91 protein-coding genes, 3 pseudogenes and 2 CRISPR repeat arrays are annotated in these 115,343 nt (G+C 56.7%); of the genes and pseudogenes, 47 read left to right on the forward strand and 47 right to left on the reverse strand.

What is annotated here, in order from left to right; translation table 11 throughout:
• The 4 genes and pseudogenes from DVH23_RS15430 to DVH23_RS15445 form a co-directional block, all read left to right on the forward strand.
• Window positions 1-410 (forward strand): annotated as a pseudogene (locus tag DVH23_RS15430) (hypothetical protein); the annotation flags it as partial.
• Window positions 411-850: 440 nt separating this feature from the next.
• Window positions 851-2,515, forward strand: a complete 1,665-nt coding sequence (locus DVH23_RS15435) for an alkaline phosphatase PhoX (RefSeq protein WP_198667947.1) — start codon at window positions 851-853, stop codon at window positions 2,513-2,515.
• A 468-nt stretch (window positions 2,516-2,983) separates the two neighbouring features.
• The gene (locus DVH23_RS15440; RefSeq protein ID WP_114578333.1) at window positions 2,984-3,667 is read left to right on the forward strand and encodes a haloacid dehalogenase type II; all 684 of its coding nucleotides are present in this window, start codon (window positions 2,984-2,986) and stop codon (window positions 3,665-3,667) included.
• A gap of 97 nt (window positions 3,668-3,764) precedes the next feature.
• Entirely contained in the window at window positions 3,765-4,100 is a 336-nt protein-coding gene (locus tag DVH23_RS15445; protein WP_114578334.1) for a hypothetical protein, read from the forward strand.
• Between the two features lie 40 nt (window positions 4,101-4,140).
• Here the strand turns inward: DVH23_RS15445 and DVH23_RS15450 are convergent, their stop codons facing one another.
• The 3 genes from DVH23_RS15450 to DVH23_RS15460 all read right to left on the reverse strand — a co-directional run bounded on the left by DVH23_RS15450 (window position 4,141) and on the right by DVH23_RS15460 (window position 5,671).
• The gene (locus DVH23_RS15450; protein ID WP_114578335.1) at window positions 4,141-4,893 is read right to left on the reverse strand and encodes a ferritin-like domain-containing protein; all 753 of its coding nucleotides are present in this window, start codon (window positions 4,891-4,893) and stop codon (window positions 4,141-4,143) included.
• A gap of 141 nt (window positions 4,894-5,034) precedes the next feature.
• Window positions 5,035-5,340 (reverse strand): hypothetical protein, encoded by a 306-nt coding sequence (locus DVH23_RS15455; RefSeq protein ID WP_114578336.1) that lies wholly within the window; start codon window positions 5,338-5,340, stop codon window positions 5,035-5,037.
• 49 nt (window positions 5,341-5,389) lie between these two features.
• Window positions 5,390-5,671, reverse strand: coding sequence for a winged helix-turn-helix domain-containing protein (locus DVH23_RS15460; RefSeq protein ID WP_114578337.1), 282 nt, complete (start codon window positions 5,669-5,671; stop codon window positions 5,390-5,392).
• A 212-nt stretch (window positions 5,672-5,883) separates the two neighbouring features.
• Here DVH23_RS15460 and DVH23_RS15465 point away from each other — a divergent pair, with 212 nt between their 5' ends.
• The 3 genes from DVH23_RS15465 to DVH23_RS15475 all read left to right on the forward strand — a co-directional run bounded on the left by DVH23_RS15465 (window position 5,884) and on the right by DVH23_RS15475 (window position 9,327).
• Window positions 5,884-6,222, forward strand: coding sequence for a DsrE family protein (locus DVH23_RS15465; RefSeq protein ID WP_114578338.1), 339 nt, complete (start codon window positions 5,884-5,886; stop codon window positions 6,220-6,222).
• A gap of 505 nt (window positions 6,223-6,727) precedes the next feature.
• Window positions 6,728-7,825: a CHRD domain-containing protein gene (locus DVH23_RS15470; protein ID WP_114578339.1), complete on the forward strand. Its 1,098-nt coding sequence runs from the start codon at window positions 6,728-6,730 to the stop codon at window positions 7,823-7,825.
• A 689-nt stretch (window positions 7,826-8,514) separates the two neighbouring features.
• A complete protein-coding gene (locus tag DVH23_RS15475; RefSeq protein WP_114578340.1) occupies window positions 8,515-9,327 on the forward strand; it encodes a hypothetical protein in 813 nt (270 codons plus the stop codon).
• Between the two features lie 522 nt (window positions 9,328-9,849).
• Here DVH23_RS15475 and DVH23_RS15480 read toward each other — a convergent pair.
• Together DVH23_RS15480 and DVH23_RS15485 are read right to left on the reverse strand one after the other, a co-directional pair.
• On the reverse strand, window positions 9,850-11,451 hold the full coding sequence (locus DVH23_RS15480) for a DUF4394 domain-containing protein (protein WP_114578341.1): 1,602 nt from the start codon (window positions 11,449-11,451) through the stop codon (window positions 9,850-9,852).
• 173 nt (window positions 11,452-11,624) lie between these two features.
• On the reverse strand, window positions 11,625-11,804 hold the full coding sequence (locus DVH23_RS15485; protein ID WP_114578342.1) for a hypothetical protein: 180 nt from the start codon (window positions 11,802-11,804) through the stop codon (window positions 11,625-11,627).
• 175 nt (window positions 11,805-11,979) lie between these two features.
• Between DVH23_RS15485 and DVH23_RS15490 the strand changes: the two are divergent.
• Window positions 11,980-12,958: pseudogene (locus tag DVH23_RS15490) on the forward strand (hypothetical protein).
• A gap of 313 nt (window positions 12,959-13,271) precedes the next feature.
• On the opposite strand, the gene DVH23_RS15495 reads toward DVH23_RS15490, so the two are convergent.
• Both DVH23_RS15495 and DVH23_RS15500 read right to left on the reverse strand, forming a co-directional pair.
• The gene (locus DVH23_RS15495; RefSeq protein WP_114578343.1) at window positions 13,272-13,613 is read right to left on the reverse strand and encodes a hypothetical protein; all 342 of its coding nucleotides are present in this window, start codon (window positions 13,611-13,613) and stop codon (window positions 13,272-13,274) included.
• An 84-nt stretch (window positions 13,614-13,697) separates the two neighbouring features.
• Complete coding sequence (locus DVH23_RS15500; RefSeq protein ID WP_114578344.1) at window positions 13,698-14,099, reverse strand: VOC family protein; 402 nt, start codon at window positions 14,097-14,099, stop codon at window positions 13,698-13,700.
• A gap of 167 nt (window positions 14,100-14,266) precedes the next feature.
• On the opposite strand from DVH23_RS15500, the gene DVH23_RS15505 reads away from it, so the two are divergent.
• Window positions 14,267-14,542: a PadR family transcriptional regulator gene (locus DVH23_RS15505; RefSeq protein WP_114578428.1), complete on the forward strand. Its 276-nt coding sequence runs from the start codon at window positions 14,267-14,269 to the stop codon at window positions 14,540-14,542.
• Window positions 14,543-14,734: 192 nt separating this feature from the next.
• Complete coding sequence (locus DVH23_RS15510) at window positions 14,735-15,295, forward strand: TATA-box-binding protein (RefSeq protein WP_114578345.1); 561 nt, start codon at window positions 14,735-14,737, stop codon at window positions 15,293-15,295.
• Window positions 15,296-15,363: 68 nt separating this feature from the next.
• On the opposite strand, the gene DVH23_RS15515 is transcribed toward DVH23_RS15510, so the two are convergent.
• The gene (locus DVH23_RS15515) at window positions 15,364-15,792 is read right to left on the reverse strand and encodes a TRAM domain-containing protein (RefSeq protein ID WP_114578346.1); all 429 of its coding nucleotides are present in this window, start codon (window positions 15,790-15,792) and stop codon (window positions 15,364-15,366) included.
• Between the two features lie 1,223 nt (window positions 15,793-17,015).
• Between DVH23_RS15515 and DVH23_RS15520 the strand changes: the two genes are divergently transcribed.
• Window positions 17,016-17,573, forward strand: a complete 558-nt coding sequence (locus DVH23_RS15520; RefSeq protein ID WP_114578347.1) for a hypothetical protein — start codon at window positions 17,016-17,018, stop codon at window positions 17,571-17,573.
• A gap of 70 nt (window positions 17,574-17,643) precedes the next feature.
• Here DVH23_RS15520 and DVH23_RS15525 read toward each other — a convergent pair whose 3' ends face one another.
• The 6 genes from DVH23_RS15525 to DVH23_RS23620 all read right to left on the reverse strand — a co-directional run bounded on the left by DVH23_RS15525 (window position 17,644) and on the right by DVH23_RS23620 (window position 28,600).
• On the reverse strand, window positions 17,644-18,333 hold the full coding sequence (locus DVH23_RS15525) for a hypothetical protein (protein ID WP_114578348.1): 690 nt from the start codon (window positions 18,331-18,333) through the stop codon (window positions 17,644-17,646).
• A 231-nt stretch (window positions 18,334-18,564) separates the two neighbouring features.
• A complete protein-coding gene (locus DVH23_RS23615) occupies window positions 18,565-18,906 on the reverse strand; it encodes a hypothetical protein (protein ID WP_157972412.1) in 342 nt (113 codons plus the stop codon).
• 291 nt (window positions 18,907-19,197) lie between these two features.
• Window positions 19,198-23,157, reverse strand: coding sequence for a type IV secretory system conjugative DNA transfer family protein (locus tag DVH23_RS15530; RefSeq protein ID WP_114578349.1), 3,960 nt, complete (start codon window positions 23,155-23,157; stop codon window positions 19,198-19,200).
• 74 nt (window positions 23,158-23,231) lie between these two features.
• Window positions 23,232-26,645, reverse strand: coding sequence for a VirB4 family type IV secretion system protein (locus DVH23_RS15535; protein ID WP_157972413.1), 3,414 nt, complete (start codon window positions 26,643-26,645; stop codon window positions 23,232-23,234).
• 177 nt (window positions 26,646-26,822) lie between these two features.
• Window positions 26,823-28,298 (reverse strand): hypothetical protein, encoded by a 1,476-nt coding sequence (locus DVH23_RS15540; RefSeq protein WP_114578351.1) that lies wholly within the window; start codon window positions 28,296-28,298, stop codon window positions 26,823-26,825.
• 62 nt (window positions 28,299-28,360) lie between these two features.
• Window positions 28,361-28,600 (reverse strand): hypothetical protein, encoded by a 240-nt coding sequence (locus DVH23_RS23620; RefSeq protein WP_157972414.1) that lies wholly within the window; start codon window positions 28,598-28,600, stop codon window positions 28,361-28,363.
• A gap of 357 nt (window positions 28,601-28,957) precedes the next feature.
• Between DVH23_RS23620 and DVH23_RS15550 the strand changes: the two genes are divergently transcribed.
• The 5 genes from DVH23_RS15550 (at window position 28,958) to DVH23_RS24305 (ending at window position 32,342) form a co-directional block, all read left to right on the forward strand.
• Window positions 28,958-29,155 (forward strand): hypothetical protein, encoded by a 198-nt coding sequence (locus tag DVH23_RS15550; protein WP_114578353.1) that lies wholly within the window; start codon window positions 28,958-28,960, stop codon window positions 29,153-29,155.
• Between the two features lie 23 nt (window positions 29,156-29,178).
• Window positions 29,179-29,424, forward strand: a complete 246-nt coding sequence (locus DVH23_RS15555; protein WP_157972415.1) for a hypothetical protein — start codon at window positions 29,179-29,181, stop codon at window positions 29,422-29,424.
• Between the two features lie 171 nt (window positions 29,425-29,595).
• On the forward strand, window positions 29,596-30,915 hold the full coding sequence (locus tag DVH23_RS15560; protein WP_232833768.1) for a hypothetical protein: 1,320 nt from the start codon (window positions 29,596-29,598) through the stop codon (window positions 30,913-30,915).
• Entirely contained in the window at window positions 30,908-31,717 is an 810-nt protein-coding gene (locus DVH23_RS15565) for a hypothetical protein (protein WP_114578356.1), read from the forward strand. The genes DVH23_RS15560 and DVH23_RS15565 overlap by 8 nt, the downstream gene beginning before the upstream one ends.
• 454 nt (window positions 31,718-32,171) lie before the next feature.
• The gene (locus tag DVH23_RS24305) at window positions 32,172-32,342 is read left to right on the forward strand and encodes a hypothetical protein (RefSeq protein ID WP_198667948.1); all 171 of its coding nucleotides are present in this window, start codon (window positions 32,172-32,174) and stop codon (window positions 32,340-32,342) included.
• 149 nt (window positions 32,343-32,491) lie between these two features.
• Here the strand turns inward: DVH23_RS24305 and DVH23_RS15570 are convergent, their stop codons facing one another.
• The gene (locus DVH23_RS15570; RefSeq protein WP_114578357.1) at window positions 32,492-32,929 is read right to left on the reverse strand and encodes a DUF6653 family protein; all 438 of its coding nucleotides are present in this window, start codon (window positions 32,927-32,929) and stop codon (window positions 32,492-32,494) included.
• A 149-nt stretch (window positions 32,930-33,078) separates the two neighbouring features.
• Window positions 33,079-33,513, reverse strand: a complete 435-nt coding sequence (locus DVH23_RS15575; protein ID WP_114578358.1) for a universal stress protein — start codon at window positions 33,511-33,513, stop codon at window positions 33,079-33,081.
• 994 nt (window positions 33,514-34,507) lie between these two features.
• On the opposite strand from DVH23_RS15575, the gene DVH23_RS15580 reads away from it, so the two are divergent.
• A complete protein-coding gene (locus DVH23_RS15580; RefSeq protein WP_114578359.1) occupies window positions 34,508-36,043 on the forward strand; it encodes a TrkH family potassium uptake protein in 1,536 nt (511 codons plus the stop codon).
• A 47-nt stretch (window positions 36,044-36,090) separates the two neighbouring features.
• Here the strand turns inward: DVH23_RS15580 and DVH23_RS15585 are convergent, their stop codons facing one another.
• The 3 genes from DVH23_RS15585 to DVH23_RS15595 form a co-directional block, all read right to left on the reverse strand.
• Window positions 36,091-38,367: an amino acid permease gene (locus DVH23_RS15585; RefSeq protein WP_114578360.1), complete on the reverse strand. Its 2,277-nt coding sequence runs from the start codon at window positions 38,365-38,367 to the stop codon at window positions 36,091-36,093.
• 414 nt (window positions 38,368-38,781) lie between these two features.
• Window positions 38,782-40,125 carry a Trk system potassium transporter TrkA gene (trkA, locus tag DVH23_RS15590; protein WP_232833769.1) on the reverse strand — a complete coding sequence of 448 codons (1,344 nt, stop codon included), beginning with the start codon at window positions 40,123-40,125 and terminating at the stop codon, window positions 38,782-38,784.
• Between the two features lie 175 nt (window positions 40,126-40,300).
• Window positions 40,301-42,703 carry an amino acid permease gene (locus DVH23_RS15595; RefSeq protein WP_114578361.1) on the reverse strand — a complete coding sequence of 801 codons (2,403 nt, stop codon included), beginning with the start codon at window positions 42,701-42,703 and terminating at the stop codon, window positions 40,301-40,303.
• Window positions 42,704-43,233: 530 nt separating this feature from the next.
• Between DVH23_RS15595 and DVH23_RS15600 the strand changes: the two genes are divergently transcribed.
• The 6 genes from DVH23_RS15600 to DVH23_RS15625 all read left to right on the forward strand — a co-directional run bounded on the left by DVH23_RS15600 (window position 43,234) and on the right by DVH23_RS15625 (window position 50,099).
• Window positions 43,234-43,911 carry a TrkA family potassium uptake protein gene (locus DVH23_RS15600; RefSeq protein WP_114578362.1) on the forward strand — a complete coding sequence of 226 codons (678 nt, stop codon included), beginning with the start codon at window positions 43,234-43,236 and terminating at the stop codon, window positions 43,909-43,911.
• 21 nt (window positions 43,912-43,932) lie between these two features.
• Window positions 43,933-45,477 carry a TrkH family potassium uptake protein gene (locus DVH23_RS15605; RefSeq protein WP_232833770.1) on the forward strand — a complete coding sequence of 515 codons (1,545 nt, stop codon included), beginning with the start codon at window positions 43,933-43,935 and terminating at the stop codon, window positions 45,475-45,477.
• Between the two features lie 27 nt (window positions 45,478-45,504).
• Window positions 45,505-45,879, forward strand: a complete 375-nt coding sequence (locus DVH23_RS15610; RefSeq protein ID WP_157972416.1) for a hypothetical protein — start codon at window positions 45,505-45,507, stop codon at window positions 45,877-45,879.
• Window positions 45,880-45,928: 49 nt separating this feature from the next.
• Entirely contained in the window at window positions 45,929-46,717 is a 789-nt protein-coding gene (locus DVH23_RS15615) for an Lrp/AsnC family transcriptional regulator (RefSeq protein ID WP_114578364.1), read from the forward strand.
• A 400-nt stretch (window positions 46,718-47,117) separates the two neighbouring features.
• Window positions 47,118-48,452, forward strand: coding sequence for a Trk system potassium transporter TrkA (gene trkA, locus DVH23_RS15620; protein WP_114578365.1), 1,335 nt, complete (start codon window positions 47,118-47,120; stop codon window positions 48,450-48,452).
• A 315-nt stretch (window positions 48,453-48,767) separates the two neighbouring features.
• The gene (locus DVH23_RS15625; RefSeq protein ID WP_114578366.1) at window positions 48,768-50,099 is read left to right on the forward strand and encodes a permease; all 1,332 of its coding nucleotides are present in this window, start codon (window positions 48,768-48,770) and stop codon (window positions 50,097-50,099) included.
• An 814-nt stretch (window positions 50,100-50,913) separates the two neighbouring features.
• On the opposite strand, the gene DVH23_RS15630 is transcribed toward DVH23_RS15625, so the two are convergent.
• The 8 genes from DVH23_RS15630 to DVH23_RS15665 all read right to left on the reverse strand — a co-directional run bounded on the left by DVH23_RS15630 (window position 50,914) and on the right by DVH23_RS15665 (window position 59,282).
• Window positions 50,914-51,195: a PadR family transcriptional regulator gene (locus tag DVH23_RS15630; protein WP_114578367.1), complete on the reverse strand. Its 282-nt coding sequence runs from the start codon at window positions 51,193-51,195 to the stop codon at window positions 50,914-50,916.
• Between the two features lie 140 nt (window positions 51,196-51,335).
• Window positions 51,336-53,435 (reverse strand): type B DNA-directed DNA polymerase, encoded by a 2,100-nt coding sequence (locus DVH23_RS15635; RefSeq protein WP_114578368.1) that lies wholly within the window; start codon window positions 53,433-53,435, stop codon window positions 51,336-51,338.
• A 7-nt stretch (window positions 53,436-53,442) separates the two neighbouring features.
• On the reverse strand, window positions 53,443-53,730 hold the full coding sequence (locus DVH23_RS15640) for a hypothetical protein (protein WP_114578369.1): 288 nt from the start codon (window positions 53,728-53,730) through the stop codon (window positions 53,443-53,445).
• Window positions 53,717-54,424 carry a hypothetical protein gene (locus DVH23_RS15645; RefSeq protein ID WP_114578370.1) on the reverse strand — a complete coding sequence of 236 codons (708 nt, stop codon included), beginning with the start codon at window positions 54,422-54,424 and terminating at the stop codon, window positions 53,717-53,719. The genes DVH23_RS15640 and DVH23_RS15645 overlap by 14 nt, the downstream gene beginning before the upstream one ends.
• A 112-nt stretch (window positions 54,425-54,536) precedes the next feature.
• The gene (locus DVH23_RS15650; RefSeq protein ID WP_114578371.1) at window positions 54,537-55,565 is read right to left on the reverse strand and encodes a Cdc6/Cdc18 family protein; all 1,029 of its coding nucleotides are present in this window, start codon (window positions 55,563-55,565) and stop codon (window positions 54,537-54,539) included.
• Window positions 55,566-55,634: 69 nt separating this feature from the next.
• Window positions 55,635-56,324: an SOS response-associated peptidase gene (locus DVH23_RS15655; RefSeq protein ID WP_114578372.1), complete on the reverse strand. Its 690-nt coding sequence runs from the start codon at window positions 56,322-56,324 to the stop codon at window positions 55,635-55,637.
• Window positions 56,325-56,482: 158 nt separating this feature from the next.
• Entirely contained in the window at window positions 56,483-57,862 is a 1,380-nt protein-coding gene (locus DVH23_RS15660; protein WP_114578373.1) for a DUF790 family protein, read from the reverse strand.
• Complete coding sequence (locus DVH23_RS15665; RefSeq protein ID WP_114578374.1) at window positions 57,849-59,282, reverse strand: DEAD/DEAH box helicase; 1,434 nt, start codon at window positions 59,280-59,282, stop codon at window positions 57,849-57,851. Before DVH23_RS15665 ends, DVH23_RS15660 begins: the two co-directional genes overlap by 14 nt.
• A gap of 533 nt (window positions 59,283-59,815) precedes the next feature.
• Between DVH23_RS15665 and DVH23_RS15670 the strand changes: the two genes are divergently transcribed.
• The 3 genes from DVH23_RS15670 to DVH23_RS15680 all read left to right on the forward strand — a co-directional run bounded on the left by DVH23_RS15670 (window position 59,816) and on the right by DVH23_RS15680 (window position 61,542).
• Window positions 59,816-60,490 carry a winged helix-turn-helix domain-containing protein gene (locus tag DVH23_RS15670; RefSeq protein ID WP_114578375.1) on the forward strand — a complete coding sequence of 225 codons (675 nt, stop codon included), beginning with the start codon at window positions 59,816-59,818 and terminating at the stop codon, window positions 60,488-60,490.
• Window positions 60,487-61,182, forward strand: a complete 696-nt coding sequence (locus DVH23_RS15675) for a nucleotidyltransferase family protein (RefSeq protein ID WP_114578376.1) — start codon at window positions 60,487-60,489, stop codon at window positions 61,180-61,182. The genes DVH23_RS15670 and DVH23_RS15675 overlap by 4 nt, the downstream gene beginning before the upstream one ends.
• A gap of 63 nt (window positions 61,183-61,245) precedes the next feature.
• Window positions 61,246-61,542, forward strand: coding sequence for a hypothetical protein (locus DVH23_RS15680; RefSeq protein WP_114578377.1), 297 nt, complete (start codon window positions 61,246-61,248; stop codon window positions 61,540-61,542).
• 75 nt (window positions 61,543-61,617) lie between these two features.
• Here the strand turns inward: DVH23_RS15680 and DVH23_RS15685 are convergent, their stop codons facing one another.
• From DVH23_RS15685 to DVH23_RS15695, 3 genes are all read right to left on the reverse strand, one after another.
• Window positions 61,618-62,997: a Cdc6/Cdc18 family protein gene (locus tag DVH23_RS15685; protein WP_114578378.1), complete on the reverse strand. Its 1,380-nt coding sequence runs from the start codon at window positions 62,995-62,997 to the stop codon at window positions 61,618-61,620.
• Between the two features lie 752 nt (window positions 62,998-63,749).
• A complete protein-coding gene (locus DVH23_RS15690) occupies window positions 63,750-64,028 on the reverse strand; it encodes a PadR family transcriptional regulator (RefSeq protein WP_114578379.1) in 279 nt (92 codons plus the stop codon).
• A gap of 126 nt (window positions 64,029-64,154) precedes the next feature.
• The gene (locus tag DVH23_RS15695; RefSeq protein ID WP_232833772.1) at window positions 64,155-65,240 is read right to left on the reverse strand and encodes a winged helix-turn-helix domain-containing protein; all 1,086 of its coding nucleotides are present in this window, start codon (window positions 65,238-65,240) and stop codon (window positions 64,155-64,157) included.
• A gap of 150 nt (window positions 65,241-65,390) precedes the next feature.
• On the opposite strand from DVH23_RS15695, the gene DVH23_RS15700 reads away from it, so the two are divergent.
• Together DVH23_RS15700 and DVH23_RS15710 are read left to right on the forward strand one after the other, a co-directional pair.
• The gene (locus DVH23_RS15700; protein ID WP_114578381.1) at window positions 65,391-66,710 is read left to right on the forward strand and encodes a cytochrome P450; all 1,320 of its coding nucleotides are present in this window, start codon (window positions 65,391-65,393) and stop codon (window positions 66,708-66,710) included.
• Between the two features lie 1,325 nt (window positions 66,711-68,035).
• Window positions 68,036-70,708 (forward strand): hypothetical protein, encoded by a 2,673-nt coding sequence (locus DVH23_RS15710; protein WP_114578383.1) that lies wholly within the window; start codon window positions 68,036-68,038, stop codon window positions 70,706-70,708.
• A gap of 338 nt (window positions 70,709-71,046) precedes the next feature.
• Here the strand turns inward: DVH23_RS15710 and DVH23_RS15715 are convergent, their stop codons facing one another.
• From DVH23_RS15715 to DVH23_RS15735, 5 genes and pseudogenes are all read right to left on the reverse strand, one after another.
• Window positions 71,047-71,310: a HalOD1 output domain-containing protein gene (locus tag DVH23_RS15715; protein ID WP_114578384.1), complete on the reverse strand. Its 264-nt coding sequence runs from the start codon at window positions 71,308-71,310 to the stop codon at window positions 71,047-71,049.
• 518 nt (window positions 71,311-71,828) lie between these two features.
• Window positions 71,829-72,446, reverse strand: coding sequence for a DICT sensory domain-containing protein (locus tag DVH23_RS15720; RefSeq protein WP_232833773.1), 618 nt, complete (start codon window positions 72,444-72,446; stop codon window positions 71,829-71,831).
• 86 nt (window positions 72,447-72,532) lie between these two features.
• Complete coding sequence (locus DVH23_RS15725) at window positions 72,533-72,889, reverse strand: ArsR family transcriptional regulator (protein WP_114578386.1); 357 nt, start codon at window positions 72,887-72,889, stop codon at window positions 72,533-72,535.
• Window positions 72,890-74,189: 1,300 nt separating this feature from the next.
• Window positions 74,190-74,866: pseudogene (locus tag DVH23_RS15730) on the reverse strand (IS6 family transposase).
• Between the two features lie 137 nt (window positions 74,867-75,003).
• Window positions 75,004-75,426: an EamA family transporter gene (locus tag DVH23_RS15735; RefSeq protein WP_114578387.1), complete on the reverse strand. Its 423-nt coding sequence runs from the start codon at window positions 75,424-75,426 to the stop codon at window positions 75,004-75,006.
• A 435-nt stretch (window positions 75,427-75,861) separates the two neighbouring features.
• Between DVH23_RS15735 and lrp the strand changes: the two genes are divergently transcribed.
• On the forward strand, window positions 75,862-76,323 hold the full coding sequence (lrp, locus tag DVH23_RS15740) for an HTH-type transcriptional regulator Lrp (protein WP_114578388.1): 462 nt from the start codon (window positions 75,862-75,864) through the stop codon (window positions 76,321-76,323).
• Between the two features lie 252 nt (window positions 76,324-76,575).
• A complete protein-coding gene (locus DVH23_RS15745; protein WP_114578389.1) occupies window positions 76,576-77,178 on the forward strand; it encodes an ArsR family transcriptional regulator in 603 nt (200 codons plus the stop codon).
• Window positions 77,179-77,522: 344 nt separating this feature from the next.
• On the opposite strand, the gene DVH23_RS24310 is transcribed toward DVH23_RS15745, so the two are convergent.
• Window positions 77,523-77,687, reverse strand: a complete 165-nt coding sequence (locus DVH23_RS24310; RefSeq protein ID WP_198667950.1) for a hypothetical protein — start codon at window positions 77,685-77,687, stop codon at window positions 77,523-77,525.
• A gap of 296 nt (window positions 77,688-77,983) precedes the next feature.
• Here DVH23_RS24310 and DVH23_RS15750 point away from each other — a divergent pair, with 296 nt between their 5' ends.
• Entirely contained in the window at window positions 77,984-79,309 is a 1,326-nt protein-coding gene (locus tag DVH23_RS15750; RefSeq protein ID WP_114578390.1) for a dicarboxylate/amino acid:cation symporter, read from the forward strand.
• 183 nt (window positions 79,310-79,492) lie between these two features.
• Here DVH23_RS15750 and DVH23_RS15755 read toward each other — a convergent pair whose 3' ends face one another.
• A complete protein-coding gene (locus DVH23_RS15755) occupies window positions 79,493-80,032 on the reverse strand; it encodes a hypothetical protein (protein ID WP_114578391.1) in 540 nt (179 codons plus the stop codon).
• Between the two features lie 827 nt (window positions 80,033-80,859).
• Window positions 80,860-82,659, reverse strand: a complete 1,800-nt coding sequence (locus DVH23_RS24315; protein WP_198667951.1) for a CHRD domain-containing protein — start codon at window positions 82,657-82,659, stop codon at window positions 80,860-80,862.
• A 448-nt stretch (window positions 82,660-83,107) separates the two neighbouring features.
• Here DVH23_RS24315 and DVH23_RS15770 point away from each other — a divergent pair, with 448 nt between their 5' ends.
• Both DVH23_RS15770 and DVH23_RS15775 read left to right on the forward strand, forming a co-directional pair.
• Entirely contained in the window at window positions 83,108-84,430 is a 1,323-nt protein-coding gene (locus tag DVH23_RS15770; RefSeq protein ID WP_114578392.1) for a hypothetical protein, read from the forward strand.
• A 727-nt stretch (window positions 84,431-85,157) separates the two neighbouring features.
• The gene (locus tag DVH23_RS15775) at window positions 85,158-85,406 is read left to right on the forward strand and encodes a HalOD1 output domain-containing protein (protein WP_114578393.1); all 249 of its coding nucleotides are present in this window, start codon (window positions 85,158-85,160) and stop codon (window positions 85,404-85,406) included.
• Between the two features lie 402 nt (window positions 85,407-85,808).
• Here DVH23_RS15775 and DVH23_RS15785 read toward each other — a convergent pair whose 3' ends face one another.
• The 3 genes from DVH23_RS15785 to DVH23_RS15795 all read right to left on the reverse strand — a co-directional run bounded on the left by DVH23_RS15785 (window position 85,809) and on the right by DVH23_RS15795 (window position 88,382).
• The gene (locus DVH23_RS15785) at window positions 85,809-86,306 is read right to left on the reverse strand and encodes a hypothetical protein (RefSeq protein ID WP_114578395.1); all 498 of its coding nucleotides are present in this window, start codon (window positions 86,304-86,306) and stop codon (window positions 85,809-85,811) included.
• A 224-nt stretch (window positions 86,307-86,530) separates the two neighbouring features.
• Window positions 86,531-87,583, reverse strand: a complete 1,053-nt coding sequence (locus tag DVH23_RS15790) for an isocitrate/isopropylmalate dehydrogenase family protein (protein ID WP_114578396.1) — start codon at window positions 87,581-87,583, stop codon at window positions 86,531-86,533.
• A 196-nt stretch (window positions 87,584-87,779) separates the two neighbouring features.
• On the reverse strand, window positions 87,780-88,382 hold the full coding sequence (locus DVH23_RS15795; RefSeq protein ID WP_114578397.1) for a hypothetical protein: 603 nt from the start codon (window positions 88,380-88,382) through the stop codon (window positions 87,780-87,782).
• A 94-nt stretch (window positions 88,383-88,476) separates the two neighbouring features.
• Between DVH23_RS15795 and DVH23_RS15800 the strand changes: the two genes are divergently transcribed.
• The gene (locus tag DVH23_RS15800; protein WP_232833774.1) at window positions 88,477-88,944 is read left to right on the forward strand and encodes a MarR family transcriptional regulator; all 468 of its coding nucleotides are present in this window, start codon (window positions 88,477-88,479) and stop codon (window positions 88,942-88,944) included.
• A 511-nt stretch (window positions 88,945-89,455) separates the two neighbouring features.
• Here DVH23_RS15800 and DVH23_RS15805 read toward each other — a convergent pair.
• Window positions 89,456-90,448 carry a hypothetical protein gene (locus DVH23_RS15805; RefSeq protein WP_114578398.1) on the reverse strand — a complete coding sequence of 331 codons (993 nt, stop codon included), beginning with the start codon at window positions 90,446-90,448 and terminating at the stop codon, window positions 89,456-89,458.
• A gap of 1,061 nt (window positions 90,449-91,509) precedes the next feature.
• Between DVH23_RS15805 and DVH23_RS15815 the strand changes: the two genes are divergently transcribed.
• Window positions 91,510-91,860, forward strand: a complete 351-nt coding sequence (locus DVH23_RS15815; RefSeq protein WP_157972419.1) for a hypothetical protein — start codon at window positions 91,510-91,512, stop codon at window positions 91,858-91,860.
• Between the two features lie 402 nt (window positions 91,861-92,262).
• Here the strand turns inward: DVH23_RS15815 and DVH23_RS15820 are convergent, their stop codons facing one another.
• The 3 genes from DVH23_RS15820 to DVH23_RS23630 all read right to left on the reverse strand — a co-directional run bounded on the left by DVH23_RS15820 (window position 92,263) and on the right by DVH23_RS23630 (window position 93,258).
• A complete protein-coding gene (locus tag DVH23_RS15820; protein WP_114578401.1) occupies window positions 92,263-92,514 on the reverse strand; it encodes a hypothetical protein in 252 nt (83 codons plus the stop codon).
• The gene (locus tag DVH23_RS15825) at window positions 92,504-92,932 is read right to left on the reverse strand and encodes a hypothetical protein (protein WP_157972420.1); all 429 of its coding nucleotides are present in this window, start codon (window positions 92,930-92,932) and stop codon (window positions 92,504-92,506) included. The genes DVH23_RS15820 and DVH23_RS15825 overlap by 11 nt, the downstream gene beginning before the upstream one ends.
• 110 nt (window positions 92,933-93,042) lie before the next feature.
• Window positions 93,043-93,258 carry a hypothetical protein gene (locus tag DVH23_RS23630; RefSeq protein ID WP_157972421.1) on the reverse strand — a complete coding sequence of 72 codons (216 nt, stop codon included), beginning with the start codon at window positions 93,256-93,258 and terminating at the stop codon, window positions 93,043-93,045.
• A 173-nt stretch (window positions 93,259-93,431) separates the two neighbouring features.
• Here DVH23_RS23630 and DVH23_RS15830 point away from each other — a divergent pair, with 173 nt between their 5' ends.
• The 9 genes from DVH23_RS15830 to cas2 all read left to right on the forward strand — a co-directional run bounded on the left by DVH23_RS15830 (window position 93,432) and on the right by cas2 (window position 103,192).
• Complete coding sequence (locus tag DVH23_RS15830; protein ID WP_114578403.1) at window positions 93,432-93,716, forward strand: helix-turn-helix domain-containing protein; 285 nt, start codon at window positions 93,432-93,434, stop codon at window positions 93,714-93,716.
• A gap of 142 nt (window positions 93,717-93,858) precedes the next feature.
• A complete protein-coding gene (cas6, locus tag DVH23_RS15835) occupies window positions 93,859-94,665 on the forward strand; it encodes a CRISPR-associated endoribonuclease Cas6 (RefSeq protein WP_114578404.1) in 807 nt (268 codons plus the stop codon).
• The gene (gene cas8b, locus DVH23_RS15840) at window positions 94,652-96,814 is read left to right on the forward strand and encodes a type I-B CRISPR-associated protein Cas8b/Csh1 (protein ID WP_114578405.1); all 2,163 of its coding nucleotides are present in this window, start codon (window positions 94,652-94,654) and stop codon (window positions 96,812-96,814) included. Before cas6 ends, cas8b begins: the two co-directional genes overlap by 14 nt.
• Window position 96,815: 1 nt before the next feature.
• Complete coding sequence (cas7b, locus tag DVH23_RS15845; protein ID WP_114578406.1) at window positions 96,816-97,901, forward strand: type I-B CRISPR-associated protein Cas7/Csh2; 1,086 nt, start codon at window positions 96,816-96,818, stop codon at window positions 97,899-97,901.
• Between the two features lie 6 nt (window positions 97,902-97,907).
• Window positions 97,908-98,720, forward strand: a complete 813-nt coding sequence (gene cas5b / locus DVH23_RS15850; protein WP_114578407.1) for a type I-B CRISPR-associated protein Cas5b — start codon at window positions 97,908-97,910, stop codon at window positions 98,718-98,720.
• A 1-nt stretch (window position 98,721) separates the two neighbouring features.
• Window positions 98,722-101,382: a CRISPR-associated endonuclease Cas3'' gene (locus tag DVH23_RS15855; protein WP_114578408.1), complete on the forward strand. Its 2,661-nt coding sequence runs from the start codon at window positions 98,722-98,724 to the stop codon at window positions 101,380-101,382.
• Window positions 101,379-101,936 carry a CRISPR-associated protein Cas4 gene (locus tag DVH23_RS15860; RefSeq protein ID WP_232833776.1) on the forward strand — a complete coding sequence of 186 codons (558 nt, stop codon included), beginning with the start codon at window positions 101,379-101,381 and terminating at the stop codon, window positions 101,934-101,936. Before DVH23_RS15855 ends, DVH23_RS15860 begins: the two co-directional genes overlap by 4 nt.
• Window position 101,937: 1 nt before the next feature.
• Window positions 101,938-102,930 (forward strand): type I-B CRISPR-associated endonuclease Cas1b, encoded by a 993-nt coding sequence (gene cas1b / locus DVH23_RS15865; RefSeq protein WP_114578410.1) that lies wholly within the window; start codon window positions 101,938-101,940, stop codon window positions 102,928-102,930.
• 1 nt (window position 102,931) lies between these two features.
• Window positions 102,932-103,192 (forward strand): CRISPR-associated endonuclease Cas2, encoded by a 261-nt coding sequence (cas2, locus tag DVH23_RS15870; RefSeq protein WP_114578411.1) that lies wholly within the window; start codon window positions 102,932-102,934, stop codon window positions 103,190-103,192.
• 110 nt (window positions 103,193-103,302) lie between these two features.
• Window positions 103,303-105,509: direct repeats of the CRISPR family, unit length 30 nt; unit sequence GTTTCAGACGAACCCTCGTGGGGTTGAAGC.
• A 112-nt stretch (window positions 105,510-105,621) separates the two neighbouring features.
• Window positions 105,622-110,516: a CRISPR direct-repeat array (repeat unit 30 nt; unit sequence GTTTCAGACGAACCCTCGTGGGGTTGAAGC).
• 143 nt (window positions 110,517-110,659) lie between these two features.
• Here cas2 and DVH23_RS15875 read toward each other — a convergent pair.
• Window positions 110,660-111,049, reverse strand: a complete 390-nt coding sequence (locus DVH23_RS15875) for a hypothetical protein (protein WP_114578412.1) — start codon at window positions 111,047-111,049, stop codon at window positions 110,660-110,662.
• Between the two features lie 620 nt (window positions 111,050-111,669).
• Here DVH23_RS15875 and DVH23_RS15880 point away from each other — a divergent pair.
• From DVH23_RS15880 to DVH23_RS15895, 3 genes are all read left to right on the forward strand, one after another.
• Window positions 111,670-112,539 (forward strand): hypothetical protein, encoded by an 870-nt coding sequence (locus DVH23_RS15880; RefSeq protein ID WP_114578413.1) that lies wholly within the window; start codon window positions 111,670-111,672, stop codon window positions 112,537-112,539.
• A 372-nt stretch (window positions 112,540-112,911) separates the two neighbouring features.
• Entirely contained in the window at window positions 112,912-113,304 is a 393-nt protein-coding gene (locus tag DVH23_RS15885; protein WP_114578414.1) for a cupin domain-containing protein, read from the forward strand.
• 268 nt (window positions 113,305-113,572) lie between these two features.
• On the forward strand, window positions 113,573-114,418 hold the full coding sequence (locus tag DVH23_RS15895; RefSeq protein WP_114578433.1) for a winged helix-turn-helix domain-containing protein: 846 nt from the start codon (window positions 113,573-113,575) through the stop codon (window positions 114,416-114,418).
• 76 nt (window positions 114,419-114,494) lie between these two features.
• On the opposite strand, the gene DVH23_RS15900 is transcribed toward DVH23_RS15895, so the two are convergent.
• Entirely contained in the window at window positions 114,495-115,292 is a 798-nt protein-coding gene (locus DVH23_RS15900) for an alpha/beta fold hydrolase (protein ID WP_232833777.1), read from the reverse strand.
• Window positions 115,293-115,343: the final 51 nt, after the last annotated feature.

The following is a 115,343-nucleotide window of genomic DNA, read 5'->3' on the forward strand; positions in this document are numbered from 1 at the left end:
ATCACGAGGACGAACACCCACACTCACACGACCACGACGATGAGAATCGATTCAGCCGGCTCACAGCATGGGTTCCGTTTCTCGGCGGGCACGAGCACTCACACGACACGCTTGACGATTCTGCCGACCGCGGGCTCGTCGGAATCGCGTGGTTCGCGTTCGTTCTCGGATTCGCTCACGAAGAGGAGTTCGAGATCATCGCCCTCTGCGTTGGCTCGCCGTACTGCCTCGAACTGATGACCGCCTATGCGCTCACAGTTATCCTTGGAATCGTTGGGCTGACGATGGTGTTGATCGCGGGCTACGAACACTCCGAAGAACGAGTCGAGCGGTATACGCCCTATCTTCCCATGTTCTCCGCTATCGTCCTCACTATCATGGGCCTCGGATTCATTATCGGGCTCTTCTGACGGGCACACGCTGCGATCGCTATGTCGCCACCTGCGCACCCGAATGTCAGGCGAAGCCCTCTCAGCGGCAGGGCTTATTGAGGCTCCTTTCAGCACAGATAACGGAGCTTAAAACAGCGCTTGCATACAACCGCGACTAACTACGTGATAGCAGATAGTTGGGAGGATCCGATCAGGGTGGATTACTCTCTCGGGTGGAGTGGGGGGATCAACCCATTTCTATATATTTATCATAGGAAGACTCTTCTAAAGAAATTACAATCAGCTATTCGATGGCAACCTACTACAGCCGTCGTGATGCACTCTCACTCCTTACCGCACTCGGTCTCGGAGTCGGGGCTTCGACGGGGAGTGCCAGTGGACAGTCCCATACTCACGATGACGGCGGGCCGACACTGAATCGGTTCGCAACGACCGTTCGCGGTGCGGAGATCACCGGAATGTTCCTGACCAACAACGGTCGCTTCTTCTTCAATATCCAGCACCCGAGCGGGTCGAACGATGACCCGTTCGATAAAGGGACTCTCGGAGCGCTCACGGGTGTTAATCTCCACGATCTTCCGAGTGACTTCGGGAGTGTCCCGGTTCCCGACGAGGGCGACATGACGACAGTTCACACGGCGGCGGGAGAGTACCAACCGCTCGCAAACGGCGGCGACGAGACCGATGACGGGGAGGGACTTGGAATCCCCTATAGCCTGGACGGCAATGCGCTGACGAACGCGAACAACCCGGATTTCAACGGATTCGTTCCCGCTGAACACCCGAACGAGGGGTACCTATTCAGCAACTGGGAAGCTCGTCCAGGAATGGTGAGTCGGCTCCACCTCCGGATGAAGGGCCGACGTGGCAAGAGTCAGAACCACGAATGGGAGGTCCTTGGAAGCGAAAACGTCGAGTTCCGGGATGTCGAGGGGACGTGGACCAACTGCTTTGGTACCGTTAGCCCGTGGGGCACGCCACTCACGTCCGAAGAATACGAACCCAATGCGAGAAACTGGTTCCGCAGCGGGAGCGGTGCGGGCGCGATGTCATCCTATCTCGGGCGGTTCGCGAACGCCTATCGGTATGGCTATATCGTCGAGATCGAGGAACCGACTGGCGACCCTGAACCGGTCAAACACTTCTCGATGGGGCGGTTCTCACACGAGAACTCCGTCGTAATGCCCGACGAGAAAACCGCCTACATGAGCGATGACGGAACCGGCACCGTCTTCTTCAAATTCGTTGCTGATGAAGCAGGCGACCTCTCAGCGGGAACGCTGTATGCAGCACAAACGACACAGGACGACAGTACCGATGTAGACGCGGCAGGCTTCGATCTCGAGTGGATCGAACTTGCTCATGGTACTGATCAGGAGATCGAAAGCTGGATCGCCGAATACGATGATCAGGAGCCGGGTCCGAATGCCGACTACGTTACGGACGCCGAGGTCGGCGCGTGGGCCAATGGGAACGCCGACGACGACCGCGCAGCGTTTCTCGAATCCCGTGCAGCTGCGGCAGCCATTGGTGCAACCGATGAGTTCCGCAAAATGGACGGCGTCAACATCCGTCGGGATGCGGTTCCGGGTGATTACCTCTATATGGCCATGTCGAACACGAATGCGACGATGGCTGATGGGCAGGGCGATATCGCCATCGAAGGCGACAGCTGGGGCGCGATCTACCGCATGGAACTGGACGAAAACTTTGATGTCGGACGCATGGAGCCAGTGATCACGGGCGGGCCCGACGCGAACATTTGTGGAGGCTGTCCCTATGATGCACGTCCGGATTCGGCGAGTACGGTCTGTCAGGACTGTGCGTTCAATCCAGTTCCGACCAATGAAGACGAAGAGAAGAGTATCGTCGGCCGTGGTCTCGAGCGAATGAGCGAGTCGTTCGACTCTGCACAGCCATTCGACCCTGAGACGACGATCTCAGAACCAGACAACATCGTTGTCATGGATGACGGACGTGTTGTGATCGGCGAAGATACGAACAACGAAGGACACGATCCACCGAACATGATTTGGATTTACGATCCCGGCGACGGAGAGCGGGGCTCTGCGAAGAATGCCGGCCGCCGTCGAGGTAGTGGTCGTGGTCAAGGCCGATCATAGTCAGAGACTCATCGCTGCTAATCAATCCACGACCGGTTCAGACCGCGAAATCGATCGAACAGACACTCCCGCACGTGTGTGATATTGTCCGCACGGCCTGCTTCACTTTTCTGATCATTACCCCCGGTTGTGCCACCTGTAAACGCCACCGGTTGCGCTGAATTACGCGCTCCTGGCCCAGTCACTGTCACAGGAGCCGGATCCTGCAATCTACATATCTATTGACTCTAGTGGAGCCTCCAGTTAATCCGTACCGAGTTGGGGACCTGATAGATTGAGCGTAACTCTTGACAGCAGAGTACTCCCCGCGTGTTGCCGTAGGACTCGCTACGTAACCGGGTAGGAACTTACTGGGGGCTCCACAAGTCGTCGCGGGAAGAAGAAGCCACCTGCCTTCGGGTCATCGTTCGAAGAACTACCCGGTCGGAAGGCCGACTACTATCACTCGGGCCGGCGATAGATACAGTGATGACGTTCGACGCCGAGCGGGTCACGACGGTCACCTTCGACTCGTACAGTACGCTCGTGGACGTGGATGCGGCCGAGAAGGCGCTCGCGGAACGCGTGGACGACCCGGAGCCAGTGTCGAAGCTCTGGCGTGCACGGTCGCTGGAGTACACGTTCGTCGCGAACCACATCGACGCCTACCAACCGTTCTACGAGATGAATCGTGATGCGCTTCAGTACGCCCTCGACGCCCACGACGTAGACATTTCACAGGACGAGCGTGACGAAATCCTCGCGGTGTATCACGAACTCGACGTGTTCGACGACGTCCGGGACGGGATCGAACGGCTGCGGGACGGGGGCTACGACTGCTACGTCCTCTCGAACGGGAACCCCGAGATGCTCGAATCCATGGTCGACCACGCAGGCATCGACGACCTCGTTGAGGACACGATCAGCGCCGACAAGGTTCGGACGTTCAAGCCCGATGCCGACCTCTACCGCCACGCTGCTGGCCGCACCGGGACGCCCATCGACGAAATCGCCCACGTGACGGCTGGCTGGTTCGACGTCATGGGCGCACAACACGCTGGCATGCAGGGTGTTCGAGTCGATCGCAACGACGCGCCCTGGGAGCCGTTCGACGGTAAACCAGACCTCACCATCAAGATTTTCTACGAACTGGCCGAGGAACTCGACGTGTAACCAGTGATTCGGTCCGATATCTGGACTCTCTGTGATTTTTCGGGATAACAGAGCGAGAGTCAAGTAGTGTCCGTTCCTCGCGCCCTGTACGCAAGAGATGGGTACCGGCACCGAGACGGACAACAGCGGACGCCTTTATGGCCGGTGGAGGCCGCATCCGAGAGCGCTCGATCTCCTGTATCAGATGGCGTTTCTCGGCCGTGAGGACGAGTTCCGACAGTTGGCCATCGATACGCTCGATCTTGCGTCGGGTGAATCCGTGCTCGAGATCGGCTGTGACACGGGGAACAGCTTCGATGCGCTACAGCAGGCAGCCGGTCCAGACGGGACAGTCGTTGGGCTCGACACGAGTCGTGGAATGACGTACGCGGCCTCGACCCAAATCAACATCTCTGCCATTTTCACTCCAACCGGGCTCTGGGGCCGGTCTTAACGGAACTAATCGACCGCAGGATGGAGGGCCGACCGGCGCGTTACTCGACGATGAACGGGCCCGCGCGCTCGAGGACTTCGTCCATGGTGAGTGCTTCGTCGACCGCGTTGGGGAAGCCGCTTTCGCCATTAACCACGTTCAAGAACGAGGAGTGGCGGGCTTCAACGCTGTGGATGCCCAGCGCCGGCGGGATCAGGTCAGGGTTCTCGATCAACGGCGCTGCGCCCGCGTAGGCGCCCACGCCGGTGGTTTCGAGGACTGCGGCCGTCTGGAGGAACTCTGCGGGATTCTCCGTTGCGGTGCCGAAGTCGAACTCGGGTTCGGCGATCGGCTCGCCCCCGAGGTTCCCGATCGTGTCAACGAGGATCTCGACGTGGGCTTCCTCGTGGGCTTGAATGGTCCGTAGTTCCTCAAAGGCGTCGTCCTGGACGGCGCCGCCGACCATCTGGAGGGGTTCGGACCGACAGAGACCACTCGATCCGATCGTGTCCAGGCCCTCTCGGTAGAAGCGCGCCTCGAGGTATTCGAGGGTCAGTGCGAAGTTCAGGATGTCGACGTCCGACGGGCCCTCACCGTTCATTTCATCGCCTTCACCATCCTCGCCATGGCCGTCCATGGCCGTCACGGCAGTCCCTGCATCTGCGAGCTGGGCAGCTCCCGGCGTCGACGCGGCGACCGTGCCCGCGCCAAGGAGTGCGGAGGTCCCGAGGAATCGTCGACGTGTCGATCCGGATCGTCCGGATTTCGATTGGCGATCAGTACTGTCGTCCGTTGGAGATTGCTTGTCCGTCATAGTTTTCTTCGGTCGAAACGCATCTAAACGATTCCACGAAACCACATAAGAAGATTTTCCCTACTCTCACCCAAATTGGCCGACCATTTGTGCCATCGGAGAAAATCCGGACGTTCAGTTAGTTCGGGAGAGTAATATTGGTTAATCCCAGGTGACCCACAACAGGAAGGCGATAGCAGCCGTCTCGAGGACGTGAAGGATCATGAGCGCGCGCCAGGCGATGACTGGAACCGCAGTGGCAAACCAGACTGAAAGGTCCGGATCGATGAAGTAGTAGTAGAGCGCGAGAGCGTTTTCGGCGAGCAAGAGGAGTGAAAAGACTGTGAGACCGAGTACGTGCTTCGAGCGAATCTGGATGTAGTTGCGTACCCAGATGGCACTGAGTACGAGGAGGAGGACAACGTTCACGCCGGTAGATATCCGGGCGACGTCTATCCAGATCGACATCTAACTCCTCCTTGCAATCGCATCGGGATATACCCTGTCCCAAATTCGTTCATAATTCCTCCACAGAGTTCATGATCTGTTCGATGGTGTCCCAGTGATGTCTGGCCTGATCGGTGGGTAGGTACACTGCGCCGTACTCGTCCCCACTCTTTTGTAGGATGTTATTTTCGACGAGGACGTCGAGATGATGGCGGACCGTCTTGTAGTCCAACTCAAGATCCTCGGCGAGTTGATTCGCGTTTCGAGGCTGTTCGTGGAGTGCTGTGAGGATCCGAAGACGGTTGGGACCGCCTCGGGTTCCAGTCAGCACGTACCACAACACAGCCTCCATCACCCCATACTTGCCCCTCCCCCATGTAAATCCACAGGACCATCGACCGAGCATAGCCGAACCGTCCACCTTATCCGCCTAGATCTGAGGAGGCCGCTGTTAACTCGTCCCACAACAGTGCGAGATCCTCCTTGCACGTCCTCTACAGGATCAGAAATAGGACGTGATGCAAGCAGCACATCTTCCCTTGGTCTCGTCCTGTATCGAACTGCATGAAGACAGTGCTTCATCTCCTCTCAGGAGACGAGACCGAACAAGAAACCACCCTTGCGATTGCTAGAAACCTTCTCGAGGATGAAACGGGGAGTATTGATGACGTTGCAGTTGTCGTCCAAGCTGACGGAGTAGATGCAATCACAACGGGTGTCGAGACCGAAGACCAGGTTCAGGCATTGTTAGAGGACGACGTGTCGTTCAAAGCGTGTCGTAACACGCTCGATATGATGGATCTCGAGGAAGCAGACCTCATCGACGGAATTGAAACCGTCCCAGAGGGAGCCGTCGAAGTGACGCGATTACAAACCGACGGATACGCATATATCCGTCCGTAGCGAACACTCCTACTCGGAAGACGGACGCTTTGCATCCTCCCTCTCGATGTCTCGACTCCAACCGAGTGGCAAGATGCGACAGTCAGAGATGTTTTGCTGCAAGCACGTCAAGAGCGTGTCATACAATGGTTCTCAACAGCTACCATTCATAGGGAATCATTTGAAAGAAACTCCCAACTGCCGAGATCGGCGGAGTCAGGCACGATATGGAGGCCGTATAATCGCCGGGTAGAGGGTGTGAGACGAATTCTATGACACGCTGCGTCAAAGTAGACGAGTAGAGTCGAGATACCCGATTACACCCTCCGCGACACTGGGAGAGCAGTTTTGAAGATTCTTGACGTGGAGCGTCAGCCAACACAACTCGACACTCTCGATTATGTTGCCATGCAATCGATCGGTTTCTTCCAGAGTCGAAATCGAGTCGGGTCGAATTTGGGTGAGAGTTCGGTAAATTGGCTTATATGTCCCACGAATTCGATCAGTTGCAGACGCGACCCCTACCATGACAGATCAGCCATCACCGACCGACGACCGTACTAACGATGACTCGAGCCCGGGTTCGCTCCGGCGCGGGTTCTTGGGAGTCTCCGCGCTGATCGGCGCAGGTGCACTCGGAGCCACGACAACGGGTGCTGCAGACGACCACGACGGCGAAGCGAACGAGAGCAACGGTGAGATGGAGGGCCAGATGGATGCCACCGCGATGGTCACCATCGAGGAGCAGACGACGAACGGGACCTGGGTGAACGTCGCGGGAGCGACCCTTTCGGACGGCGGATTCATCGCGATCCACGACAGCACGCTGCTCGACGGCGACGTTCTCGGGAGTGTTATCGGCGTCTCGGAAGCCCTTGATCCAGGTGAGCATCAGGGGGTCGTCGTTCCGCTGTTCGGTGATATTCCGGGCACTGACTTCGATCGGGAAATGCTCGAAGCCGAGGAGACGCTGATCGCGATGCCTCACTTCGACTCGAACGACAGCGGCGCCTACGAGTTCATCGAGTCCGAAGGCGAGGTCGACGGCCCCTATGTTGACGATGACGGCGACGCCATCGTCGACGACGCGATGGTCTCCGTCAACACTGATCTCGACGACGGCGAGATGGGCGGCGACGAGGAAATGGCTGATGAGGAGGAGAGCGACGAAGGGATGGGCGAAGAAGAAGGGATGGCGTTCAGCCTCCAGGAGATCGTCGACAACCCCGAGGGCTACTACGTCGACGTTCACACTGAACAGAGTCCGGGGGGATCGGTCCGAGCCCAGCTTCACGGCGAGCCAGGGACGACCGAGTTCTCGGTCGAGATGAGTCCCGACGAGGTCGTCGACGACGGCACCGAGGGTGCGACGGGAACTGCCCACCTCGTGCTCGATCCGGAGGAAGAGGTCATCTGCTTCGACCTCTCGTTTTGCCGGATCACGCCCCCCTACGAGAGCCCCGCGAACACGGCCACGCACATCCACGAGGGCGACACAGGCGACACCGGCCCGCCGGTCATCTGCTTCCCCGACCCCCACCCACGTGATCCTGAAGCCGAGGGACCGCGGACCAGCGTCGGCTGTCTGCCCGGCGTCCTCGCTTTCGAAACCGGCGTCGAGTGAGCGACTCCACGGACGTTTTCGAGGGGTACTGATCTAGAGGAAGCGATGTCACTCCCCCCGAAGACGGTAAACGCGTCACTTCTACAGTCTCCACAGGTGGAAACGTCAACCGGTTAGATACCTCCCTCTGGGCGAACGACGTAGACTTTCCCGCAGTTGTCACACGTTACCGCTGCCGGTCGTTATCGGCAATGTGGGCCACAGTGACTCATATTCCTCACACTGGACTCGGATATCAAGCCCAGATATTGTTCTCCCGCTTCGGTACAGTCTGCAGTAGTTATCAGACCATAATCTATGGCTTTCCTCTCCGAAAGGATACCTCTCATCAGCGGCATTGGAACCGGTGCACTATTTTTCGAGAAATGATGGCGCATGAGATTGATCTCGAATTTGGGTGGGATTTCGGCAAATCCTCTTCCGTACTGTGACGAGTTGTTTCAGGAGAGGCGAGGAGGAATAACTCATGACTGACTCCCAGTACAACACCGATCACTCGCTGGATCGAACACGCCCTCGGACCGTTCACCCAGTTATGGTTCAGCCGACGCATGGGTTCGGGTCGGCCGATCGACAGCGGATCAACCGATCTCACCGGTGGGGTTCTCTGTCAAGGGTTCATCGCCGCACTCCAAGTGGGGAGCGGTTCAGTAGAGGCTCGAGATCAATGGGGATAAGGTGATCCTCTAATGTCCATTACTGGTCACCCACTCCGCCATCCGATTCGAGTTTCCAGGGAGCGCTTCGATGGTGTAGCCAACGCCAGAAGGCAGCTTCAGCTGACGCTCATCGCAGCTGGGGCGATCATGTTTACGGGTGCCTTGATAGTCGCAGTGGGTGCGTCTCCGCCGGGACTGATCTCGTTCGACCAAGACAACGACTCCGATAGCGGCCCTGGGGTCGAAGTCGAGGGAACGAACGGTACTGAAGAAGAGAACCCTAGCGTAACTGACGTGGAGTCCAGTGACGACAACAACGGTGAGGATGCGGGAGTGAGCGAAGACGAGACGCCAGCATCGACCGAAGCCGCATCTGGGAGCGATGGTGAGTCGACCGGCCAAAGTGAGGGTGCAACCGATGAGTCATCTGTCGATGCAACGCCGAATCAACGCGATGATGGCGATGGCGACGAATCGAACGACCCAGAAAGCGGCGAGACCGAATCGAATACTCTCCCAGCGGACGAATCCGATGGCGGCGACGACATGATCAATCCAGCAGCGAACGACGGTGTGGAGACGACTGAACTTCGAACACTCAAGATTGAGGCGACCAGCTCAGAAGCGGTCCAGTACGAGGTCGGCGTCAGCGGACAGTTTACACCGACTGGCTCTCACCGTTCCGGAGCTTCCACAATCGAGGGTCCAACGGCAATTGGTGAGGTTACCCAAGGAAGCCATACGCTCACCTTCGATGGCGACGTGACGAACTTGATCGTCGATGGCGATGCAGCCGTCTTCGTTAACAAGGAACTCGTCTACGTAACCAACGACGAGGCCTGATCAACAGGATCCACTGTCGCTTTCGCTGTGGGAGAGCCAGCATCCCATATGGTTCGGGCCGAACAAACGATACTCCCTGCAGAGCTATCGCTGCCATTGTTCAGGACGGCGACGGACGGGGGACGACTGTTCCGAGATACAGCACCTGTCCCAGCCAGGTTACGAGGTGTTTTGCCCTGAAAGAGTCCCCTCACGCCGAGTTAGAACCATATAGATCATAACGAGAGCCCCCAGTTTGGAACCAGCAGCAGCCACTAACGCTAATAGACTGCCTGAAGTGAGGAAAATCCCAACCGTAATGAAAAATACGACTATCATCACAACTATGAATGGTTTGATGAAAGTCGATGGCTTCTCAGGAAAGTCCATACGTACATGCTGTCGAATACGGGGGCTAATATGCTTTCCCTATAACTGTCACTCTGTCGTTATATTGAGGACAACTGGTTTGAGAAACTACTGTGTTATCCTGTATCGGAATGAGCATTGTCAAAAAAGGTTCACACCGCGCCAGGCCTCGAGTTACTCGGAGACGATCAGTGGCTGGACGATTTCGAGGACCTGGTCCATGTTCCGCGCCGGGTCGAAGGCGTTGGGCATCGAACTCGCGGGAACGAGCGATCTGAACCAGCTGGTGTGACGCGCCTCGACGCTGTGAATCGAGAGCGCCGCTGCGACCACGTCCCTGTTCTCGATGAGCGGGCCAGCCCCGGCATAGGCCGACGTACCGACGGCCTCGACACGGGCCGAGAACTGGACGAACTCCTCGAGAGTCGAGTACGGGAACTTGTACTCCGCGGCTTCGACGGGCGTCCCGCCGAGGTCCTGGATGGTCGCCGTGAGCGCCTCGACGTGGGCTACCTCGTGGTCGCGGACCGAGCAAATCTCCTGGTAGGTCGCATTCCGGAGCTGTGGGTCCGCGAACTTCTTGCCGATGGCCTCAGCGTTTTCGACGTCGCTCTCGGAGTAGGCGTCGAGGAACTCGTTGTAGTAGGCCGCTTCGAGGTGTTCGAGCGCCAGCGCGAAGTTCAGGATATCGACGTCGGTCACGTCGTCCATCCCGTCCATGCCGCCGCCGTTCATGTCGTCCTCGCCGACTGGCGTGGCCGAGCCGACCTCAAGGTCGATGCGGTAGAGTCGGGTGTCCCCCTCAACCGCGATCAGTGCGTAGGCGGCACCATCCGTGCCGGAAATGTCGAAGCCATTGACGGCGTTGGCGTCGATGCCGAGAGCACCAATGGTCGTCAGCCCGCTGGTGGTGTCCGAGTCGGGAGCTGCGTCCTGCTGGACGAGCACGTCGAGATTGCTGTCGATGTCGTACAGCATCGTACTGCTCGGGTCCGGGACGCTGTTGGTGTAGCCCGCGGCACTAAGTTGGGGGGCCTTACCGGCGTTGTCGTCGCCGTCCATGTAGAACGTATCGGGGTCCTGCCGGATGATGGAGCCGTCGTCGGCGTTCGTAACGAAGCTGTCGCCGTCGGTCGTCACGACCCGAATCGCGTCGGCCACCGGGTTGAAGTCGAACCCGATGCCGTCGATGAGATCCGTTTCGGGGTAGTCGGCCGAACCGACGACGTGTGCCTTGACGGAGCCGCCCGAGCCACTCGGCATCCCCACGGTGTAGAGCGTGCCGTCCTCGGCGAGGGCGTAGAGCATCCCGTTCGAGGGACGGTAGTCGATCCCGACGAGCAGGTCGTCGCCGTTCACGCAGGTGATCTTGGTGGCATGGTCGGTCTGAATCGCGCCCGAGTCGAGATCGACCGGAACGAGTGCGCTCGCGGTGCCCTCATCCCGGGCGACCAATGCGAGAGCGTGCTCCATGCTTCCCTCGTCGCCATCGGAGGGAACGAGGGTGAAGCCATACACTGGTGGCTGGTGGTCGGCCGCAGCAATACCGGTGCCGACCGATCCGAGGGCGACCGCTCCGGCGCCAGCTTTCGCGGCGTTGCCCATGAACGACCGCCGGTTTAGTGCGCCGCCCACGCGGGTGAGAAGGTCCTTGGTACTCTCATTTTCACAGTCAACGTCGTCGGCCTCCTGTGAGGCGCTGTCCAAGTCAACACCGTCGAGATCCGCAAAGCTCTCTCCGGCTTCGATGCGCTCTTCGATAGTATCACGGTCCATTGGTCTAAACTCCAACAATACCGCCAATTCGGAGGTATAAATTCATATGCCAGATACGTACCCAAATTCGCCCCAAATTGTAACTTACACTCACAGATCGAAAGAATGCCATCTCAGCCGAACGTGAGCTCAACGAAACGGAGGGCTCCCACCAAATAAACCGCCACCCTCTACTACAGGCTTGTCACTGCTTGTTGCCTTCGTTTAGTGATCACGATCGGAGTAAGCGTCCCGACCGTGACGAGTACGGCGTAGTGGACGATTTTTCTATCCGTCACATACCATGAAAATGCGAACAGCGACATGCTAAGAAAGACAATTATCACGTCGATCACCGTCTCCTTGCTATCCATGGCCAGAATTAGTTGCGCCGTCTACATAAAACTCACCCGCATGCACCTCACCTCTACGCAAGACGAGGTCCACCCCAGAACAGAGAAACCATGTCCTGCTGATCGTCAGTTGACGAAGCCGGCCATCCCACCGTCACGAGCAAGACGTTTTGGTCCCCGGAACCAACATCCCGCTATGCCGTTTGGAACGAGCTGGCATACGCTCCTCGACGAGTGCGACGCCCTCAACGACGAGGCGACCCTCGTCACTCCGCTCACGGAGACCGAGTTCAGGATCACCGACGTCCAAGAACACTGCATCGTGATTACGGAAACCAAGACAGACGACACAGAACCCCTCCAACGCGACCAGTTCGCAACGCTAGCCAACCGGATCTCCGACGCCGGCGGCACCTTCCACCTCCAGCGCCTTCCGCCCGATGCTGAACCCTACGCAGCCGTCTTGAGCCTCCATCCCCGCTACGAGTGCGACAAGCGAGCGGAGACGCTCACTGAAACCGACGAACCGACCACCTCCCAACTCATTACTGGGGCCACCCCATCGAGTGACGACCAGGACAGGTCTGAGCCCGATCTCGACGTCTACGCCGATATGCTCCTTCTGATCGACACGCTCGAACGCCACGATCCCGCTGCGTTCGATGAGTGGGAAACGCCCGTACTCATCAACCTCTATACTTTGCTCTCGGACGTCCAGCGGAACGCGGGCGACCTTCGTACTGAGGTTCGAGAGGTGCTACTCGACCGGCTCCACCACGACCAGCCGGTTCACGGACAGTATGGCTCGGTCCAGCGGACGACCCGCCGAAATCGATTCGCTCAAAGACGACGACGAAGTCCTCCGCGTCCTCGAAGACGAAGGCATCCCTCGCGAACGCGTCATGGCCGTCGATCGAGAGAAAGTTGACGAAGCACTGGAAGTCACTGAACTGTCCGACTCGGCCGTCTACGAAATCGACGAGCGAGAGTACGTCCGCAAAGCCGACGTCGACGAGGAGACCAAACAGAGCCGCCTCCAAGGGCTGAAGGATCAACTCGCGTTGAGCGACGAGCCTGAAGCCGAAGACCTCCGTGAGGAAGTCGACGAACTCGAACAGCGGATTGAGGACCTCACCGAGTTCAGTCCGGGGACGGAAGTCGGCTCACGCTCGTAACCCTCCGCTACGTACGTCACGCCAGTTCGGGGTGTCATAGAACCCATCTCATACCGTGATGACGGTGCTTCCCGGATCGTCTCTGCATTCGTCGGTGGTGGCGGTAACGACGAGTCAAAGACAGAGTGCAAAGAACACCTCCGTTCGAGCATGGACTCGGCCTTGGGTGCGTTAGGGTACTCGCCAATCGTTTTGGACGCAGGTCTTGCTGAGGTACAACACGTGTCTGGGAGCCGCATGCTGGTCGGGATTGAACGTCAAAAGGTGATCCTAGACCATACTGATTTCGAAACAAGGAACATGCGACTGTCCGCTACAACGAGAGTTGTTTTCGGCCGAACTGATAGGCCACCCGTCCAGAAGAAGCTACCACGATGGCAGTGAGATAGTAGACGAGAGGGAGTGCGAGAAAGCCCAATATCAGATCCAGACTGCCGGTATAGTCGGGTGAGAACAACAGGAAATCGATTCCCGCGTTCACGAGGCGAGCATGTGCAACTACAAGCAGAAGTACTCCGTCAACGATTCCTTCGTTAAGTGAGGATACAAAAGCCTGTAGTATCGAAGCAAGAAGGAGTATCAGTTGGAACCCGAACAGTATGAGAACGCTACGGGCGGTGAGAAACCGGCGAGACGTCTTCGTCAGCTGGTGCATAATAGAGTCAACTCAGACATAGGTACAAATATCTTTGGTAAATCCGACTAGTTTGTCATTTCTCTCGATTGGAGACGAACTGGGTTACTCCGCGGTGAGATCTGGACACGCCACTTCCCAGAGATGACCGTCTGGATCAGCAAAGTACCCGGAATAGCCACCCCAGAAGGTGCCCGCTGCCGGTTTCACGAGACGCCCGCCAGCACGTTCTGCTTGCTCGAGGATCGCATCCACCTCGTCGGTCGTCGAGACGTTGTGCGCTAACGTCACCCCCGAAAAGCCAGTCCCATCATCGGACACTGTAGCATCTTCTGCGAGCAGGGCTCTCGGATAGAGCGACAGCCACGTTCCCTCGAGAGGAAAGAACGCAACCTCACTATCATCCTCACGGTCTTGGATTGGAAACCCGAGGTCATCCCGATAGAATCGGATCGCTCTATCAAGTTCTTCGACACCGAGTGTGATGAGCGAAATGTTGGGGTCCATCAAGATACAGACGACGCCTCGAATGATAAACGTAGCTCCGTGGGCGCCATGAACTCCAGTCAGAACGATTCGATTGGGGAGGTTTGCATACGCGACGTCCCCGCCAAAAGATGAGGCAGTTCCTCTCAAGTATAAAAGTTATAACTGACTCATCCATAGCGCTCAGTATGGACAATTTGACAGAGTTTCAACGCGACTTGTTATACATTATCACTGGGTCCGATCAGCCCTCCGGACAAGACGTTTCGGACGAGATCACCGACTACTACGATGAAGAGGTCAATAACGGTCGCCTCTATCCGAATCTCGATACACTCGCCGAAATGAACCTCATTACTCGAGGCGAGCAGGATGGACGGACGAATTACTACGAGATCACCGATACCGGTCTCGAAGTGATTCACGAGCGACGTGAGTGGGAAGAACAGTACGTCGACTTCTAAGATGAGCCCAAGCAGGGTAAGAGACCCCGAGCATGCCTCCTCCCCTGAGACTGGAGCGAGAACCACTGCACGAGCGGTTTTACTCATCGATAGACGACCGCGACCAGCGACGCTTGGTTCGAAGGAGAGCCAGACGAGAAAACGAACAACAGCAGCATTATATATCGCTCAGCGAAAAGGATAACAAAAGGGATGGGAGATCTTCTCCAAACACTGTCGATAGAGAACGTCGTCGGGTCGACGAGCATCGACCAGGAACTCGATCTCGAGTCGCTTGCTGACGATCTCGACGGCGCCTCATTCGAGCCAGACCAATTCCCAGGGGTCGTCTCGCGAACGACCGATCCGAAGGCTGCCTCGCTGATCTTCCGCTCAGGGAAGATCGTCTGTACTGGCGCGTCTTCAGTCGACGATTTGACGACAGCCGTCGAGTTGACGTTCGAGAAACTTCGCCAATTGGGACTCAAGGTCCCAGAGGAGCCGGACATCACGGTCCAGAACATCGTCACGAGCGGCGATCTCGGCACGTCACTCAATCTCAACGCGATTGCGATCGGGTTGGGTTTGGAAGATGTCGAGTACGAACCAGAACAATTTCCCGGACTCGTCTATCGGCCCGACGAACTGGATGTCGTCGTCTTGCTGTTCGGCAGTGGAAAGCTCGTCATCACTGGCGGAACTCAGCCAAGGGATGCCGAAGACGCGATTAGCGTGATTCACGCTCGGTTGGACGACCTCGGACTACTCGAGTAGAATTGGTGAACCTCGGTGGTGGACTCCTCGCTAGCCGAGAGGGTTCGCTAGCTTGGAAGCCCCATCATTCACTCGTGGACGGTGGGATCAACGTGTTCGATGACCTCGCCGAAGGCAAGCGTCTCCTGGACGTTCTCGATTTCGATCTTGACCCGGTCGCCGATCTCAGTCTCCGGGACAATGACGACGTAGCCCCGCTCGACACGGGCGATACCGTCCCCTCGCTTGCCAATATCGTCGATATCGACGATCCGGCGATCCCCCTTTGCAATCGGTGGGTTACGTGCACTGGATTCGGTTGACTGCCCAGTCGTCTCACGGGCTGATGAGCCAGAGTCAGAATCAGAATCAGATGCAAGCAGTGCGACCTGATAGACCTGTCCTGGTTGGAGATCTCCATCCGTGAACTCTCGAGCAGGAATCTCGATTCGATACGAGTCGCCATCGGCCTCGACCTCGGCACTGAACAGACAGAGTAACTCTTCAGGTATCTCCATACTGAAACCTTCTATTCGACCATCACCCAACCATCACCTTGAGTCTACTGGTGACCACAGAGCGTCATCTCGGAAACCGACCTACTACGGAGGCAGGTCGGTAGCAGCTGCACCTTTCGAACTCTAACGAACGTAATCCAGAGATGATCAGTACCAAAAACAGGCGGGTGGCTTAGGTCCGCCTGTAGAGTGCACGGTAGTGTGGTGAATGCGACGCAACTTTCGGACCGTGCATGTGAATAACAGTCATGGTGAACAATAAGTCTGTCGGGTGGCGAAAAGTTCCCCTCCGAGGCCAAGGTCTTGAACAGCCAGAGCATCGTCTCACGCGAATTTGCTACTGAAACCATGTCTTTGAGGCGATGGGCGACGCCGTTGCGTGTCATCGGAACACGATGCTCGTCTCTCCCGTACGCGCCGCCATAGTGAGGTCACATCTCCCGGCGTACCCGCACCGCACAGCACCGCAGCCCCACACAGTATCGCACCCCCGCCGCTGTCCCACTGGCCGCCTGCCAAGGCTTCTGACTGTCCCATCATCTACTCGAGTGTGCTCGTCACTCGGCCAGTCGGCTTGGAGCTCCACCCCTGTCCCCCCACACTGCTGGAGCCCTCTCTCCCCTCTCTGTCTCGCTCGATGGACCCCTACTCGGCTGAAACCTGATGCCCCCTCACCCTACTGGTACCCAGTGACCCCCTGGCCTGCTATAGCACTGTGACCCCCTTCCTGCTGACTCGCTCGATCCCTCACTCTGGTGGCTCGCTCACTCGAGCTCGAGTATTATTTCTCCTTCTCACTCACTCGCTGCTCCCCTCTCAAATAACTCTCGAAATTTGATACACTCCTCTTTGTAGGCCCCCTTCATCCGAGATCAGGTTCGCTTGATCTGTCCCTTCTCACTGCTTCGCCTCCCCCTCCACTCGAGGAGGCTGTCGCTCTCTTGTTTTGTGGGTCGGTCATCAGCCAGTCTCTCCTTTCCCACGCGGTTTTGATTTGTTTCCTTACACTGAGTTTCAGCCAGGCCAGGCCCCCACTTCGAGGTCGGTTGGAGTAGTGCAGTACTAGGAGAGTAGGGGGTCTTTTAGTGACGCTAAAGAGAGCTTGCTACGAAACGCTTCTAAATCGGTTAGCTGGAATCGGCTAGAGGGCAATCGGTTAGTAGAAAAATCAATTAGTGGTTCGTAGCGAAAGTTTTAGAGTTAGTGACTGAGTGATATATTGTATGGTGCTCGAGGATCTCGCGTTAGACTGGAAGTCCGAGGCCGTGTTGGTCGCCCTTACCGAGGCAGATGGTGAGGCAACGACGACGGAGCTCAGTACCCTCACGGGGATCGAAAAGAACGACCATATTTTGTATCGATTTCGTGAGAAGTTAGTCCCTGCTGGCCTCATCGAAACCAGAAAAGGCGAGGCAACAGATGCGCCGATCCCCCCCACTGTTGCGATGCTAACCGATTCGGGTGAAGAAGTCGTCACGCAGCTCCGGGATCAAGACCGACGGGCACTGGACGTCTCTGAGCGGATCGAACAGGTCGCTGCAGACGTAGCACAATTAGAATCGCAAGTCGAGAGTATCGAAGGTGAATCGGTGACCGAGGATCGGCCAGTACCCTCCGATGAGCTTAACTCCATTAGTGAGGACGTGGACACACTCACGACTCGCCTGGACGCTCTCTGGGAGGGGATGGCGGTGATGCGTGATTTCATCCAAGAAGAGCACGACGTTGATCTCCGAGCATACAAAGAAGACCACGAGATCGAGACACGTGAACCTGAATGAGGAGTATCTGAGGCTGCAGGTGGTAGATCGAGAGAGTTCACACGCCTGATTGCTTTCCTGCCCTCTGATCTCATCTGAGAACTCGTTCGCGTTGCCCCCGGAGGACAAGCCAGAGACCAATAATGATCCCAACACCCATCAGGCTATACTGGAAGAATTGCCCAGTCCGTTTCTCTCGGTCGTACGTATCACCATGGTACACCTGAGATGCAGTGTTATGAACGACGTAGTAATTCTCTCCAACTCGGATGAGTTCGTTAGCTTCTGGAAGGGTATCATGGGCTGATACACTTCCTGTTTGGACGGCTGTTTGGATTTTTGGAGATGCCCGGTTTACTGGTGTCGAAATATAGCCCAACGCTTCCTCCCGCTCCATTCGTTCCAGGGAGAGCGTTCCGTTCCCTCCTAACCGCGGGGGTTGAACCCGATAGAACTCACCGTCAAGGTAGGCATAGCGGTATCCACTCCCAGGACCTGCAGCCCGTTCAGAGGAATAGTTCACGCCATCGTTCTCTAACACATACTGTTCAAGCCTGCAGACTCTGAAATCACGGTTGAGACAGGCTACTTCGCTATCAAAGGACATCACCTCGATGCTACTATTGACGTGGTCATCCTCGAACGTCACTTGAGAAGCCTCGTAGCGGTACCAATTCGGCTCGTCTAAGTCGAGCACCCCAATATAGAGCGGATTAAGTAAGAGAATCACGCCAAAGAAAACCAACACAGTTCCAAATGGAATTGAGAAGGGAAGTCTCATAGCACACACGTATAATTACCGTATGATAAACCTTAGGCGCTATTGAAAGGTACGAAAAGGGGGAGATGGCGTCCTTGAATCCATAACGGCTGTGTATTTTTCTGAGGCCTCGCAGGCTGAGCAATAATTTCGGTGAGATATAGTCTGAATCTCGCGTTACATACAGACAATTCACCCATCAGTTAAGAAGAATTATGTCAGCTAAATTGTCCTCAGATGCGGGTTTCCTGGCTACTCACTGATTTCATAGGTTGTGCTGTCTCCTTCCTCCCAGTGGGTGTATCGTCCTTGATCTGGTGGTCGTGTATTGTAGGAAACACGGAGCAATCTGGTGTATAGGTTGCCGACGTCACCTCCTGCAATTTCAGCAATGCAACTATAGGCGTGCAGAACACGGTCAGATTCCCATTCAACCCCCAATACCTCAAAGTCGCTACTATTCGATCCTCCCGCAGATTCTTTGAGTGCGATCACCACTGACCTATCGAAATCCGTCTCCGCTATCCAGCGCTCATCGTTATCACTCAGAGTATCCCAAACGAAATCGCCTATTCCATCTTGAGAGATGGCCATATCGATCCCGTCACCATTGTGTGCTCCCCCTTCTGGAGTGCGTATCTCATGGGACGGTTCGTTTTCTAGATCCAGTTCGGGACACCCGCCACCCCCTTCCGAACATCCCGCGACCAAACTAATTCCACCGCTTCCAACCAACGTGAGAAGCGAGCGACGATTCATACCTACGTATTCGTTGTGGGGATAACAAGAAACCTCTCCAAGGTCAAAAAGTTGCTTGTGCAAAAAGCGACCATCGATAACTAAGCACTCCGATATAACGGATATCCCTCCATCAAGAATCTCTGGCTAGAGAAACCTCTTATCTTCATCGCGGTCTGACCTCAGGTCTTCTTCATTGCTGTTGGCCTCGGGTGCTGAATCGTCCGATCCCTTCGTTGCTTCATCTTTTAGGGCCTCAGAGCGACTAGGGGGAGTCTCCTCTCGGTCGGACGGAAGTAGTGGCCGGAACTCGCCTTGCTCGTAGATCTGCGGGCCGCCGTACTCCTCGTTATCATCGTCAGGGAAGATCACGAACATGAAGTCATCTATCGTTGGCTCCTGTGGGAACTCGTGTTCGGGGATGAACGGCGCTCTAACCGGCATCCAGTCTTTCTTGATCGCCTCTTTCGAGTCAACGACCTGTGTCTCTCCTTTGATCGTCAATGTGTACTCGTCGGTCCGTGGATCGTGCTCGTAGTATGCCGGGATCGAGTCACGATTCGGATTCTCCGCCTCCTTGACGCTCCCAAAGCGGGTGAACTCGTTGCCCTTCGAGTCGCCCATCACGACCTCATCGTCGTCTTCGCACCAGACGAGGTCGTAGGTGTTCCTCGGACGGAGCGCCACAACTTCGGGCTCTGGACGATACTTCGCCCCCTTGTTGTAGAACTGCCGGTTACCTGCCTGATCGACGTCGGAAACGAACGTGAGTTGATCGTGCTCGATCGTCTGGTTCTGTACCGGACCTTCCGTCCGGAAGATGATCTGCTCACCTCGTCGCGCCCAATAGCCGAACTCGTCGTGTTCTGCTGTCCCGTCTTTCACCGCGAACACACAGAGATGCTGCTCTTCCATCGCTTTCCGCAGGTTCGTCAGTGTCTGCATCGGCTTCGTGATCGTGCTCGTTTCGGCCTCGATACTGATGTGGCGGCCTTCCGTGAGCGCCCACAACTCGGGATACTCGTCTCGTAGGCGTTCTTCACGTTCGTGAATCTCCGCTAGCGTCTCACCAGCCATCGGATCGATCGGGAGATCCGCGAGGCCGTCCGGATCTTCTTCGCCTTCCTGGGTTGGGAGTTCGACCCACATCCCGAGCTTGGTGAACGCCTCGAACGATTGCGTGAGCACCCACCGGTGTTCGTCACCGCCGCCGCTCGCGCTACTGCCCGTATCCTGCAGCAGGTCGGCCGCTTCTCGTCCTTCGACGGTGAGCCGAAGCATCGAGTCACCGCCTCGTCGCTCCCGTTCCAGGTAGTCCTCGGGCGTCCGTTCGAGCACCTGCGAGGGTTTGCTTTGATAGCCCAGTTCGCCCGCACGACGGCTCCAGTCCGCTTTCACGTCCTCAGCGGGGACAAACCCGCCCACCGAGTCCTGTCGCACTTGTACCGCATAGGCGGCCTCGTAGAGCGCCTGCTGTGCTTCCTCACTTTCCAGGTCCGCTTTCGCAGCCTCAGCATCGTCCGCGACGGCGGCCCCCGCTTGGCTCCCGAGTGCCGCTGCGTCTTCCGGAGTCGCCGCCTCATCGTAGAACACAGCGTCTTCCTTGATGTCCTCAGCCGTCCGGCGCTCCTGGCCGTACTTCTCGAGCGAGCGCTCGATCAGCGCCTCGACGCCCTCCTCGTCACGCTCGTCGACGGCCCACTCGATCGGCGGGAACGCATCGACCTTGTACGAGTGCGTGAGCTCGTTGTGCTGATCCTCCGTTCGCATGTAGATCCGATACGGAGAGAGGTTCATCAGATCCGCCGGCTCAACATCATCGGAGTGCTGGCCGGCGATGAACTGGGAGTCTTTCTCACCACCCGCGTTGAACGAGAGGAACGTCCGGCACTGGTTTTCGATCGCGTGGGCCACCTGTTCAGGGAGCTGGTTCCACGGGTTCTGACACGCCAGCGTGAGACAGTAGCCGAACGCTCGCGCCTCGGAGAGCACTGAGTGGATGTTGCTCTGTGGGGTGACGATCGAGTCGAACTCGTCGCACAACACGAAGTACGGCGGGGGGTCGTCGTTTCGGTAGGTCTGCTCACGAACGGCCATCCAGGTCCGTCGGATCAGCGCCGTCGCGAACAGTTGCTTAATCGTATCCGACGACACACTGGTATCGACGACTATGATCTTCCCGTCGGCCACCGCATCCTCGATTGAGACCGTGGACTCGGGGAACGAGACATACTCAAGGACGACTGGGTTCTCGACCCACTGCTGAAGCCGGTTCTTGACGGGTCGAATCTCCGAGGCATCCATCTCTTGAAGCGTTTCGCGAGCGAAGTCCTCGATGAACGCGATCCGCTCCTCGGTCATCTGTTCTGCGTACTTCTGCATTCCCTCCGGATTGAGAGCCGCCCACAGGTCGAATAGCGTACACTGCATCCCCGAGCGAGCCATCCCACGCACGAGATTCCGAGTGATCATGTTCATCGTCGGCCCCCAGAACTCGCGATCTCCGCCCGCCTGAGCCAACAGCGCGGCGATATCGTCGGCGAGCGATTCGATCCCGGAGAGGAACGACGTCGAATCAGGATCGGCCTCGATCGGCGGCTCGAGGAAGTTGAAACCGACCCGCTGGTCGGGGTCGCCACCAAGTTCGATGTAGATCACGTCGTCCTCGCGATGCTCGGGTATCGCCGCAAGAAAGTCACGGGCGTCTCCCGTCCCTTTGGGATCGAAGTATAGCATCCCGTGGTCACGGTTCGCGATCTGATAGGCGAAGTTGTTCAACAAGGTCGTCTTCCCAAAGCCGGTCCCGCCGCCGATGAACTGGTGGACGTCCAGCAAGTCGGCCGAGACCCCGGCCTCGATCTGATTTTTCGTGCCGAGACCGTACCAGTAGGGCATGTCCGGGTCCCTCGTGTTCAACATCGCCGATTGCTTCTCGAGGTCTTCAGCCGTGTCGGGAATGCCGGCGTCTTCGAAGTCGAACCGGGGAGTTCCGGGCGGGATCCCCCGGCCGGAGGTCGCCATTGCGTAGTCCGTCTGTTGGGTATTGATGTCCGTCGGGACGTGACAAACGCCGACGAGCGTATCACTCGAGAACGTAATGTTGGCGTCCGTCCACTCCCGATTGACACCCTGTAAAACGAGGTCGCGAAGATCGGACCCGCTCTGGAACGTCGGGACGAAGCCCTGCTCGAACTTCGAGTCGTAGAACTTCCGGAACATCTTCGCCGTTTTCTCGACGCGACGGCAGGCCTCCTCGGGATCGGCGCTCGATGCGAACACTCTGATATTGACGTGATAGCCTTTCTCGCCGTGCTGATCGAGGATCACGCGAGCGGCCTTCGATTGGGAGTCGCCGACGTCGAGCGATCGCGTGAACTGTTCTTTGGGATCCTCCCCCCGCTTCTCGGGGTTGGTGATCTTCGCCAGCTCATCGGCCATTCCCGACGCTTGGAAGCCGGTCTTCGGGTTTCGGATCTCTTCGGCCGCTTTCTCGATTCCGTCATACCACTTCTTCCGACTCTGGGGATCGGAGATCGCGGGCTTGATGACGATCTGGATGAGGACATCCGCGTCAGACCGGGCAGCGGGATCGACCATCTCGGCGGTGATCGCGTCGTAGGGGTCCTGGTCGAAGTGGTCAGGATCGAGTTTGAAGTGCTTGATCGGTTTGAACTTCCCCGTCCCCTTGGCCTGTCTGAGTTGGAGAGAGGCCCCGGCGACGGCGTGGCCTGGTTCGGTATTCAGGAACACGGGAGACGGATCGATCACGTCCGAATCGTCGTAGAACGTTTTGAGTTGCCGACCGAGCAGCTGGCGGGTCCGTTCGTCACCGGGGACGAATCGGAAGCTGAGGGTTTCTGTCGAGTCCGTGTAGTGGAGTTCGAAGGTGTGGGCGTTCGAGACGTTCTTGCGGTTGAGGAATCCGCCACGATCGACGTCGTGCAGCGAGTTGAGCAACTGGCGACCCTTTTCGAGACTCCCGCTCTCGCGGTAGGGGCGTATCCCGACGAGTGGGTGCTCACGGGCTTGCTGGTGGATCGTCTGATTAAGTTCGTCGTCGATCTCGAGCGGTTGCGGTCCTGAGCCTGAAAACAGGTTATCGAACATGGTTACCTGAGGTAAACGCGCTTGCCGCTGCTCTCGATCGTCTCTCTCATCGTCTTGGTACCATTGCGGCCCATCTACAGCCACCTCCACTCGTCCGTCTGCTCACGCAGAAATGACGCCATGTTCTCCCCGTGATTCGACGGGTCGTACTGCACGAAGGCGAACTCACACGGGTTGTGATGATCGCCCATCTCGACGCGAAGCGGGTAACAGCCCTTCTGGTCGACCTTCAACAGAGCCTCAGCAAACCCGTATTCCTCTTTCCCGGGGGTCGCTCCCTGGATGTACTCTTTCTCTGAGTCGGTGAGATCGAAGCGCTCGGCCCACGTATCGTCCATCTCTTCCAGGTAGTGGAAGATCTTCACGCTCATCTGATCGATGATGATCTGGGCATCCTCCTGCTTCTGTTCGCGATTCTCATCGTCGGCCGTATCCTTCTCCCCGTAGAACTCCCCGACCGACTGCGTACTGAAGATCATCGAGAGATCGTAGTGCCGGGAGTGGCGGATCGCCTGCTTCAGGAACGAGAGGTCCGACGAGTGCTTGGTCATGTAGTGGGACTCGTCCATCGCCATGATCGTCGGGTGCTCACTGCGCTTTGCCTGCTGGTACACGAGCGAGGTGAGCGTCTGCATCATCAGGCCCGTCTTCGCCTCGCCCTCGTAGCGCTGGAGGTCCAGATACAGCGTATCGGACTCGCTGATATCGAGTTCCGTGGGTTGGGTCAGGTGGTGGTAGATCCCGCCCTCCTCGAATGCCGAGATGTCGTTGTTCAAGATCCGAATCGCCGTCTCCTTCCGATCTTCCCAGGACTCCTCGTCGTCGGCGATCTCGTCGCGAACGAACTGGTCCGGGTCGTTCACCATGTCCTCGAGGACTTGGATGACCTCGGTGATCGTCGGACTCGGTCGATCGTGGGTCGCAGGATCTTCAGTGATCCCCGCTTGGTCGAAGGCGACCTCGATCGCCTTCTGCCACGTTCCTTTCTTGTCCGTGAGATCCAGATCCTCAAGCCGGTAGTACGTCTGGATGAACGTCATTCCCCGGCGCTTGACGTCCTTGAGCGGTGTCGACTCGCCGATCCGCTTTAGCTTCTCCTCAGGGACTGGCTCGATCTCGAGGGGGTTGATCGGCGTCTCCCCTCCGATCACGAGATGATTCCCATCGAATACCTCGCAGAGCCCGGTGAACTCGCGAACGGGATCGATCAGAACCATCCGTGTGTCGGGGTTCTGGATCTTGTGGCGAAGCAGGAACGTCTTCAGGGTGGTCGTCTTCCCGCTCCCGATCTTGCCGAAGATCCCCATATTATAGCCCGTTCCCCGCGAAAAGAGATCGAGGACAGTCGGCTCACACCGATCAGCGTGAGTCCCGATCTCGACGCCGCCGGGCTCGATCAGGTTCTCGGAGGTCCAGGGGATCAGTGCTGCAAGCCCGTTGCTCGTCATGGTCACTTCCTCGCCCGTGTCGTCTTTCGCGAGCGGGGCGGCCGTCTGGTAGCCCTCGACCTGGTGGTACTTCATTTCCTTCGCGTTCGTGTTGAGCTCGCGAAGGCTCGTCCGAACGGAGCGCACCGCCTTCTTCAGCAGCTTCGGCGAGGGCGCTCGAAGCTCAATGTAGGTCGTACTCTCGAAGAGTCCTGTATCAGGCTGTTCAACGGATTCCTTGATGTCTCGAGCCGCTTCGTATCCCTGTCTGTAGCGTTCGGCGAAGGGGCTGTTCTTCTCCTCGGCACTGACCGTCTTTTGCTCCATGGCATCGACCTGGCTCTTCAGTTCTCGGCGCTTGTTCTCGATATCGAGCCCCTCGAAGTGAGTCGATGTGGTGGCCCGAACCCCTGGTTCGTCGAAGTTCAACACGGGTTCGAGCATTCCGAGCGGGGGTTGTCCCGGCCAGTCTCGGATTGCGATCGTCGCCGAGTAGGTGTCGTCGTCAAGGACGACGTATCGTGGGCTCTCGGAGGGGTTGATCGAGTCCGGCGAAAGGAGTGACTGGTAGCGCCACTCGAGTTCATCCTCGTCAGTCACGACCCCGATCGTCGCGCCGTTGTTCAGCTCGGCTGGGTCGTGCTCGATCTCCGTGAATTCGCTGTCCTCGTCGGTCTCATCGGTCTCGTCGTCTTCCGGCTCGTCTTCGGACTCGACGTCGGTCTTGGGCTGATCGTCCGATCGGTCATCCCGTCGGTCCTCGTGATCGTCGGGATCAGTCGAACGGTCGTCAACCCCAGGACGATGGTCTATTCCATCGTCTCCGTCTTCCTGGCCGTCGTCCCGGAAGTTGCCTCGGAGAAGCGAGGAAAGATCTCCGCCGCCACCACGACTCTGGCTGCGGCTACGGCCCTGGTCCTGGGGGTCCTGATCGGATTCAAGGACTTCTCCGCCGTCGGGAGCCGTCGCTTCCAAGCGGGTGTCTCCCCGACGTGATCTCGTCGCACCTGGGTCGGGTTCATCCTCAGTCAAGTGCTGGTAGGTGAGGTCGTACTCGGGATCTCCCGCATCCTCGGTCTCCGGGACAGGACACTGCCGTACGAGAGCAGTGAAATCCTCGTACTCGTAGACGTCGTCGCCCCGGTAGTAATCGGCGAGCACTTGCGAAAACGCCGACGACGACAGTGGGACAGCCGTGATATCCGAATCGACCGATCGAGCGAGTTCGGCGACCTCGGTCAGTCGCGTCTCGAGTTTGTCGATCATCTCCTGCAGGTGTTCTTCGGAGCCTTCGCGCTCGGCAAGCCGCCTTGCCGTCACGAAATTTCCGAGGACCGGCACCGCTGCCAATCCCTCGTCATCCACCGAGATAACGACGTCTTCGGGATCGACAGCGACGATGAAGTAGTACTCGCGCGTCATCGTTGTCTCTTGGAGGACGCTCACCGTCCAGGCACGCTCTTCGGCGACGTCGGTGAGCACGTTCCGGGGAAGCGCCTCCTCCTCGTTACCGTCATTCTCGAAGGAGATCGCCTCCGAACGATACTCGGATGCTCGCTGACGGTAGGTGTTCTCCCGAGATTCGTAATCGACCGAGCGCATTGTGTTGAACCACTGGGCACCGTAGTTGATTTTCGACGCGAGCGCACGGGCGAGCCGATTAACCTTGAGTCGCCACTCCTCTTCGTCCTTGGTCGCCATGTTCGCGGGCGTCACGCGCACGGCTCCGATAAGCGTCCCATCGTCGCGCTCGATCGCGTGAGAGTCGCGGTACGCTTTCTGCACGTCGACGAACTCTTGAGTGGGTTCGTCGTCGCCAGCTCCGAACACACTCGATTTGATGAGCGGAAGCGAAGCTAGTCGTCGTGCGAGCGATTCCGGGTCGGGTTGAGTTCTGGTGGTGTCGTTGGACATGGAGTGCAGGTACTCTGGTTGGTCGGTGTAGTGGCGGTACACGTCGCGAACGTAGTGATGGATCTCGCGATCCGACGGGGCCGCAAAGATCAGGACCGTCGAGACGACGAACGCTAGGACGCCAATCGTCCCGAAGAGGTACGTCATCCCCGGTGGAGCCAATAGGACGGTAAAGGCCCACACCATGAACGTGACCGAATAGACGATTACGAACTCGGAGAGGGCTCTTCCGGCGAACTCCGGTTGCTTCACGATCGTGTTCAGTACTTGATCGCGCCGTTGGTCGGGTTCCTCTGTGGACATGGGTAGTGTGAGACTCTGAATTCAGTCGGACATCCTTCGATAGGCGTCGACGTCGGTTCGGTGGCTGCCGATCTGTCCGATCGACCGCCGAGACGAGCCCTGATCACGGGACGCTTGGCGGACCATCGTCGTCCGCTCGGCCTGCGTACTGCCGGCTCCCCGGCCCTTGTGAACGCGCGAGTCGAGTCGTGGCCCACTCTCGCCCGAGAGAAGCCCGACCCGCTGGCCGAGGTTCACTGCACGGCTCTGGGCGGCCGACCTCCCGTTCGACGCAATATCACGGGCACGACTGCCTGCGTAGCGCGCCTGCTGGGGTGCCTTCACGTCGTACCCCATCTCGCTCCGACGACGGAGGCCGTCTCCAACGGCGCCAGCAGAACCAGCCATCAGCGCGTTCGTGAGGAAGGTCGCCTTCATGATCACGAGAGGCAGCAGGATCGCGACGAACAGCGTCCCCAGGGTCAGGATCACAGCTGAGAGGCCGCTCTGACCGATGCTCCAGTCAATGCTGATCGCCGCTTTGAACAGCAATGCGGTCGGCCACGGCATGATGAGCAGGCCGACGTACGACCAGATGAACATCGATCCCAGTCGCCGAAGCACCCTGTGTGGACCGAGTAAGGCAAGCGAGAGGGCGAACGGGAACAGGAACGGCATCACCATCACGAGCAGGGTGTAGCGAAACCCCCACAGCAGGGCGAACACCATCGCCTCAAACCAGCCGAACAGGTAGATCCCGCCCGCTGCTGCGAGCCCACTCGTACTCGCGAGTTCGGGGAGATTATCGAGTAACTGCGCACCGTCCGGTCCGAGCCACGACGCGATCGAATCCGCAGCAAGGTGCATCGCCGACGTGATTGGCCACGACAGGGCGAACGCAATGGTACCGCCTAGGATCAACAGCGCCCACGATGACGCCTGATACGAGTTCAGGATCGGTCCGAACGGAAGGACCGTTGCGACGACCATGATCGACAGGACGATGAGGAATAGGACGAGCGGCGACACCGCCCCGATGTAGATCTCGTCATAGAGTGCATCGTAGTGATCGGTCGTGGGCGATCCGAAGACGCTCATCCAGCCGTCGTTGTCCATCGTCGGCGTCCCGAGGGCGAACTCAACCGACCCCTCGAGAACCGACTCGAACGTACTCCGAGCGTGTTCGTCGATCCACTCGACGACGTGATTGACCATCGCCGTCGCGATGTTTCGCGGGTCTAACTGCGAGAATCCGAACCCGCCGCCACCTCCGCCTCCTCCAATGGAGTCATCGGTTTCATTGCCAGAAGAATTGTCTGGCGCTGGGTCGTCTCTCTCCTCTCCGATCCCGCCATTGGAGATGCCATCATCGGTGGCGTTGTCGTCGCTCTCGTTACCATCACCGCCGCTCTCGGCCTCGCTCTCGTTGTTCTCCCCGTTATCGGAGAACGGTCCATCACCAGTGGTTTCGTTCTCCTGAGCACTCGCACTATCAAGCGCGAAACCTGGCGCAATCACCAATCCGGGCAACAAAACGACGAGGAGGACAACTCGAAGCCAACAGACTCGGCGCACATGACTCACCCGAGAATCGGGATACACGGGGGCACGTCCAGGCTCCCGATATTGACCGCGAGCACCAGGACGCTAATCCCGAACAGGACGAACCCGACGGCGATTGGCACGCGACCCATCATCGAGTAGCCCGTCTGCATCCACCAGCCACTCACTGGCAGCGCCTCGATCGCGCCACCGAGGAAGATCGCCGCCACGATCACGCCGAAGAACATGAAAATCGCGACCCAGATCACTAGCTGCATGAAGTCTCCGGCGGGTGTGTTGCAGATCTCACTCGCCTGAAGTGGGAGCACCGCCGGTCCAGTGCTGGTCGTCGACGTTGCCGATGCCACGCCTGACGACCCCACCAGCGCTAGCAACGTCATCGCGAGCGCCGTCACGGCCCGAACGCGCGAGCGCAGTCCCGAGACAATAACCGGATCTAGAATCTGTTCGACTTCGACTAGTGACGCCAGTGAACGGTATCTTGACATCATCTGTTTCGAGGTGAGGATATGAAGGTATATATTCGCTACTACAATGATATGACACGTGGTAGTAACGTATTTATGCTTGTTCTCGCATACCAGGAATTATGGTATCCAACCAGAGGATCCACAATGAGTACTAAATCGAACTCAGTCAAGACAACGACGTATCAGGGCAAAATCGACCAGGCAGTCTGGGACGACTTCAAGCAGTTCGTTCCTCGAACGACGAACCTCGACGAGAAAGTCAACGAACTCATTCGCGAGTGGACTCGTGAACAAAAGCACCGCAAACAGCGGCTTGCAGAGCTCGAAAACGGAGACACATAAGAAAACGAGAGGAGTATCTACCAATGCCAGTGTACTTCAAGCGAACGGATGCAAAGCTCGGACGGCTCATCGGCGTCTGTACCGTCATCGCATCGGTCTTCATCCTGGGTGGTGGTGATATCCTCCCCGGAGTCTTCCTCGTGATCGCTGGTGCGTTCGTGTTCGCCAAGAGCGATCCCAATCACTCGGCGTTGCGTGACCTCGGCGTAAAGCTCGTCTACTTCCTCTTGATCGGGATCGCGGTGACGACCTATGTCGCGCTGAACTGATCGGAGTTGCCAATGACCCAGGTCTCCGATTCAGCCATTCGTATCAAATCGTCCTCTCGGCGGCAGGTTCTCAAAGCTGGCCTCGCGGTCACAGCCGGACTCGGGCTAGCCGGATGTTCTCGTGAAGACCTCGAGGAATCACAAGCGGAACTCAACGAGAGTATCGAGAGCATGGAAGGGACTGCAGGGACGGCGATGGGGCCGCCATCGCTCGACCCCTCGGCGTACGCCGACTACTTCGATCGGGTTGTCGTCGCAACTGACGTCGGTGCTGATCCGACGGGCGAGCAACCAATCGACTCGATCCTGAACGCCGAACTGCAGCCAGGAACGCTGTTGCATTTCCCCGAAGGCATCTACAAGATGAACTCGGGGTTCCGGGCGACCGGGAGAAGGGGAAACCTCGGGATCACGGGCCATCGGGCTGTGATTCGCCATGGAGAGGTCGAGGCAATCCATCGGCATACGGTCGATCGGGGAGAGTACAGCGGCACCACGATGATGTTCCGTATCGGGACGTCGTCACGGCCACACCACGGAAATTTCGTGTTTGGGGGGCTTATCTTCGATTGGGCGTGGCACGAGGACGCGGGAATGCAGGGCCTCAATGCGTTTATCGACGGGCAGGCTGAGATCCGGAACATCGTCTTCCACGGAACGCATTCCCTCGGGTCATTCGCCAATTTGCGTGTGGCGTCTGCCGAGCCCGACTCGGTCGCTCTGGTTGATTCGATCGATATGCGCGGGGGCGGGCTCCACTACATCGATACGATCAACACCCGGGAAGAGCGCCGGTTCGATGACGGCCCCGAGCATCCTGACTTCGGGCAAAGCTGGGGCTCGACGGGGTTCACTGGCCATCCCGATCAGCAAGGGACGACAGTCATCCGCAATATGGTCTGTGGACCCTGGCCCGATAACACGGTCTATCCTCGAGGGGGCACCGGCCGAAAGATCGTCTCGGGATGCACCGTCTGGAACGGCGGCGGGTCCCAGATTCGGAACAACGGAGGCGACGACTGGGAGCCTGTCGAGTGGGTGGATGGAACCGACGACAAAGAGGAAGCCCTCGACGGGCCGTATCCAGGCTCCGTCGTCGAAAACTGCTACGTACTGATCGACCACAAGCCGGAGGGTGTCTACATCGCCCCACGTGGAATCCTGCTTCAGGACGGTCCGCAACTCGTTCGCAACTGTGAAATCGAAATCGCGTTTTCTGAGGCCGGGGGCGCGGGCGGAACGTACGGAATTGGCACCCGCGGCGAAGGTGGGTCGGCACCGGCCGGCCCAGCGGTCGTCGAGGAGTGTGTGATTACGCTTCGCGAGGACGCGAACGCAGTATACGTCTCGCCGTATACGGATTCGATCGACTTCCGCGAGATGCAGGTCAACGTCGTCGGGTGGAATCCAGTGTCCTCGAGTGCGTTGATGGGCGGCGAAACTCCGCGGATGGACCAGCTGACGATCAACACGGTTTCAAACAATGAATAGACGAGAACTGCTGGCGACTGGCGGCGTCTCGCTCATCGCAATCGCTGGCTGTCTCGGCACCTACGAGGTCGCGAGACAGTCGAGCCTCATGCCAGACAGGGGCGATCGGGAATCCGGTTCCGACGGTGGTTCGGACGAGGGTAGGCCGCAACTGAGCGACGATGACAGTGGTCCGCTAGCCGATACCGACAATGGTGAGGGCGACGGCCCGCTCGAGGACGACGAGAACAGCAAGAACGAGAGCGAGCCAGTACCGGAGGCCAACAGGAGTAACCACTCGGACGAACCCTACGAACCTGATGACGGCCCGCTCCTCGACGATGTAAACGAGACGGACAGCAACGAGACCAGGAGGAACGCAACGAACGAGACCGACGAGAGCCCTGCAAGCGAACCAGAGGCCAACAGGAGTGCCGAGAACGAGACTGGCGGGAACGAATCCAGTGACGTGCCTGACGATCGCCCAGATGATCCGACCGAGCACGTCACCTGGATTGAGACCGATCACGAAATCTTCGAGACGGAATACGGTGATTCAGAGGTTATCATCCTCGGGGAGATTCGCAACGAAACGGGCTACGATCTCTCGTATCTCCGTGTCGGCGGACAGGGCTACCTCGATGGCGAACTCATCACCGAAAACTCGATCGAAATCGCTGGATTAGCCACTGGGGACACCCTCACGGTCGAAATCCCGCTCTACGTCGAACCAGAAGCCATAGACGAGTATCGATACGGAGTGTGGGAAGCCGAATACGAGGAATGGTCCTCCCCGCTGAACAGCAGCGAGGTGGTGAGCTAGTCAGCCAACCTGATTCTAACATCGATCATCACGAACAGCACGACCGACGCTTCACGTAGACCACGACAGTCCCCTCGCGAAAGAGCGCGATTGTCTCTTGGGGGATTCCGAGCCGTTGGACGAGGCTGGCGATATGGAGGACGATTCCGGGGAGTACACACCATCATCTGCTGTCCCTCTACTAGTGGGTCTTCAGCCATTAACGGCTAGATTTGACCGGTAGATGGACCAAAGTAGTATCTAGCGATTCACGACTGAAGCGACACTAGTCGCTATTCTCAGGCGTGTAGATGGAAAATAGGGTTGGACGCAGAGCCTTGTGCAACAATTGGAGGGAGATGACCATCCGATGTTGCACAAGGTGGGCGTAGAGACAGACCTACGACGTCACATCAGGAAATTGCCTCGCCATTCGATCTCTGAGTTTATCTCACGGGAAATCTAAAGACAGCACGTGTCTGACGGAGAAGACGACCAAATTGATTCGAAGAAGATGGCTCTGGGGATTGCGTTCGGACCGCTACTAGGAGTCGCTCTTGGGCTCGCACTGGGCGAGATCGCGATAGGTATTTCGGTTGGGATGGGCCTCGGTATCATTCTCGGTGTCGTGTGGGGCCTCACGTAGTGAACTGCCACGTGCGAACGTGAACAGCTGACGCTGTGCTCGAAACTCACGGTAACGCATCGGTTGGATTACCTCGATCGAATCACTTAGCGTTACGTATAGGTGAACCACGTATGGTTCTGGGCGGAGGATAGATATGGGATCGATTCTTACTGCGAATCAGCTTCTTCGTAGTACTCGATAATCTCCTTCAAACACCATTGATTGAGTCCTTGTGAGGCGAGTGTGAAAACCACCGTTGAGACAGGTTTGCGTTTGTACGCCGCGTAGAGGCCATAGAGGCCGATTGGGAGACTCACAGTGTTGAGGATCTGTGGGTAGCCGAGACCGATGAGACGGTGTCCGTCGTTAGTCCAGCGTTCTTCAGCACGTACGACCTTGTACATCCAGTCATCCACCTCTTCACGTGGTTCGGGGAATAGCACCGGATTGATGAGTAAGAACAGGAGAGTGAGCCCCAACAACTTCCATTTCCGATGATAAACTGCGCCTACAGCCACGAACCCTGCGGCCATTCGACTCCACCCGCTCTTTGGATTAGAGTGCCTGGCCCACATATTCTCTATCGCCGTCGACTCTTTGAGCATCTCGACTCGCTCGGAAGAGATACGTTTTGCTGTCAGATTAACATTCCGCCACGACGTTCAGTTCACATCTGGATGTGACGAGGCGGTTGGATCACGCCGTCGGACCACCCCATCGTTACGTACAGGCAATGTAGATGTAGAACACCGGTTCAGGTGTCTCCACGCGGAAGGGCGATCACAGGCCGATCCGCGTTCGTCACAAGCTTGAGAGAAAGATCTCCCGAGAGGAAATGTACGAGCCGATTCCCCCCCCGAGAGCGAAACGCGATGGCACTCGCGTCAACTTCATCAGCAGCGTCGATAATCGCCTCGACAACGTCCCTCTCATAGGCCGTATGATCCTCGGCATAGGGGAATACACGTCGGACAGCGGCATACGATTCTTCTGCTATCGCTTCCGACTGTTCGACAGGTGTTTTGTCCGGTACACCTTCTCCTTTCTCGACGACGTGGAGCGTAGTTACTCGGCGCGGTTGATACGGCTCGAGTGCGAGTGCTGTCTCTCGAGCGTCTTCCTCATGGGCAACTGGTAGGAGAACATGGTCAAGCAAGTCCTCGAATCCACTGTTGATATGCTCCTCCATAGTCGATAGAAGCACTCCCCAGTGTTAAGAACTCACTTTCTTTCATGCCTTCAGAAGTAGTTATTTTTTAAGGGCGATCCGAACTATCTCTCCAGGTTGAATAGAACGATTGCCTCAAGAACGAACCCTGAGACGGTTCACAACTTGTTATTCCTGTTGCGAGCATATTCTTCTTGCTGGTATTGATCAAGTCGGTAGTACACGGCCCATGCCACCCATACGAATATGATGGCACTCCCAAGGAGTGTTTCCCACCGGACCCATGGAGAATTAAATACCTGTGCGATCGCGACTGTCACACCGATCCATAGTAACACTATTAGAAGGATCTGATTGGATGACTTAGGCACGATAATGCTTCGCCAATCCATTATAAACAATTGGAGTTGCGCGACAATAAATCCCCCCTTAGGCCGACCGGCCTGTATCTTGTCAACGAAATCTCTGTCAACTACCCCGCGCTGAACGCCTTCGGCGTTCTGTGGACGGGGCTTGTGTGGCTTCGGTCGGGAGTTGTGGTCCCGGACCGACTTTTGTGCCGGTGCGGTCGGTCGGCAGAGGCAATGTAATTGGACGTGATCTGGGAGACTTCGCGGCCGGACGAGCCGGCTCGGAGCGGTCGCGTCGTCGGTCCGTCCTTCGGGGCCGGTTGACGGCGGCCCGTCCGGAGCGAGGAACTAACCCGTTCCCGCACCGAAATAGTGGTTCGGCACCCGTTGCCGGGCTGTCTGTAGCCCGCTTCAGACGATATGTGACGACGGGACCGGCCGTATGATCGGTTTCGCACAGCTTCGCAACGCGCTCTCCCCCCTCCCTATCGCTCGCTTCGCTCGCGCTTGAGGAAGGGGACTCCGCGCTACCGGTTAGTTGAAAGAACTAAAGCGTTATATGGCTGGCTTATTGTTGGGATACATTGTATCGGAAGGTTCATTGAGAGAGATTGAGTTTTCGGCCTTATGTCTCTTGGTTTCAGAGATGTCACCGGTGGTCGGCCATGTCGATAAAAGTCGATTGGAAACAAAGCCTCGCGTTGACTGGGACGGTTCTCAAATATCTCGCCCTCCCATTATGCATCCCGCTTGTTGTCAGCATTCTCTACCGAGAGGGGATCCTTCCTTTCATCCTTACTATTGTGATTACAGTTGGGGCTGGTGCAGCACTTGAACAGCTGAGACAAGAGGAAGATTTCCACCCACGCGAAGCGTTGTTATTCGTCGCCCTAGCATGGGGAGCAGTTTGTTTGATTGGAGCAATTCCCTATCTAATTGCCGGGTACGGAACGAATTCAACGCTCGCTCATCCAGCGAACGCGTTATTTGAATCGACTTCAGGCATTACGACGACGGGGGCAACCGTCATGGGCAATATCTCGACTGAGCAACACTCACATGCGCTCCTCATGTGGCGTCAGCTTACACAGTGGCTCGGCGGCATGGGAATTATCGTCCTCATGGTCGCGATTCTTCCACAGGTTGCAGTAAATGGGGCTCAGTTAATTCAGTCCGAAGCCCCAGGCCCTGAACTCCAACAGTTGACGCCTCAGATCGCGGAGACTGCTCGCCTCCTCTGGATGTTCTATTTTGGGTTCACGATCCTCTATATTTGCATACTTCTGATTTTGCATTGGATCGGCTTGGCACCCAATATGGGAGTCTACAATGCTGTCGCCCACGGGTTTACTACCCTCCCAACAGGAGGATTCTCCCCAGAAGCAGCGAGTATCGCGGCGTTTTCACCTGCCGTACAATGGGTTGTAATTCCGTTTATGATTATCGCGGGCGTCAACTTCGCTCTCTGGTACTATGTTCTCCAGAGAGATTACCGGTCATTTATTGAAAACCGGGAGTTCCAGGTCTATCTCGGTGCGATCGCCGGCTTAATTCTGATTCTGTGGGGGCTTCTGTTCACCGGAGCTGCCCCAGCATTAGAACTCGGCGGGACGACGCAAGGGAACCTTGAAAATTCAGCACGACAAGCCGCGTTCCAGATCGGTTCGTTGATGAATTCCACTGGGTTCGCGACCAGCGATTTCGCACAGTGGGACGCAACAGCGCAAGCCGTGCTCCTGTTTGCGATGTTTATCGGTGGCTCTGCTGGATCGACTGGTGGAGGGATCAAGGTTATCCGATGGGTGGTTGTCCTCAAAACGGTCCATCGAGAACTCTATACCACCGCCCATCCTGACGCTGTACGACCAATCCGGCTCGGTGGGTATATCGTTGATGAGGATGTACTCCGTGGGATTATCGGATTTACGTTCATGTACCTGCTACTTTTCGGAGTTGCGACGGTAGTAATCGTTCTCGATGCAGGCCGCGCTGGTCTCGATCTCTCGATACTCGAAGCACTCAGCGCAAGCCTGGCTACGATTGGAAATATCGGCCCTGGATTCGGTATCCTCGGGCCCTTTGGAAGTTATCTCGAATTTCCTGTCTCAACAAAACTTATTATGGTGTTTTTGATGTGGGCAGGCCGATTAGAAATCATTCCAGTCCTTGTATTGTTCACGGGCCCCTTCTGGAAGCAATAGTTCTGGGCTTCAGCACCTTGGACTGAACTCAAAACCGAGTGTCTGGCTCAGTCGCGGCCGAAGAGCCGATTCCGGAGCGACCGCGACGATGGCCGCTCGGTCAGCAATACCGGCGTCTCCAGGGTCTCGAGGACGTCGAAGACGAGCGAGCCCTCGACGATGCGTGCCAAGAGTCCCTGCTCGGTCGCGCCGAGGACGACCAGGTCGTAGTCGGCACCGAGGCGCTCAATCGTCGCCTCGGGATCGCCCGTCTCGACGCGCAGGTCAGCGTCGGCCAGTCCGTGTTCGGCCGCCCACTCGTCGAGGAACTCGCGACCCTCCCCTTCCTCGCCCTCGTCCGCGACGTACAACAACGACACCTCGACGCCGGCGGTCTCCCGGAGTGCGAGGGCGACCTCCGCGGAGAGGTCAGAGGACCCTCCCCCTGCTGTGGGGACGAGAACCCGTTCGGGATCGAGGTCTGCCCCGTCCAACACGAGGAAGTCACACGGCAGGTCGTGGGTCAGTTCGTCGATGGCGCCCTCCGCACGCCCGCCGGTAAAGCGGGCGCCGCCGTAGCCCATCACGACCATGTCGGCGTCGTTCGTTCGTGCTGCGTCGTAGACCTCCTCTAACCCACGGTGAGAAAGGATCGTCCGTGTCTCGACGGGAACGTCGAACGGCGCTGCGTCCTCCCGTGCGGCCTCGAGCAGGCCCTCCGAGGCCGCGTCGAGGTCCGCTTGGTTCTCGGCGGCGGTCTCAAGCGAGGTCTGGTCGGGGACGGAGATGATGTGAGTCGCGAGGACGTGCCCGCCCTCATGGGCAGCGAGTGCGCTCGCGAGCGTGATAAGTGCGCGTTCGGTCCGCGGGTTCGACACCGCGACCATGATCGTCGGCCCCTCGTTTCCGTCGGGCGAGACCGCGTCGGCGGCATCGACGACCCGGTCGGGAAGGTCCTCCTCCCGGTGGCGGATGTAGTCCGAGAGGACGCCTTGCTGGGTCGTGTTCCGGCGCGCATACACGAAGTACCAGACGACGGCAGCGGCGACGAACCCGACTGAGAGCGCGATCTCCTGGGTCTCCATGAACGCGACGAGCCCCAGGGATAGGACTGCCCCGAGGATCGGCGTTACCGGATACAACGGAACCCGGAAGTCCGGATCGTACTCGGGGACGTCAGCCTCGCGGAAGACGATCAGCGCGACGTTCATCAGCGCGTAGACGATCAGGTGGAGGACGCTCGCAGCCTTTGCTAAGACTTCGATATCCTGACCTAACAGAGCGATGAACGCGACGATCATCCCGCCAGTGACGAGGATCGACCGGTAGGGCGTCGCGAAGCTCGGGTGGATCTCGTTCAACCAGTCGGTGACGATCCGATCCCGGCCCATCGCGAAGTTGATCCGGGCCGACGCGAGGATCGAGGCGTTGGCCGACGACGCCGTTGCCAGCAACGCGCCGATGGTCATTATCGCTGCCGCGCCAGCAGCAACCCCACCAATAGGGCCGATAGACGAGGGGAATGCCACTTCTGCAGCTTGTGCGACCGGGGCATCCTGACTCAGGTCGGGCCAGGGGACGACCCCGAGCATCGTCGTTACGAGGATCGCGTAGATCACCGTGACGATGGCGACGCTTCCGATGATCGCGATGGGAAGATTCCGTCCAGGGTTCTTCAGTTCCTCGGCAACGGTCGCGATCTTCGCGTAGCCCAGAAAGGAGACGAAGACGAGCGCGGTCGCGGGCAGGATCGCGCCCATCCCGAAGGGGGCGAGTCCGTCCTCGCCTGCGAGCGTCGGGTAGTCAAAGGAGGCGAAGCCGGCGACGGCGAACGCACTGAGGATCGCGAGCAGCACGAACACGATGACCGTCTGGATCCCGCCGGTCTCCTTAGCGCCGATGTAGTTGACGGCGACGAAGATCCCGCCGGCGACGAGCGCCCCCAACTGGATGGGATTGAGGAAGGCGATCTCGGGGAGGGGGACGAAGACGGCGAGATACTGGCCGAAGCCGATACAGTAGAACGCCGAGGCGAACGCAAGGCCCATCCAGTCGCCCATGCCGGCGATCGAGCCGAACAGCGGTCCCAGGGACTTGTTGATGTAGTAGTAGCCGCCGCCGGCTTTCGGCATCGCGGTCCCGAGCTCCGAAACCGAGAGGGCGTTGACCATCGCGATTAGTCCACCGACGACGAACGAGACGACGACGACCGGCCCCGCAGCATTGGCGGCGACGCCGGGCAGGACGAAGATCCCGGCGCCGATCATCGTCCCGATTCCGATCGTCATCGCGGAGACGAGCCCGAGGTCCTTCGCGAGTTCCTCGTCGCTCCCACCCTTGCTCATGTCCGGGCCATCGAACACCCCACATATAACAACCCCGGTAGAAATCCTGGGCAAATAGTGGATCGGCGTGAGGACAGAATACGTCTCAAGGCTAGCTTGTTCAATATCGATTGAATCACTCACAGAGAAACGAGGGGAGCATCTCATTTCTCGTCACCTGTACGATGTTCTTTCTTCAGAGGTGGATTGTTAGCGGAGGGCCTCGCCGATATAATTGTAGATGGCTAGTAGCAATTGGACGGAAAAATAACGGCTAGCGAGGAGATGAGAGTGTAGGTATCTCACCTAAACCTGATCTGGACTACAGTCACCAATAACATGCTTCACAAGACCAATGGTATTCGTTATCTCTCCTACCAAGTCAGTAAATACAGGGCTGAGAAGACTTCTGCACCACGAACATCTATCGCTGGTTCAAATTAGGCCGGCGACCTCTGCGGCCTTTTCAGCGTCGACAAATGCAATTATCCGGTCACCAGTTTGGATGATTTTGTTTCCGCGTGGAACTTGTAATTGACCCTCGCGAAGAATGGCGCCGATGACGACCCCAGTTGGCAGATGATTAGATATATCTCTGAGAGCAGTCCCTGCAAGGACGCTCTCGTTGTCAACGATAATCTCAAGGACTTCGGCATCATCGTGTTCAAGCACGCTGACGTTCTCGGAATCAGATCCATACACTGCTTGGAGGATTTCTCCAGCAATGATGTCCTCAGGATGGACAACGACATCAAGAGCGGCGCCCTCGAACAGCTCAACGATGGCTGGGTTATTGACAATAGCAGCCGTTTTGGTGACGTTATATTCCCGGGCTACTTGCGTGAGTAGGTAATTAGTGTCATCGTCAGCAGCACCGACGAGCAGATCGGCGTTTGCTAGCCGATCGAGACTGAATCCCTCGACATTTCTGCTATCGGGCCCGGCCACTGAAGACTCTGTAAAGCGCGTCGCAGGTTGAGTTTCCCGGTCGGATTCGCGTTCGGCGATGTGGGGCGTCCAGCCTCGATCCTCGAATTGCTTGGCAATCTGGTACCCCAATTCGTCTCCTCCGACGATTACGACATCGTCGTCGGTATCCAACGTCGGCTGAGAGGAAACTGCCTCAGCGAACCGGCTGACGCTGTGCAAACTTCCGATCACGACGACACAGTCCCCAGACTGGATGACCGTGTCCCCCTCTGGGATGATTATATTATCATCACGGAAGATTGCTGCGAACGTTGCCGATGCATACCGGTCTGCCTCCGCGACGGTTTGATCGGTCACTGGCGTGTCGCCACCGATCTCGAACTCGGCAACTTCTACCTGGCCGTCGGCGAAAGTATCAGCGGCCTGAGCCCCAGGGAGTGCGATAGTTCGGGTGAGGGCTTCAGCAGCAAGAACGTCGATGCAGAGCATCGTATCGACGCTGAGACCACTATCAAGCGATTGCCAAGTTCGGTAGAGCCCGACGTCCTTGACTCGAGCAATAGTGGACGGATCGCCGACCTGCTTGGCAGCGTTGCAGACCATGACATTAGCCGCATCACTGTCGGTACTTGCAACGACGATTTCTGCCTTGTCGATACCTGCTTCTTGAAGTACAGGTATCGAGCGTCCATCACCGACAACTCCTGAGACGTCTATTTTAGTCGCCAGAGCGTCGATTCGATCCGGATCTCGGTCGATGATTGTAACGTCGTGCGTCTCCGTGAGGTCGGCAGCGATATTCGAGCCAACGTCTCCGGCACCGATGATGAGAATCATCTCTAATCCCATGAAAACCGAGGCACCGCCATATTGTAAATCTTGGTTGTGATTTCACTCTTATTTGGCACGAGCTGGTTGACGAATTTTGCCCATTTTCAGCAAATTCACCACATTCATCCGCACACCACACCCCATACCTTCGGTCTTTATCGTATGGGGGTGAGAAATGAGTATATGGCCTTTATTAGTTCCGAGTCCATTTCAATAGATATCTATACGGCGTGAACAATATCGACTCCATCCGGCTGCGAAGTCCACTTTGGCTAGCGTAGACGAGTACCGGAAAGTCGAGTTCAGAGCTACGTTGAACCACTCGATCGGCATTACTCCCGAAGATTGCTCGACGGAACACTCGGTTTCGAGAGGCACCAACTATCAATGCCCCTTCTACCGCCGTTGCAACATCGATTAACGCATCAGCGACCTTGTCAGACTCGATGGTATGTACCTCGACACTGTCACGGTCATCAAACCGTTCAAGCGTCGACTCGACATCCTCCGGAGTACCGCTCCTCCCCGTCGGTTCGACATCAACAATGTGGACGGTGGTTCCGTGATTGGCGAGTTGGTTCGCCAGTTCGACCAACCGTTCATGATGAGGTCCACCTCCAACACCGATAGTGACCGTCGAGAAATCGAGGGCGTTATTCAATTCACTCGCAAAGATCATATCACACGGCGCCTTGTACTCGATTGACTCGGTAATATCTGGTCGCTCCTCTGGATATCCCATGACGATCCGATCGACTGACTCTTCACGAGCAGTTGTAAGGATATCAAACGCGACGTCGCGACTAATGTGTCCCTCGACAAGAATTGATGCATCGATCTCCGTTCGAAGATCGCCAAGTTCCTCTTCAATGCGGTCGGCGCGCTTGGTCGCAGTATCAACAACAGAAGAGCTCTCTGTCTGTTCTGGAATCTCCGTGACGTTGAGCAGGCGGACGACTGGGTCGTCCTCATACAACTTTCCGACATCGGCTGCCAAACGAGCGTAGTGAGCTGCTCGGTTGGGTCGCTCGACCGGAACGAGAATCTCATAGCGGTCCCCGGAGACTGATTCTGCGGTGGCAACCGAAGAGTCAATCGTGGCGTCCTCAGAGGGGCTCTCTTCCCCGCTAACTGCAGGTGCACCCGCAGTTTCGACGCGTCTTGTGGCACCTTCAGTGGTGACTTGCCGAGCAGAGACGGTTCGCTCAACGAGATTTTCTCGATCGGGCGCGCCACCCCAGATCAGATATCCCACAACGAAGGTCACTTCGATGATTACCGCAGCAAGAATGCCGATTGGCGGTAAATTGGTTATCAACGCGAGGTTAGCAAGGATTCCAACGATCGGAAGCCACGGCAATGCCGGTACTGCGAACGGTCGATCGATATCGGGAAATCGTCGTCGGTTGACAATGAGCGCAACGTTGACGACAGCCAGCGGTGCGAGCAAATTCATGTTCGCGAAGCCAGTCAACCCGTTGAGGCCAAGTGCGAATGGGACCGCACTTGTAAGTCCACCTTCGGCCGGAAAGAGACCGACAAAGACCGTGATCAATATCACGATCACGCCAGTAACTGCAACGACACTCCAGAATGGAGTATTATACCGTTGGTGGATACGAGAGAACGATCGTGGAGCCTGTCCCTGTCGCCCCATGAGGTCGCCGATACTTGAGGCTGCAAGAATCGATGCGTTTGAGGCAGATACCATCGAGAAAATGGCACCTGCGACTATGAGTGCCTGACCAGCTGGACCCAAGAACGAAGCAGCAACCGTCCCCATTGCCGTCTCTCCAGCCCGCAATACTGAGTCGTCAACCGGAGCATTGACCATCGCAACAATGACGAACGTGTAGAGAACGGTAACGGTGAGGATGGAAGCGGCGATTGCTTTTGGGACAGTTTTCCTAGGTTCAATAATCTCGCCTGCGCTGGCAGCAATAGCGGAGAAGCCAAAGAAGGTAATAAAGGCCAATGCAGCAATCGAAACGATACCAGCGGGATCGCCGAACTGGAACTCAGTAGCGAATGTCCCCGTTGCTTGGCCAGGTCCGACATAGGCGACGGCACCCCCGATGAAAGCCAGTAAAACGGCGACCTTTGCACCGGTAACCATCAATTGGAAGGTGCCACTTTCTTCGGTCCCCTGAGCGTTGAGACCACCGAGCAAGAGTGCCGTGAGGATGCCCCAGATCCCACCCGGTAGATGGATCTCACCGAAACCGATTAGCTCAAGAGCTGGCATGAAAACAAACTGTTCAACCCAGTGGTCCATCGTACCGAGGTAAAAGGCTGTAGTAGCACAGTACCCCATGAACAGTGATGCCCCAATACCAAACAGGAGATATTCATTCTCGAACGTACGTGAGGAGAATAGATATCCCCCTCCGTTTTCGGAATAGATTGAGGCGAACTCCGAATAGCTAGCGGCGGTAACACCAGCAATAACTGCCGCAATGATGAATGCGATAACGGCGCTGGAGCCGATCTCATAGACTGCCCGGCCTGAGAGTGAGAAAATACCGGCAGCAATCATCGTCCCAAGACCGAGGGCAAATGCGATCTTGAAATCTAGAGTGCGAGTTTTTTCTACCACATTTGAATGGGAGAATCCAAATCTAAAAGGCTACTGCAGTCTATAGATAGGTGATCATGAGACATGTGAGAACTGACGATTATAATATTGGTGATATGGGACAATAACAAATTTCATGCATTCGCCTTACTGATCACAGTCGACGGAGAAAGATAACTCCATCTCAGGAGCTATTTGAAAATCATCTGTCCATTCCCGAAATCTACGATAGATTCAATTCAATATCGACGAGTTAGCCTTTGAGACGTATTCTGTCTTTAGTTGTGTACTCGTTGAGTTCACATACGATTGTAATAATAACAGACATAACCACGTTCTGGGATATGATCTTGTAGAATATAGCCAACGGGTGCTAGTTAAGCAATTTCTCGGAGTTAGATTTCTGCTCGCACAGTATCGATGGCCTTATATTGGTCTTCAAAAAATTACTCCCTGTGACTACGCCATCAGAAGGAGCAGAAACAAGAAGGTCAGTGGCCGTCGAACCCGCCGCAACATCGGAAGAAACGACTTACTAAGGTGTCAGTATAATGTATCTGATTATCGTTGGTGCAGGGAAGATCGGACGGAATTTAGTCGAAATGGCGACTGGCGAAGGCAACGACGTCGTAGTCATCGAAGAGAACGATGAGGTCGCAAACGAGATCTCGAGTGAATTCGATTGCTTAGTTCTCAACGCTGATGCCACGGAAAGCAATCTACTGGAGGAAGCCGGCGTCGCTCGTGCTGACGCAGTTATCAGTACTACGAACATCGACGCTGTGAATACCATGGTGATGTTACTTGCGCGCGAACACGACGTTCCATCATTGGTCAGTGTCGTCCACGATCCGGTTCATATCCCTATCTTCGAACAGATTGGCGTCAATATCATCGAGAATCCACAGCGACTCATTGCAGATTACCTGTATCATTCGGTCCGCTACCCTGGAGTTCAGGATTTCATGGAACTCAGCGAGAATTCAGAGTTTATTGAAATCCAACCACAAAAAGACGCTCCAGTAACTCAGCAGTCGTTGTCGGGCATCAGAGAGGCAGGGATTCTTCCAGAAGATGTTCTCATTGCTGCCATCAAACGCGATTCCGAGGTGTTGACGCCAAAAGGCAATACAGTGATGACAGTAGGGGATCTCGTAACCGTCCTCGTCAACGACGAAGAGTTAGACGTTGTTCTTTCAGCTTTCGGTCACGAGACGAATGGTGACTAAGGATTTACCACTGCTGTAACTATGATCACACTCCCAACGGTTGCACGCGACGTCGGCCGTATCCTTCAGGTCGTCTCGTTGATGCTAGTTGTGTCGATCGTCATCGCGGGCATAAACAGAGAGTATTACGCAATACCATCGTTTGCCGTATCTGCAGTCATAATGGGTGGTCTCGGCCTTATTGTGGCTCGACATTATCGTGATGCATCATCGCCAGAAAAACTAGAGGCCATGGTGACTGCAGCCCTCGCATGGGCAACTGTAGGCGTTCTCGGCGGGATCCCGTTTCTGCTTATCGCGTGGACGATGGTAGTTGATCCGTTTCCCACATGGATGAACACTCCACCGCTTGATGATACGACGGCGATTTTCCTTAACCCACTTGACGCGGTATTCGAGAGTATGAGCGGCTTCACCGGGACAGGGCTCACAATGGCTGCCGTCGAAGAGCAACTTCCACGGTCGCTACAGTGGTGGCGATCGTTCACCGAATGGATTGGCGGCGTAGGAGTCATCGTTCTGACCGTCGCCATTCTTGCTCGTCCAGGAAGCGGCTCGCTCACTCTCTACGAGAGCGAAGCGCGGTCAGAGAAAATCCACCCGAGCATCGTCAACACTGTAACGGAAATTTGGAAAATCTATCTCGGGCTGACGATCGGCTCGATCGTGCTCTTTATTCTCGTCGACATGCCGTTGTGGGACGCGATCAACCATGGTATGACCGGGATTTCTACCGGTGGATTCTCGGTTCACGCGGATTCGATCGCACACTATGGCAGTCCGCTCATTGAATACGCTGTCGTACCGGTGATGGTTGCAGGGAGCATCGCATTTCCGATTCACTATTTGATTTTTAAAGGAGAATTGCGAAACCTCTATACCGATATCCAGACCAGGTGGGTATTTCTCTGGTTCGGTAGTGGATCGATCATCTTGATTGCAATCTTATTCTTGAACAACCAGTATGAGACAGTCGAAGAGACCGTTCGAATCGGACTGTTCCAGTTCGTCTCAGCGACATCGAATACTGGATTCGGGACGGCGACGATCGGAAGCGGGACTGAACGGGCGTGGACTGCCGGAGCGACATTCGTAGCGTGTCTCGGGATGCTCACCGGCGCTTCGGCCGGGTCAACGGTCAGCGGTCTCAAGCTCATCCGAGTCATCACGCTCGTGAAAGGGACTGCCTGGCAGATTCAGGATGTGTTCTATCCAGCCAGTGCAGTTCGACGCCTCAAAATCGGTCAGCGAACACTCGATGAACAACAGGTTCAGCGGGAATATACGGAAGCAACCGTCGTATTCATTCTTTGGATCGCATTCCTTATTATCGGCGTCGCTGTCCTACTGAGGACCCACTCATCCGCGGTCCCAGTCGAATACATTATATTCGACGTGATGAGTGCCCAGAGCAACGTTGGACTTGATGCTGGGGTCGTCCGACCAGAAATGCCTAGTGTTGCAAAAGGTATGCTCATTGTGAATATGTGGGTTGGCCGCCTGGAGATTATCCCAGTTGCTGTACTTCTGGGAACCATTTTCAGATGGTTTGACCTTTACACATGAAATCAATCAAACCAACATACATCAAAAATGACAGAAAAAGATACTGAACCGGCTCCCCCAGGTGCGCTTCCAGCGACCGTTATAGAGATGGTCAACCAACTAGACGATAAAGAGTTGCAAACCCTTATCGACTATGCACAGGAGCGATACGAATATGCTCACCCGAGTTTGAGCGACCAAATCGAGGCCGCGTCAGGCGAAGAAATCGTTCGAATTGAAGAATATCCTGAGTACACGCTCGTCGTGAAACGACAACCGTGCGGGAAGGATTGCGATGAGTGTCCACATGGGCCATTTCTCTACCACGTCCAAGAGGAGCCTCGATTCGAGGGTGGAACGAGACTTCGGTGGAGATATCTCGGTGAGGTCAATGAGACTGATCAACAAGATACTGAAGAGTGACTACTTAATGTGCAGAACCCCTATGTAGGCTAGATAGGAACAATAGACTATGACGGCTGAACTAAATAGAGGGGTTCGTCTCGATAAAATCGATGAGCGTACAATTTATTGGCTGATGACAAATGCGAGAGGAATATCAGCCCCCGAAATATCCGAAGGATTGCATGTTTCGCCGGGCACAATTCGGAACCGAATCAACCAACTCGAAGAGAACGGAATTATCCGTGGATACTCGGCCAACATTGACTTTCAGCGCGCTGAAGGGCGGTTGATGAACCTCTATATTTGCACTGTGCCAGTTGCTGAACGGGAGCCCATTGCTCATGACATACGATCGATTCCAGGGGTTATCAATGTCCGAGAGTTGATGAGCGGGAAGCGGAACCTCCACGTGAAAGCTATTGGTGAAAATGTCGAATCACTCCAGCGTATTGCACATGCCTTATCGGAAATTGGGCTCGAGATCGAGGAGGAACATCTTATCCGGAACGAATCTGACGACCCTTACATGCCGTTCGGTCCAGACAATGAACAGCAACCGCGTGGGCCGACCGATTTCATTAGTCTTGCTGGGAATGCGAACGTCATTGAGATCACAGTCGCTGAGGGAGCACCAATCGTGGGGACATCAATCGAACAAGCCGTCGCTGACGGCATCCTCGAAGAAGAAATTCTGATGATTTCTATCGAGCGTGACGACCAACTTCTCACCCCACAGGGAAAGACTATTCTCCAAACAGATGACATTGTAACATTACTTTCTCGGGGTGTTGATACTGAGGATGCATTAACACCATTTAAAGGCCCTTCCCAGTCTTCCGAAACAAACGCGTCATAAGAACCAATAGGGGAATCTCAATATTTTGCTTATAGGTAATAGTAATCCAATCCTGCTATATGCAGAGTATTAACATCCGAAATTAGATATAATACGAGTGACGAATCAGCTGATCTAACTCTCACGGGATCTTCGCTAACGAGGAAACTAGCCCAGATACCCCTGTTGATAAGATCATAGAGAATGAGACGATTTGTATGGACGCAAACAGACTGAGCCCAGTCACCCAGCCTCCACCTAGATTAATTCGACAAGCGATTGTCGCAGAAAGCGATAATTCACACCTCAATCCTGAAGAGCAGAATTCTACGAATGTCCTGCCAAGTAATTCTACGGGACAGAGAATGATGATTAGGAAGAGAGGACCCTATCGTAGTCATCATCAAGGACGGTGGAGCGCGTGCGCGTAATAATCGTTGGCGCCGGTCAGGTTGGCCACTCCATTGCTGCCAATCTTCAAGATTCACACGACGTCGTTGTCATCGATAACGATGACTCAATAATCGATGAACTCACCTACTCACTGGACGTCCTTGCAATCCACGGTGATGGGACTGAACAGAAGATTCTTCGGGAAGCAGGGGTTAAGAAGGCAGAATTGGTTATTGCCTGCACCGACTCCGATGAGGTAAACGTAGTGGTGTGCGGGACTGCAAAAACTGCCAGTGATGCGTTTACCATCGCCCGAGTTCGTCAGCGGACGCTTCTTACTACCTGGGAAGGATCTCAAGGTGCTTTTGGTGTTGATTTTATGGTGTGTACGGATCTCCTTGCAGCGCAAGCCATCTTCCGTATTGCAGGGCTCCCCGCGACACAGGACGTAGAAATGTTTGCTGGTGGACTCGTCCGCATGGCCGAATTCGAAATCGATTCGACCAGCCCGATTGCAGGCCAAACGATTCAAGAAGCCGACCAATATGATTCATTGACGTTTGCAGCTCTGTTTCGTGGCGATGAGATGCAAATCGCTGCAGGCGACGCTACGATTCGTACTGGTGATCGAGTCGTCGTCATTGGAAGCCCAGAATCGATTACGTCATTCGCGACAGATATCACCCCTACAGATGAGATCAAACCTGATGAAATCGTCATTGTTGGAGCCAGTGAAATTGGGTTCCAAACGGCTCGCGAATTCGAAGAACACGGGTATCAACCTCGTCTAATCGAGCAGAATCATGACCGTGCTCGGGAGATGGCTGAACTACTTCCAAACACCCTCGTATTAGAGAGTGATGCGACGGATGTCAAATTTCTAGAGACCGAACATATCGGCGATGCAGATCTCGTTGTTGCAGCTCTCGGAGATGATGATAAGAACTTATTAGTTTCATTACTCGCTCGTCGACTCAACATCAATCGAACCGTTGCCGTTATCGAAAACCCTGATTACACAGATCTTTTCGAGGCGGTCGGTGTCGACGTTGCGGTAAATCCTCGTGAAGAAACGGCTGAAGAGATTATTCGATTCACACGGACCGATTATACCGAAAAAATCGCGATGCTCGAACATGACCGTGCGGAGGTCATCGAAATTGAGATTGATCGGGACAGTATTCTTGTGGGCCATGACATCAGTACCGCAGTAACTCATCTCCCTGACGAGGTCGTGATTGGAGCTATTTCTCGAGGCGGAAAACTCGTTACACCACGTGGGTCAACCGTTGTCGAACCAGGTGACCACGTAATCATTTTTGTTGACTCAGCTGCCCTTGATCAGGTGTTAAATGTGATTTAACTGAACTACACCATCTATTCCAAGTCAGGATGACTGCATCCGCCGAATCGAGTTCAGTCATGGGTAGAGAGCAATACGTTCTGTCCGATTTACCGTGTTCTACCTTAGAGACCTGAGGAGTAGATAAACCAAGGTCTTCACCGGTGAACACTGGGAAATTCCTGCTCAAAATCTCTATCTCAGCCGAATATTGTGGCTCCGTTTTAGATAAGAAACGTAGGGCCGTCCTCACGTTTTGAACGGACCATCTCGACACCCGTTTATCACTGATATACTAGCCGAAACTCCGTAAAACCAGGAACCACAAGTCCGAACATGGATAATCAGGACTACGCAATCCTCGCAGTCATCGCGCTCGCGACGGTTGCGCTCGGTGTCGTCACGACATCCCAGTCCTTGTGGCCGTTCTTCGTCGAGAGCACGCGCCAGTTCGTGACAACAACTATAGCGATGGCCTGGATCACATGGTGGGCGCTCGTCGTCGGGTTCGCAATTGCCGGCGGCGTTGAAGCCTGGACGTCAGACGAGAAGGTTACGGACCTGTTAGATGGGCATGGCCTCCGAGAAATTGGGTACGGGTCCCTATTCGGATTCGTTTCCTCGTCGTGTTCGTACAGCGCTATCGCCACGGCAAAGAACCTCTTCAAGAAAGGTGGATCGGCCGCGGCCACGCTTGGCGCGTTCATGTTCGCGTCAACGAACCTCGTCATCGAAATCGGCATCGTCATCTACCTCCTGCTTGGCTGGCAATTCCTGGTCGCTGACCTCGTCGGTGGGCTCATGCTCATCGGTCTGATGGCGTTCGGGTTCGTGTATCTCACACCCGACGAGGTCATCGAACAGGCTCGAGAGAACATCCAAGATGAGACCGACTCAACAGTCCAGGACCCAGTCTGTGGGATGGAAATTGATCCTGAGGAAGCGGATTATTCGATCGAACACGACGGCCAGACGTACTACTTCTGCTCGCAGTCCTGTAAGGATAGCTTCGAGCCTGAAGAGGCAAATACGACCATCCGCGAGCAAGCGACGTCGCTCTCCGGTTGGAAAGCACTTGCGGACAAACAGTGGTCAGAGTGGGGGATGCTTTGGGACGAAATCGCTATTGGATTTATCTTCGCCGGTCTCATCGCAGGGTTCATCCCCGAGAGCGTCTGGACATCCGTGTTCTCGGGACCGACGTTCGGCCTGCCAGTGTATATCTTCTGGACGGCAGTACTGGGTGCAGTCATCGGTGTGGTGACGTTCGTCTGTTCGGTCGGGAACGTTCCGTTCGGTGCGGTCCTCTACGCGAACGGTCTGCCGTTCGGGTCGGTCCTGTCGTATATCTATGCAGACCTCATCGTGCCACCGATCGTGGACGCCTATCGCGAGTACTACGGCACGAAGTTCGCAGCCATTCTCTCTGGGATGATCTTCCTCTCGGCCGTTCTTACTGGCTTCAGTATCCATTTCATCTTCCTCGGCGCGGGTGTCATCCCAGATCCATCGAGCGTCCAGATCGCCGAGGTAGGCATCGAGATGAACTACAAGATGGTGTTGAACGTCCTCGCAACGATCTTTTTCCTGTTCCTCTACTGGCTCCACCGCTTGGAGTCGGGGAGTGACGAGGGCGGTCACATGAAACACGCACACACCACGAATTAACTGCCCACAGATTCTTCATCTACGCGTGCCAGCCCTGTGGCAATGAGCGAGGACATCCCGACAATACAATGGAATCTGAATTATCTAGTAAATCTCGTCATTCTTGGTCTTCTTATCAACTCCTTCTACTATTTCGGACTCACAGGCGCGTTCATCACATTACTTCTTGTACTCTTTCTCGTGCCGCTCTCGAATTTATGATGGAATCGAGATGGCCGTCGCTCAAGACGAACGATCGTATTGCTTAATCCGTGGTTCAAGGTGATGTTGAGCCCGATATTACGCACAGATGAAGAACTGACTGGTTTCATTGCTCCGAAGTTACTCACACAACACGTTCTATGGTTTGTTTTTTATCATAAGGAACCGAAACGATCGCACCGCTTGACCTAACGAAGAGTGTACGTACTGTCAATTCCGTATTTTTGACCACGACCCAATCTGTATACGAGATTGTGCCGCCGACTGCGGCTCGCTATCGTATTTCTGCAACTACGCATGCCTCTCGATCTATATTGATGAGAACGACCTCACGGCAGGAATGCGTGCGAATGGCCACCCGGTGAAAACGATTGGTGCTAATGGAGTACAACGGTACGTTCGCAGTCCAAAGTAACGCGAGGTTTAGCCCCACTCGTACCGAAATTATCGCTTGAAGTTGAGCCGAGCAAGACGATCCTGCAGCGAACCTGAAATCACGTCTGAGTAGGTGGTGCTCTCGACCCTTGTGCAACGCTCCTTTGAAATTGAGGACTTCTGTTGCACAAGGCCAGATGTGAGTTATATCCTGAGCAGGAGGAGGAGGACGGATTCGTTAGAGGATATCCTCGACGTACTGGGATTCCCAGTCACGACGATCTTCGATTTCACGTCGTCCGCGACGAGTAACCGAATAGACGTTCGTTCGTCGGTCTTTCTCGCCTTTCTCGAGGAGGCCCTTGTCGACGATCGTATCGAGATTGGGGTAGAGGCGCCCGTGGTGGATCTCGACTTCGTAGTACTTCTCGAGTTCGTCCTTGATCGCGAGACCATGGGGTTCGTCCAATCCAGCCGCAACATATAGGAGGTCCCGCTGGAAGCCGGTCAAGTCGTACATGCCGACTTCTAAGATCCAACTCAAGTTAACTGTTCGGAAGTATATCTATGAATTCTGTGAGCTGATCGAATAGGCGCTACGCTCTCTGTAGCGTTGGTTAGCTCTCTTTGGAAGCTATCCAATCCCAAAGATAACCGGTGTCAGTAGTTTTGGAGAGAGTCATTGATCCGATCAGCGAGATAGCGGTCAATCCGATCACGGCGCCAGCCAAGCGGGGCACAGACCGTCTCCGCGGCATCGATCAGCATCTCCGCATAGAAGTCCTGATCATAGCGATCGAGGTCCTCATATTCCAGGTGGACCCGATCTCGAGAGTGCTTTTCGTCGTCGACAACCACATACGAGACGTCCTGGCCTGGCTGTGGGTTGAAGCCTGCCCCCGTGGCCCGTTCCAGCGCAGCGACCGTTCGCGTTGAGTGCTGGTAGTCACCCAGTCGCTTCGACGCTCGATTCGTGATGAGCAGGTCCGCTGGATCGACCGCTCCCGAGCGAATCTCGTCTAACGCTTGCTGGAGGTGTGAACAGATCGCCTCGGGCGTCCGGTGATCATTGAGCGTCCGAATGAATTCCTGTTGCATCGACGCAATCCACTCGGGCGTACTTCGCTGTCGACACGCAATTCCGCGATGTTTGTACTCCCCGTCGCTCCGTTTCCCGAAATACTTCGTCAGTGCACCTTCGTCGCTATCCGCAAGCGGGACGAACGCTACCCACTCGAACTCAGCTTCGTACTCCAATCGGATCCCGACCTCTTCGGAAACATGCCCAGCGAGGTCCCCTAGCGGAGTCTGTGACTCGCCTTCGATCGGTGTCACCCAGAGACTATCGACGATGCCGTGAAGAAGGTGCCATCCATGCTGCTCGAAGACTGCTTTCGTATCGAGCAGGATCTCGCGAGCGTAGGCGTTGATCGCCTCGTGGCACTCGATGCGCCCGAATTTGGCGTTACTGAAGCCCTGGTAGCCGAAACACGAAACCAAGATCCACTTGATCGCACTCGATCGACTCCGGAGTTGGGCTTCGCGAGCCTCGTCATCCGTGGCCTCGATCTCTGCTTTGATCTCGTCGCGATCGTCGATCAAGGGCTGGAGGACGTCCGGGAGATAGCCTGGCTCATCACAAATCGCATACTCGAGCCCGGGGACGTCGTTCCGATCACGGTGACACTCACACCGGATCGTCTCCGGGCTGATATTATAGGTGTAGATGATATTGGGATACAAGCTTGAGAAGTCGAGTTCGTGCACGTCTTCGTGGAAGCCGACCTTCGGTGAGAACGTGTAGCCGCCCCGATCGGCGTCATGCAACGTTCGCATCGATTTGAAAAACTCGTGGCGCCACGATTTCCAGGGGACTAGCACGTCTCTGTCACGGGCCTCGCGAATCTGGATCGCCGTAAGCACGTTTCCGATCGATGCCCACGAGAGTTCCTGGAGCGGCTTCCGAGACCGCGAGACGAGGTCAAGGCAGCCATCGAGCCCCGATTGATCGTAGAAGAACGTATTTGACCGATCGATGATTGCTCTACCGGGCACATTGTATCGTGCCGGCGAGTGGCCCGTATTCCCGTAACTCTCGTAGGTTGAGCGACCGGCGAGGCGTTGCCAGCCCGGTATCCGTCCCCACTGAAGCTCAGCGTTGGACTCACCAGCGCTGGCACTGAGCGTCGGAATCAACTCCGCCGAGGACAGCACCAGAACATCAGGGTCAATGGTCTCGAGGCGATTCTGAACGGTCTGGAGGACTGCTTCTGGCGAACCTGAAAGAGACTCACCGTCGATTGTCAGCTCCGTGATCGCGGGCTCTGCGAACTGTGAAGGATCAACGTCGAATTCAAGCGTCGAGAACTCCGAGGCCGGCGTCGGATCGATACCGGTTTCGAGACAGTAACGGAACTCTCGCGAGAAATCAACGTTGAAACAGCGGTAGGCACCAGGTTGTCCTCGATCCCGAACGAACGAGGCAACGGTCCGGACAGCATCGATCCGATCGACATCGATTCGGAGGACGTCCTCGTGATCGTGGCGAAAGCCTGGTCGCCACTGTTCGAGAGCCATCTCGACGACGGCAGGGTGGTGCTCAAGATTCCCGCGAAGAGTGTCGAGGGTCGCCTCGGAGTCCGCGTAGGCGCTCGCGTACAGCGAGGGTGTGTAGTCGTCGTGGATCGTGTACGAGGCGCCGTCTGCGTCGGTTGTCCACGAGTAGACGGTCCCATCGATATAGTCGATTTTGAACGGCATCAGGCGGTCACCTCTCAATCTCGTCGTTCCTACCATCGATTGCTTCCTCGAGCGTCTCGATCCGCACAGCGAGTTCCTCGAGTTGTGCCTCCTGTTCGAGGGCGATCGAAACGAGGAGTGCGTACATCGGCTCGGGATGGTTCAGATAGCCGCTCGCATCCGCATGGCTTCGTGCATACTCGAAGAGGCGATCGAACTGGTCTTGTTCGTCACGGCGGAGCCCCCGCCGATAGTCGGTCCACTGATTTTCGAGCCCCCGGAGTGTGTCTCGATACGTCGCGTTAGTTCGCCCCATCGGCGACCACCTCCGGACTAGATGGGGCGACACCCGGAGCCTGCTCATAGAGCGGCTCGCGAGCTTCTATGATCCGGTGCCAGAACGCGAGTGTCGTCTGGAGCTGCCCGTGTGAGGCTGGATAGACGAGCGTCTCAAACTCGTCGGCGACGAATCGGGGGCCCTGGGTCGTTGACTGGCACTCGATTGTCGTCGCGGCACTCGCCTCGATCGGCGCCGCGAACTCGTCATCGCGACTCCGCGTCACGAGAACTGGGATATCGTGTTCACGGCCACACCGAGCAAGCATCGCGAGTACCCGAACGAGCATTGCTTCGCCTTCGTCTTGGCGGAGATCGTTCTCCCGGTAGAACCTATCTACTGCGGGAACGACGAGCAGTGTAGTCTCTTCGTCGATTTCGCGGCGGAGCTCATCGATGAGCGCGTAGTGCTGGAACGGTGTGAATCCACGTGCCACCTGTATCCGGTCGAGGACCCGAGGGTCGGGCGCGATCCGCGCGAGCGGCTGTGTGGTCGCATGCCCTCCGGTGTCGACCCAGTAGGCCGAGCCCTGACTCGTGAGGATCTGATCGACGACGAGGGTATGCAGCGGGCCTCTCGGCTCGCCGTCGACCTCGAGGAGTTGGAGTCCCGATCCAAGCGAGGGAAGTTCGGGGATTGGGTTCGATCGGTTCGACCGTGTGTGATCGGACATCTCACTCCAGCAATCACGAGGAGTTCCGATAAGCGCCGGCGTGGCGTTTCCGATGGTTCCGAAACGCACTCTGGAGGTTGAAAGATCGCGGTTCAGTCTGGCGTTTCTGGGGTTAGGAATCGTTGCTTCCGAAATCGGTTTCCGAAACCCGATAGACACGACTGCGTTTCTGGCCGTCTGCTTCGATGATGTTGTAGTGTTCCATCTTCGAGAGGTAGTTCCGAAGCATCCGACGAGACTTCGGTGCCTCACGTTGAGCCTCATAGGCTTCGTAGAGGGTCCCCGGCGTGATCTCACCGTGATCGGCGATGATCTCATAGAGGAGTTGCTGGTCTTCGATGAGCTGATCGATCGTTTTCCGGTGGAGTTCCGTCCGTGCTTTGGGGATCGCCTCGTCGATATCTTCGCTCGAGAGCTGTGTTGCGCCATCGTGGGATGCCTGGCGGACGGCCGTCCGCAGGATGCCAATCGCGACTCGTGCGTCGCCGGCGGCCGCGTCAGCCACCTGTTCGAGATGTGTCCGGTCTAGTGCCTCGTCGTTGAGCCCACGCTGGACGCGTTGTTCGAGGATGCTCACGAGTTCGTCCATGCCGTACCGCTCGAACTCGACACACTCACTGCCACGAAGGCGACTGTAGAGGCGATCATCGAGACCGGAGAAGAGCTCCTGTTCGTCGTTCGCGATGAGAATCATCGAGAGGTGGGGCAGCGCGTACAGGTCGTAGAGGACGTCCTGGTCCTCGAGCTGGTCGACCTCGTCGAGGATCACGACGTAGGGATGGGTATCGGCGTTGCGAAGGCGCTCGTAGAGTTCGTCCCGGGGAGTTGACTGGCGATGGACGTCGAGCGTCTGATTGAGTTCGTCGAGGAGTCGGTAGAGGACGCGATAGCTGTTGTAGTTGTGCCAGCAATTGATGTAGGCCGTCTCGACGTCGAACGTCGTCTCCCGAAGATCCTCGAGAGCGTACTGGGCACAGCAGGTCTTTCCGACGCCCGTCGGGCCGAACAGGCAGGCGGTTTCCGAAGGATCATCGTGGAGAACGGGTTCGATGATCCCCGAGAGGCGGTTGAGTTCGGCGTTCCGATTCACGACGGTCTCGGGAACGAATTCATCTTGGAAGACCCGAGCGTCGGTGATCACATCACGACCCGTTCAGTGGGAGGGGTGATAAACGGTGGCGGGTGATTTCCGAAACTTCCGAAAGACTCTCTACGAGGAAGAGAACTCACCGAGTCCCGCTTGGTCATGGTCGAGCGGCTCGATTACGGACGGATCGTCATTGGAGGGGTTGTTGACTCGCGTTGAGATCTCGTACGCATCGAGGTCGTTCTCAGGGTATGGCTGACAGAGGTCTTTCCGCGTGTCTGGGTCGGCTGACAGCCACTCGGATTCGGCATCTTCCGGAAGGACGACCGGCATTCGGTCATGGATTGATTCCATGAGGTCGTTCGGTTCGGCCGTCAGGATCGTCACGCACGAACGCGTCTCGTCTCCGTGTGCCCACTCGTCCCATAGCCCGGCCATCGCGAACGCCGGCCCGTCATCCCGAAAGATGCGATACGGTTGTTTCGGGCCACCATTCCGGGCGTGCCATTCGTAGAACCCCGAGGAAAGTACGAGACACGGCCGCGACTCCCACGCATCTCGGAACGTCCGTTTTTCAGCGGCGGTTTCCGATCTCGCATTGATGATCCCGTCGTCGGGGTCGTCTGCCCACTCTGGGATCAGTCCCCAGTGGTACTGATCGATCGCATCGGGTGCATCGTTGGTGATGACCTCCAGGCGATCACCAGGGGCGATATTGTAGCGGGGTGTATACTCACGGCTTGTGGCGATCTTGGCGTCGAATCGATCCTCGAGGTCCGTAGCGGGGATGAAGAGCGAGTTTCGTCCACACATACGACGCTAGTCGCGAGCCAGAGGCATCAAGATGCGTCTAGGCAATCAACAATGAACCTTGTGCAACATTCCTTTGACCGGGGAGGAGTTTTGTTGCACAAGGGTGGGATAACGATGCTTCTTGATGGCGAGAGAGCTCAAGTAATGTGGCTGTTCCTTCAAGTATCGATCTCCGTAGAAGCTGATGGCCCAGACTCTCGTGCATACGTCTCAGCCAACTCAACCACGTCGTAAACGTGAATACCAGTCTTGAACCACAGCACGCGATCAGCAGCACTTCCGAAGTCCTCGCCCGCACAATCCAGTTGCTCAGAGACAGCCAGCACGAAATTGTCCGCATCAACCTGCCGAATCTTCTCCAGTTTCGACTCCAGGTATTCGGGTGTCCAGAAGCCGACGACCTCGAGAATTGCTCGCCGACCGTCCGGATGCTCGATCGCGAAGTCAGGGATCATCACCTCCGCGCCGAGGTCGAACACGTCGTCCTCTCGAACTAACTCCCAGTCAGTCGTCGCCCGCTCCCACTTCTGGGCAAGCGTTCGTTCGACGTCGCTATCGAAGTGCTCTCCGGCGCTGTAATGCGAACCCAGCCCGTCAGTATCGGCTAGCGTGAGCTCTCGTGTCTCGCCGAGTGCCTCGTCGATGAGGATCTCGGCGGTCATCTCCCATCGATCACAGAGCGGGAGTGCCGGAAGGAAGTTTGCCATTCGGATCCCATACTTCAGGGATTGCGAAAACAGCGATGCCGGGCCATCCAAGACGGCTTCGTACCCAACAGCCTGAGCGGTACTCACGACGCGCTCACCATCGGCGTCGATCGGATAGATCCGGTGCATCAGTCCGAACAGCTTCACGTAACTGAACACCGTCCCGAAGTGGTCCCACACGCGAATACGCATCTCCGTCGCATCGTAGAGCACTGCCTGGGCGAGCGCGAGATTATACCGAGTCAGCAACCAGTCAACCGTGAGGTCCGTCCGTTCGTACTCCTCGTCGCTACTGCCGGTCAGCCCGGTCGTCGACGTCGATGACGATGTATCTGCATCCTCACTACTCGCGTACTTCTCGGCCGTCCGCGTCCCGATCTTGACGAGTCGTTTGTTGTCCTCGAGGTCGGCGTACATCCCCTGATAGCATGCTTCGAGCGAGATTCCCAACTCGTCGGCGATCCCACTGTACACTTCCAACTTCTGAGTGTCCTCACCGAGTGTAGGCTGGCGAACGATCGGATACTGTTCGTTGGCTCTCTCGAATAGATGCCGACGAATCTCACGTGGGTCGGCCGGTGCGACGACCTCGAATTCACACTCGTCTTTCAGGAGCTTCGCAAGCCCCTGAACGATCTTATAGTCGGTATCCGCGACGGTCAGTTCGTCGATTGCGTCCTCGAGATCGCCTTTCGGTTCGTCGAGATGGGCTTCGAACAACTGGATGAGCTCACGGGCGGTCTGCCGGTAGCGTTGGTCCTCGGGGTCGATGAATTGTGGTATCACCTCCTCATCGGTCGTGCGCGATCGGGCGAGATCAGCCGTCAGCACTGGCCGTCACCCCCTCACGACGACGTTGAGAGACGTACGTCTCCATTGTCTCTTCGGCGATGATCTCATAGAGGCGTGCCGGCTGGCGCTCGTCCGTTGGTCGGAGGATTCGCCCAAGCCGCTGAGCGTACTGGCGTTTCGAGGCACTCCCCGAGAGGATAATTCCGACGTTCGCCGCGGGAACGTCAATCCCCTCATCGAGAACTTGTGAAGTCACCAGCATCGAATACTCGCCAGTGCGGAATCGTTCGAGAATCTCCGTTCGTTCCTCCGTGTCCGTCTGGTGGGTGATGCAAGGGACGATGAACTCCTGGGAGATGTCGTAGGCGAAGTCGTTGTTGGCAGTGAAGATGATCGCGCGGTCGTCATGATGGCGCTTGATCAGGGTATCGAGCGTGTCAAGTTTCTTTTCGGCCGTGCGGGCGAGTCGTTCGGCTCGTTGTTTGGCGACGAGTGCCCGCCGACCCTGTGGGTCGTAGGACGTCCGCTTGAGGAACTCAGCGTACCCTTCCTCTTTCCAGAGATCGAACTCGTGGCTGTCGACGTAGTCGCGATAGAGCTGGTACTCCTCGTTGTACTCTGAGCGTTCGTCGGCTGTCAGCTCAACCGACATGTGGATCGTCTCGTACTCGCTGAGATACTCGCCGGCGAGTTCGTCGACGTCCTCTTGGTAGACGACCGGCCCGATGAGATCCTCTAAGAGTTCGTGTTTGCCGTCGGGGCGCTCGTAAGTGGCGGTTAGTCCGAGCCGATACGGCGCGATCGTCATCTCAGGGATCAACTGATAAGTCGGAGCAGGGAGGTGGTGTTCCTCGTCAACCACGAGTAAGCCGAATTGGTCGCCGTATTCGTTGATGTAGCGGTAGGCGCTGTCGTAGGTGGTGACCGTAATCGCGGTGACATCGTGACTGCCGCCACCGAGAACGCCGATCGGCTCTACGAGTTGGTCGCCGAAGGCGTTCGTGAGCGTGGCGTGCCACTGGTTCATTAGATCGATCGTTGGCGTCACGACGAGGGCGCTGACACCGGCGTCAGCGATCGCTTGGAGACCAAGGAAGGTCTTCCCGCTCCCCGTCGGGAGAACGACGCTCCCCTGTCGTCCGTGGTCGACCCACGCATCGAGAGCGGCCTGCTGGTAGTCACGCGGTTCGATGTGGAGGGCGGGTGTGAGGTCAAGATCGGGATAGCTGCGGGCGGCGTCCTCGATTGACTGCTCGAATCCCTGCTGGAGTGTCCGCTGGTCAGCGTCACCAGCTTCCTGTCCACTTGTCTCAGCCCACGTTCCAGCCCATTCGAGTAGCGCCCGATACCGATACGCTTGAGCGCGATACTCATCGACGCGGTCATCCCACTCTGCATACGGAACCGTGTCGGGGGCTCCGCGAAGGAGGAGTGTTCCGTCGTCGAACTCGAGTTTCATCGCGTCTGTGAGTCCGTTACTGGGGAGGTGGGGAATACCTTACTGGATAGTGGTTGTCCTCTTCGCCTTGATAGCCACCACGCAGAAACGTTGACCTTCTAGGGAAGATCGAACAGTGCTTTTCTGTGCGAAAAGTACAATTGCTCGGTCAGAGAATCAAAAATGAGAAGATGGCTCTGAAAGAGATCCCCACTGTCGAGGAACTAGCCGAAACGACCGGCCAGTCGAAAGAGCAACTTCTGAAGGACCGTGAGGCGGCAGCGAAGACGTCGAGCGCGTCTAACGACGAATAGTAGCAGGACTGATGAGGATTCTGGTTCTATAGTCTGAATTGACGGAGCGCTCGAAGCATGCCCCCTGAGGCGACCCACATCAAGTATCGATCATTAACAAGTACTGACATATCAGTTACTGAGCGACGCCAACATCCGGAAATCCAACAAGAACCACCATCAGTGTTGCTCCCTCCAACAAGAGAGGAGCATAGAACGGGTAAACGTTTTAACTGTTACCGTATTATTGGTATCTATCTGATGTACGAGGTATATGACGAGACGGCGGCGCGGGTTCTCCTTGCCCTCGAGAGGGGTGACTCGATCCGCCGCGTCGCACACCGCCTTCAGACGCCCTACGAAACGGTTCGACAAGCCGTCAACCGGCTCGAAGATGCAGGATACATTCGCTATGACGGCGGACTTGCTCTCACCGACGATCAGGTCCGAACCGCAGCCCGTGAGCTAGTCGCTGCCAGCGCCGGTGTTAGCCCCCCCTCGATTGAAGAAGCTTATCTCATCCCACAGTTCGGAGACTGGCCATTCGCGTTCACACGGATCGACGCCGTCTACATTTGGACTCAAGGTGGATACCAGGTTGGACGTGATCCCGAGGATTATCCACTGTTCATCGCCGTTCGCGAGCAGGATGTCACGAGCTGGAAGCGGTTTTTCAAGTCGTTCGGTCTCCCAACTACGTTCGAACGCCAGCCGAGAGGCGAAACAGCGGGCCCCCTCCAGATTGTTCTCGATCCACAATCCTCGCTGGAGATCGAAGACGTCGAAGGGTATCCGGTAATCCCACGAGAAGAGACGATCGCGTACATGCAGGACAACTACGCACAGTTTCAGTCGGCACTCGCGATGCTTGACCGGATGTACGACGGTCTCGATCTCGGGGTCACCTATCGAGAGGGTGAGCGGGCCCAGTCATGAGCTTCCATAATCGGAGTGATGCCCTTATCGACCTCCTCGAGGAACTCACCGAGAATGACTATCGGTATGTTCTGGTCGGTGGGTATGCGGTGTCTGCGTTCAACGCTCGATTCTCGACGGATCTCGATCTCGTCGTTGCTCCGGACGCGAAAACGGAGTTCATCGAGTTTCTCGAAACTCGTGGATTCGAAGAAACCGACAGCCACGCCAAGCAGTGGTTCTACGACACCGAAGTGGTCGAATATGAAAAGCGACTCACCCCCCAACAACCGATCGGGTTTGATCTTCTGGTGAATGGCCTCGGCTGTCGACAAACCCAGGCTCAGTGGTCGTTCGACTATCTCTATGACCACAGCCAACAAGAGAAGGTGAGCGGAGGCACGCAGACCACGACCGCCAGAGTCATTGATGGGGCAGTGCTCGTCGCGGCGAAGCTCCATAGCGGACGAGAGACAGATCTCCGGGACGTGCTCGCGATCGCAGAGGAAATCAACCTCAAGGCAGTAACGCCACACCTTCAACGAGGCGATGAAGCCGCACTCCGAGATCAGCTTGAACGCGGAATACAGATTCTCGAAAGCGAGGAGCTCAGGCATGGCTATCGAAGTGATTTCGGGGCGTCAGCAATTTCCGAAGAGACCGTTACGGAGCTTCAAGCATATCTGTCTCAGCAAGTAGAACGGCTCCGTTGAACGAACGCTTCAGGAAAGAACAGTGGCCGGGCATATTTGTACGCATAGGGAGAAGTACACAGCATGACAGGCGACGACGAGAATGTCTATCATCGCTCTCTTGACGAACCACTCGACCTTCGTACTGCACTTGAATCGGCTGGTATCGAATTTCTTGACATCGACGAGGATCGGACCGTCGTCATCTACCAGCAAGCGATTTTCATAGTTACCGTAACAGAGGGCTCTACACCGACAGCCCAGGCGATCGATGTCGAACTGTGGGAGCCCCCAGCGGATGGGCGTACAGATGATCATGAGACGATTCTCGCGGGATTTGTGGAAGAACTCCTTGCAGCCCCTGATCAATCCTCTCAGTAACGAATATGCGAAGTTTTAGCACCTAAGTCCAGTTAAAACATCCCAACGAAAATCGTTCCGGAGATGGCTAGTATCCTATTTTCTAACAGTGTTAGTAATATGCTGGCGCATTTGGGTATCGATCGGGATGTTTGAGCAGCGATCATCAAGCCCGATCGTTTGGAGCAAGAGGCCCGGTTCATCCAATAGGGAAAGTTGCAGATATGTTCCTTCGCCATAGCCCTCGCTCGTTCGCGTCATATCGATGATTTTCAACGTCTCATATTCACGAAGTTGGTCGGTGATTCGTTTCTGACCGAGAACATTCGCATCGATCGACTCAGCGAACTCGCGATAGACCCGATATAACTCAGTTGCCTTGAAATGGGAATGGCTCGTGAATTCATCCATTGCGGCGAGGGCAGCAATCGCAATTTTAGCTTGTGTTGGGCACCCACGAATTAGATCGCGAATTCGTGTTACTTCGGCATCATCATTCGCAGATCGGACGTGTTCTTCACGAACTTCGTCAGCGTCTTCGCTACGAGCGACCTCTCCAGCAAGCCGAAAGAGATCAATCGCACGTCGCGCATCGCCGTGTTCTTGGGCAGAAAACGCCGAGCAGAGAGGAATTACGTCGTCCGAAAGAATACCATCGTGATAGGCATCTTTCCGTCGGCGCAAAATATCGCCTAGCTGGTTTGCATCGTATGCCGGGAAGACGATCTCATCAGGGGCGAAGGAACTTTCGACACGTGTGTCGAGCCGATCACCATATTTGAGGTCATTGCTGATGCCAACGACAGTAAGACTGGCTTCAACATCGTTCTCTTCACCCGCTCGAGACAGTTGCATAAGGAATTTGCTGTCGTCGGCCTCTTCAGGAAGGACGTCTTGTGCGTCGTCAGGTGGAGAAAGTCGATCGATTTCGTCGAGGACAACAATAACAGCATCATAGAGCTCGTCAATAATAGCCCAGAGTCGGTCATAGTACGCTCCCGTCGCAATGCCCGAACTTGGAATCGTGATGCCCGTATTATCCGGCTCATTCAAACTCTTTGAGAGATGGATTACAGTTTGAACCTCTGATCGTCGCTGTGCACAGTCAATAATTGCACGACCAACACGGATGTCGTTGTCTACGCCTCGTTGCTCAACTTCGCGACTAACGTATCGAGTAACGAGCGTCTTGCCTGAGCCGGATTTACCGAGAAGAAGTGTTCCCTTCCCCGACCCACCAGCGATCGTTGGTTTGAGCCGACGTGCAACCGTCTCAATTTGATCATTTCGTCCGACGATCTTGTCGTGATCCGGGATGTGGTCAATGCGGAGGAGATCCTCGTTGGCAAAGATTGGATCCTCCTCATCAAGAACAGAAAGAGGATCGTCGCGAGATTCAGACCGAGAATAGCTCACGGCCCCATTCTCGGCCGCATATTCGCCAAGAGTCTTCAGTTGCTCCGTGCTTGATGCCATAACCAGATTTCAAATGAAATGGCCTTAGTTCTTTCCCTAAAATAGGATACACCGTGTATTCATCCGATTAAAGCGTCGACTCGCTTGAGTAGTGAATTGCTATCAGATTAGTTTAATGTTGTCTTTCGAATTGAGGCCAACACCAGATTTCAAATGATTTGCTGAAAAGCAGGGAATCTAAATCCCTCACCACACCGGATTTCAAATGATTTCATGATAGGTTTTCACTCGGTCCGGAGATTCAGCACCCCCACCCCGGATTTCAAATGAAATCACCGACCTCATAGGGAGAGCTATCAATCAGATCTGCTTGTAGTCCTTTTCTGAACCTGCCCGAGACGACCACTAGAGAGCTTCTATCAAGGATTTCATTTGAAATGTGGTGTGGTACGGAACAAGGATGCTGATAGAAGTCACACTGAGATGCCACTAGAACATCACCCAGTAATGCATATAAGTAACCTTGGTGGGTTTCTTAAACAGGTTCATTAAGCGTCCTTTCCTCGGACTACTACTACTATCTTACCGTAATAGTAATATATATAATAGACGTTCTAGAATGCCGTTTTCCACTGGAAGTCAGGTTTGGCCTAATCGGGAGAAGGAAATGCTCACCCCTCTAAATTGGGCACTTCTTCTGTTGGACCGGGATCTCACCTACTGATCCTCCCGCTTCGATTGGAGACGATTTCATTTGAAATCCGGGGTGGGGGTGGTGTCCGATAGTTAGAGGAGCTGAACAAGAGGTGTCATCAGAAGTCCTCCAGATAGTGGTTTTCCCACTGTCGTCGTTCTTGCAATGCCTCTTCTCCAGCGTCGGTGATCGCATAGTAATTCGTTCGCCGATCGAGCTCGCCCTGTTCGACGAGTTCCTTGTTAACGACCGTATCGAGATTTGGATAGAGCCGTCCGTGATTGATCTCCCCATCGTAGTGGTCTTCGAGTTCCTCTTTTACGGATTGGCCGGAGGGCTGGTCGAATCCGTTGATGACGTACAGGAGGTCGCGTTGGAAGCCGGTGAGATCGTACATGAGACTTCATTATCCCACTGAGTGGGGTATTGTTATATGTGCCAAATAGATTGTCAGGCACCCATACGAATCTTCTAAGGAGAGGTTACTCCAGGAATATCTACGCCGCTACTCTCTCCGAAAATGCTACGCAGGTTTCTTCGTCATGATCGCCTCCTCGAGAAGTGAATCGTACACTCGATGGCCCCACTCAACGAGATCCTGATTCGTACTGAGGAGCATCGCTGTATGCTGGCCGTTCCCTCTCTGATTGAACGCTCCAAGAGCGATTTTGCGCGAATCGTAGAGTCCCATCCCGAGGGTTATCGGGCGCTCCAATCGAGACAAGCCATATCCATCACACGATGAGTTGTCCAACATTGCGTGTAAATCCGGATTTGCACAGAATTTGTCATAGATTTCGGGGGAGAGAATTCCTTCTCCGTTCATCCCATGTTTGACGGCCTCATAATACAGTTTGAATAGTCTTGGGTTATAAATTGAAATAACACAAGCGAAGGAATCTGTTTTCAAATCCGCCAGCTCAAGCGCCTCTGTCGTGACGAGACCTGGGGTGAGGGATCCCGACGAGACAACAGTAGTGTCCTCAAGAGCCGCGATCGGGAGGGGATGATCCCCACGCACAAACTCTAGATCCAGCCGTTGCAGGACCGCAGCTTTCGCGAAACAGACTCCCACGATTTTCTCAAGTTTCTCATAGGCAGCGAGAGCATTCGACCCGTATTCGGTTAGCTGGTAGTCCTCAGAGGTCTCTGTCACCATGCCGAATTCCGAGAGTTTCGTCATGATCCGCCAGACGGTAGACTGAGACGGCGTATCTGCCTTGGTCGAAAAGACACTCGCAACCGCCGGTGTCTCAGAGAGCTCTCGGAGGATCCAAAGCGCGTACTCCGATCGAGTGAGAAAAGCAAGGCGATCGGGCAAAATTACATCTAAGCACGATATGAAGCTGTCAAGAGCAACAACACCGCTCGCAGTAATCATATATTCCCGAGTATTGGCATCAAAATTCACCAATCCGAACTCGACGAATACTTCGAGATGCGTTGAAACAGTCTGTCTCGAGACCGACGCATCACAGGCGATGGCACTTACTGTCTGCCAGCCACCTTTATCAGAGAGTGTCCGAAGCGTCGAAAGTCGAGAAGACTCGACACATTCGGCGATCTCTGACCTGATAACGATGTCCTCCTTCGTTAACCCGTGTTCCACAACTCGATCATGCTTTGTAGATAACCCTGACCGAGGATCAGACATTTATGAGCAACACGTATTTGAGAGTTATAATAATTACTATCAACAACCACCATTGGATTTCTGGAACCAAAAGATAACTGGTGATGACTGATTGAGTCCAAATAGATGTCCGCTCCCCAACCCCCTTCCCCCGATGGATTGCCAGTCCTCGGGAACGCGGTTGAGTTCGCAACTGACCCGTTCAATTTTGTCGGAAATGCGGTCGATCAATGTGGGGATTCATACCGCATGGTGTTGCCAGGGGCGAATGATGTCTACGTGCTCTGCCATCCTGACTTCTATGAACAGGTTCTCGTTGATGACGTGGACTCTTTCAACAAAACCGCTGATTTCCGCGCAGCGTTCGGGAATGGCCTCCTATCGAGTGATGGCGAAACCTGGCGGAGCCAGCGACAGATCCTCCAACCCTTGTTCTACAGAGGTTATATCCAGAAATTTGTAGATCAGATGGTCGCCTGCACGGAGCGCCGACTCGACACCTGGCAGGGCCATATGGAAGGGGACATCGAGCAAGAGATGAAGGATCTCACGTTCGAGATTTTGTTCTCGACACTTTTCGGTGAAGTGATCGGACCCGGAGAGCGAAGCGATCTCAGAAATGCAGCGGATGATCTTAACGAGTGGTTTGTCCCAGCGTCATGGATGCTTCCGAATTGGGTCCCAACTCCCGCTCGCCGTCGATTTAAGCAGTCGAAAGCTGTTATGCGCGACGAAGTGAAGGGACTCCTCGCCGAGCGGCAGGCGAGCCCTGGCTCTGACGACACCGATCTCCTCTCACAGCTCTTTGACGCCCAAGAGTCCAATCCAGACCTCGCCACTGAGGAGATCGAAGAGCACCTCATGACGATGGTTTTCGCGGGCTATGAGACGACAGCGACCGCGCTTGCGTTCACATGGTACAATCTTGCCACGCATCCCAGTGTTCGCGAGGAATTTGAAAGCGAACTCAAGGCGGTACTGGGAGGCGATCCGCCGTCAATCGAGGACATCGGAGAGTTAGAGGTCACGGATCGGATACTCAAAGAGACGCTCCGCCTCCATCCCCCGATTCACACGCTCCCCCGACAAACGACCCGGGAGATGGAAATGCGCGGTATTCGGGTTCCAAAGGGGAAAGAGGTCCATCTCTCCGTGATTCATACTCATCGAGACGATCAGTTCTACGACGATCCCGAAGAATACCGGCCTAAAAGATGGTCTAATGGGTTTGAAGACGATCTCCATGACTTTGCGTATATCCCGTTTGGAGCGGGTCGGCGCGCTTGCATTGGACGGGAATTTGCCCTGTTAGAGGCGAAGATCGTGTTGGCAACAATTGGACAACAGTATCGGTTTGAGGACGAGGGCCACCCCCTCGAAATCGAGCCCGAAATTACAATAAAATCGAAAGATGGGGTTCTATTATCTGCTCACGAGAAATTATAACCTCCTACTCTAGGTAATAAACTCTCATAGAGGGCTATTTCCCATTTAAACCTCTTAAAATCCGTTTTTCATGGGGTTTTACGTCGTAAACCCCAATACAACTAAATATCATCGGTTAGTGGTCAAGAGTGCATATGTTATCGACGAACAGTCACGCAGGAAACGAGGGCGCTGATCGCTTGAAACCCATCAAGCGCCCTGTTTGCCGTTCAGGTGGAACGACACATGTTGCTACACGCTCATAACGTAAGTTCGTTACTGCCAGCGGTTGGCGATCGGCCGGCGAGCGGCGATACTCCGGAACCGGGAGCAGAGACTAGTCTCTTAGTTGGTACCTTGGCGACTAGTGCCTGCTCCCGACGGAGGGCGTCGTTCGGCGGATCGATCCCTCTGCGAGGAACCGATCATAACCATCGTCGAGCCCGACAGCACTCGCTCAACCGGAATCTGACACTGGTGGCGAGTGCTGTCGGCCCTGATTACCATGACGCCACCAGAAACATCATCCCCGGCTAACAAAACCGTTGCCCCTCAGATAGACGAGGAGACAAGCGACCGCTCAGAGAGTGAGCTGGACGAACCGATCGTTCTCCTCCCACAGGGCAATCCACATGGGGAGTTGCTCTACCACAGTACGGCTGATTCCCAGACTCCCATCTGCAACAATAGAGGGGCGTATATCGCGGTCCCACAATCCGAGGCCGAGGAGCGAGCAGATCGGCACTGTGGAAAGTGTCACTCACTCTGCGTTGATGGTGGGGATACGAACGCCTGCCCGAAGTGTGGCCAGGAAATCGTCCTCACTCATTGGGCCCACCATTTCCGTCAGTGCGACGGGGACCCCGAGTTTACCGGAGGCAACTCGTGAACCCCGTTCCTCTGGGGACTCCGATCCACCCCCAGGGAACCCAACGATTTTATAAATGTCTTGAGAACAGTTGCGGCACAGCTCAGGAAACCACTCGCGTCGGAGAAGGGAACGTGGAACATTTCCTTCTTCCCGGCCAAAGCACAAAAGCTTTCCTCCCCAGAAAGAGCCGCAGCACTCTCTCCGAAGAGAGCAGTCTGGACGCTCTTGCGGAGCGATCCGCGTTGAGAGCTGCTAGTAGCTTTGGCATGACGGACGCCGGCCGTCAGCGCCCAACTTGGGCACATGGATGCCCACGAACTCACAGAGAGAGCAACAGCAAGACCGACGAACGGCGATAGACCCAGGGATTAGCGCCCGACGGGACGGGGTACATCGAGCGGATGCTACAATCGGTCCAGACGTCGACTGGACGGCCCCTCGGCTCCACAAGGAGCTGTTCGATTCGTGTACAGCGATGGGACAGAAGCTCGTCGAAGCGGTCAGTGACCTCACGCGAACCGAGCAGGCTCCGAAACTGGCACTGGAAGAGCTGGAAGTGACAGCCCTGGATGGCCTCTTTGCCGATCTCTGTGTGGGCGCTGTCGAAGGCCGCGAAAAGGATCTGTGGAATCTGCTCCGGCTCTGTCAGCAACTCGGCTCGGGACAGACATCCCCGCTTAACCTGCGCTCGTCTCGTGACGATCTCGACCGTGCTGCGATCCCGATTTTCACCGCGAGCAGTGTTACTCCCGAGATAGCGATCCACTTGGACGGACGATTCACCGACCGAAAGGCCGACCAGCGCCGCGACGTCCTCGAGCTCTGTCTCGCGCTCGCCGAAGGCTGTCGAGTGTACCTCGTCGCGACTGGCCAGGCTGGACGGGTCCTCTGGAAGAGTCATCGTGACCACCTCCCGGTGAGCGTTACGGACCCGTTCGATCCACGCGTGTCCCCTACGCCTGGGACGCCTCGATTGATTGCTGATCGCGTCGAGGACGCCCGCGAGACGCTTGACCCCGACGGCACGGCAACGGCCGTCCTCCGGGCGCTCCGGGGCGAAAACTCCGAAATGCTCAGCTATGATGACCTCTCGCGAGAGCTCCGACTCTCCGAGGCGAACCGGCGACAGGTCGGTCTGAAACTCGATCGCGACCTCGGACTCGCCGAACGGGTCGATTACCCTGGCGACGAACGGGGGCTATCGCTGCGAAAAGCCGGTCTCGAATACCTCAAAGCGTTAGATTCGGAGATCGGAAAACAGGGACGACTCCCCTCCGTTAGAGACCCCCCAAATCCGTCCGAGTATAGCCGTGTAAACCCGCACACCCAAGACAGGGGAGACGGCACCGAGGCCGACCGAGAGAGGGAGGAACAAGCTGAAGCGGAAGGAGACGCGGTCGCTGGGACCGCCGAGTACCTCCCGAAGCACGTCCAGCCGGTGTATGCCGAGACGCCCGCTGTTGAAGCCGCCCGTGCAGCGGCTCATTCTGGCGAGATTGCCCTCGTTGATGCGCCTATTCAGATGCTGAAAGGGAGAGATGGAGACAGAGACGATCGGGTGATGGGGTGGAGTTACGACGATGCTCGTGACGAAATCACCGTCTCTGCAACCTACACCAACCCTATGCAGTACACAACGTGCATCGCTCGAGCGTTAGCGAGCCCTTGGACGTGGAACCGCGTGCTCACCGAGGACGTTCTCGAGGATCTCTTCGCAACCCACAGCCGACGAATTCTGAGCGATGCACGGAATATTGGTGGTCTCTCGGCCGAACGGTACGAAGATCCCCGCTTGTTCATTGAGTTCTATCAAGATCAAGAGCAGCGATTGTGCGAACTCACCCGAGAACTAGCGAACGGCGATTATACCGATGAATCGGCAAAACGCGGCGAGATCACGCAGTTCGCGAAAGGACTCGCGGGTTCGATCGTCCAACTGCTCGACCTCGCCGGCGTCGATCTAAGTCGGGAGGTCCGTCTCCCCGAGTTCTCCCGTAACTGGTCCGAATCGCACCGCCGGCGAACGCTCTGTCGGACACTCGCCCATAGTTGTGCGGTCGAATCGCTGTACGGCCATCACGTTACGTATCGGCACCTCTACGAGCAGCGGGAAGCGCGTCGAGAGGCGGCGATGGGCCTGACAGTCGATGCTCGCGATCCAATCGGTGAGTTCGTTGGCTCGCTCGTGGTCGTTGGCCCTGGCGTCTCCGACCTCGAGGACGAGTTACGATCGGCGCTCCGGTCGCCGGGCGATCTCCACGATGATGCTCCCGAGATCGGGGTCTGTATCCCGATCCGAACGACCGCCACTCGGAGCGCAATCGCTCAGGCCGTGAGGCGGCTCTGTGAGCGCAAGGGCCTCGAACCAACTCGAGAGGCCGTGTCGCTCTTTCAGGCGTTCGTCGCGACCAGCTACGACGTCGCTCGGGCTATGTATTACGGCCTCAGAAGGGAGGACCGGTCGAGAGGGATCCATATCGATGAAGTTCGGCGGGCACTTGCTACCCTCGACCCTGCCCGTCTCCTTGCAGACGGTGACGTGGCGCTCTCGATGCAACAGGCACTGAGCGTGCTGCTTGGTGCTGATCACCCGCTTTCAGGAGCCGAAATCGCTCGCCGGGCAGGGATCACGACTCAGAGCTTTCGTGAGAACCGAAAGGGGTTCGTCCTCGCCGCTCTGCTTCGGGAGGCCCCCGGAGGGTGGCGGTTGTCGCTCTCGTTCAACGATGAGCGATACGGTGGTGATGTCCTCCCGTGGTTCTTCGTTGATGAACCGGACGGTCGGCCGCTTGTCCCCTCTCTCGATCTCCGCTCGAGGATGGATGTGTTGTATGAACTCGCCACCAGTCTCGTCGATGATCCGGCTCGCTTTGGTGATCCCGACGACGTCCTCTGCTGGGCATTCACGCTCCCCGATCGAGACGACCCGGAAGCGATTGCGGATCATCGACAGGCGGCGATCGACGCCCTCGTGGAGGAATGGCCGTGGCTCGGGTCGGTCCTCCCAGTAATCGAGGGGGCGGCCAAATCATCGGGACCCGATCCTGCATACGATCCCGTATTGATGGGTTCGACGGTGGAGCAGCAGGCACTTCCTCAGAGCGCTGGAGGTCGATCAGACCGGCTTCGAGTGGGAACGAGAGTGTGACGGAGCATACGGTCGCTCTCACCGAAGATATCCCTTTCATCCCGTCCGGCCCTGTTGTCCCTGTTGGAATTGATGTCCCTCGCGTCCCTGATCTCACTGATGTCCTTGGTATCCCTGGTGACGCTAACATCGAGGCTCCAAATCGGCAAGTTCGAGGGTTGTCTGAAGGTTTTCTACATCGTCTGATCAGAGCGGAAATCAGCAGGCTGGTTGCCCTTATCAAGCCTTGTGCAACAATCGCGCCCATAGAAAGGCCACTGTTGCACAAGGTCAGGGATCTGATGATGCCGTATACTGGAGCACTGACTCATGATCTGCAATACTGGCGTGGTCTATGTTCAGCAGGGAGTAACGGTGATTGTGTTGCCGTTCACCTGAATCTGATACTGATCGACAGAGAACGTAACTGAGACATCGCTGTTACTATTGACGGGCTCATTAAGCGATGTCGGCTTGATGAAATCGTGCAGTGTTATCGAGAGATCCGTCGGGGGCGTATCCTCGATAGCAGCAATCGCCTCAACAACCGCGATACTGGGTGGTTTTTCCGATCGGTCAAAGGTCGATCGAACCGTGTCGCTCTGCAGCGGTGGCTCGTTCATATTGTATCGTACCTACAATCGAGTACACGCCCCTATAAGTGTGTGTTCATTATATCGGTGACAGGATAGTGGAAATAACCTCTAGAAACAGGATGGGCGGATATTCGCGGTCGAACCGCGATTCACAATATCTAACGGACGGCTCAATTCTCGGTTTACCCAATCACGATACTTGTTCGTAATCAGTGGCGTAGGAACGGGCGGATGAGGAACCGCCCGAACCGAGTACGTACAGGCACGATCCCAGACACGTGGTGACGTGAACGGTCGTGCGTGCGAGTGTCACACTTGAGGGTATATAGATGTACGGGTCTACCCCTGACTCTTGAAGAGATGGCTGAGAGTTGATCAGTCTTCGATTTCGAAGGCTTCCTCCCGTTGATGGATTACTACAACCCGCCGACGATCGGTGCTCAGGCTGGGATCAGCGCTCTGAAGGAATAGCGGACCCACCAGGGCGACCGCTCGAAGGTGCTTGACTGCTCGTCAGTTGCGAGCGATTGCGACCGGTATATCGATCAATCCGCAGTAAGTGTTGTCGTGATCTCCTCGACGAGCGCTGGATCGTTCGTCCAGAATCCAGTGTAGCCTTCCGAGTGCTCCTGGGCGACTAACCCGCAGGCCTGGTTGTCAGTAGGCCCGCCGTCGTAAGCGAGAACCCAATAGGGTTCGAAGCGCTCGGCCTTGGCGGTATGATAGGTGATCCCGGTGATCGTTGGCGGGGTCCAGTCATCGAGGCCATGAATGTGGATATCGAGAGTTGTGTCGGTTGCGAGTGTTCGATAGATATCTGCCTGGGATCGAAACGTCGAGAGGGTCTGGAAACTCACTCGCAGCGTTCCCTCACCCACACGATACGCACGGTCTTCGATTTCTCGACTGACTGCAAGGAGCTCGCGGCGAGTCATTCCGGAAACGACCGTCTTCTCAAGAACGTCAAAGAGCACCTGATAGCCCTCGGAAATCCCGCTTCTGTCGCCAGGGCGGTGGATCGGTGACTCGAGCAACCCTTCGACTGCTTCGATACCGATGACGCCTACCACCTCGCCATCGGTTTTGAGTTCGATGAACGGTGCTGGACCACCAGATGGAAGCGACCGAGACTCAACAGCGACACCGTGGTTTGCGAGCCACACTTCGATGTCGGGTGGGTCACCACTCCGATAGATGGTAAACTGATGGTTTCGACCTTGAAGCTCGGTCAGTAACGAGTCGAACATCGTTACGATTCTGTCTGCTGTTCGGCTTCGATACTCTGGCGAACAATATCGGCGATGTGCGGATGCAGCGATACAAGCTGGACGGCGCCGCCCTGGGGATCGTAGTCGATCAATCCTGCCTCGGCGAGTCGGGGCAAGTGATTGTGGACCAGGTTGATGCGGTGTTCCGACCAATCTGCTGCCGTGTGCATCGTCCCGGTGGTTGTCGTGTTCCATCCGCTAAGGACAGTAGCGAGTTCCTCGACACTACTTTCCTGTTCGGCGAGCAAATAATAGAGGAGACGTCGGCGCTCGAGGGCCGCCAGAGCTACGTAGAACTGGTCTTCGGCGAGTCGTGGCGGAGACTCTCCTTCCGGCATTCGATCGTCTTGAGGACGGTCTTTCCAAGAGTCCCCCATACTGTGGGCTACGGTAACATCATACAAGTATTTACTCGTGCGATGTGATGGTGTACCTCCGTTCGTCGTGTTAGGGTGGGAGATCGTCTATCCCCTGATTGTCGAGGGACGCAAGAGCATAGGCGATCGCAGTGCCTAGCATAGTTCCATTCCAATCGAGCGACTGTTCAACCAATTGCTCCTTCGGTCACTTCTGTCACTACGGTTTATTTATAAAGGAGGCTTTTTATTTTCAAGCTTCCATGCTAAAGGTTATCGTCCTGGTGGGAATCGGATGTATGAGAGGCAAGGCTACAATATGACACCAACAGGAGAGAAGGACCGTGCGGCTGTTGTCTGCCAGGACTGTGACAATATCTATGTTGTTCGTATCACAGAGGATGAGACAATTGAGCCAATCGGAATCCCAGATGACTGCCAAGAGTGCGGAGGATCTAACTTCAAGATCCTCGGTGACCAGGTATCAGTCCGCTCCGACTCTACGACGTTAGATTGAACATCGGATCTAAACTCACGCGTCCGGCGGCGCCGCTGCTCGCGATTCACCGAGGATCTGAGCGGGTCGGAAGAGGTGTTCCCGCGCCGACCGTACAGGACACGGCTACGGGGTGTATGGCTGATAAGCGCCGTAGCCGTGCAAGTGTGTTAGTGGTGGACGTAATAATAGGAGTGCCGACGCCGGCCGTTCTCGCTTTAAGTGTCTCTGGCGACAAAGTGGAGATATGAAGAGAAGTGCAGACGGATTCTACGCGTCCAAACCTGGGTGAGACGTCGTTTTTCCCGTTCCTCGAATGTCGTGGTCCACGTTCCGACGAGTTCGTCCCTTGTGCAACGAACGATTGAGCTTTTTACGAGAATGAGACTGCCACGCTCTCGGAACAGATTGAAACTTCAGTGTGGACAATCGGTCCGTCAGGCGTGTCTCATTAGTGGCTGAAATCGCCAACATTCTTTCTCGATCGCGGCAATATTATACAAGGATCTGACGTGCGCGTTGTTACTGACGCGGTCGGTGCCGAGCTCGGAGTCGCAGGCGACGCCGCCCATCCAGGGAACGCGAGCGGGAGTCGAACATCCAAAACCGATATAAATAGCCGAGGGTTCGTTCCATACTTCTCAACGAGGCCGCTGGTGATCTCGCTTTCGACACCTTCCCAGATGCTACCGAATTATGGCGACAATCGTTCTTTATCGCCCGACGAGATCACTGTCCGACCCGTTATACTTAGAATTTCAGACAATATACGACATAGGGCACTGTCTAGTTGAGCACCTCGTCAGCTGTGTTCGTCCATCGAGCGATTGATGCGGTCTCTGATGGTTGTAATAATGCACGAACTGCTCAATCCAACTGCGGGCACTCCGCCGACTGCCCACCCACGAGTTATGAAAACGGTCGACTCGCATTTTGAACGTGTGAAACCACTTTTCGATGAGGTTTCGGTCGGTATAGTTAACCCGACCGTTCAATCCTAACCGAGCAAGGGCAGTCCGATAGCCAAATTGATCGACGAGAAACATCGCTTCGGAGAGATCGTGTTTCTCGCGGAGTCCATGGAGGAACGCGGCTGCTGGATCGGTACCATGGCGGCCGAACAACTGGGCGTCGAGAATCAACTTCGTGTCGAGGTCTATTGCAGCGTACAACCAAGACCATTCGCCGTTGATCTTGACAGCGGTCTCGTCAACTGCGACCCGCGACGGCTTCGCCGTCGGCGGGTCAGAAACGCTGTCAGCTAGCCGATGTACCCAGTTCTAAACTGCCCCGTGAGAGCGTTCAACGCCTAATTCAGCAAGAATCGTTGTTGTCTCCCGAAGTGAACAACCAGTAGCATGGAGTCGGACGGCGAACGCCCTGACGGGCGTCGCCGTCCGCTCATTCTCCCAAGATTCTTCTAAATCCGTATCGTAGCTCTCGCTGAGCAGGTCTGCGAGCATTTGGTCCAACAAACTCGACGGCTTGCTCACTCCTCAAACTGGCTCAACTAGACAGTGCCGGTTCATCGGTAGCACTCTAATTCCTTCACCCTACGACCTTTGCTCAACTGCGGACGTACTGCTAATCGTGGGATACACTATTCGACGGCTGTAAGATAGACGGCGAGGATGGCGCACCCGATGCCAGCAGCTTTTCTGATGGTGAGCGATTCGCCAAGGACGACAATCCCGATGAGTGAGCTCGTGACGAGGAACATCCCGAAAATCGGTGTGACAACGCTCACGGGGCCCATCGCGAGCGCACGGTAGTAGGCGATAATGCCGACCGCAAGCGCGAGACCAGCCGCATAGGCGTAGAGGGCCTTCGGATGGGTGAGATACGGTGTGACTGACTCGTTCGTGAAGAGCACGACCACAGCAGCCGCCCCAACGAGTATCAGGTTCGAAATGAAGACAGCAACGTTGCTCGGAATGTCGCTCGTTGCTACCTTCATTAGCGGTGCGACGAACGTGTACGCCAAGAGACCAAGAAACGCCCACGAGAGGTACTCGCTGTTCATATCGTACGGACCAGTTGCAGCCGTATTAGTCCGTCCGATCCGAAGATATCTTAGTATTGATATACCGATACAGATCGGTTTTGGTCATTCATCATTTGATACAGCTCCCCCCATCTAATTGAAAGCAAACGTCATGTCACTTTCCAGTACGAGTGTACGGTTTATCGTACGATAGTGGTGATTATCCCCAACGTTCCCCGGTCGACGAGCCTGCTCACTGAGCCTCTCCGTTCGGTTGTTTCGGAAGGTCGGATCCGGTCTATGATTTCCTGATGGACACTTCCGTGGTTACTAGCGAGTCTTTTTGCTGTGCCAGAGGTGCGATTCTATACACGGCAATATCATAATCTCCCAATACTTGGTGATTATTTACTTGGATCTCTTTCCGATGACCGTTCGTCAGATTATAGTGGGGTGGTATTATATCCGGTGTTGATGACGTACGAAAACCTCGACGCGGAACTCGTGAACGCTTTGTTAGGTGACGGTCGGGCAAGCCTCCGGAGTCTCGCCGAGGACTTGGACGTCTCGGTGACGACCGTTTCGAACCATCTGTCGGACCTCGAGGAAGAGGGCGTTATCCAGGGATTCACTCCACGGATCAATTACGACGCGCTCGGCTTCGACGTCACCGCAGTCATTCAGCTCAAAGTTGAAGGTAGTGCCCTTTCCGATATTACCGACCGACTGCGTGAGTTCGAGCAGATGACGAACGTCTACGAGGTTACGGGCGACTACGACGTGATCGCGATCGGGCGGTTTCGGGACACGGACGAGATGAACGACCAGATCAAGGCCTTACTGGCCGATTCCGATATCAACGAATCCAACACCAGCGTCGTTCTTAACGCCGTCACCGAAAACGAGCAGTTCGATCTCGAGATCCGCGACGAGTAGTGGCAATGAATTTCGTCGTTGCATGACTCTTAGATATCAAACCAGAGTCGCAGGATCTGCAAACGCCCCTTATTGCTTATACCTTCTACAGACGCCACCATAGAACGGTTCCTGTGCCCACCCCTCATCACCACTCGATAACGCAAAAGGCGACTGCTACCACTGATATGTGGCTCCCAGGGGAGCTTTCTGATCAGGCCGCTGGAGATCGGGCGGAATGAGTGATGTTTCGATAGCTGAGGAGGATACCTAATGCCCGTACTCGATTTCGATTCTACAGACGAACTCCCTGAAGAGATTAGAGACACTGTAGACGCACCCTCACAAGATCAGCTCTCGAAGGACGTGATTTTTGATCTGCTGAAAAACCGTCGTCGACGCCAGGTGCTTGCATATCTCCAGGAGGCTGATGAGACGATAACGTTGAGTGAGCTTGCTGAAGAAATCGCCGCCTGGGAGAATGACATCGAGGTACGTGAATTAAAATCCGACCAGCGAAAACGCGTCTACGTCGCCCTCTACCAGACGCACCTCCCGAAAATGGATGACGCGGGAGTCATTGACTACAACAAAGACCGCGGTCTGATCACTCTCTCGGAGAACGCAGATTCTCTGCAAGAGTATCTCACAATAGTACAGAAGCGACCGGATCGATGGTCGCAATGGTATGCGCTTGTGAGTAGTGGTGGGATGGTGTGGATGGCAGGTGCGTATCTCAGTATCCCCGTCTTGTCAATCGCAACGATACATCTCGTTTCAGGACTGGTCGTTAGTGCGCTTGTCCTCAGTTCCGTTACCCACTTTCTCGCTTCGAATCAAACTAAACTGAGGATCAATGAAAGAGCATCAAGGTGAAATAATAGCTGAAATTGGTATGATTTGTGTACCGACAGGGAATACATGAGTTAAATAGCGTATAGTGATTGGCATTCAGAAAGTTACATTCTCTTTGACATTGAAACGAGAATGAGCGCGGCAATCGCTCCCGTATATCTCTCAACCCTCTGAAATCCTGACAAAATTATTATTCATCCTTCACTATGGCTCCTGAATCGTATATGTAGCGATTTCAGCCGTATTACAGGTTGGGCACGCGGACGAGCTTGAGTCAACACTCGTCCCACAATGGCGACACTCGCGAATGGTTTCGACAGCGTCGTCGGGGCGCACAGCACGTTTCACCCGGGTGGCGAGTCGTATCATGGCGTTGGTGTGGGGGTTACGACTTCCTGGCACGCCGGGCACTCGGCGAACATGTTTTGTTCTCCTGGTGGACTCTCGTACTCAATGAGCACGTGCAGGGGTTTGATCTCCGTGCTACACCGCGGACAGGAGCCGAGTGCGTGGGTTTCGTTTGTGGCCATGGGATGGATTCCTCGTGCGTAGGCGTGAGTTCAACTGAGGCGCGTGGTGATTACCAGCTAGTATCTCTTCACGGTTCATTGACCATTGTCTGACGTAAATAGGGCGGTGATAGTCAGAGAAAGAAACAGACCTACACATATTTATATTAGGAATGGTGGGAATATAGAACGTTCTATTTTATCGAACGCACAACAGATTGGGGGCACTAGCGACCTCTGATGATCCAGGCTCATAGGTATCGGGAGATTTCACCGGCAACGACACCGATTGATAGCCGCCGTCGCAAATTCACACGATGAGCACAACTCAAGCGTCGATTTTCGGTCGTGGATGGAGCGCCTATCGCTCTATCCCGATCATCTATCGTATCACTGCAGCGTTCGTACTCGGGACTGCACTTGGTGCAGTCGCCGGTGAACAAGCGAGTGTCTTGAGTCCGCTTGGGGATCTCTTCTTGCGACTACTCGAAATGCTCATCATCCCGATCATTGTCTTCACCCTGCTCGGTGGAATGCGAAAGCTCACTCCGTCACGCTTGGGGAAGGTCGGAGGACTGACAGTGGGGCTCTATATCGTCACTACGTCAATCGCAGCCGGCATCGGACTGGCCGTCGCGAATCTGTTTAATCCTGGCCGGGGAGTGGAATTCACCGGTGGCGAAGCCCAGGAAGCCGAACCACCGGGAGTTACGGAAGTCGTGTTAGGAATCGTTCCCGAGAACCCATTGGCGGCGATGGTTGAGGGTGATATTCTCGGAACGATATTCGTTGTTATCGTGTTCGGGTTGGCGTTGACGATGGTCCGCGAGGCAGCCACTGATCGGTCCGTGAAGGGCTCTATCGACGGCTTCTTTGCGTTCATCGATGCTGGTACGCAGGCGCTGTTCAAGATCGTCTGGGGTGTTCTAGAGTACGGCGTCATCGGCGTGTTCGCGCTGATGGCTGCCTCGATTGGGACCGAAGGACTCGGCACGATCGTTCAGCTCGGTGCGCTTGTTGGTGTGATCGCTGTCGGAATCAGTATCCATATGACCGTTACGTATCTCGGTCTCATGATAGTCGGAATTCTGGGTCAATCGCCGCTTGCTTTTCTTGATGGCGCGAAAGACGCCATGTTGACGGCCTTTACGATCCGCTCATCGAGTGGGACGCTTCCCGTGACGATCGCTGATGCAGAAGAAAACCTGCGAATCGATGAGTCGGTCTATGGCTTCGGTCTGCCACTTGGGGCGACGATCAATATGGACGGTGCGGCGATTCGGCAAGCAGTGACCGCAGTGTTCGCTGCAAATCTCGTCGGCGTCTCGCTCGGGATCGGTGATCAGGTTATTATTCTGTTTACTGTCATTCTGATCAGCATCGGCACCGCGGGTGTCCCTGGAGCGGGCTTAATCATGTTGACAGTGATATTGAACGCGTTAGGGCTTCCTCTCGAGATTGTTGGCTTTGTCGCTGGTGTGGATCCGATTCTGGGCCGCATCGCAACAATGAACAATGTTACTGGCGATCTCGCAGTGTCGTCCGTCGTTGGTAAGTGGACCGATGCGATTGATTTCACAGAAGGTACTTGGGGTAATGCTGATGGATCCCAAGGTGATGGGAGCACCATGCCTATGGAATAGTTTATCAATAAATTTACTAAATTGGTGCTATAGACGATCTAAAGGTCGATAAATCAACTCAAATTTATTGGCCCTACCAATTTTCGTGTTGGTGACTGAGCGAACGAACCCAAGAAGCAACGATGAGCGGTATTGTATGGGTTTCTAACATTTGATTTTGAAACCCGCTTTTTGGACGGGCTCTTATACTCGCCGCGTAAGTGAGTCGATAACGGACGATTTGGCCATCAGTATCTTCCTGAGCGTGTCTGTGCACTCAGCTAGAACAGGAAAGGAAGTTGATAACGGCTGATAGAGGTAGGTTTGCAACGTGATTGGACCATTGGAGCGCATGTCAACGACGATCGCATGAACCCTTTCTTGACGCTCCTTCGAAATTGCTTCCGTTCGGTCCTGGAGTTCATCCAGTTGCTCCCATACTCTCTCCAATTCGATGTAGGACTGTTCAGATAATATCCGCACGTTCATCTCTTCGAGCGCTGATTCGATCGCGTGGAGTTCTTCTTCTGCGATTTCGAGTGATTGCGTTTCGTTGATAATGGTCTCTTTGAATTGTTCCCGTTGAGTCTGTGCTTCGTGCGCCAGGGCGCTCGCATACTGACACAGTTCTTGCGTGAGAGGAGTATCGTTTTCAAGAACGGCCGCAATCTCAGGATTGAGTTCCTTACTCACGTTTTCGGCAAGTGCTTCACCATACATCTCTTCGTAATGTGACACGGACATCACCGTCTTACGATATGCCTCTCGGACATCGCTCGTCCCGTCGGCTATCTGTACCGGGTCAAGTGTGGAGGTACTGGGTCCAGTAGTCGCTTGCGCTGGGGCAGTCGAACGGGTAGACGTCGTGGAGAGCTCTTGGACTCGAGTGGCGAACTCCTCAAAGGCCTGTTTCTCATTGTGTGTCAGTGTAAGCTCTTCTTGACAAAGCTCGCGAGCGTGAGGTATGACTCCGTCTATATCCTGATCAGAATCTCTTGAAGACATGAACTAGTGGGTTGCCCTCTTTTCTACTCGTTATCGCGAACTCGGGCACCACATGAGTCGCTTCGGATTCGCCCTGGCGAGCTCGCCGTACGTAGCTGGGACCATTCTGTATAGGGTGAACACTTTTATTGGTAATAACCGTTGTTGTTAGCATGTGTACTATCGGACATCAGTGTGTGGATGAGATCTCTCAGGAACACATATTCTGACCTGAGTGGCCGTAATCAGGGGTGCTAAGCCTCGTTCCTAAGCGAGCGAAACGAGCCGAAAGGGCTACACCGTCTCCAGTGTCCGTTTTCATGCGGAAGGAAATGATTGTTACTACTCGAATCCGGCACTATCGATCACGGTTTACAGAGTCAGCGATTAGAGTTCCTCGCTAAGCGCGCCGATCGATTCGAGGTGGTCACGAACCTCCACCAGAAATTGTCGGTACCGCTCGAGATCATGCAACGCGTTGTAGACGACGTCCTGATCGATACTATCAAGGCTAGTAACAGCATGAGCGGGCGGTACGGTGGGGGAAACCGCCCGCCAGAGAGTCCGTGTCCGGGACACGCCTCTAGTTACGAAGTGGACTGGACCTGGCCGCGGATCTCACCGCTTGGATGATCTTCGGTGTGGACGTTGACGTATACCTCACCTTCTGCGAAAGCTGTCTCAACATCCTCGATGGTAGCCCCTTCCCACGCGTCAATGAGGTCGTCCTCAGTGATCGTCCCTTCAGTGAGCGTACCAGAGACAGAACCTGCCATCAGTGCAGGCTCCATGCCGGTTTCGGGGTAGAGCCAAGCGACGACTGGACCATCTTCGCATGCAGCACCGAGATGGATGTGTGCTTGCGTGACGTTACAGATATCCTGAACCGTCGCCTCGTAGTGAATGTCGGTTCCCTCATCGTGGCTATCCACGGTGAAGGTTACACGTCCTCCCGCATCCGTCTCTATCCCGTGGTCCTCTCCGGACAGGTGGGCCTCGTATGTCCGTGAGTAATCGTCCGACGATTCATCCTCTTCTTCGGTGGATTCCTCTTCAGGTTCCTCTTCCTCTTCTGCTTCGGGCTCTTCTTCCTCCTCCTCCTCCTCCTCCTCGGTCTCCTCCTCAGGCTCTTCGGGTTCGTCTCCCGGGAGCGTGATCAACGCATCATCGGTAACAGCGTTGCCCTCCGCATCGGTGATCGGGCCGTCCTCTGCACCATCAGTCTCCACGAAGTCGAATGCCTCGTTGTCATTCGTTTCTTCGTGGAGCATCGCAACTAGCGTTGCATCTGTCTCTAGGGCCGGATCGAGGCTAATTTCCAAGTCCTCGTGAGGACCAGCCGTCAGATACTCCGAGACACCGAGTACGTCGCCATCCTCGCCGTGAATAACGACGAATCCCGCTTGCGGAAGGTAGACAGACTGCACAACGACACTATCGCCCTCGCTTTCCTGATCCTCGAATCGCAGGTTGAACGTCTCGGCCGCCTCACCCGGCTCACCCAGCCCGTATCGGGTAACGACACTGCTCGTGCCACCCGCAGCGATAGACCGGAGCTCCCAATAGAGCAGCCCAGCACTGTCTCCCGACTCGTATTCGGGATCGAAGAACTGCCGATCGGGGTCAATCTCGTAATCATAGGCGACCCCCACTGCGCTCGGCCACGAGACGAACTGGATCAACTGGGGCTCCGTTTCAATCTCTGCGAGACCGGTGAGCGTCGGATCCGGGATCTGGTTGTACGTGTTCCAGGAATCGAATGTCAGGTCCTCAAATTCCCGTTCAGTGGTCAAGACCTCGTTCTGGAGCCAGATTGGGCTGCCGTCTTGCTGTTGTACCTGGTAGTCGAAGAGATACCGAACGTTAACGTCGTGGGCCTGTCCGCTCGTGTTTTCTACCTCAACGGTGAATTCCGCGAGCGGTCCGACGAGCTCGATCGTTTGGGTGACGACAACTCCCTCGGGTAACTCCCAGGCCATAGCGACAGACTCACCATCGACAGCTGGCTCGTCCGTGAGATACTGGTCCATTTGCTCGCCCGCACTCGATGTCGTGTAATTCGTCCCATCCACCTGGACCGTGAGATACGTCGTACTTGCTGATGGGTACAATAGATAGCCATCATCGAGCTCCGTCGCTCGTAGGGTAAAACTCCCGACCCCACTTCCCATACTGAGCATGAGCGTGACCTCATCATTCTCGAGAGTTCCAGCCGACTGCCCTGCAGTTCCCGTCGAGAGGAACCCTGCAGCAGCGGCCGTTCCTACGACAGCAAGAAATCCGCGTCTTCCAGTCGATCCACTCTGAAACAGCCGAGTGGGTGACTTTTTCGACCCTTCGTTCGTAATGTCCTTTCCCTTCTCCGGTAGATGATCAGTTGTTCCCATTGCAGATCATTATTCGGTGGGGATATATATCAATGTATTTATCAGTGTTTGACAGCTACTAATCCAGAAAATTTATATATAGGATCATATTAGTACGCTCCGTCGATCGATTTCTGTAAACCACGTTTCCAGCCCATAATTCTTCGTGTATATGGGGATGAGTTGGCTATCAGGAATTATTCACACACCCCGATCTATAGAAACCAGTCGAATTTGAGACCAATATACAACCACAGATATATTCATATTGTCCGATATCGTACTGGTAGCGATTATGAAAGAACGGACGACGGAACAATATGAAGGGTGGTTCGACCGACGGCATGTTCTTCACGCGATTGCCGCTGGTACGGCCAGTATGGCTGGGTGTCTTAGCGGGGGCGATGCGCCATCTCGCGGAGGTACTGGAAATGGATCGGACCCTAGTCCAGGTACGGGAGACCCATTCGTGAGCGATGATGCAGACCCGTTTCTTCTGCCGGCCGGTGACGTCGATACGACCTTCGATGTCGATCTTACCTCTGAAACCGTTCTTCTCGAAGGTGAGGATCTAACCGCCTTAGAGACGTATGATCTCGAGACTCACCAGTATATCTTTGACGCGGATCGTCTACGATCGTCAGGTGTCGATTTCGAGGAAGGGTCAGTCCTCTGGATCTCTGGATTGGCACTTCGTCGAGTGAACTCTGTCGAGGAACGCGGATCGACACTGGTGGTCGACACTGAATTCGCGTCGCTCAATGAGGCAATCAGTGACGGGACTGTCGGCTGGGACGCTGATCTCGGATTCACCTCGAGCTACACAAGCGAGCAGTTTGACCGGGTTGCTGCCGAAGACTCGGTTCTGGGCAGTTCGAACAGTCTCGGCGTGTCGCCAGCGTCGAGCACGGTCGCGCTTGCGGACGTCGCTGTGACGAACCGTGCGGGGGAGGTGATGGGACGACCGACGTTCCAACGAGTGCAAAATGGGGACCGAGAGGTCCTGCAACTCGAGTTCACACAGGGGACCACCGATTACGTCTTCGGTCTTACACCGATGGGTGATGAAGTCCGGCTCAAAGCCGAAATGACGTCTCCTTCGGGTAGCGAGGCGAACCTTCGATTTACGGGTATCGGTACTGCGAAGGCCGTTCGAGCCACCGGGCAGGTGGAGTATGCGGATAGCGAATTAACGGCGATGGATGTCGAGGCGAACCAGCTAGAGGGCGAGATCGAAATCGATATCGCAGCCGCAGGCTCCGGTGTTGAGGAGGAAACGGAGATTCCGCTTCCCGGCGGGTTCATGTTCCGGCACATTTTCATGGTCGGGGCGATTCCGATCACGGTCACGACATCGATCGAATTGAAGGCACGCATCAATGTCGTCAGTAACGCCTCAGCGACCGCAACGTCGCGGTTCAGCTTCGGTGGTGATACCGGGTTTGTCTACGACGGGACTGAGGTCGTTCCGGAAGCGGCGATCGGGACGCTGAAGATCGACCCCGAAAGCGCCGATTCGGGGGCCTATTTTGGCCAACCCGTCCACGCTGGATTCGGTATTACCTTTCCGAGGGTATCGATTAGCGTCTTCGACCAGCTGTTGATTCCCTATGTACAGGTTGGGATGGCACTCAATACATCCCTTTCGTGGGGACCCGTCTGCAAGAGTTCATACATCCAGCTCATCGTCCAGGCGGGCTACGATCTAACGATCCTTGGCGTCAATCTCGCCGCTCACGAAACGACCCTTGCCGAGGAGACCACTGAAGGCGACCAAGAAGGCTGTGAGTGATGTTCAGAGAATCGGATAGTCGCCATAACCGGGCCGGAGACGCCACGGTAGACGGACAATTCGAGGAATCTGATCTATTGCAACGTGATACACGGCTCTTGGTCAACTACCGCGCCCTGAACGCCTTCGGCGTTCTGAGGACGGGACTTGCGTGGCGTCGGCCGGGGGTTGTGGTCCCGGACCGGCTTTTGTGCCGATGCGGTCGGTCGGCAGAGGCGATGTAATTGGACGTGACCTCGGCGACGTCGCGGTAAGTCAAGCTTGCTCGGAGCGGTCGCGTCGTCGGTCCGTTCTTGGGGGCCGGTTCACGGCGGCCCGTCCGGAGCGAGGAACCAACCCGTTCCCGCACCGAAATATTGGTTCGGCACCCATTGCTGGGCCGTCTGAGGCCCGCTTCTGACGACAGAGGACGACGAGCCGGGCGATACTAACGGTTTCGCCCAACTTCGCAACGCGATTCCTCCCTCCCTACTCGCGGCTTGAGTGGTCTGCGCAACGTTTGACCGTCCCTTCAGGGAGACCGAGACCGACGGGATGACGAGACGAAGTTTACAGATCTGGAACGCTCAAAGGTTACGCCAATCACTCTCGCCGCTCGTTGAGGAAGGGGATTCCTCGCTACTGCCTGTTGAGGAATTCGACGTCCGAACGACTCCATAGATTATTCCCATCAGAATCTAATCCAAATGAACAACAGACATTTATCGAGGGATGTGTTGGACCCCCTGTGAACGATCTCGACACTGTCCGAACAAGCTTTGATCCATCGACGACACCACCGAGTGTCGCTTTGGCAGAGGCCATTGCTGCGATCGAGAACGTTCCTATCACGGACCTCAACCAACAGCTACACGACTATATCGACACCGAGGCCCTCGATGAACTCATGGATCGTAGTAAGGAGGCCTCGGTCCGATTCTCGATCGATCAATACGATGTTCGTGTGAACGGAGATTCCGTTGCTGTGACCTGCTAAAGAGTGCCGGAGAAGTCAATTTTAATATCGCCTGTTGAATACCCTTAGCTGGCGCTATGACCCACATAGCGGAAAACGACCGTGCGGCGGCTCGGTGTGAAGGATGTGGGAACATTTACACAGTCAATATTCGTTCCGACGGGGACATTGATCCGATCGGAATACCTCACTGTCGGGACTGTGGTGGGTCTGAGTTTACAGTCTTTGGAGAGCATGGCAAGGAACTCGTCTCAACTGACGAGTAGCCTCCGAGGCTCTCCTTTGGTCGAGTGCAATCCCCAATCTAAGTGTCAAATTTTTATGCTTACTATTCTTGTAATACACCATCCGTTATCGCTTTAGCAGGCATCCACACGATCGCTTGGGCTATTGAGAACCGCGTCTGTTTATGGACTCGCCGTTTTATATCCCGAGCTCTTCCCGAAGCTTCTTTTTTATATCATGGTCTCCGGATGCGTGGCCGAGAGCAAGTTCTGTGACGACAGACTGCCAGTCTTGCATTTGCTCCATGAGTGCTCCGTAGACTTCCTCTTCGGATTTTTCCCCAACACGTACTGTTCGCACTGCAACCCAGCCCCGTTGAGGGAAATATTCGATCACGCCAGCACCAACCTCCGTCTGCAACACAATACGCTCGGTCTGTCCCGTCCCGGGACTGCCACTCATCAACGGCAGCGCAGTTTGGATCTCTTCGGCTTCTCCCAGTTCTTCAACGACTTCAACAGACACTGACTGGTCTGGAAATGTTGCCAGCACGTCGCCTTGGGTCAGCTCTCCAGTTTCTTCGACAATCTTTGTGACGTGATCCGGTGCACTGAGCGCCGGACCAGGACAGTCATGGAGCCGAAGCTTCGTCAGCGTCTTGAAGGTCTCATCGCAAGCATCGCACGTGTGGGCCATTGGTCACTCTTAACTATGAGTTCGCACCGATCCTAAATGGATTTTCCCCCGATCTTGCCTCTCCAAAGCGTGTCATAGAATTCGACACACCCTCTACTCGGCGATTATGGGGCCTCCATATCGTGTCTGACTCCGTTAATCTCGGCAGTTGTGATTAAATTCACACCCACTCATTGAGAATTATTAGTGTTGCGAACCATTGTATGACACGCTCCGGGACGTGGTTACAGCCGCGACACTAGATCCGTGACGACTTCCGTGGTGGTCGCGTCTCCGCCGATATCGGGGGTCCGGGGTGCGTCCGGCTCGGCGAGCTGTTCGCGGACAATCGCCCAGAGGCGGTCACTGGCTACAGACTCGCCGAGGTGGTCGAGCAGCAAGGCGGTCGAGAGCACGGTCGCGAGCGGGTTCGCGACTCCTTTCCCGACGATGTCGGGGGCACTGCCGTGGACCGGCTCGAACATCGAAGGAGCGTTTCCTTCGGTGATGTTCGCGGAGGGCGCCAGCCCTAAACTTCCGCTAACAATCGCACCGAGGTCTGTGAGTACGTCACCGAAGAGGTTCGAGGCGACGAGTACATCGAACTCCTCGGGGCGGCGTACGAGATCCATGCTCGCGGCATCGACCAGCAGCCGCTCGACCTCGATCCCAGGATACTCTTCGCCGATCTCGGTGACGACTTCGTCCCAGAACACCATACTGTGGGCCTGGGCGTTCGATTTCGTGATATTAGTTAGGTGACTTTCGCGATCGGCTGCCGCCTCGAAGGCTGCCCGAACGATTGTCTCAGTCGCCTCGCGGGTAAAGACGGAAGTCTGGACCGCAAGTTCGTGGCCCTCCCGTCGATGTTCACGCCCGCCGACGTCGGCGTACTCGCCTTCCGTGTTCTCCCGAAAGACGACGAAGTCAATCTCGCCACCCGAATACCCTCGAAGGGGACTCTCGATCCCCTCGAAGAGGACAGAGGGACGCCTGCAGATCCGCTGGTCGAACCCCTTACGAATCGGAAGCAGGAGCCCGTGGAGAGTGACGTGGTCAGGCACGTCAGGGTGGCCGACCGCGCCCAGTAGGATCGCGTCGTGGCCGGCCAGCCGGTCGATCCCGTTTTCGGGCATCATCGCGCCCTCCTCGAGAAAACGCGTGCTGCCCCAGCTATAGTTGGTCCTCTCGATCTCGAAGCCATGGCGTTTCGCCGTTTTGTCGACTAGAGGACGGACCGCGTCGATCACTTCCGGGCCGATGCCGTCGCCGTCAATGACTGCGATGTCATAGCTCATGAGTCTTCGATTGTGAGTGCGATCTACTGAATATCAATACTTGCCGCTCTTGCTCAACGTAGCGAAATGATGTGCTAACATACAACAATGCCTGCCATATTATGGCTTGAGACGCCGTTTTAGCTGAGGAAGACCGGTCGTCGCCCCCGGTTATACACCCTGTTCGCCAGATTGCGGAAGAGCGAAGTGAGATGAGTCACGCTACGGTACGGAGGTGGGCGCGGATCGCTTTGAAGAGATCTGCGTAGCTCTCGAAATCATCAACGGTGATGTGCCATCGGGCGGAAACGGCCTTGATCATCGCGCTTTCGACGTTCTGCTCCCCGTAGAATGCGACGTCAGTACGCAATTCTGCGTCCGACACGTGTTCACAAACGGAGCCAGTTTCGATTCCCACACCGAGATTGTCGCCCATCGCAGGTGCAACGAAAATCGTTGCTGTTGCTGCCTTCGTGTACTCAATACTCTGGGTTGCTGCATCCATCTCCTCCAATGGAATCTCTGGGTCCGTCGCGAGAAATGCATTGACCCCCGTCTGTTCACGCAGATCGCGTTTCAGCGCAAGCAATAGTGCCAGTGCTTCATCGACATCCAGGTCGAGCGTGCCCTCCTCTAACTGGCGATCAATCTCATCGAGCGTCGGACGAGTTGTCGCAGCTGCTACCTCAGCCGATGCTGACGACTCGTAGGGTGGATAGGATTTGTACGGGCCCATCAAGTAAACGAGAAAATCGGGTTTGCTGGCCTCCGTCTCGATATATTCGCTGTCGATAAGCGCCTCACGGAGACGGTCTCGCATTCGTTCAGAGCGACTGTCGGCTACCAGGATAAACCCACGCGATTCCGGTCCACTTCCACCGGAGTAAACATATTTAACTTGGTCGGGGCCGAACATGAGGATACAGGAATCGAAGATGACCGACCACTCCTCCACACGATCGGATGGCGGCGTTCTTCGGAAAGACAGCAGCCATGACGGCGACGACGATACACCGGCGCTCGAGATCGACCTCCCGGAGGACAGTCTGTTTACGGTCGAGGACTATCTGGAGATGTATGATGTGGCTTCGTCCGAACCCGCGTTCCGGATCCTCTGTACGCTGAGTGAGGAACAACGACTCAGCGCAAGTGAGCTTGCTTCTGCCCTCGATCGCGAAGGGAACGAACTCCACTATTATCTGCGCAAGCTCAAGCGGTCGGCTCTCATCGCGAACCGACGTGATCCGAATACCGGGACTGAAGACCCCTATTCGTACTATACCCTCACTGACCTGGGTCAGACTGTGCTTACACACGGTCTCAAGACGGGCATCGAGAAGCTGGCCGCTGACGAAGCGACGATTCACGATACGTACGGCTGAGCGTCAATCCGAGACTTTGCTGACAAAGGTGGGAGGCTGAAACGAGGCGAACTCTTTCTTGAGGTCTCTGCAAACAGGCTCAGCCGTAGCGCTTGGATCAAGAAGGTCGGCTATCCTATCAGGACCTTGTGCATCAGAACGGATAGAGGCAGACTGGTAGAGCTTTTCATTGAAAATGAGACCGCCACGCTCTCGAACAGATTAACCCTTCAGTGTGGATAACCGGCCCGTGGTACGTGTCTCATTAGTGGCTGAAAACGCCAAGAATTGGCACAAGGCCAAGAGGTGAGGCTCTTCAGAGCGTCACGATCGTCACAGGCGTTGTGACGAGGGTGCAAGCGACCGTCGCTCCAGAGTGTTACTCACTCTTCCACGACTCCTGAACAAAAGGCCGCTCCTCCCTAGCTGTTGCTACTGCACGGAGAATTCCCAGGTAGTCTGGGATGGGTCGGTTCGTGGGTTCGGGTGGATCCTGAGGAGTTCCTCCTCTGGGATCCGTCTTGAGTGGTCCTTAGGCGTTCACCCCGGTCACAACAGGTGTGACGCCGCCCTGAGCCACGTCGCGGCTGTTCATATCGGCGAGTAGGTTCAGCCCGATGTATCGTCCTTCGTCGAAGCGGTCATCGGCGTCATCGTCGATCTCGAGGACGACCTTCTTCGACTGCTGGTTGCTCGGATCGACCATCGACTGTATCTCGGTGATATCGGGCCCGCCCATCTCACGAACGTACCGCCAGACCCGTTGTTGGGTCTCGCGATGGGGCTGTTCGCCCATGATCGCCAGCAGCGCTTCTTTCATCGCCTCTGCATCGAAGAACAGCCGTCCGTCGCCGTTCCGTCGCTTGGCGAACTCTGCGCGTCTACGGACGATCTTGACGGCCCTGGCACGGTTCGCCGAGAGGCTCTGGTTGACGTGGTACTGCTGGCAGTTGAGGAAGAAGTCCATTGGCGATGATGCTTCTCCTGGGCCAGTGTCGGTGCTCTCCGAGTCGGAGTCGCCCTCGGTCTCGTCACTCTCTGTATTGCTCTCTTCGATGGCGCCGTTGACGGTGGCGGCGATCTCCTTGCTGGTGGCGACCGATTGATCGGCGGTCTCCTCGACGTCGTCGACGCGCTCCTCGAGGTCGTCCACGTCATCGGAGACTTCTTCGACGTCGTTGCTGACCTCCTCCATGTCATCGGTGAGCTCGTCGATCGTTTCCTGTTGGGACGCAACCCGAGTTCCGAGGCGAGCGATCAACTCCTGTTGGGAGCGAACGACGCCGATGAGATCGGTGAGGTCGTCGATTTCGTCGATTTCATCGGTCTCGGGGCAGTCGTTCAGGTTCTCCGCCTCCATGCTCATGGCTGAAATGGCTGCATCTCCGTTCCCCGCGTGCGTGGTCGAATCGGATTGACCATCGCTGTCGGTGAGCTCGAAGCCCAGTGCGTCGGCGACCGTCTCGTCGCCGGGCTGTTCGTCGTCGATACGGCTCGGATCCTTACCGATGTCGGTGGAAGTCATTGGGGGTGTAGGTCTCGAAGGATTGCGATCGCTGGTGATCTGTGCGCGATGCGGCGATAGGGGGCGGCGAACAGCGCCTCGATACCGGCACGTCTCTCAAAGATATCTTTGAGAACAGAGACGACCGCGAGCTCACAGCTGGTCCTGTGGGCGCTCTCACCTCGTGGCTCGTCTCCAGGACGGCCGGGACGACCCGCGCTGTCGATCTCTCTGGGGAGACCAGGCTGTCCGTATGCGGGGACTGTCTCCGGTCGGCCGGTATGGCGCTGCCGTCGGGGGGTGCCTGAGCTCATCGGTGGTGGACGGGGGCGAATGCCGCTGCTCGGCGCGTGCATCGTCTGCCCGGTTGTGCGCTGGCGGACGGCGACCCGCCTTACCACTGGTCCGTCGATCGATCGCGACGCTGGCGCTGTGCGTGACCCTCGGGTGGACCGGTTCCAGCGTCGTGACCTGATCGCTACAGCCTCGGCTCGTCGCCGATAGCTTTTTGACCAGTGGCCGAAAAGAGAAGGGTGTTCACCCCTCTTCCCTTTTCGGCGCTGTTGTGTTCCTAGCTGTGAGTGTCTCGTTCTAACCGACGGGTTATATTCGCTACTACAATAAGGTGACATTTTCTCTGGGGTCGCGCGTGTCTGTTCGATGGTCGTGGGTCGCTGCGGCGGGATGCTCGTGGGTGGGGTGGCGAGTGTTCGTGGAGTGAGTGCGGTGTGGTCGACGGGGTGAGTCCTCGTCCTGGGATGGTGGCGAGTGGTCTGGGGCGGGCGCGTGCGGCCGATCCAGGTCGGATCGGGACGACCGCTCTTGGTCACGAACTCGTGGTTGGTCTGGTTGCTTCGGGCGACGCCGTGGTCTGAATCGGGATCGGGATCGGGGTTGGGACCGGGACCGGAGTCGGAATCGAGAGTGGATCCCGTGGTCGACTCCGAACGGGCGTGCTGTTCGGGCCGCTCCTCCGCAGGAGCGTCTCGTTCGGTCTCGGTGTTCGAATCGGCCGCCGTCGCTGGGTCGGAATCGCCTCGTCGTTGTGTGGGCCCCGAACACCTCGAGACGTGTCTCGGCCAGTGGGTGAGGATGATCGACTCGCCACAGTGTGGGCAGGGACGTTCCTGTTGGCGTCCGCGATGTTCGCGTTCGCAGTTCCGACAGGCACGGGGCGCGTGGTCGCTGGCCTCGTCGATCGGGACGGCCTCGAACGTGCCCTCAACGTCACAAAGGGGGGTCCCCTCCCCGTCATCGAAGTGAAAAACCCGATCCGATCGGTTGGACTGAAGGGAGATCAGTACGCGGTCGGGTTCGGGGCTGGGATCCTGGTTCGGGGTGGTCTCTGGGTCGTCGGTGTCGGTTGGGTCATCGGTGTCATTGTCGGTTGGGTCTGGCCCGTGGTCGCCTGTCTCGGATGGATCCGTTCCTGAAACGGTGGTGTCGAGGGGGAGGGTCTTGAGGTCGTACTCCGTGGTCGCGACCGTGAGCACCGGGGTGTCGGTCCGGGGATCGATCGTGGTCGTGAGCCGGCCCTCGACGATGCTGGAGTGATCGTCCGTGGTGTCTGGTGCACAGTCCGAACAGTAGGCTGCGGTGGGCGTCCACTCATCCTGGTGGACGTGGAATTTGATGGTGATCGCATCGCCGGGCTCGAGATCGGCGGTGCAGGCTTCACATGAAACGTTTGAATCGGTGGTGAGGGGGGTCCCGTGGAGCGCCTGTGTGGCGGTAGGCTCGCTGGTCATCGACCGGCCCCCCGTCGAGTGGATTCGTGGCTCTGGCTCGTGGCGCCGCTGGCGGTGGGTTTCCCCTGGCTTGCAGTGGTCATTGGTTTACTGGAAGCCAGGGGGTTCGTCGCCCGGATCGGTGCGAGTGCTCGTTCGGGAGTCGGTCTCCGTGTTCGACGCAGTGGTTCTGGGTGGGTTCTCGAGCCGGCGACAGACGGCGGCCGTAGTGGCGAGTTCCCGCTGGGTGGTGGTGAGTGTCAGCGGCGCCGGGAGGTGGCCCTCGAGTTCGCGGAGGTCGGTGACGATCGCCTCGAGTTCGTGGGCGACCCGCTTCGGGGGGTACTCGTTATCGCCCATGGCTGGCCTCCAGGTTCGCCGTTGGTTCTGGCTCGGTCGTGGGTTCTTGGGAGCGGGTCTCGTCGGCGTCCGTCTCGGTCTGGCTTTCTGTGGGTGAGCTCGTCGCGAGGACGGTCGGGGCGAGGATGACCAGTCGAGCGCGTTGGGTGCGACAGTCAGTCCGGCTGGCGAGCCGACAGCGCAGGCGGAGTTCCGTATAGCCGAGTGTCGAGTGGAGGTCTGTGGTGGCACATGCCTCACAGCAGACGCGCTGGAGCGTCCACTCGTGGCTGTCGGCCGGGCGGGCGGCTCGGAGGGTGACCGTGGCGCCCTCGTAGAGGACCGTCCCGCAGCGCTGGCACTGGACGTGTGGTTGGGAACTGATCGGGAGGCCCGCGAATAGTTGGGCTGGCGTGGCTGCAAGTGGTTTGTCCTTCACACTCTCCACGACCTTATCTAGGTTTCTGGTACCAGTGCTGGACTTCAACTCACCTGAGGACGACTCATCGGCATTGGTCCGCCCGCTATGCAGGTTGCCGTCGTCAGCCATCAGCAAGCCTCCTCAGTCAGTCGCTTGACAGTCTCGGTTGAGGCCTCGCGGGCCGTGAATGTCGGGTAGAAATCGCCGAGCTCGACTTTGGGACCAGTCTCGCGAACGATTTGAGCGACCTCTCTCGAACAAACGTTAGGTGACTCGGGGGTGACTTCAGTGGTCTCAGGTTGTGCCTCCGCAATCGTCTTGAACGTAGACTGTGTTTCGCTCATTGCTGGTTCTCTCCAGCACGGTCGGGGGCGTTGGCGCGCCCGCGGCCTTTCATCGGCCGACTCCCGTGCTTAGTCACTGCTACCGGTTCCAGAACAATAAGCGTTACTGAAGAACAATCTAAAGAACTTCCCAAAGAAAATTTTTAGACACAGCGGGCGAAACTCAAAGGTATATGGCGATCACAACTATATCTGTGAACGAAGATCATGGGCCAACGCCGCACGAGGAGCACGTGCTTGAAGTATTGAAAATTGGACGAGATGATGGAGAACCTTGGGGATTCACTACTCCTTCACGAGTTGCTGAATATTATGATATCCCTCGTCAGCGAGTGAATGAAGCCATTGATCGGCTTGAAGCTGCAGGTTGGATTGAACAGGAGACAGTCAATGGTAGTACAATTCGAGGATTATACCGATTTGTTGGAGATCCACGTACCCAGGGTTCTGACCCTTGAGATTCCATTTATAGCTCGAGGCCATCATGCTTGAGTTGTTGCATAACTTCTAATTTCGTTTCGGCCGATAGTATTTTATGTAAATAATGACGTTCTATATGATGATGTCATATAATGGGGGTGAGGGTGTGCAGTGCGCGTAATGGCACACTTATCTGCCAGGGCAGATACGGCTTATGATAACTCATACCATAGCAAACTTCGGGGCCGACTGTGGGGTGCACTTGAGGATACAGCATACGACGAGCGCCATGACGAGAATGAGCCGCCGGGCTTCAGTTACTCAAACCCGTTTCCACCGGGAGACATGCATGAGGGCGACGAACGAAAACTTCTCGTTGCATCTGTTGACGAGGAGCTGCTCACGCACGTCGCGCGGGATCTGCAGGACAACCGGGAGTTGAATGTTGGCGAAATGCCGTTTCATGTCGAGGCCGTGACGGCCATAGAGCCCGACGTCGGCGAGCCAGGTACCAGAGGAACGATCGAGACCGGGACCGGACTGCTGGTTCGGATCCCCCCATGGAAATGCGAGGAGTACGGGATCGACCATCCCGGCGGGGACACGGCGGTGTTCTGGCGTCCGGAGCATACGACAGAGCCGCTGGTGACCCAACTCGAGGCCAACCTGGACAAGAAGCACTCGTTGTTCTGTCCCGACTACCTGCTGGGACCGAGCGATGTGGAGGGAGACCTCTTCGACTCCTACGAGTTGATCAAGACCTTCGCCGTTCCCCTGCAGGTCACCGAACGCGAGCGGATGACCTACGTCCTGAGCAAGTGGAAGTTCGGCTATACGGTTCGGGACGACGACCACCGCCGGCACCTCAATCTCGCGCTCGATACCGGACTCGGCGAGCGGAACTCGTTGGGACTCGGGTTCGTGAACGTCACCGACCGGGTTCGGCCGGGTGAGACCGAACTGGAGGGGGAGGATGCTTTCGCCTGAGGAGTTCCGCGATACCTACACGGACGCAGAACTCGACGAGGAACTTCCCGAGTCGCCGATCGGATCGCTCCGGGACGTCCAGTACCTCTACGGGAAGCTCTACACGCTCGCGACCACGGGTGGTGGCGACTACGCGCCGTATCTGACGCCGGACGCCGCCGGCGATCTGATCGACACCGACCAGAGTTTGATCGCCGTTCGAGTCGATGTCTCCGGGAACGAACCACGGTTGGCCGACGATTCGATCGGCCCGGTGACGGTTACCCGGTATACGGGCGATCTGGTCCAGAAGGTCAGTCATTGCAAGTACCCGGCAGCGCGTGGCATCGACCACAGCGTCACCCACCAAGCAGGGCGAGACAGCGACCCAGAGAAGCTGGCCCGATATGCCACGGAACGACTGACCAAGTGGGCTGCCGACGACGTGGTTGCCGAAACCGCAGCGAACCACACGGATGGATGGATCGTCGATCGGCTCGCCGAACTCGGCAATAACGAGGACGCACTCGACACTCTCGAAAACGCGGTCACGATCAACCTCGGCGGCGAGTCAGCGACGGCGCTGTTGACCGTCCAGGTGAAAACCGAGTCCGACGGCGAGTATCGCTGGCCCGGCGAGATCGATGTCTTCCTCGACGCGATGCGTCGGCGAAAGCTCTCGAAGCTCGTCACGAAGAACAAGGCCGACGACTCCTCGGGTGAGGCGACTGACATCGTGACCGGCCGACCGGCACGGACGGTCGGCACCTCCGAGGATCCACAGAACTACTTCCTGGGCAAGCAACTCGAGACGTTCCCCGGACTCGATATCGAAGAGGCGTGGCGATCACATCCGATCTCGGAGGACGCCGCCGTGACGGTGATGAACGCCGAGGCGTTCGTCGAGGCCTGTACGTACCGGACCTTCGGCGCAAAGGTGTACTACCTGCCGTACTTCTTCGGGCGGCCAACGCCCGAGAACGCACGGGAGCTGTACGAGTTGCTCCATCGAGCGGCCACCGACGACGAGGACGCGACGCCGATCGAGGAGGCCTACGAGACCTTCAAGCACGAACCCGATCGAGAGGTCGCACTCCGATTCTACGTCTCGGCGGTCATGCCCCACCAGATGTCCCGGTACGACGTCTTTGGGGAGACACTAAACGGACGGCTTCAGTACCCGAAGGCACTCGCCGTCGCCCACAATCGGCTGGTGAGAAATACGAGTGCCTTCAACACGAGATCGGAATGGACCGCACCGTTTCCCACCAACGAGAAGTGGGGGTTACTCAACGGAAACGACGAGCAGCTTCGCTCGGTCGCGACTGGTTGGTACTTCTACCAGACGTTTGCCGATCGGGACGACGCGGACGCCGACGCGGACGACCCCCGGATCGAGGCGCTCGTCAACGTCCTGAGCGGCGAGGCGACCGCCGTCGACGTGCTCCTCGAGGAGTACGTCGAACGGATCGTCGACGAACAGACCGACGACAGCGAGCATGACGGGTTCCCGTCGTTTCTGGTCGTGGGCCAGTTCGCCCAGCTTTGTGCGCTCGCGACTGCAGAACTCGGGCTGTTGAAGACCGTCGATCCGACGAAGGAGGCGATCACTCGCGAACCGACCTACGAACGGTACACGACACCAACCATGGAAGAAATTCTGGCCACGGACGGTGGCTACCCTGCCGCCACGAAGCTCGAATCGTTCATCGAAGACACACCCGCGTTGGCTCCTGCTCCCGAGGACGAGGAGTCGGTCGCGAGCGAGCGCCGTGGTGCGTTCTTGCTCGGCGCCCTCGTCGGCGACATCGGCAGCTATCAGGAGTACAGTGAGGACCGTTCGACGACGCTCGTCGATCAGTACCCCGTGAAGTCGATCAGTCGATCCCGGATCAAGAAGGTCGCCCAGGAGACGATCGCGAAGACGCTGACGTACACCCGCCAGGAGAAAAAGGAGGGCAAGAGCTATCCCGGGACGAAAGCCGACCACATCGTCGATCGGCTGCGAGAGACGATTCTGGACCCAGATCCCGAAGACTGGCGAATCGACACCGACGACCTCCGGTTCTACTACGCACTCGGCGTGACCTACGGCATGAACGATCACCCTGAGTGGAGTCAGACGGAGGCCGATACCGACGACGAAACCGAACTCGAGGAGGAACTCTGAAATGTCCGAATCCATCGCTACCGACACCACCCCAGTCACGAACCGCTCGGAAATTGTCTTCCTGTACGACGCCGTTGACGCGAACCCCAACGGGAATCCGCTCAGCGGCGCGAACCGGCCGCGGATCGACCCACAGACCCAACAGGCGATCGTCACCGACGTTCGCTTGAAGCGATACCTTCGCGACCAGCTCGACGACGACGGCTACGGAGTCTACATTCGGAACGTCAACGAAGAGGGGACCCAGTACACGCGTGGACAGCTCCTCGAGGACCGATTGAAAGCCGTTGATCCCGACGAGTACGACCTCGACGACGACGAGGAGACCGACCGGTTCCGCGAGGACGTCTTCGGCGAGTTCCTCGATGAGAGTGCCGACGTGAGGTATTTCGGCGCGACGATGTCCGTCGACACGGACGACGCCTACGCGAAGCATCTCCCGGATCACTTCACCGGTCCCGTTCAGTTCTCGCCCGGAAAGTCGATGCACGCGGTCAACGAAAACGAGGAGTACGACAGCCTGACGAGCGTAATCGCGACCCAGGAAGGCAAAGAACAGGGCGGGTTCGACCTCGATGACCACCGGATTCAGTACGCCCTAATCCGGTTTCATGGACTAGTGGACGAACACGGAGCCGAGGACACGAAGCTCTCCGGTGAGGATGTCGAGCGACTCGATACGCTCTGCTGGCGGGCGATCAAGAACCAGACGATTAGCCGGAGCAAGGTCGGCCAGGAGCCTCGCCTCTACTGTCGGGTCGAGTACGCAGACGAGAGCTTCCACCTCGGCGGTCTCGACAAGGATCTCACGCTCGACGAGGATCGATCGAAACCGGACGAGGAGCTTCGGAACGTTCGAGACCTTGCCGTCGACGCCGACGCGTTCGTTCGGCGTCTCGAGGGCGCCCGTGATCGAATTGAACAGGTTCGAGTCGTCGCGAGCGACGTCCTTCAATTCACCTATGACGGAGAACTCGGCGGTTCCGAGGTGCTGTACGATGCGGTCGAGGACGCGGTCGGCTCCGATTCGCTCGAGGTTATCGACGTCTACGGGGAGCACGCGTCCTCGAACCCGGACGAGGCGTAAGTGACAATGGGCGGACAACAAGAGCGGACGGAGAAAGCCAACGAGGACGAGAGCGGGACCGATCGGTGGCGTCCGAGCCGCTGTCTCTCCCTGACCGTCCGGGGACCGTGGGGACACTTCCGTCGGGTCGAGGGAAACGTCGTCAAACAGACCTACCGGATCATCCCGCGAACGACCGTTGCGGGTCTGCTCGCGGCCGTGCTCGGGATCAAGCGTGACGGCTACTACGAGCTGTTCGGTCCCGACCGATCGGCGGTCGCCATCGAACCGACTCGAGAGATCCGGACGCTCAACATGCCGATGAACACGCTCTCGACGGCGGACGGGAACCTCCAATCCCTCAACGGCCGGGGCACGATCAGCGTAAAGCTTCCCGACCCGACGGCGCTTCGCCAACAGCACAACTACGAGGTCCTGGTCGATCCTGCCTACCGGATCGACGTCGCCCTCGCCGACGACGACCGCTACCGAGAACTTCGGGAGACTCTCGAGGAGGGAAAGAGCCACTACGCTCCGAGCCTCGGGCTCTCGGAACACCTCGCGGAGATCGAATATCACGGTGAGTTCGAGATCGGGGAAGGGCCAGGAGGGGAGACGGTCGCCGTGGACTCCGCCGTTCCGAACGCCGTCGAAGACATCGTCCTCGAGGAAGGGACGCGCTATCAGGTCGAGGAGTCGCCCGCGTTCATGACGACCGATTCCGGCGGCCGGACGACGACGGCGTTTACCGCCTACACGTACGATCCCGACGCAGGCACGCTTTCGGTCCGAGGCGCCGATCCCGCCCGGGTCGACGGACGGACGGTGGTGTTCGTTTGAGATGGCGACGGTTTACTCGCATCCCCCCGAAAGCGGCCGCGACGGGGTGGTGCTTACCGACCACCTCGAGGATGTCGCAGAGCGTGTCGGGTACGTCGTCCCTCAGGACGCGACGACGCCGTCGGGCGAGTCGCTTTTCGAGGTCGTCGAAACCCTCGCACACGTCCACGACTTCGGAAAGGCAACGACGTATTTCCAGGAGTACCTCCTCGAATCGAGGGATCCGGAGTTCGAGGCGTGTCGGTATCACGCACCGATCGGCTCGTTTGCCGCGTACTTCGCGCTCGACGCGCGAGGTTTCGTGACCGAAACCTGTCTCGCGGGGTTCGTCGCGGTCGCGAAACACCACGGACGACTCCCGGACGTAGCCGACTACGTCGTACAGCGTACCCATCGTCGTGAAGGCGTTTCAGGGGAGGGTCAGAACTCGGCGGAACGACAACAAGCAGCGATCGCAAAACAGCTGCAAAATATCGACGAGCACGCTCCCGACCTCGCGGACGCGGTCTTCTACAACGCGACGGGCGGGGTCAGCTCGTGGGGCGAGTTTTACGACGCCTTTGGCGGCCTCCTCGGCGAGATCGAATCGATCGTCGCCACCTCCGGGAGCACGCCCGGCGTCGATCAGGAGGCGCTTTCCGAGTCGTGTTACGCGCTCGTCCTCGAGTGCTGGGGATCGCTCGTTCTCGCGGACAAGACGAGTGCCGCGGAGCTGTCGAACGGTATAGAGACCACCCCAGCGAGCTACGATGCGAATCGACCGTCGCTGGATCGACTCGACGAGTACGTCGGAAGGATCGAGGCGGAGGCAAACGCCGACCCGGGCGGGACGCGCGTCGAACGACTCAACCACTTCCGATCGTCGGCACGGAGTTCCGTCCTCGAGAACGCCGAAACGTTTGCCGACGACGGCGGTGGGATCGCGACGCTTACGCTCCCGACCGGAATGGGGAAGACCCTCTCTGGGCTCTCGGCGGCGTTGGCGATCCGGGATCGGCGTGGCGGAGGACGAATCGTCTACGCGCTTCCGTTTACGAGCATCATCGATCAGGTCGTCGACGAGATCGAGAAAATCTACGGGACGGATACGACGGGACGACTCCTCACAGCCCACCACCACCTCTCGGAGACGACGATACGGGATGAAAGACAGGACGACCCCAACGAACACGATGGGGCTGCCGATGACGCAGATCGAAACGACGATATCGCGGGAATGCTCGCCCAGAGCTGGCGCGCCGGGCTCACGGTGACGACGTTCGTCCAGTTGTTCGAGAGTCTGGCGGGCCCGACCAACAAACAGTCGATGAAGCTCCCAGCGCTTCGGAACAGCGTCGTCGTTCTCGACGAACCCCAGAGCCTCCCGCTCGACTGGTGGAAACTGGTCCCTCGACTCGTCGCAATGCTGACGGAGCGCTACGACGCGACGGTCGTCGCGATGACGGCCACCCAGCCACAGCTGTTCGACAACGCGACCGACCTCTTCGACGATGTAACCGAACTGGTCGACGATCCGGAGATCTACTTCGAGGCGACCGAACGGGTGACCTACGAACTCGATCCCTCGACCGAACGTTACATCGAAGACCAGGCTGATCCGAAATCCTACGCGGACGCGACGGCAGCACTTCTCGAGGCGATCGAGTCGGATGAGTCGGCTCTCGCGGTCTGCAACACGATCGACAGCGCGAAGACGCTCACTGAACACGTTACGGACGCGTATCCGGGGTTGGGGAACGTCGGGGAGGTGTACGCCGACGAACTCGATCGTGTCGGGAGTGTAGACGGAATCGACCCGGAGGCGCTCGCAGAGCGCGTCTCAAACGGGTGGAATCGTTCGCTCCTCCATCTCTCCACTCGACTCCGTCCGGTCGATCGGCTTCGGCTCATCGAGACCGCGAAGGAACTCACCAAACGAGGCTATCCGCTCGTCACGGTCTCGACCCAGCTCGTTGAAGCAGGGGTTGACATCAGCTTCGACCGTGTGTACCGCGACCTTGCCCCGATCGACAGCATCGTCCAGGCCGCGGGACGGTGCAATCGCTCGTTCGAGAGCGACCGGGGCCGGGTTACAGTCTGGTGGCTCGATGTCCCCGGCGACCAAGCAAAAACACCCGCGGAGGCGGTCTACAACCGGAGTGTCTCCCTGCTTCCGGTCGCCGCGAGCACGCTCGACTCGGTTCGGGCCGGCGACGGTACGCTCTCGGAAACCGACGTGGCCCGAAGCGCAGTCGAGAGCTACTACGAACGACTACACCAGGAGAAGAATGTCGGAAAACAGACCTACGCCGACTACGTCGACGACGTGAGAGCGGACGAACTCGGCCGACTGTCGCTCATCGACCAGCGGCTTACGATCGACGTGATCGTCTGCCGAACCGACGACGAGTGCACTACGGTCGAGTCGATCAGAACGGCGTGGGAGAACTACGAATTCGACCGTGTTCGGACACGACTAGACGAGACGAAAGCATTGCGAGTTTCGATACCGATCTACCGTGCCGACTCGGAAGAAGCCCAGACGCTCGATTCTCTGACTCAGGTGCATCCCGATACTGACATCCGATGGCTCGATACGAGAACGAGTCGGTACGGGAAATACTTCGAACCGACGACCGGATTCGTCGTGCCCGACTCGACGGTGGAGGCACGATTCCTGTGAGCACCACCGAAGACATCGATCCCGTCGATCGGCTCCTCGAGACCGCCCGCGGGAACCCGGTCGAGGACCCGTTCCGCGTGACGGGCGTGATGATGCAATACTACCACGTCTGTAAACGTGAGCTCTGGTTCGAAAGCCGGAACGTCGAAATCGACCGGGAGAACACGACGGTCGTCCGCGGAACCAGAGTCGACGAGACTGCCTACGACGACAAGCGACGCAACCTCAGTCTCGGTATGATCGCGCTCGACCTGCTCGACGACGGCCGGGTCGTCGAGGTCAAACCGTCCTCGGCGCTCACCGAGGGCGCCGAGATGCAGCTGTCGTACTACCTCTGGTATCTCGATCGGGTCGCCGGAATCGAGAAGGAGGGCGTCCTCGCTCATCCCCGGGAACGACGGAGAGAGTCGATCGAACTGACCGACGAACGTATGGAGGCAGTCGAGGACGCGATTCGTGGCATCCACGGGATCGTCAGCCGGGAGACGCCCCCGCCCGCCGAGGAAAAGCCCTTCTGTGGGTCGTGTGCGTACCACGACTTCTGTTGGTGTTAGCATGGACAGGAACTACCACGTGTTCTCCGACGGACGGATCGAACGCAACGACGACACCGTACGCCTCGTCGCCGAGGACGGGGAGAAGAAGTACGTCCCGGTCGAGAACGCCGAAGCGCTCTTCTTGCACGGCCAGATCGATTTCAATACTCGGCTCGTTTCCTTTCTCAACGACCAGGGCGTCGCGATGCACGTCTTCGGCTGGAACGACTACTACGCCGGCTCGGTGATGCCCGAACGCGGCCAGACCTCCGGCCGGACGATCGTCGCACAGGTCGGCGCCTACGAGGACGACGACCACCGCCGGCGGCTGGCCGCCGCGATCGTCTCGGGGAGCATCCACAACATGCGGACCAACGCCGTCTACTACAACGGCCGGGGTCGGGATCTGGAGAGGGAGATCGCCGATCTCGAGACGGCAGCTGGACGCGTCGAGGAGACGATGGCCGTAGACGAGTTGATGGGGATCGAGGCGACCGCCCGCAAGGCCTACTACCGGACCTTCGACGAGATCCTCCCCGAGGACTTCTACCTCGAACGACGAGAGTACAACCCGCCGCCGAACGAGGTCAACAGCCTCATCTCCTTTGGGAACTCCCTCGTCTACGCGACCTGCGTGTCCGCGATCCGCCAGACGGCCCTCGACCCGACGATCAGCTACCTCCATGAACCCGGTGAACGACGGTACTCCCTCTCGCTTGACCTCGCGGACCTGTTCAAACCCGTGATCGCCGACCGGGTGCTCTTCCGACTCATCAACCGGAGCCAGATCACGCTCGATGAGTTCGAAACCGAACTCGGATCCTGCCTGCTGAACGAACGGGGCCGCCAGACCTACTCCAAGGCGTTCGAGGAAACCCTCGAGGAGACGGTCGAGCATCCGCGGTTGGATCGGAAGGTGAGCTATCAGTACCTCATGCGCATCGAGGCGTACAAGCTCAAGAAACACCTGCTGACCGGCGAGACCTACGAGCCGTTCAAACGGTGGTGGTGAGATGTACGTCGTCATGGTGTACGACCTCCGGGCCGATCGAACGCACAAGGCGCTGAAACTCGGGCGCCGATACCTCACCCACGTCCAGAACTCGGTCCTCGAGGGAGAGATCTCCAAGGGCGACCTCGAAAAGCTCCGAAACGAGATTGAGGACCTCCTCGAGCCTGGGGAGTCTACGATCGTCTACGAACTCTCCTCGGATGCGGTCCTCGATCGGACCGTTTACGGGGAGGACCCAACTGACGACCAGCGGTTTCTCTGAGCAAGCCTGGTTTCCGTCGACCCCCCGGGTCAGCGCCAGTATTGATGCTCGACGGAAGTTCTTTGTGAGTACCGCCCTATAGAGCGTCTGCAGCCCGCAAATCGGGCATGGTTTCAGACGAACCCTCGTGGGGTTGAAGCCTCTAGATCTAGCTGACGAGCAGATCGGCGAGGCGAGTTTCAGACGAACCCTCGTGGGGTTGAAGCCCGACGGGACGCCCGCTAGAGTGAAACTCATAGGTGGTTTCAGACGAACCCTCGTGGGGTTGAAGCCACCCCTGGGGGTGAAACCGGAACCGTCGATAGAGGGTTTCAGACGAACCCTCGTGGGGTTGAAGCGCCTTCCCTCACGCCAAGGATGTTGCACAAGGGACGGTTTCAGACGAACCCTCGTGGGGTTGAAGCGTTGTGGGACATGATGGATCAGGGAGAGTACCAGGGTTTCAGACGAACCCTCGTGGGGTTGAAGCTGCTCATGGTTAGGTTGGGTTTGGATTATGAAAACGGTTTCAGACGAACCCTCGTGGGGTTGAAGCACCTCGAACATGATCATCCTGAAAAACAAGACGCTGGTTTCAGACGAACCCTCGTGGGGTTGAAGCACCTCAGCGGGGACGTGCGCCGGCTCCATTTCGGTGTGCGCCGGGTTTCAGACGAACCCTCGTGGGGTTGAAGCGCTTGATCGGCCAGCACATCGCGGGGTCGGCGGGCGGTTTCAGACGAACCCTCGTGGGGTTGAAGCTGCGAATCGGCCTGTTGTGAGACTGGAAGTAACGTGTTTCAGACGAACCCTCGTGGGGTTGAAGCTGGCGGACCGTCTCGGGCGTCCGCTCCCAGAGATCGGTTTCAGACGAACCCTCGTGGGGTTGAAGCGCTTCGTGGCGGGTCGTCGGAAGACACGGGGTCGGTTTCAGACGAACCCTCGTGGGGTTGAAGCCCGGCCAGTATCTCGCTGGCGATACACCAGTAGTGGTTTCAGACGAACCCTCGTGGGGTTGAAGCGTCTCGCTCGCGTTAAAACACGTCGGTCCTGTCAACGTTTCAGACGAACCCTCGTGGGGTTGAAGCTCCTCGTCCTCGAGCTCATCGACGATGTCGATCGGAGTTTCAGACGAACCCTCGTGGGGTTGAAGCGAGTACCGCGACGAGGCCTACAGCACTGACGCCGGGTTTCAGACGAACCCTCGTGGGGTTGAAGCGAAACTGGCGGTGCGAACTACAATAGCATCTATATCGTTTCAGACGAACCCTCGTGGGGTTGAAGCCTGTGCTTCGCTCTCGTAGTACGACCGACGAATGACGTTTCAGACGAACCCTCGTGGGGTTGAAGCCAGAAGCAAGAGCATATCGTTAGCTTCTGAGGAACGGTTTCAGACGAACCCTCGTGGGGTTGAAGCCCCATGAGGATCGACATCGGGACGTCAAGATACGTGTTTCAGACGAACCCTCGTGGGGTTGAAGCAGGTTCCGAGTGGTCCACAACCTCCGGCTCTAAGGTGTTTCAGACGAACCCTCGTGGGGTTGAAGCCTGCATTCGGGGCAGGTCACATAGGCCTCGCCCATTGTTTCAGACGAACCCTCGTGGGGTTGAAGCTACTTCCCAACCCTCAAGCCGTGGCTATCTGATTCGTTTCAGACGAACCCTCGTGGGGTTGAAGCCTTCGCTACCAGTAGCGCCTCGATCACGTCGTCTAGTTTCAGACGAACCCTCGTGGGGTTGAAGCGACGACAACGGCGGGATCGGTCACGACTACCTCGGTTTCAGACGAACCCTCGTGGGGTTGAAGCTCCTCTAGTTCGGACACGTCCCACGAGTTTGTGGCACGTTTCAGACGAACCCTCGTGGGGTTGAAGCTGGCGAGCTGCTTACCAGGGCTTAGTCGTCTCCCCAGTTTCAGACGAACCCTCGTGGGGTTGAAGCTGGCGAGCTGCTTACCAGGGCTTAGTCGTCTCCCCAGTTTCAGACGAACCCTCGTGGGGTTGAAGCGGTTGGCGACTACTTCTCGTCTAATGTCCTGCGACAGTTTCAGACGAACCCTCGTGGGGTTGAAGCGGAGTTACGTCATCGTCGTTTCGGCGGATGGTCACGGGTTTCAGACGAACCCTCGTGGGGTTGAAGCCTGGCTTCTGGCGGGGTTGTGACTGGCCCGACATCGGTTTCAGACGAACCCTCGTGGGGTTGAAGCAAAGCAATCGCCTCGAAGGGGAATCATGTGTGGTCGGTTTCAGACGAACCCTCGTGGGGTTGAAGCGCCGACAAGACCGCCCCATCGCTCGGGTTCGTTGTTGTTTCAGACGAACCCTCGTGGGGTTGAAGCGGCCGTGAACTTCCCCACTGGGGCCTGGTCGTTGATCGGCCCTACGTCCTCTAAGACGAGTTCCGAACCCCCGACCTCTTTGAAGATCCAGAAAAAACCTCCGTGAGGATACGTTTCAGACGAACCCTCGTGGGGTTGAAGCGATTATTGCCGGATTACTTACAACCATCTGGCTTATGGTTTCAGACGAACCCTCGTGGGGTTGAAGCTGACACGGGCCATTGGCGGCGTCGTGTCCACAAATCGTTTCAGACGAACCCTCGTGGGGTTGAAGCCGTGCTCGAATTGCGAACAGGAAGCGCCCGATCCGGGTTTCAGACGAACCCTCGTGGGGTTGAAGCCCGATCAAGAGAACGCCCGCACTCGGGAGTCGGGTAGTTTCAGACGAACCCTCGTGGGGTTGAAGCGTCCCGGTATCCGAAGGGGAGTTAGAACACTTTGCGTTTCAGACGAACCCTCGTGGGGTTGAAGCGCCGCGAGGCGACAGACCACGTCCCAGGCGTCCTCGGTTTCAGACGAACCCTCGTGGGGTTGAAGCCCGTTGCGCGGCCAGGATCATCCCCCTCCAGGTGAGGGTTTCAGACGAACCCTCGTGGGGTTGAAGCCACTACGATACCGCCTAATCCATGACTCAGAAAGTGTTTCAGACGAACCCTCGTGGGGTTGAAGCCTCCGCGAAGGGGCTGATACAACCTTGACTGGCAACGGTTTCAGACGAACCCTCGTGGGGTTGAAGCTTCGGGAAGTCGGACTGTGATTTGCTCCATGTCGCCGTTTCAGACGAACCCTCGTGGGGTTGAAGCAAAATCGGCTCCTTTGTCCGAATCCACATCATCTAGTTTCAGACGAACCCTCGTGGGGTTGAAGCTTGATGATGCGGAGTCCGTGGACGGACGTCGCAGAGTTTCAGACGAACCCTCGTGGGGTTGAAGCTGGAGCTTGAGCTTTGTGCCGACCGTGACGGCCTCGCGTTTCAGACGAACCCTCGTGGGGTTGAAGCGCGACAATCGTGATCTCCCCCGAGTCCATATCAGCCGTTTCAGACGAACCCTCGTGGGGTTGAAGCGGCCACGAACGGACGTCGGCGACTAAGTGGATGTCGAGTTTCAGACGAACCCTCGTGGGGTTGAAGCAGATGAAGCGATTCCAGGGCAGAAAGGCTGAAATCGTTTCAGACGAACCCTCGTGGGGTTGAAGCTGGAGTCGGGGCGTCTCGCTGACCTCCCGGCGCGACGTTTCAGACGAACCCTCGTGGGGTTGAAGCGATGGACACCGTCTCGCTGTGGGACGGCTGGCTCCCGTTTCAGACGAACCCTCGTGGGGTTGAAGCGACCATCATCACGCCAAGGGGATCGTCCTCAACACGTTTCAGACGAACCCTCGTGGGGTTGAAGCGAGGAGTTTGACCCGGCCACGGTACTCTTGAATCCGGTTTCAGACGAACCCTCGTGGGGTTGAAGCGACGTATCTGACTGCTCCAGAATCAGGCGGGTCCGGGTTTCAGACGAACCCTCGTGGGGTTGAAGCATCCAGATCTCCGCGGAGAGCAACCCGGAGGAGTTCGCCGAGTTTCAGACGAACCCTCGTGGGGTTGAAGCTCAACGGCAAACACACACCCAGCGTGAGTCACATCAAGTTTCAGACGAACCCTCGTGGGGTTGAAGCGGTCGTCATGGGTTGGGTATGGATTTGCGCTTGGGAGTTTCAGACGAACCCTCGTGGGGTTGAAGCGAGCGCCTGCCTTAGTGGCCCGACTCCACGCGCAGGGTTTCAGACGAACCCTCGTGGGGTTGAAGCTCGCAGGAATCAGGGTGCCAGCTAGCCTCGCCGGCCGTTTCAGACGAACCCTCGTGGGGTTGAAGCCCGGATTCGGTGTCCCCGAGGACGAACAGCAGATTGTTTCAGACGAACCCTCGTGGGGTTGAAGCCGACCGCGACGCCCACCACGACGGTCAGGCCAACCTGTTTCAGACGAACCCTCGTGGGGTTGAAGCGTCTTGCCCAGTTCGTTCCTGAGTTCGTCGCGGCGGGTTTCAGACGAACCCTCGTGGGGTTGAAGCTGATGGATACCGACCCCACCGGGAGACGTCATACAGTTTCAGACGAACCCTCGTGGGGTTGAAGCGCTAATCACATTTACAATCCAGGGGGGAGCAACCGGTTTCAGACGAACCCTCGTGGGGTTGAAGCATCATCGGACTCAACAAGGTCCTCGTCGATATCGGCGTTTCAGACGAACCCTCGTGGGGTTGAAGCCTCTCGAACCCGGGAGAGGAACTCGGTGATCGCCTCGTTTCAGACGAACCCTCGTGGGGTTGAAGCTGATCACCGTTCTGGGCCATCCAGTTCCTAAGTGTTGTTTCAGACGAACCCTCGTGGGGTTGAAGCATCCCCTCGCCGCTGGGCCGATTCCAGCCAGGGACCGTTTCAGACGAACCCTCGTGGGGTTGAAGCTCGACGTAGAACTCGAGCTCGGTGATCAGGTCGGGGAGTTTCAGACGAACCCTCGTGGGGTTGAAGCCTCCGAGCGACCGCCGAGGAGTGCGTGCTCATCGAGTTTCAGACGAACCCTCGTGGGGTTGAAGCGGGGCTAATCAAATTACGTATGACGCTCGCCCTTGTTTCAGACGAACCCTCGTGGGGTTGAAGCCGGGAACGCCCCGGACTTGGACGGTGTTGAACTCCTGTTTCAGACGAACCCTCGTGGGGTTGAAGCCTCCTTCGACGTGTCCGTGACCTTCCAGACAGCTCCGTTTCAGACGAACCCTCGTGGGGTTGAAGCTTCATGCTCCCACTGCCCCCCGACTCACGCCGGGTTTCAGACGAACCCTCGTGGGGTTGAAGCTATCTGGTGGATGATCTGATCGATACCGGGAAGAACGTTTCAGACGAACCCTCGTGGGGTTGAAGCCTGATGGGGCTCGTGGTCGAAAAACAGGCGTATGACGTTTCAGACGAACCCTCGTGGGGTTGAAGCCGGTGTCGATTCCGACGGCGACGACGAACTAACTAGTTTCAGACGAACCCTCGTGGGGTTGAAGCTACCGCTTTGTCGTTGAACGCTACGAAGCGTTCCCCGCGTTTCAGACGAACCCTCGTGGGGTTGAAGCGTCCCCGACGAAGCGTGGGCCGAAAGCGCGCCCGAGTGTTTCAGACGAACCCTCGTGGGGTTGAAGCGGCATCCTAGAGTACCTCCTCGATGGCCGGAATGTGGTTTCAGACGAACCCTCGTGGGGTTGAAGCGCACGTCGTGGTTGTTGACCCAGGACTTGATCTCGTGTTTCAGACGAACCCTCGTGGGGTTGAAGCTCCATCAATTTCCACAAACTCAGAGCAAGCTCGCTTGTTTCAGACGAACCCTCGTGGGGTTGAAGCCTTCCAGACGTATCCGACGATGTTTTCGAGAACGAGTTTCAGACGAACCCTCGTGGGGTTGAAGCTACCAACCGGTCTATGAGATAATCCCGCTCGGGAGTAGTTTCAGACGAACCCTCGTGGGGTTGAAGCCACCCGGGCTTCGACCGGCCGTAGCTCAACCGGTTTCAGACGAACCCTCGTGGGGTTGAAGCCTCTAGTATCTTAGCGTATGACCCGAACCCGTGTGGTTTCAGACGAACCCTCGTGGGGTTGAAGCGAGCCTATCGGCCACGGCGAGTACGAGCGCATCGAGTTTCAGACGAACCCTCGTGGGGTTGAAGCGTAGGTGGTGGCGTTGACACGGAAGGCATCCCTATCGTTTCAGACGAACCCTCGTGGGGTTGAAGCCTGAGCGTCGAGCAAGCCGATCGAGACGTCGACTCGTTTCAGACGAACCCTCGTGGGGTTGAAGCGAGTGGACCGGCGGGAGGTGGGCGGCCTTCCCCGAGGTTTCAGACGAACCCTCGTGGGGTTGAAGCCATAAACCCGGACACGAACGAACAACCGATTACGTAGTTTCAGACGAACCCTCGTGGGGTTGAAGCTCTTTTTGCGCCTTGTGCAACATCGTCCTTTGTGTGTTTCAGACGAACCCTCGTGGGGTTGAAGCGTTGATGTACCCGGCGAGTTCTTCGACGGTCTTGTTTCAGACGAACCCTCGTGGGGTTGAAGCAGAGGTCTGCTATGACGACGACCTCCTAGAACACGTTTCAGACGAACCCTCGTGGGGTTGAAGCACCTCATCCCGGTGGCGCTCGGGGAGGTCTCGCTCGTTTCAGACGAACCCTCGTGGGGTTGAAGCTCGAAGGCGGCGCCCGTCTCGGGGTTGTTGGTCGCGTTTCAGACGAACCCTCGTGGGGTTGAAGCGAGGATACCGGATCGGTAGATCTCCCTCCGGTATCGTTTCAGACGAACCCTCGTGGGGTTGAAGCGACCCGAGCGCGGCCTAACGGGGTAGCCTGACATGGTTTCAGACGAACCCTCGTGGGGTTGAAGCCAGCAGGGCTGACCGCCCTCTTCTGACCCCGATCCTGGTTTCAGACGAACCCTCGTGGGGTTGAAGCATTGTGGACTGGTTTTTGCCGGCCCGATTGGCCCACGTTTCAGACGAACCCTCGTGGGGTTGAAGCGAAGTCGAAGCCCGCATAACTTGGGTTAACCTTAGTTTCAGACGAACCCTCGTGGGGTTGAAGCAAGGTAGACGAACTGGACGATCGGGAGCCCGAGCTGTTTCAGACGAACCCTCGTGGGGTTGAAGCACATCCAAGGGACGACCGACAGCACCCAGGGCGACGTTTCAGACGAACCCTCGTGGGGTTGAAGCGGATTGCGGCGGAGAACAACCCCGAGGAGTTCGCCGGTTTCAGACGAACCCTCGTGGGGTTGAAGCTCGGCCGCGACGATCCGGAGCCCGACCTCGAGTCAAGTTTCAGACGAACCCTCGTGGGGTTGAAGCAGCCGGGCGTTGTGACCGCCCGGCTCAGTCTATCCCCGTTTCAGACGAACCCTCGTGGGGTTGAAGCCTTCGAGGTTCTGCCCGATTGCCTCTTGTGGGTCCGGGTTTCAGACGAACCCTCATAGCTAACTCACCTGCTGCATTATCTTAGATGAGCAGCGTCAGGACATCCCTCTCGGGCTACCTGTCGCTATCCACTCACCAAGGCCCATCGCGTCGCTCATCAACTCCTCTTTCGAGAGTTCAATCCCACGATGCTCGTTTTCGAGTTGGTCCGTCACCCACCGAACCTCACCGTCGGTTTCCTCGGCAGAGATCCGATAGTAGATGTCCGCACCCCACCGCCTTCGATCGTAGGATTATCAGCCCCCGCGACTAGCGGGCCGTCTTCGATGTCGACAGCGCGGGCCAGTTTAGTAGCGTCCCCGACACCGATCTGCGTAAGACCGTAGAGGTCACCACTCGGGATCTCGCCTCCGGTCAGGTTGACGGCGACTGCAATCCACCGAAAGCCCTCGGGATTCGGATGCTCGACAACGCCGTCGGGAACCTCGTCGGCTCCCTGAGGATCGGAACTTCCGTACTCGAGAGCTCTGATCGGCCGATGACTATCAGAAAGAGACGCTCTCCGGAGTAAGGGGTATTGACTCAGGAGAAGAGATCTCATGGATGCAGTCCTGTTCGTTTCTAATAGTCATTGGCCGATGAGTAGAGAACACAGACAACTGAGATGGTCACTTCTGATGGGAGTCTACAGTGAACAATGTTAACTATCAACAAGATTTATAGGAGGTATTCAGCGTTAGTGAGAACTATGAGCACTCTTGGCAATATGCCGCAAACGGATGCTACCTGTACCGACTGTGGGACTGTCCGCCGCGTCCGGATTTGGCCGGATGACGAGCTGCGCGCGGTCGGAAATGGTGGGGAGTGTGGGTGTGGGAGTCGCTCGTTTGAGTGACCTGCCCGAACCATTCGAAGAGGGTGGAGCAAGCTCGAGCGAGAGTAGAGTGTTTACACTCTCGATTAGGGGTGGAGCGCCACGTTGATCCACTCCATAATCTGTGAGGGTCTGCGATAGCCATCAATACTCGCTAAGCCTTGTGCAACAAACCCTCAGAGTAGTGGCCTCGGTGTTGCACAAGGCTACCCAAATCGAATTCCGCTAGGGGAGTCCTCTCTCAATACAGCGGAAACGTGGTGTCTTGAGGACGGGTTCGGAATACTCGCCCGACAGGTCAAACCACGCAAGAAGAACTTTCACTCTCCGATTAAGATCTCATCCGTATGGCCGACGACCGTCGGATGACGACGGATCGCTTCTTCGGGGGCGTTGCAAAGCGACTCGAGAACCTCCAGTCCATGCTCGCATTCGTCACTAAGACGAACCCCGACGACTCTGCACTCCGAAACTGGCTCATATCCAATACAGCAGCAGAGAGCGACTCAACCATCTCAACGTACGTCGGCTTCCAGCGCTCGATTGGTCTCCTCACCATCCAAGACGCCCAGTACCACCCAACAGCTCGTGGCGCAGCGTTTGCAGAGACCGGTGATCCGGAACTCGTCTTTGAAGCGCTTCTCGACAACGTCGCCGGCTTCGAAACGATTCTCGAGACACTCGACGCCCAACCAACTACGGCGACAGAACTCCAAACAGCCCTTCGGGAGGCGTACCCCGAGTATCAACTCCCGGAGGAAGTGGTCGGCAGACATCTCGAATGGCTCCGTGCACTCGATGCGATCGAAGAGGACCAACCGAGTGACCACTACGAACTGACGGCGTTCGGAACCCAACTCCTCCGCGAAACGATCGACCAGACACCGACCCTCGACGATTTCGAGATCGGCAGCACATACGACCGTGTCGACCTGCACGACACGTACGGTGGGGCACGATATCGTGGGATTGCCCCCTCCGCCGAGCATCCCTACCTCTTTCTGTTCACAGGCGACTCCGGGACGGAGCACGGGTACAAGGACGAATTTCGTGGGGATACGTTCATCTACACCGGCGAGGGCAGGACAGGCGATATGGAGATGATGGGTGGGAACAAGGCCATCCGTGACCACCAGGAGGACGGCCGTGAGCTCCACCTCTTCGTTTCACCTCCTTCGGCAATAGAGCCGCGACCACGCTCGAATTCTAGCGTCTAAACAAGGCCTAGAGAATGTATACCGCTTAATGTCACCTATAGACAAGGCATATATCGCCGAGTGTGCTTTTTCGGCTGCTCGCCTCAGTGTGCTGGATAGATTGCTAATGGGAAGCGGTGGGGAGAACGACCCATATTCACGGGTCAACCGGGCCAGAGTGCCGAGGGGCATCCTCACAGATATTCACGTGGCGAAAATCTTCACTAGTTAACTACACTTTCTCTGGGCCTGATGGTCACAGTACTAGGAGGCGACCCATGCAAACGCCCCGACCAATCAGCGGGATAGTAGCGGCCATACCGACCGTGATAACCCCTGATATCGAGTTGATGCGTGGTAATCCGATCCGCCTCTTAGTGACAGGTGAACAATATGAAGCAAGATAAACGAGACGTACCAGCCAAAGTTGACACACCGGACGCCGTCGCCCGGCAGCAGATGGACTTCGGCGACACAAGCGGGTACGGAGAGCTCAGTGGCGAATACTTCACGCTCGGTGCCGGGACGGACCTCACACCGCTCTTGGAGGGGCTGGAGAACGACCTCTGTCAGTGCCCACATTGGGGCTACGTTCTGGAGGGCGCGCTCACCGCCAGCTATTCGGACGGAAGCGAAGAGGTAACGGAAACTGGCGAGCTCTTCTACTGGCCGCCGGGCCACACAGTCCGAGCGAACGACGATGTCGAGTTCGTCATGTTCAGTCCACAGGACGAGCACGCCGCAGTCCTCGACCACGTGCTGGCAAAGCTGAGCGAGACTGCATGATGGGACGAACAACTGCGGCGTCGCCGGATCAAGACCTCGTGGCGGAGGTTGCGTGCCCCCACTGTGAGCAACCGGTTGAGGTTTCGGTGCCGGATCGGGAGACCGAACCGACAGTGAGCCCATACGTCGCCGCCTTCGGAGATCATAACATCGTCCACTGTCCATCGGAGCACAAGTTCTGGGTCTATTACTGCTGAGAGCAGGTCTCTCATCTCCTACCGCTATTTGTGGGGCGAAGGATTTTGTAGTGCGTATGCAAACACCTACCATGGATTCCGCGATTCAGGCCATCGAGTTTCTGTCGCGGTCAGAACACCGCGTCGCGACACTAGAGGCTCTCTCCGAACAGCGCCACGACCGGCGCGATCTGCGGGCGGTGACGGGCGCATCAGACCCGACAATCGGGCGTGTCGTCCGAGACTTCGAGGACCGGTCGTGGATTGCGCGCGACGGTCCATACTACGAACTCACGCCGTTGGGTGAGTTCGTGACTGATCGGTTCTTCGAACTGCGTGAGGGGATGAGAACAAGTGAAACACTTCGCGAGGTCTGGCAATGGCTCCCACGGGAAATGGAGGGATTCGCAGTCGAATACTTCGAGGACACCGTCGTGGCGTATCCCGGCCCGAGCTACCCATACACGCCCGTCGAGCGGGTCACTCACCTCCTCGAATCGACCGAATCCATTCGGGGGCTCGGAACGACGATCTACAAGTCAGGCAACCTTGACGTGTTTTGCCGACGTGTGATCGAGGGAATGGAGATGGAGTACATTTACTCGCTTCCGATTCTCCAGGCAATTATCGACTGGAATCCCGAGCTGACCGCCCAAGCATTCGAGTGTGACAACTGCACCATCTTCCTTCATGATGACCTTCCTGACGACTCTCGGTGCGGACTCAACATCATGGACGACTGTATCGGTATCTGTGGTCACGATCCCGAAACTGTCCAGCTGGAAGCCGTGATGGACACGGCCTCTCCCGAGGCTCGCGAATGGGCAGAGACTGTCTATGAACAGTGTCGGGAGGAGGCACGGCCGTTCGAGGCCAAGGAACTGGATATCACTGGATTACAATCACGGGGAAATCCGCTCCGGGTCGAGCCACGGTAGTTATTGAACGGGCGCGCGTTCGCGAACCGGTATGCGAGGCGGATGCGACGACGGGATCGGATAGGATTCGTAGTGATTAGCTCGATCCCCGGCTAAACGTACGCACTTTGTCGACGAACCGGTCTGGTGCAGTGTGCATCGCCATGTGCTGTTCACCCTCGAAGCTAGTGGTCCGGCCGTTCGGGAGCGCGTCGTTGACCGTGACCGTCGCGTCTTTGTAGAGCTGGGGACTCTCGGTGCCGGTCAGCAGCAAGGTCGGCGTGGTTACGTCTGCGAACCGGCCGGCCTCGAACTCGTACTCGCTGATCGCTTGCAGCTCACGGGGAAGTGCATGGGCCGCATCGACCATATCCTGCCAGATCGGCGACGAGCGAAGGTCGTCGATTTCCTCTGGCGTGATACCCGCGACGTCACGCTGGAACAAGACGATCGCCTGCTCGTTCTCACCGTCGGCCAGCAGCCTCTCCATTTCAACGACCGCGTCTTCAACGTCGAGCTCGTGGTCGTCGGCCTGAATCGGTGGTTCGTATAGGATGAGGGCGTGGAGATTGTCGGTTCTCAGGGCCGCCTCCAGCGAATAGAGGGCTCCACCGGAATGGCCGAGCAGCGTCACTGGTTCGTCGATCGAATCGACGACTGCTGCCACGTCTTCGGCCTCCCGTTCCAGTTCGTACTCGGTGGCATCGCCGCTCTCGCCGCGACCACGACGCTCGATTGTGTAGACCGTGTGGTGCTCCGCGAGCGCGGGACGGACGCTCCCGTCGTCCCAGAATTCGTGAACATCGCTATTCCCGTAGACGAGTACGAGCGGTGGCCCGTTTCCCGTCCGTTCGAACGCAATCTCGGTTCCATCGGCTGACGTGACTGTGTCCATTTCGTTTCCCCCGACGGGTGGTGTTGGTTCGTTCATGGTTGTCCACCTGCT

Origin of the sequence: Saliphagus sp. LR7 (assembly GCF_003344565.1) — an archaeon.
Classification (GTDB): Archaea; Halobacteriota; Halobacteria; order Halobacteriales; family Natrialbaceae; genus Saliphagus; species Saliphagus infecundisoli.

Bases quoted from the DNA above. Each gene is read 5' to 3' on its own strand.
- DVH23_RS15435 (WP_198667947.1), top strand. From the start codon at position 851: ATGTTCCTGACCAACAACGGTCGCTTCTTCTTCAATATCCAGCACCCG.
- DVH23_RS15440 (WP_114578333.1), top strand. From the start codon at position 2,984: ATGACGTTCGACGCCGAGCGGGTCACGACGGTCACCTTCGACTCGTAC.
- DVH23_RS15445 (WP_114578334.1), top strand. From the start codon at position 3,765: ATGGGTACCGGCACCGAGACGGACAACAGCGGACGCCTTTATGGCCGG.
- DVH23_RS15450 (WP_114578335.1), bottom strand. From the start codon at position 4,893: ATGACGGACAAGCAATCTCCAACGGACGACAGTACTGATCGCCAATCG.
- DVH23_RS15455 (WP_114578336.1), bottom strand. From the start codon at position 5,340: ATGTCGATCTGGATAGACGTCGCCCGGATATCTACCGGCGTGAACGTT.
- DVH23_RS15460 (WP_114578337.1), bottom strand. From the start codon at position 5,671: ATGGAGGCTGTGTTGTGGTACGTGCTGACTGGAACCCGAGGCGGTCCC.
- DVH23_RS15465 (WP_114578338.1), top strand. From the start codon at position 5,884: ATGAAGACAGTGCTTCATCTCCTCTCAGGAGACGAGACCGAACAAGAA.
- DVH23_RS15470 (WP_114578339.1), top strand. From the start codon at position 6,728: ATGACAGATCAGCCATCACCGACCGACGACCGTACTAACGATGACTCG.
- DVH23_RS15475 (WP_114578340.1), top strand. From the start codon at position 8,515: ATGTCCATTACTGGTCACCCACTCCGCCATCCGATTCGAGTTTCCAGG.
- DVH23_RS15480 (WP_114578341.1), bottom strand. From the start codon at position 11,451: ATGGACCGTGATACTATCGAAGAGCGCATCGAAGCCGGAGAGAGCTTT.
- DVH23_RS15485 (WP_114578342.1), bottom strand. From the start codon at position 11,804: ATGGATAGCAAGGAGACGGTGATCGACGTGATAATTGTCTTTCTTAGC.
- DVH23_RS15495 (WP_114578343.1), bottom strand. From the start codon at position 13,613: ATGCACCAGCTGACGAAGACGTCTCGCCGGTTTCTCACCGCCCGTAGC.
- DVH23_RS15500 (WP_114578344.1), bottom strand. From the start codon at position 14,099: ATGGACCCCAACATTTCGCTCATCACACTCGGTGTCGAAGAACTTGAT.
- DVH23_RS15505 (WP_114578428.1), top strand. From the start codon at position 14,267: ATGGACAATTTGACAGAGTTTCAACGCGACTTGTTATACATTATCACT.
- DVH23_RS15510 (WP_114578345.1), top strand. From the start codon at position 14,735: ATGGGAGATCTTCTCCAAACACTGTCGATAGAGAACGTCGTCGGGTCG.
- DVH23_RS15515 (WP_114578346.1), bottom strand. From the start codon at position 15,792: ATGGAGATACCTGAAGAGTTACTCTGTCTGTTCAGTGCCGAGGTCGAG.
- DVH23_RS15520 (WP_114578347.1), top strand. From the start codon at position 17,016: ATGGTGCTCGAGGATCTCGCGTTAGACTGGAAGTCCGAGGCCGTGTTG.
- DVH23_RS15525 (WP_114578348.1), bottom strand. From the start codon at position 18,333: ATGAGACTTCCCTTCTCAATTCCATTTGGAACTGTGTTGGTTTTCTTT.
- DVH23_RS23615 (WP_157972412.1), bottom strand. From the start codon at position 18,906: ATGGCCATCTCTCAAGATGGAATAGGCGATTTCGTTTGGGATACTCTG.
- DVH23_RS15530 (WP_114578349.1), bottom strand. From the start codon at position 23,157: ATGTTCGATAACCTGTTTTCAGGCTCAGGACCGCAACCGCTCGAGATC.
- DVH23_RS15535 (WP_157972413.1), bottom strand. From the start codon at position 26,645: ATGACGTACCTCTTCGGGACGATTGGCGTCCTAGCGTTCGTCGTCTCG.
- DVH23_RS23620 (WP_157972414.1), bottom strand. From the start codon at position 28,600: ATGCAGCTAGTGATCTGGGTCGCGATTTTCATGTTCTTCGGCGTGATC.
- DVH23_RS15550 (WP_114578353.1), top strand. From the start codon at position 28,958: ATGAGTACTAAATCGAACTCAGTCAAGACAACGACGTATCAGGGCAAA.
- DVH23_RS15555 (WP_157972415.1), top strand. From the start codon at position 29,179: ATGCCAGTGTACTTCAAGCGAACGGATGCAAAGCTCGGACGGCTCATC.
- DVH23_RS15560 (WP_232833768.1), top strand. From the start codon at position 29,596: ATGGAAGGGACTGCAGGGACGGCGATGGGGCCGCCATCGCTCGACCCC.
- DVH23_RS15565 (WP_114578356.1), top strand. From the start codon at position 30,908: ATGAATAGACGAGAACTGCTGGCGACTGGCGGCGTCTCGCTCATCGCA.
- DVH23_RS15570 (WP_114578357.1), bottom strand. From the start codon at position 32,929: ATGCTCAAAGAGTCGACGGCGATAGAGAATATGTGGGCCAGGCACTCT.
- DVH23_RS15575 (WP_114578358.1), bottom strand. From the start codon at position 33,513: ATGGAGGAGCATATCAACAGTGGATTCGAGGACTTGCTTGACCATGTT.
- DVH23_RS15580 (WP_114578359.1), top strand. From the start codon at position 34,508: ATGTCGATAAAAGTCGATTGGAAACAAAGCCTCGCGTTGACTGGGACG.
- DVH23_RS15585 (WP_114578360.1), bottom strand. From the start codon at position 38,367: ATGAGCAAGGGTGGGAGCGACGAGGAACTCGCGAAGGACCTCGGGCTC.
- trkA (WP_232833769.1), bottom strand. From the start codon at position 40,125: ATGGGATTAGAGATGATTCTCATCATCGGTGCCGGAGACGTTGGCTCG.
- DVH23_RS15600 (WP_114578362.1), top strand. From the start codon at position 43,234: ATGTATCTGATTATCGTTGGTGCAGGGAAGATCGGACGGAATTTAGTC.
- DVH23_RS15605 (WP_232833770.1), top strand. From the start codon at position 43,933: ATGATCACACTCCCAACGGTTGCACGCGACGTCGGCCGTATCCTTCAG.
- DVH23_RS15610 (WP_157972416.1), top strand. From the start codon at position 45,505: ATGACAGAAAAAGATACTGAACCGGCTCCCCCAGGTGCGCTTCCAGCG.
- DVH23_RS15615 (WP_114578364.1), top strand. From the start codon at position 45,929: ATGACGGCTGAACTAAATAGAGGGGTTCGTCTCGATAAAATCGATGAG.
- DVH23_RS15625 (WP_114578366.1), top strand. From the start codon at position 48,768: ATGGATAATCAGGACTACGCAATCCTCGCAGTCATCGCGCTCGCGACG.
- DVH23_RS15630 (WP_114578367.1), bottom strand. From the start codon at position 51,195: ATGTACGACTTGACCGGCTTCCAGCGGGACCTCCTATATGTTGCGGCT.
- DVH23_RS15635 (WP_114578368.1), bottom strand. From the start codon at position 53,435: ATGCCGTTCAAAATCGACTATATCGATGGGACCGTCTACTCGTGGACA.
- DVH23_RS15640 (WP_114578369.1), bottom strand. From the start codon at position 53,730: ATGGGGCGAACTAACGCGACGTATCGAGACACACTCCGGGGGCTCGAA.
- DVH23_RS15645 (WP_114578370.1), bottom strand. From the start codon at position 54,424: ATGTCCGATCACACACGGTCGAACCGATCGAACCCAATCCCCGAACTT.
- DVH23_RS15655 (WP_114578372.1), bottom strand. From the start codon at position 56,324: ATGTGTGGACGAAACTCGCTCTTCATCCCCGCTACGGACCTCGAGGAT.
- DVH23_RS15665 (WP_114578374.1), bottom strand. From the start codon at position 59,282: ATGAAACTCGAGTTCGACGACGGAACACTCCTCCTTCGCGGAGCCCCC.
- DVH23_RS15670 (WP_114578375.1), top strand. From the start codon at position 59,816: ATGTACGAGGTATATGACGAGACGGCGGCGCGGGTTCTCCTTGCCCTC.
- DVH23_RS15675 (WP_114578376.1), top strand. From the start codon at position 60,487: ATGAGCTTCCATAATCGGAGTGATGCCCTTATCGACCTCCTCGAGGAA.
- DVH23_RS15680 (WP_114578377.1), top strand. From the start codon at position 61,246: ATGACAGGCGACGACGAGAATGTCTATCATCGCTCTCTTGACGAACCA.
- DVH23_RS15685 (WP_114578378.1), bottom strand. From the start codon at position 62,997: ATGGCATCAAGCACGGAGCAACTGAAGACTCTTGGCGAATATGCGGCC.
- DVH23_RS15690 (WP_114578379.1), bottom strand. From the start codon at position 64,028: ATGTACGATCTCACCGGCTTCCAACGCGACCTCCTGTACGTCATCAAC.
- DVH23_RS15700 (WP_114578381.1), top strand. From the start codon at position 65,391: ATGTCCGCTCCCCAACCCCCTTCCCCCGATGGATTGCCAGTCCTCGGG.
- DVH23_RS15710 (WP_114578383.1), top strand. From the start codon at position 68,036: ATGGGACAGAAGCTCGTCGAAGCGGTCAGTGACCTCACGCGAACCGAG.
- DVH23_RS15715 (WP_114578384.1), bottom strand. From the start codon at position 71,310: ATGAACGAGCCACCGCTGCAGAGCGACACGGTTCGATCGACCTTTGAC.
- DVH23_RS15725 (WP_114578386.1), bottom strand. From the start codon at position 72,889: ATGCCGGAAGGAGAGTCTCCGCCACGACTCGCCGAAGACCAGTTCTAC.
- DVH23_RS15735 (WP_114578387.1), bottom strand. From the start codon at position 75,426: ATGAACAGCGAGTACCTCTCGTGGGCGTTTCTTGGTCTCTTGGCGTAC.
- lrp (WP_114578388.1), top strand. From the start codon at position 75,862: ATGACGTACGAAAACCTCGACGCGGAACTCGTGAACGCTTTGTTAGGT.
- DVH23_RS15745 (WP_114578389.1), top strand. From the start codon at position 76,576: ATGCCCGTACTCGATTTCGATTCTACAGACGAACTCCCTGAAGAGATT.
- DVH23_RS24310 (WP_198667950.1), bottom strand. From the start codon at position 77,687: ATGGCCACAAACGAAACCCACGCACTCGGCTCCTGTCCGCGGTGTAGC.
- DVH23_RS15750 (WP_114578390.1), top strand. From the start codon at position 77,984: ATGAGCACAACTCAAGCGTCGATTTTCGGTCGTGGATGGAGCGCCTAT.
- DVH23_RS15755 (WP_114578391.1), bottom strand. From the start codon at position 80,032: ATGTCCGTGTCACATTACGAAGAGATGTATGGTGAAGCACTTGCCGAA.
- DVH23_RS24315 (WP_198667951.1), bottom strand. From the start codon at position 82,659: ATGGGAACAACTGATCATCTACCGGAGAAGGGAAAGGACATTACGAAC.
- DVH23_RS15785 (WP_114578395.1), bottom strand. From the start codon at position 86,306: ATGGCCCACACGTGCGATGCTTGCGATGAGACCTTCAAGACGCTGACG.
- DVH23_RS15790 (WP_114578396.1), bottom strand. From the start codon at position 87,583: ATGAGCTATGACATCGCAGTCATTGACGGCGACGGCATCGGCCCGGAA.
- DVH23_RS15795 (WP_114578397.1), bottom strand. From the start codon at position 88,382: ATGCGAGACCGTCTCCGTGAGGCGCTTATCGACAGCGAATATATCGAG.
- DVH23_RS15800 (WP_232833774.1), top strand. From the start codon at position 88,477: ATGAGGATACAGGAATCGAAGATGACCGACCACTCCTCCACACGATCG.
- DVH23_RS15805 (WP_114578398.1), bottom strand. From the start codon at position 90,448: ATGACTTCCACCGACATCGGTAAGGATCCGAGCCGTATCGACGACGAA.
- DVH23_RS15820 (WP_114578401.1), bottom strand. From the start codon at position 92,514: ATGGGCGATAACGAGTACCCCCCGAAGCGGGTCGCCCACGAACTCGAG.
- DVH23_RS23630 (WP_157972421.1), bottom strand. From the start codon at position 93,258: ATGAGCGAAACACAGTCTACGTTCAAGACGATTGCGGAGGCACAACCT.
- DVH23_RS15830 (WP_114578403.1), top strand. From the start codon at position 93,432: ATGGCGATCACAACTATATCTGTGAACGAAGATCATGGGCCAACGCCG.
- cas6 (WP_114578404.1), top strand. From the start codon at position 93,859: ATGGCACACTTATCTGCCAGGGCAGATACGGCTTATGATAACTCATAC.
- cas8b (WP_114578405.1), top strand. From the start codon at position 94,652: ATGCTTTCGCCTGAGGAGTTCCGCGATACCTACACGGACGCAGAACTC.
- cas7b (WP_114578406.1), top strand. From the start codon at position 96,816: ATGTCCGAATCCATCGCTACCGACACCACCCCAGTCACGAACCGCTCG.
- cas5b (WP_114578407.1), top strand. From the start codon at position 97,908: ATGGGCGGACAACAAGAGCGGACGGAGAAAGCCAACGAGGACGAGAGC.
- DVH23_RS15855 (WP_114578408.1), top strand. From the start codon at position 98,722: ATGGCGACGGTTTACTCGCATCCCCCCGAAAGCGGCCGCGACGGGGTG.
- cas1b (WP_114578410.1), top strand. From the start codon at position 101,938: ATGGACAGGAACTACCACGTGTTCTCCGACGGACGGATCGAACGCAAC.
- cas2 (WP_114578411.1), top strand. From the start codon at position 102,932: ATGTACGTCGTCATGGTGTACGACCTCCGGGCCGATCGAACGCACAAG.
- DVH23_RS15875 (WP_114578412.1), bottom strand. From the start codon at position 111,049: ATGAGATCTCTTCTCCTGAGTCAATACCCCTTACTCCGGAGAGCGTCT.
- DVH23_RS15880 (WP_114578413.1), top strand. From the start codon at position 111,670: ATGGCCGACGACCGTCGGATGACGACGGATCGCTTCTTCGGGGGCGTT.
- DVH23_RS15885 (WP_114578414.1), top strand. From the start codon at position 112,912: ATGAAGCAAGATAAACGAGACGTACCAGCCAAAGTTGACACACCGGAC.
- DVH23_RS15895 (WP_114578433.1), top strand. From the start codon at position 113,573: ATGGATTCCGCGATTCAGGCCATCGAGTTTCTGTCGCGGTCAGAACAC.
- DVH23_RS15900 (WP_232833777.1), bottom strand. From the start codon at position 115,292: ATGGACACAGTCACGTCAGCCGATGGAACCGAGATTGCGTTCGAACGG.